Annotated in this window: 90 protein-coding genes and 1 pseudogene (2 of these 91 cut by a window edge); 65 read left to right on the forward strand and 26 right to left on the reverse strand. The window is 74.1% G+C overall.

The window, feature by feature from the left end; translation table 11 throughout:
• The 4 genes from FH715_RS11830 to FH715_RS28880 all read left to right on the forward strand — a co-directional run.
• A protein-coding gene (locus FH715_RS11830; protein ID WP_139644240.1) for an SGNH/GDSL hydrolase family protein crosses the window boundary here: on the forward strand, positions 1 to 29 show its 3' portion. 691 nt of this gene lie to the left of the window's left edge; the window shows 29 of its 720 coding nt (coding positions 692-720); the start codon falls outside the window, past its left edge; it ends in the stop codon at positions 27 to 29.
• Between the two features lie 22 nt (positions 30 to 51).
• Positions 52 to 702, forward strand: a complete 651-nt coding sequence (locus FH715_RS11835) for a serine integrase family protein (protein WP_246108698.1) — start codon at positions 52 to 54, stop codon at positions 700 to 702.
• Between the two features lie 278 nt (positions 703 to 980).
• Positions 981 to 1,526 carry a hypothetical protein gene (locus FH715_RS28875; RefSeq protein WP_246108699.1) on the forward strand — a complete coding sequence of 182 codons (546 nt, stop codon included), beginning with the start codon at positions 981 to 983 and terminating at the stop codon, positions 1,524 to 1,526.
• Positions 1,527 to 1,673: 147 nt separating this feature from the next.
• Positions 1,674 to 2,093 (forward strand): hypothetical protein, encoded by a 420-nt coding sequence (locus FH715_RS28880; RefSeq protein ID WP_246108700.1) that lies wholly within the window; start codon positions 1,674 to 1,676, stop codon positions 2,091 to 2,093.
• A gap of 3 nt (positions 2,094 to 2,096) precedes the next feature.
• Here FH715_RS28880 and FH715_RS11845 read toward each other — a convergent pair whose 3' ends face one another.
• From FH715_RS11845 to FH715_RS11860, 4 genes are all read right to left on the reverse strand, one after another.
• Positions 2,097 to 2,777, reverse strand: a complete 681-nt coding sequence (locus tag FH715_RS11845; RefSeq protein ID WP_139644248.1) for a hypothetical protein — start codon at positions 2,775 to 2,777, stop codon at positions 2,097 to 2,099.
• 216 nt (positions 2,778 to 2,993) lie between these two features.
• A complete protein-coding gene (locus FH715_RS11850; protein ID WP_139644250.1) occupies positions 2,994 to 3,950 on the reverse strand; it encodes an FAD-dependent oxidoreductase in 957 nt (318 codons plus the stop codon).
• Positions 3,951 to 4,089: 139 nt separating this feature from the next.
• Positions 4,090 to 4,932 carry an ArsR/SmtB family transcription factor gene (locus FH715_RS11855; protein ID WP_139644252.1) on the reverse strand — a complete coding sequence of 281 codons (843 nt, stop codon included), beginning with the start codon at positions 4,930 to 4,932 and terminating at the stop codon, positions 4,090 to 4,092.
• A gap of 504 nt (positions 4,933 to 5,436) precedes the next feature.
• Complete coding sequence (locus FH715_RS11860; protein ID WP_246108701.1) at positions 5,437 to 5,970, reverse strand: flavin reductase family protein; 534 nt, start codon at positions 5,968 to 5,970, stop codon at positions 5,437 to 5,439.
• A gap of 319 nt (positions 5,971 to 6,289) precedes the next feature.
• On the opposite strand from FH715_RS11860, the gene FH715_RS11865 reads away from it, so the two are divergent.
• On the forward strand, positions 6,290 to 7,579 hold the full coding sequence (locus FH715_RS11865; RefSeq protein ID WP_139644254.1) for a cation:proton antiporter domain-containing protein: 1,290 nt from the start codon (positions 6,290 to 6,292) through the stop codon (positions 7,577 to 7,579).
• Between the two features lie 134 nt (positions 7,580 to 7,713).
• Here FH715_RS11865 and FH715_RS11870 read toward each other — a convergent pair whose 3' ends face one another.
• Positions 7,714 to 8,487 carry a hypothetical protein gene (locus tag FH715_RS11870; protein ID WP_139644256.1) on the reverse strand — a complete coding sequence of 258 codons (774 nt, stop codon included), beginning with the start codon at positions 8,485 to 8,487 and terminating at the stop codon, positions 7,714 to 7,716.
• A gap of 779 nt (positions 8,488 to 9,266) precedes the next feature.
• Here FH715_RS11870 and FH715_RS11875 point away from each other — a divergent pair.
• The 3 genes from FH715_RS11875 to FH715_RS11885 all read left to right on the forward strand — a co-directional run bounded on the left by FH715_RS11875 (position 9,267) and on the right by FH715_RS11885 (position 21,551).
• Positions 9,267 to 18,713, forward strand: a complete 9,447-nt coding sequence (locus FH715_RS11875) for a non-ribosomal peptide synthetase/type I polyketide synthase (RefSeq protein ID WP_139644258.1) — start codon at positions 9,267 to 9,269, stop codon at positions 18,711 to 18,713.
• A gap of 69 nt (positions 18,714 to 18,782) precedes the next feature.
• Positions 18,783 to 20,492 carry a phytoene desaturase family protein gene (locus FH715_RS11880; RefSeq protein ID WP_139644431.1) on the forward strand — a complete coding sequence of 570 codons (1,710 nt, stop codon included), beginning with the start codon at positions 18,783 to 18,785 and terminating at the stop codon, positions 20,490 to 20,492.
• The gene (locus FH715_RS11885) at positions 20,493 to 21,551 is read left to right on the forward strand and encodes an MDR family NADP-dependent oxidoreductase (protein ID WP_139644260.1); all 1,059 of its coding nucleotides are present in this window, start codon (positions 20,493 to 20,495) and stop codon (positions 21,549 to 21,551) included.
• A gap of 97 nt (positions 21,552 to 21,648) precedes the next feature.
• On the opposite strand, the gene FH715_RS11890 is transcribed toward FH715_RS11885, so the two are convergent.
• The gene (locus FH715_RS11890) at positions 21,649 to 22,080 is read right to left on the reverse strand and encodes a hypothetical protein (protein WP_139644262.1); all 432 of its coding nucleotides are present in this window, start codon (positions 22,078 to 22,080) and stop codon (positions 21,649 to 21,651) included.
• 159 nt (positions 22,081 to 22,239) lie between these two features.
• Between FH715_RS11890 and FH715_RS11895 the strand changes: the two are divergent.
• Positions 22,240 to 23,885, forward strand: a pseudogene (locus FH715_RS11895) (translation initiation factor 2).
• A 469-nt stretch (positions 23,886 to 24,354) separates the two neighbouring features.
• On the opposite strand, the gene FH715_RS11900 reads toward FH715_RS11895, so the two are convergent.
• On the reverse strand, positions 24,355 to 26,310 hold the full coding sequence (locus tag FH715_RS11900; protein WP_139644263.1) for a hypothetical protein: 1,956 nt from the start codon (positions 26,308 to 26,310) through the stop codon (positions 24,355 to 24,357).
• A 337-nt stretch (positions 26,311 to 26,647) separates the two neighbouring features.
• On the opposite strand from FH715_RS11900, the gene FH715_RS11905 reads away from it, so the two are divergent.
• From FH715_RS11905 to FH715_RS11915, 3 genes are all read left to right on the forward strand, one after another.
• A complete protein-coding gene (locus FH715_RS11905) occupies positions 26,648 to 28,630 on the forward strand; it encodes an elongation factor G (RefSeq protein ID WP_139644265.1) in 1,983 nt (660 codons plus the stop codon).
• A 181-nt stretch (positions 28,631 to 28,811) separates the two neighbouring features.
• Positions 28,812 to 29,171: a hypothetical protein gene (locus tag FH715_RS11910; RefSeq protein ID WP_139644267.1), complete on the forward strand. Its 360-nt coding sequence runs from the start codon at positions 28,812 to 28,814 to the stop codon at positions 29,169 to 29,171.
• A gap of 232 nt (positions 29,172 to 29,403) precedes the next feature.
• Entirely contained in the window at positions 29,404 to 31,002 is a 1,599-nt protein-coding gene (locus FH715_RS11915) for an MFS transporter (RefSeq protein ID WP_139644269.1), read from the forward strand.
• A 35-nt stretch (positions 31,003 to 31,037) separates the two neighbouring features.
• Here the strand turns inward: FH715_RS11915 and FH715_RS11920 are convergent, their stop codons facing one another.
• On the reverse strand, positions 31,038 to 31,820 hold the full coding sequence (locus FH715_RS11920; protein ID WP_246108703.1) for a GNAT family N-acetyltransferase: 783 nt from the start codon (positions 31,818 to 31,820) through the stop codon (positions 31,038 to 31,040).
• Between the two features lie 155 nt (positions 31,821 to 31,975).
• Here FH715_RS11920 and FH715_RS11925 point away from each other — a divergent pair, with 155 nt between their 5' ends.
• Entirely contained in the window at positions 31,976 to 33,385 is a 1,410-nt protein-coding gene (locus tag FH715_RS11925) for a S28 family serine protease (RefSeq protein ID WP_139644271.1), read from the forward strand.
• Positions 33,386 to 33,572: 187 nt separating this feature from the next.
• Here FH715_RS11925 and FH715_RS11930 read toward each other — a convergent pair whose 3' ends face one another.
• Entirely contained in the window at positions 33,573 to 34,316 is a 744-nt protein-coding gene (locus FH715_RS11930; protein ID WP_170184707.1) for an IclR family transcriptional regulator, read from the reverse strand.
• Between the two features lie 103 nt (positions 34,317 to 34,419).
• Positions 34,420 to 35,661, reverse strand: a complete 1,242-nt coding sequence (locus FH715_RS11935) for a flavin-dependent oxidoreductase (RefSeq protein WP_139644275.1) — start codon at positions 35,659 to 35,661, stop codon at positions 34,420 to 34,422.
• Between the two features lie 338 nt (positions 35,662 to 35,999).
• Here FH715_RS11935 and FH715_RS11940 point away from each other — a divergent pair, with 338 nt between their 5' ends.
• The 15 genes from FH715_RS11940 (at position 36,000) to FH715_RS12010 (ending at position 52,202) form a co-directional block, all read left to right on the forward strand.
• The gene (locus FH715_RS11940) at positions 36,000 to 37,121 is read left to right on the forward strand and encodes a cupin domain-containing protein (protein ID WP_139644276.1); all 1,122 of its coding nucleotides are present in this window, start codon (positions 36,000 to 36,002) and stop codon (positions 37,119 to 37,121) included.
• Entirely contained in the window at positions 37,118 to 37,960 is an 843-nt protein-coding gene (locus tag FH715_RS11945) for a fumarylacetoacetate hydrolase family protein (protein ID WP_139644277.1), read from the forward strand. The genes FH715_RS11940 and FH715_RS11945 overlap by 4 nt, the downstream gene beginning before the upstream one ends.
• A 64-nt stretch (positions 37,961 to 38,024) precedes the next feature.
• Positions 38,025 to 38,807, forward strand: a complete 783-nt coding sequence (locus FH715_RS11950) for a maleylpyruvate isomerase family mycothiol-dependent enzyme (protein WP_246108704.1) — start codon at positions 38,025 to 38,027, stop codon at positions 38,805 to 38,807.
• A 302-nt stretch (positions 38,808 to 39,109) separates the two neighbouring features.
• Complete coding sequence (locus FH715_RS11955; RefSeq protein ID WP_139644278.1) at positions 39,110 to 40,249, forward strand: LacI family DNA-binding transcriptional regulator; 1,140 nt, start codon at positions 39,110 to 39,112, stop codon at positions 40,247 to 40,249.
• Positions 40,246 to 41,211, forward strand: coding sequence for a carbohydrate ABC transporter permease (locus tag FH715_RS11960; RefSeq protein ID WP_139644280.1), 966 nt, complete (start codon positions 40,246 to 40,248; stop codon positions 41,209 to 41,211). Before FH715_RS11955 ends, FH715_RS11960 begins: the two co-directional genes overlap by 4 nt.
• Positions 41,208 to 42,083, forward strand: coding sequence for a carbohydrate ABC transporter permease (locus FH715_RS11965; RefSeq protein ID WP_139644281.1), 876 nt, complete (start codon positions 41,208 to 41,210; stop codon positions 42,081 to 42,083). The genes FH715_RS11960 and FH715_RS11965 overlap by 4 nt, the downstream gene beginning before the upstream one ends.
• Positions 42,080 to 43,399 (forward strand): ABC transporter substrate-binding protein, encoded by a 1,320-nt coding sequence (locus FH715_RS11970; protein WP_139644283.1) that lies wholly within the window; start codon positions 42,080 to 42,082, stop codon positions 43,397 to 43,399. The genes FH715_RS11965 and FH715_RS11970 overlap by 4 nt, the downstream gene beginning before the upstream one ends.
• A 226-nt stretch (positions 43,400 to 43,625) precedes the next feature.
• Positions 43,626 to 44,603 (forward strand): ADP-ribosylglycohydrolase family protein, encoded by a 978-nt coding sequence (locus tag FH715_RS11975; protein ID WP_246108708.1) that lies wholly within the window; start codon positions 43,626 to 43,628, stop codon positions 44,601 to 44,603.
• The gene (locus FH715_RS11980; protein ID WP_246108705.1) at positions 44,600 to 45,841 is read left to right on the forward strand and encodes an ADP-ribosylglycohydrolase family protein; all 1,242 of its coding nucleotides are present in this window, start codon (positions 44,600 to 44,602) and stop codon (positions 45,839 to 45,841) included. The genes FH715_RS11975 and FH715_RS11980 overlap by 4 nt, the downstream gene beginning before the upstream one ends.
• Complete coding sequence (locus FH715_RS11985) at positions 45,838 to 47,007, forward strand: ADP-ribosylglycohydrolase family protein (RefSeq protein ID WP_139644285.1); 1,170 nt, start codon at positions 45,838 to 45,840, stop codon at positions 47,005 to 47,007. The genes FH715_RS11980 and FH715_RS11985 overlap by 4 nt, the downstream gene beginning before the upstream one ends.
• Entirely contained in the window at positions 47,007 to 48,425 is a 1,419-nt protein-coding gene (locus tag FH715_RS11990) for an ADP-ribosylglycohydrolase family protein (protein WP_139644287.1), read from the forward strand. Before FH715_RS11985 ends, FH715_RS11990 begins: the two co-directional genes overlap by 1 nt.
• Positions 48,422 to 49,354: a ribokinase gene (gene rbsK / locus FH715_RS11995; RefSeq protein WP_139644289.1), complete on the forward strand. Its 933-nt coding sequence runs from the start codon at positions 48,422 to 48,424 to the stop codon at positions 49,352 to 49,354. Before FH715_RS11990 ends, rbsK begins: the two co-directional genes overlap by 4 nt.
• Positions 49,355 to 49,452: 98 nt before the next feature.
• Positions 49,453 to 50,619, forward strand: a complete 1,167-nt coding sequence (locus FH715_RS12000; RefSeq protein ID WP_246108709.1) for a CaiB/BaiF CoA transferase family protein — start codon at positions 49,453 to 49,455, stop codon at positions 50,617 to 50,619.
• A complete protein-coding gene (locus tag FH715_RS12005) occupies positions 50,616 to 51,482 on the forward strand; it encodes an HpcH/HpaI aldolase/citrate lyase family protein (protein ID WP_139644293.1) in 867 nt (288 codons plus the stop codon). Before FH715_RS12000 ends, FH715_RS12005 begins: the two co-directional genes overlap by 4 nt.
• 87 nt (positions 51,483 to 51,569) lie before the next feature.
• The gene (locus tag FH715_RS12010; RefSeq protein WP_139644295.1) at positions 51,570 to 52,202 is read left to right on the forward strand and encodes an antibiotic biosynthesis monooxygenase family protein; all 633 of its coding nucleotides are present in this window, start codon (positions 51,570 to 51,572) and stop codon (positions 52,200 to 52,202) included.
• Between the two features lie 156 nt (positions 52,203 to 52,358).
• On the opposite strand, the gene FH715_RS12015 is transcribed toward FH715_RS12010, so the two are convergent.
• Positions 52,359 to 53,147: a GNAT family N-acetyltransferase gene (locus FH715_RS12015; RefSeq protein ID WP_139644297.1), complete on the reverse strand. Its 789-nt coding sequence runs from the start codon at positions 53,145 to 53,147 to the stop codon at positions 52,359 to 52,361.
• Between the two features lie 250 nt (positions 53,148 to 53,397).
• Here FH715_RS12015 and FH715_RS12020 point away from each other — a divergent pair, with 250 nt between their 5' ends.
• The 11 genes from FH715_RS12020 (at position 53,398) to scpA (ending at position 68,434) form a co-directional block, all read left to right on the forward strand.
• A complete protein-coding gene (locus FH715_RS12020; RefSeq protein ID WP_139644299.1) occupies positions 53,398 to 54,645 on the forward strand; it encodes a PQQ-dependent sugar dehydrogenase in 1,248 nt (415 codons plus the stop codon).
• 436 nt (positions 54,646 to 55,081) lie between these two features.
• The gene (locus FH715_RS12025) at positions 55,082 to 56,098 is read left to right on the forward strand and encodes a hypothetical protein (protein ID WP_139644301.1); all 1,017 of its coding nucleotides are present in this window, start codon (positions 55,082 to 55,084) and stop codon (positions 56,096 to 56,098) included.
• Entirely contained in the window at positions 56,095 to 57,213 is a 1,119-nt protein-coding gene (locus FH715_RS12030) for a CbiQ family ECF transporter T component (RefSeq protein WP_139644303.1), read from the forward strand. The genes FH715_RS12025 and FH715_RS12030 overlap by 4 nt, the downstream gene beginning before the upstream one ends.
• Positions 57,210 to 58,832 (forward strand): ABC transporter ATP-binding protein, encoded by a 1,623-nt coding sequence (locus tag FH715_RS12035; protein ID WP_139644305.1) that lies wholly within the window; start codon positions 57,210 to 57,212, stop codon positions 58,830 to 58,832. Before FH715_RS12030 ends, FH715_RS12035 begins: the two co-directional genes overlap by 4 nt.
• The gene (locus FH715_RS12040; protein ID WP_139644307.1) at positions 58,829 to 59,761 is read left to right on the forward strand and encodes an ECF transporter S component; all 933 of its coding nucleotides are present in this window, start codon (positions 58,829 to 58,831) and stop codon (positions 59,759 to 59,761) included. The genes FH715_RS12035 and FH715_RS12040 overlap by 4 nt, the downstream gene beginning before the upstream one ends.
• Complete coding sequence (locus FH715_RS12045) at positions 59,758 to 61,242, forward strand: prenyltransferase/squalene oxidase repeat-containing protein (RefSeq protein ID WP_139644309.1); 1,485 nt, start codon at positions 59,758 to 59,760, stop codon at positions 61,240 to 61,242. The genes FH715_RS12040 and FH715_RS12045 overlap by 4 nt, the downstream gene beginning before the upstream one ends.
• A gap of 91 nt (positions 61,243 to 61,333) precedes the next feature.
• Positions 61,334 to 61,831, forward strand: coding sequence for a DUF4430 domain-containing protein (locus FH715_RS12050; protein WP_139644311.1), 498 nt, complete (start codon positions 61,334 to 61,336; stop codon positions 61,829 to 61,831).
• A gap of 729 nt (positions 61,832 to 62,560) precedes the next feature.
• Positions 62,561 to 63,571 (forward strand): non-homologous end-joining DNA ligase, encoded by a 1,011-nt coding sequence (gene ligD, locus FH715_RS12055; protein WP_246108706.1) that lies wholly within the window; start codon positions 62,561 to 62,563, stop codon positions 63,569 to 63,571.
• Between the two features lie 33 nt (positions 63,572 to 63,604).
• The gene (locus FH715_RS12060) at positions 63,605 to 64,243 is read left to right on the forward strand and encodes a nucleoside/nucleotide kinase family protein (protein ID WP_139644312.1); all 639 of its coding nucleotides are present in this window, start codon (positions 63,605 to 63,607) and stop codon (positions 64,241 to 64,243) included.
• A gap of 136 nt (positions 64,244 to 64,379) precedes the next feature.
• Positions 64,380 to 66,242 carry a methylmalonyl-CoA mutase family protein gene (locus FH715_RS12065; RefSeq protein WP_139644443.1) on the forward strand — a complete coding sequence of 621 codons (1,863 nt, stop codon included), beginning with the start codon at positions 64,380 to 64,382 and terminating at the stop codon, positions 66,240 to 66,242.
• The gene (gene scpA, locus FH715_RS12070) at positions 66,242 to 68,434 is read left to right on the forward strand and encodes a methylmalonyl-CoA mutase (RefSeq protein WP_139644315.1); all 2,193 of its coding nucleotides are present in this window, start codon (positions 66,242 to 66,244) and stop codon (positions 68,432 to 68,434) included. Before FH715_RS12065 ends, scpA begins: the two co-directional genes overlap by 1 nt.
• A gap of 436 nt (positions 68,435 to 68,870) precedes the next feature.
• On the opposite strand, the gene FH715_RS12075 is transcribed toward scpA, so the two are convergent.
• On the reverse strand, positions 68,871 to 70,889 hold the full coding sequence (locus tag FH715_RS12075) for a glycoside hydrolase family 31 protein (RefSeq protein WP_139644317.1): 2,019 nt from the start codon (positions 70,887 to 70,889) through the stop codon (positions 68,871 to 68,873).
• A gap of 134 nt (positions 70,890 to 71,023) precedes the next feature.
• Between FH715_RS12075 and FH715_RS12080 the strand changes: the two genes are divergently transcribed.
• Together FH715_RS12080 and FH715_RS12085 are read left to right on the forward strand one after the other, a co-directional pair.
• The gene (locus FH715_RS12080) at positions 71,024 to 72,346 is read left to right on the forward strand and encodes a hemolysin family protein (protein WP_139644320.1); all 1,323 of its coding nucleotides are present in this window, start codon (positions 71,024 to 71,026) and stop codon (positions 72,344 to 72,346) included.
• Positions 72,343 to 73,368 carry a hemolysin family protein gene (locus FH715_RS12085; RefSeq protein WP_139644321.1) on the forward strand — a complete coding sequence of 342 codons (1,026 nt, stop codon included), beginning with the start codon at positions 72,343 to 72,345 and terminating at the stop codon, positions 73,366 to 73,368. Before FH715_RS12080 ends, FH715_RS12085 begins: the two co-directional genes overlap by 4 nt.
• Positions 73,369 to 73,692: 324 nt before the next feature.
• Here the strand turns inward: FH715_RS12085 and FH715_RS28210 are convergent, their stop codons facing one another.
• The gene (locus FH715_RS28210) at positions 73,693 to 73,854 is read right to left on the reverse strand and encodes a hypothetical protein (protein WP_170184708.1); all 162 of its coding nucleotides are present in this window, start codon (positions 73,852 to 73,854) and stop codon (positions 73,693 to 73,695) included.
• A gap of 189 nt (positions 73,855 to 74,043) precedes the next feature.
• Here FH715_RS28210 and FH715_RS12090 point away from each other — a divergent pair, with 189 nt between their 5' ends.
• Complete coding sequence (locus FH715_RS12090) at positions 74,044 to 74,853, forward strand: SDR family oxidoreductase (protein ID WP_139644323.1); 810 nt, start codon at positions 74,044 to 74,046, stop codon at positions 74,851 to 74,853.
• A 34-nt stretch (positions 74,854 to 74,887) separates the two neighbouring features.
• Here FH715_RS12090 and FH715_RS12095 read toward each other — a convergent pair whose 3' ends face one another.
• Complete coding sequence (locus tag FH715_RS12095) at positions 74,888 to 75,271, reverse strand: DUF2267 domain-containing protein (RefSeq protein WP_139644325.1); 384 nt, start codon at positions 75,269 to 75,271, stop codon at positions 74,888 to 74,890.
• A 291-nt stretch (positions 75,272 to 75,562) separates the two neighbouring features.
• Between FH715_RS12095 and FH715_RS12100 the strand changes: the two genes are divergently transcribed.
• Together FH715_RS12100 and FH715_RS12105 are read left to right on the forward strand one after the other, a co-directional pair.
• On the forward strand, positions 75,563 to 76,423 hold the full coding sequence (locus FH715_RS12100; protein ID WP_139644327.1) for a SigB/SigF/SigG family RNA polymerase sigma factor: 861 nt from the start codon (positions 75,563 to 75,565) through the stop codon (positions 76,421 to 76,423).
• A 122-nt stretch (positions 76,424 to 76,545) separates the two neighbouring features.
• Positions 76,546 to 77,562, forward strand: coding sequence for a glycosyltransferase family 9 protein (locus FH715_RS12105; RefSeq protein ID WP_139644329.1), 1,017 nt, complete (start codon positions 76,546 to 76,548; stop codon positions 77,560 to 77,562).
• 126 nt (positions 77,563 to 77,688) lie between these two features.
• Here the strand turns inward: FH715_RS12105 and FH715_RS12110 are convergent, their stop codons facing one another.
• On the reverse strand, positions 77,689 to 79,005 hold the full coding sequence (locus FH715_RS12110) for an NAD(P)/FAD-dependent oxidoreductase (RefSeq protein ID WP_139644331.1): 1,317 nt from the start codon (positions 79,003 to 79,005) through the stop codon (positions 77,689 to 77,691).
• Positions 79,006 to 79,361: 356 nt separating this feature from the next.
• Between FH715_RS12110 and FH715_RS12115 the strand changes: the two genes are divergently transcribed.
• The 8 genes from FH715_RS12115 (at position 79,362) to FH715_RS12150 (ending at position 90,948) form a co-directional block, all read left to right on the forward strand.
• On the forward strand, positions 79,362 to 80,654 hold the full coding sequence (locus FH715_RS12115; protein ID WP_170184709.1) for a serine hydrolase domain-containing protein: 1,293 nt from the start codon (positions 79,362 to 79,364) through the stop codon (positions 80,652 to 80,654).
• Positions 80,655 to 80,892: 238 nt separating this feature from the next.
• Positions 80,893 to 82,194 (forward strand): ABC transporter substrate-binding protein, encoded by a 1,302-nt coding sequence (locus FH715_RS12120; protein WP_139644335.1) that lies wholly within the window; start codon positions 80,893 to 80,895, stop codon positions 82,192 to 82,194.
• On the forward strand, positions 82,191 to 83,150 hold the full coding sequence (locus tag FH715_RS12125) for a carbohydrate ABC transporter permease (protein ID WP_139644338.1): 960 nt from the start codon (positions 82,191 to 82,193) through the stop codon (positions 83,148 to 83,150). The genes FH715_RS12120 and FH715_RS12125 overlap by 4 nt, the downstream gene beginning before the upstream one ends.
• A gap of 15 nt (positions 83,151 to 83,165) precedes the next feature.
• The gene (locus FH715_RS12130) at positions 83,166 to 83,996 is read left to right on the forward strand and encodes a carbohydrate ABC transporter permease (RefSeq protein WP_139644340.1); all 831 of its coding nucleotides are present in this window, start codon (positions 83,166 to 83,168) and stop codon (positions 83,994 to 83,996) included.
• A 38-nt stretch (positions 83,997 to 84,034) separates the two neighbouring features.
• Entirely contained in the window at positions 84,035 to 87,214 is a 3,180-nt protein-coding gene (locus FH715_RS12135) for a glycoside hydrolase family 38 N-terminal domain-containing protein (protein WP_139644342.1), read from the forward strand.
• A 71-nt stretch (positions 87,215 to 87,285) separates the two neighbouring features.
• Complete coding sequence (locus FH715_RS12140) at positions 87,286 to 88,974, forward strand: class I mannose-6-phosphate isomerase (RefSeq protein ID WP_139644344.1); 1,689 nt, start codon at positions 87,286 to 87,288, stop codon at positions 88,972 to 88,974.
• Positions 88,971 to 89,867 carry an ROK family protein gene (locus tag FH715_RS12145; RefSeq protein WP_139644346.1) on the forward strand — a complete coding sequence of 299 codons (897 nt, stop codon included), beginning with the start codon at positions 88,971 to 88,973 and terminating at the stop codon, positions 89,865 to 89,867. The genes FH715_RS12140 and FH715_RS12145 overlap by 4 nt, the downstream gene beginning before the upstream one ends.
• A gap of 31 nt (positions 89,868 to 89,898) precedes the next feature.
• Positions 89,899 to 90,948 (forward strand): LacI family DNA-binding transcriptional regulator, encoded by a 1,050-nt coding sequence (locus FH715_RS12150; RefSeq protein ID WP_139644349.1) that lies wholly within the window; start codon positions 89,899 to 89,901, stop codon positions 90,946 to 90,948.
• On the opposite strand, the gene FH715_RS12155 is transcribed toward FH715_RS12150, so the two are convergent.
• From FH715_RS12155 to FH715_RS12165, 3 genes are all read right to left on the reverse strand, one after another.
• Positions 90,945 to 91,421: a VOC family protein gene (locus FH715_RS12155; RefSeq protein ID WP_139644350.1), complete on the reverse strand. Its 477-nt coding sequence runs from the start codon at positions 91,419 to 91,421 to the stop codon at positions 90,945 to 90,947. The two genes, FH715_RS12150 and FH715_RS12155, sit on opposite strands and share 4 nt — an antisense overlap.
• A gap of 186 nt (positions 91,422 to 91,607) precedes the next feature.
• The gene (locus tag FH715_RS12160) at positions 91,608 to 92,717 is read right to left on the reverse strand and encodes a Gfo/Idh/MocA family protein (RefSeq protein WP_139644353.1); all 1,110 of its coding nucleotides are present in this window, start codon (positions 92,715 to 92,717) and stop codon (positions 91,608 to 91,610) included.
• Positions 92,714 to 93,460: a sugar phosphate isomerase/epimerase family protein gene (locus FH715_RS12165; RefSeq protein ID WP_139644355.1), complete on the reverse strand. Its 747-nt coding sequence runs from the start codon at positions 93,458 to 93,460 to the stop codon at positions 92,714 to 92,716. Before FH715_RS12165 ends, FH715_RS12160 begins: the two co-directional genes overlap by 4 nt.
• 386 nt (positions 93,461 to 93,846) lie before the next feature.
• Between FH715_RS12165 and FH715_RS29540 the strand changes: the two genes are divergently transcribed.
• From FH715_RS29540 to FH715_RS12190, 6 genes are all read left to right on the forward strand, one after another.
• Entirely contained in the window at positions 93,847 to 93,921 is a 75-nt protein-coding gene (locus FH715_RS29540) for a putative leader peptide (protein ID WP_369333351.1), read from the forward strand.
• A gap of 210 nt (positions 93,922 to 94,131) precedes the next feature.
• A complete protein-coding gene (locus FH715_RS12170) occupies positions 94,132 to 95,241 on the forward strand; it encodes an ABC transporter substrate-binding protein (RefSeq protein WP_139644357.1) in 1,110 nt (369 codons plus the stop codon).
• Positions 95,238 to 96,122, forward strand: coding sequence for an ABC transporter permease (locus tag FH715_RS12175; RefSeq protein WP_139644359.1), 885 nt, complete (start codon positions 95,238 to 95,240; stop codon positions 96,120 to 96,122). Before FH715_RS12170 ends, FH715_RS12175 begins: the two co-directional genes overlap by 4 nt.
• Positions 96,098 to 96,937, forward strand: coding sequence for an ABC transporter ATP-binding protein (locus tag FH715_RS12180; protein WP_139644361.1), 840 nt, complete (start codon positions 96,098 to 96,100; stop codon positions 96,935 to 96,937). The genes FH715_RS12175 and FH715_RS12180 overlap by 25 nt, the downstream gene beginning before the upstream one ends.
• Positions 96,934 to 98,283, forward strand: coding sequence for an LLM class flavin-dependent oxidoreductase (locus tag FH715_RS12185; RefSeq protein ID WP_139644363.1), 1,350 nt, complete (start codon positions 96,934 to 96,936; stop codon positions 98,281 to 98,283). Before FH715_RS12180 ends, FH715_RS12185 begins: the two co-directional genes overlap by 4 nt.
• Positions 98,284 to 98,331: 48 nt before the next feature.
• Entirely contained in the window at positions 98,332 to 99,468 is a 1,137-nt protein-coding gene (locus FH715_RS12190) for an LLM class flavin-dependent oxidoreductase (RefSeq protein WP_139644365.1), read from the forward strand.
• A 134-nt stretch (positions 99,469 to 99,602) separates the two neighbouring features.
• Here the strand turns inward: FH715_RS12190 and ssuE are convergent, their stop codons facing one another.
• Together ssuE and FH715_RS12200 are read right to left on the reverse strand one after the other, a co-directional pair.
• Positions 99,603 to 100,181 (reverse strand): NADPH-dependent FMN reductase, encoded by a 579-nt coding sequence (gene ssuE / locus FH715_RS12195; protein ID WP_139644367.1) that lies wholly within the window; start codon positions 100,179 to 100,181, stop codon positions 99,603 to 99,605.
• 154 nt (positions 100,182 to 100,335) lie between these two features.
• Positions 100,336 to 101,487 (reverse strand): LLM class flavin-dependent oxidoreductase, encoded by a 1,152-nt coding sequence (locus FH715_RS12200; protein WP_139644369.1) that lies wholly within the window; start codon positions 101,485 to 101,487, stop codon positions 100,336 to 100,338.
• 545 nt (positions 101,488 to 102,032) lie between these two features.
• Between FH715_RS12200 and FH715_RS12205 the strand changes: the two genes are divergently transcribed.
• The 4 genes from FH715_RS12205 (at position 102,033) to FH715_RS12220 (ending at position 104,824) form a co-directional block, all read left to right on the forward strand.
• Complete coding sequence (locus tag FH715_RS12205) at positions 102,033 to 103,310, forward strand: D-arabinono-1,4-lactone oxidase (protein WP_139644371.1); 1,278 nt, start codon at positions 102,033 to 102,035, stop codon at positions 103,308 to 103,310.
• A gap of 54 nt (positions 103,311 to 103,364) precedes the next feature.
• Complete coding sequence (locus FH715_RS12210) at positions 103,365 to 103,607, forward strand: DUF2630 family protein (RefSeq protein WP_139644373.1); 243 nt, start codon at positions 103,365 to 103,367, stop codon at positions 103,605 to 103,607.
• A gap of 88 nt (positions 103,608 to 103,695) precedes the next feature.
• Positions 103,696 to 103,896, forward strand: coding sequence for an antitoxin (locus tag FH715_RS12215; protein WP_139644374.1), 201 nt, complete (start codon positions 103,696 to 103,698; stop codon positions 103,894 to 103,896).
• A 94-nt stretch (positions 103,897 to 103,990) separates the two neighbouring features.
• Complete coding sequence (locus FH715_RS12220) at positions 103,991 to 104,824, forward strand: TrmH family RNA methyltransferase (protein ID WP_139644376.1); 834 nt, start codon at positions 103,991 to 103,993, stop codon at positions 104,822 to 104,824.
• Between the two features lie 30 nt (positions 104,825 to 104,854).
• Here the strand turns inward: FH715_RS12220 and FH715_RS12225 are convergent, their stop codons facing one another.
• A complete protein-coding gene (locus FH715_RS12225) occupies positions 104,855 to 106,624 on the reverse strand; it encodes an ABC transporter ATP-binding protein (protein ID WP_139644379.1) in 1,770 nt (589 codons plus the stop codon).
• A gap of 524 nt (positions 106,625 to 107,148) precedes the next feature.
• Between FH715_RS12225 and FH715_RS12230 the strand changes: the two genes are divergently transcribed.
• Positions 107,149 to 108,327: a right-handed parallel beta-helix repeat-containing protein gene (locus tag FH715_RS12230; RefSeq protein ID WP_139644381.1), complete on the forward strand. Its 1,179-nt coding sequence runs from the start codon at positions 107,149 to 107,151 to the stop codon at positions 108,325 to 108,327.
• Between the two features lie 144 nt (positions 108,328 to 108,471).
• Here the strand turns inward: FH715_RS12230 and FH715_RS12235 are convergent, their stop codons facing one another.
• The gene (locus tag FH715_RS12235) at positions 108,472 to 109,440 is read right to left on the reverse strand and encodes an NsdA family TPR-like regulatory protein (RefSeq protein WP_139644383.1); all 969 of its coding nucleotides are present in this window, start codon (positions 109,438 to 109,440) and stop codon (positions 108,472 to 108,474) included.
• A gap of 378 nt (positions 109,441 to 109,818) precedes the next feature.
• Between FH715_RS12235 and FH715_RS12240 the strand changes: the two genes are divergently transcribed.
• Positions 109,819 to 110,109 (forward strand): hypothetical protein, encoded by a 291-nt coding sequence (locus tag FH715_RS12240; protein ID WP_139644384.1) that lies wholly within the window; start codon positions 109,819 to 109,821, stop codon positions 110,107 to 110,109.
• A gap of 411 nt (positions 110,110 to 110,520) precedes the next feature.
• Here FH715_RS12240 and FH715_RS12245 read toward each other — a convergent pair whose 3' ends face one another.
• From FH715_RS12245 to FH715_RS12260, 4 genes are all read right to left on the reverse strand, one after another.
• A complete protein-coding gene (locus FH715_RS12245) occupies positions 110,521 to 110,790 on the reverse strand; it encodes a hypothetical protein (RefSeq protein ID WP_097232451.1) in 270 nt (89 codons plus the stop codon).
• 122 nt (positions 110,791 to 110,912) lie between these two features.
• A complete protein-coding gene (locus FH715_RS12250; RefSeq protein WP_139644386.1) occupies positions 110,913 to 111,128 on the reverse strand; it encodes a DUF397 domain-containing protein in 216 nt (71 codons plus the stop codon).
• A gap of 278 nt (positions 111,129 to 111,406) precedes the next feature.
• On the reverse strand, positions 111,407 to 113,323 hold the full coding sequence (locus FH715_RS12255) for an AMP-dependent synthetase/ligase (protein WP_139644388.1): 1,917 nt from the start codon (positions 113,321 to 113,323) through the stop codon (positions 111,407 to 111,409).
• Positions 113,324 to 113,437: 114 nt separating this feature from the next.
• On the reverse strand, positions 113,438 to 114,745 hold the full coding sequence (locus FH715_RS12260) for an acetyl-CoA C-acetyltransferase (RefSeq protein ID WP_139644390.1): 1,308 nt from the start codon (positions 114,743 to 114,745) through the stop codon (positions 113,438 to 113,440).
• A 154-nt stretch (positions 114,746 to 114,899) separates the two neighbouring features.
• On the opposite strand from FH715_RS12260, the gene FH715_RS12265 reads away from it, so the two are divergent.
• Positions 114,900 to 115,343, forward strand: the beginning of a protein-coding gene (locus FH715_RS12265) for a 3-oxoacyl-ACP reductase (protein WP_139644392.1). It continues 891 nt past the right edge of the window; 444 of the gene's 1,335 nt are visible here — the first part of the coding sequence; the start codon lies at positions 114,900 to 114,902; the stop codon falls past the right edge of the window.

Consider the following 115,343-nt stretch of genomic DNA (forward strand, 5'->3'; position numbering starts at 1 on the left):
ACGCCGGTCTCCTGCCCCAGAACGCGTAGCTGGTTCCGGAGCCGCGACCAGATGGCGCTGCGCATCCACGACGGCGCGTTCTCCGCCATGGACCTCACCGCTCGCCACCCGCGCACCGGAGAGCTGCTGTCCACCGTGAAGTTCATGGTGCAGACCCTCGCCGCCGCCGGCGAACTCCAGCGCGACCTCCAGCGCGAGCTGACCTACGACGGACTGCGCGCGGCAGACGCCAAGGGCAACAAGGGCGGACGCCGCCCCGCCGTCCCGGCCGACAAGACCGCCGGCGTGCGCACCTCCTACCTGGAGGGCCGCTCGATCGCCGCCCTCGCCCGTGACCATGGCGTCAGCCGCGGCGCGATCCGCACAGCCGTCGCGGACCTCATGCCCGACCACACCGCCATCGAGGAGGACGTCCCGGCCCCGGAGCTGCCGGTCACCCTCGACATGCCGGGCAGGGTCGCCGACTTCCTCCGCACCACCGAGCTGGAGCCCGCCGAGCGGGCCGCGCTCCACCACGGCCTGACCGTACGGCACGGCCAGGGCTACACCCTGCGCATCACGGCCGTGCCAGCGGTCCACCGCCGACTTCTCGACCTCTCCCAGCCTCTCGACGGCGCCCCTGGGACCGCTGTGATCCCGGCCCAGCGCAAGGCCCGCCGCGAGTACAAGAACCGCGTCACCGCTCTCGGAGCCCCCGCCTGACCGTGAGCACCGGCTTAGCGTTAACCGCTGTACCGATGTTCCAAGCGCCGCCAATCGCATCCGATGCGAACTCGCGACGGTTCGCGAATCGTCGTGGCTAACGGCGCCCACCAGCGTACTGACCATGGAAGTTGGCCCAGCCTGCTGGTGGCGACGGTAGCCACGGACGTGCGGGCGACGCCAGCTGGTGTCACTCGTCCGGCTGACTGACCTGCGGTTTGTCCGCCGACTCGCATCAGATGCGGTTTTCTCGCATACGACGCGAGTGACGGAGGGTGGTGGACCAGTGGGGTTCGACGGGTCGATCCCAGGTGCGGCACGGCTGCACCTGGTGGACGGGCGGCCTGTCCTGGCTCGACATGCGCCGCGGCCAACCCGGGAACGCCTCCCAGATGCTGCGGAGGCTCGGCCTCGGACAGATCCCCCTGACCCACGACGCCTTCCACAAACTCCAGCCCTGGCGGGCAGCGGCCCATCTGGAAGAACTCTCGACGGCCAGCGGAGTCCTACCCGTCGTGGACAAGCACATCTGCTCCTTCCAACGATGGCTGCCCGGCCACCTGGCCGGCATCGCAGAACCCGAACACTTGAAGACGATCGAGCTCTTCGCGGCCGAGCAGATCACCTGCGCGACGGCCTTCCTGCAGTGGCTCAGCGCCCGGAACAGTACCCTCGCGTCCCTGGGCCAGCTCGACATCGACGCCTGGTTCGCCGAGAACACCGAACGCCGCCGCACCTCCCTGAGGCCCTTCCTCAACTGGGCCATGCAGAGCCGCCGATGCCCACGCCCCCTCTCCATCCCTGCCCAGAGGATCTCCCGGTGACCCGCCCTGAGCGAGGACGAACGCCTGGCCGCACTCGGCCGGCTGCTGATCGACGCGGACGCACCGACGCGCCTCCGCGTCGCCGGCGTCATCGTCCTTCTCTACGCGCAACCTCTCACCCGGATCGTCCGGCTGACGATCGACGACGTGCTCCACAACGGAGAGGCCACACTGCTGCGGCTCGGGGAGCCCGCCTCGCCCGTCCCCGCACCGGTCGCGGCCCTGCCGCTGGCGTACAACGCGGACCGCGGCAACATGAACACCGCCACCAACCAGGCGTCCCGCTGGCTCTTCCCCGGCCGCCGAGCCGGCCAGCCAGCCCGCCCCGACCACCTGTCCGCACTCCTGGGCGAGATCGGCATTCCGGTCGCCGCTGCCCGCGGCGCCGCCATCCGACAGCAACTCCTCGAACTGCCCGCCCCCGTCCTCGCGGACGCCCTCGGCTACCACGACAAGACCACCAGCCGACTCCTCCGGGAGAACGGCGGAGCCTGGAGCCGATACGCCGCAGGCGACCACACCCGGTCACCGGCGGGCTGGGCTCCCCATCCGCTCACCGACGGTTGAAGCTCAGGTCGCGTCCCGGAGCGGCTGCGGGTAGCCGATCTCGGCGATGTCCTCGCCCAGGTCTACGAGGGTGACCTCCGGGTTCAGCGATGACACGAGCTCATGGCTCAGCGGTAGCAAGGCATACACATCGCGCACCGCTTCCAGGTCCACGGAAACCTCGTGGTAGTCCTCGGCGAAGCGCTGGAACGCCTCCGGCGAGCGGTCGACCAGGAGCTCGAACAGGCCCGTTGCACCGTCTGGGTCGGAACTCCCGGTGGGGAAGTCGATCACGCCGTGCCGCCACCGATCGTCCGTCGCCTCCCGCCACAGACAGGCCGTCACGACGGGCACGTCGTCCTCATCGGTGAACGCGGGCTCCGCGACGAAGGACTTGAAGGCTTCCGGAACCTCGTCGATCACTCCCGGCCAGGGCTCGCCGTCGTTGCCGTAGGGGCTCATCGGTGCTTCGTGGTCGAAGCCACGGATATAGGCCCCGGCCGCCGAGAACACGATGGAGTACTCGTATCCCGAGCCGTTGCGCATCGACGCCATCTCCTCGCCGTCAGCCCAGCTGGCGTTGAAGGAGTAGTACCGACCCTCCCAGTCCGGGCTCAAGATCGCATCGAGCATCGCCAGTGAGCGGCACAGGTTCCGCAGGTCAGCGATCGAAGGGAACTGGCGAGCTACGTCATAGACAGTCACGTGTTTATCCAACCGGATGCCCCTGACACCCAGAATCTCCCCCACTCTGTCACGCTCAGTAGCAGTGCCGGAGTCAGGTGGGCCAACTCGCGACGGTTGAATACGCGAGCCCACCAGTACCGAGGCCGGAGGGCGGGCCGCGACGCCCCCTCGGCGCCGACGCCCCCACCCGGCGCCGAAGACGGCGAGTGCGGAGGCGGCGCCGCCGGGGCCCGGTCAGTCGGGCGGCAGCAGCCCGGCGGCCTCCCGGGCGCAGGCCCAGGAGACGGTCACCCCGCAGCCACCGTGCCCGTAGTTGTGCACGACCAGGCCGCCGTGCGCGCGTTCCGCCTCCAGTCGCACGGCGGGCCTGGCCGGCCGCAGCCCGACGCGGTGGCCCAGGACCCGGGCGGCGGCGATCTCCGGGTGGATCTCGGCGCAGCGCGCCACGACGCGCGCGGCCAACTCGGGGTCGGGCTCGGTCTCCCAGCGGTCGCGCAGCGCGGTGCCGCCGAGGACCAGTCCGAAGGGCTGCGGGAAGAGATAGACGTTCTCCTCGCCGTCCGACGGCTCGGCGACCAGCCACCGCTCGACGCCCGGGTTCTCCACCACCACCAACTGGCCCTGGACGGGCCGGACCCGTTCGTCCGGGACCAGCTCCCTGGCGCCCAGCCCCGAGCAGTTGACCACCAGCGGGGCGCCGGCCTCGGCGAGCGAGGCCAGCCGCCGCCGTTCGATCCTGCCGCCGGCGGCGACCAACCGCCGCTCCAGATAGGCCAGATAGGCGGGCATGTCGAGCAGCGGCCTGGTCGCCGCATAGCCGGAACGGTAGCCGCGCGGCAGCTCGTCGGGGCGCAACGGACGGAGGGCGTCCGGGAGTCGGGGCAGCCACCAGGGCGGCACCGGCTCGGCCGTCCGCTGGGCCTTGACCCCCTCGACCATCCGCACCCCGGTCTCCGCCGGCCGGCACGCCAGCTCGGTCAGCGTGGGCAGCGTCGCGAACGCCCAGTCGGCGACGCGTTCCCTCGGCTCGGCCAGATAGGGCTCCCAGAGCGCCCCGGCCACCGCCGAGGTGGTGTGCTCCGGCGCCCGGTCGCTGACCAGCCGGACCGGCCTGCCCGCCTCGGCGAGCACCACCGCCGTGGTGAGCCCGCTGACCCCGCCACCGACGACCAGCACCTCGGCCCGCGCCATTCCCGCCGCCCCCTTCGTTCGCCCCTCGTCGCGTACGCGTCGTCGCGCGCCCACGGAACCGTCCGGGCCATGGTGCCGTGCGCGCCCTCGTTCTGTCTCCCCCGCCGGCACCGGCTGGGCGAAGCGGGCGCCGCCGGCCTCAGTTGACGTGCCGCGCCCGCCCCCCGGCGGCGCGGGTGTGCGCGTTGAGCAGCGCCATGCCGAGCGGGGTCAGGGTGTGCAGCGCGCTGTTCAGCCGGCGGTGGGTGGTGATGAGGCCGGCGCTTCTGAGTACGGCGGCGTGCTGGCTGGCTGCCGCGGGCGAGACGCCGACGCGGCGGCCGAGTTCGGTGGTGTTGCAGGCGTCGGTGAGGGTCTGCATGATCGCGGCGCGGGTGCGGCCGACGAGCGCGCCCAGCGCCTCGACCTGGCACTCCTCGTTCTCCGTCCACAGCGCGGCGATCTCGGCCGGCGCCAGGACGACCGGGTAGACGAGCGTGGGCGCCGCCGCGCGCCCCGGAGGGTCGACCAGCAGTGGCGGGCCGCTGAGGAAGAGCGAGGGCGTCAGCAGCAGGCCGCGCCCGTCCAGCCTGGCCTCGCCGCCGGGGCCCCGGCCGTCGATCCGCAGCCCCCCGGACGACCAGGTGACGGCGGGGTGCAGCGTGGAGAGCAGCAGCTCGACCCCGCCGCGCTGGAGAAGCCGGCCGCGCGCCGAACAGTCGGCCTCAAGACAGGCGGCGATCCGGGGCCAGTAGGGCGTCACCGCCACCCCCCGGAACTCCCGCAGCGCGGCGGCGACCCCGTCGCGCCGCCCGGCGGTCTCCAGGGGGTCCGCCTCCGCGGCGGCCAGCAGGTCGGGCAGCGACCGCAGCGCGGGTGGCAGCCCCGACAGGCCGCGAGCGCGCGGGCCCATCCGCGCCAGCGTGCGCTGGCGCCACTCGGCGAAGGGGCCGCCACCCCCGCGTCTCACGAGCGCGTCGAAGGCGAACACGGACTCCAGCACCGGTCTCGCTCGTGTGCCCACGGTCGTCAACGCCAGATCACGATTGTCGAAACGGACACTAATCCGCTGACGCTCCATGCGAAATCCCCCATCCGCACCGATTCAGTTCGACGAGAGATTACCTCGTTGTTCAGGCGTTTGGTATGGCACGAAACGAACGCCTTATCAGAAGGAACGGTAGATAAGCGCGAAAGCTGCAACCCGACTTCCCGAAACGGGAATTCCTTGATAGGAACGCCCGCTCACCCCTCGCTCACGCCAGGGCCCTGACCTGGACCGACGTCGGCGTCGCGCGTAGGATGCATCAGCGGGGGCGCGTGGGGCCGACGACACCCGTGTTTCCCAGGAAACGACCAAGTGGCGCCGGAGAAGCGGAATACCGGCACCCGGAAACAAGACGCGCGCTGCCGCTCGGGAATCACCGCGTGCGGCCACCGGGGAACGACCGCGACGGAGATCCTTCCGTTGATGGGATCGCGGCGGGAGCGGACCGCGGCGGAGAGTTCAGCCGGCGGGCCAGACGGCGTACCGGCGACGGCCGTAGAGCAGCGGGGCCCGCTCGGGTTCCTCGGCGGTCACGGCGGTGACCTTGCCGAAGACGGCCTCGTGGTCACCGATCGCGTTGTACTGGCTGATCTCGCAGTCCGCCGTCACATGGCTGTCCGCCGGCAGGTGCGGGCCGCCGAAGCCCGCCCCCGACCGCCAGGCGACCCGGTCGAAGCGGTCGGGGTCGCCGGAGGCGAAGAGTTCGGCGGTGGCACGCCCGCCCTCGTGGAGCAGGTTGAGCGCGAAGGTGCCGGCGCTCAGCAGCGCGGCCAGTGTGGGACTGCCCTTGCGCAGGCAGACCAGCAGCGTGGGCGAGGGCGTCAGGGAGACGCTGCATATCGACGAGCAGGTCATCCCGATCGGCCGGCCGTCGGGCTGAAAGGCCGTCACGATGCCCACGCCGGTGGGGAACCCGGCCATCAGGGCACGGAAGTCGTGGGGCGCGACACCCTGGGCCGGCCGATCGCTGGACAGGGGCACCGTCATCGTCATCTCCGGGTCCTGGGTCGGGCGCGCGGTCACGGTCCGTGCGGCGGCGCCGGAAGGGCGGCCGTGCCCGGCGGAGCCCCGGCCCGCGGCCCGGCCCCCACCCGGCCTGGTCAGGAAGGTAACGAGCGCGCCCGCCTCCCCGCGACCTCCTTAAGCGGCCGTTGAAACTCCCTGGTGGAAGGGCGAGTTGGCGGCGCGTGGCGCCGGCGCCTGGTCGGGTGATTCGGGCTGTGCTTAAGGGCGTCGATGAGGGAGCCGCCAGCGGCCAGAATCGGGCTGTTGGGCCGGCACCGGCCCGCCGTCCCCCCGCTCTGGAGGTGCGATGTCCCTCGCCGAGAGTCTGCCGACCGAGTCGGTCGTCATGGCCGATCTGGCGATCGTGCTGCTCCTCTCGGCCGCCGTGGTGCCGTTGGCCCGCCGCCTCCGCCAGCCGCCGGTGGTCGGCGAGATCGCCGTCGGGATCGCGCTGGGCCCGAGCGTACTGGGGCTGCTGCCGGGCGACCTGCCCGGCCTGCTCTTCCCCGACGACGCGCGCCCGCTGCTCTCCGCCATCGCCCAACTCGGCCTGCTTCTCTTCATGTTCCTCGCCGGGTGGGAGCTGGACCTGGCTCGGCTGCGCGGCCGGGGGCGCGCGGTGGGCACGATGGCCGGGCTGTCGATGGTGGTGCCCTTTCTGCTGGGGCTCGGCGTGGCGGGCTGGCTGCACTCCTCGTACGCGGGTGACGGAGTCTCCCCTGGCACGTTCGCGCTCTACCTGGGAACGGCGTTCGCCATCACGGCCTTTCCCGTGCTGGCCCGCGTGATCCGGGACGGCGGGCTGTCCAGGACGCGGGTCGGCGGCACGGCGATGGCGTGCGCGGCGATCGGTGACGTGATCGCCTGGTGTGTGCTGGCCCTGGTGGTGGCGCTGGTGGAGTCGGGCGGCGGCCGGGGCGGGGCCGAGACGCTCCGGGTGGTGGGGCTGACGGCGCTCTACGGGCTGCTGCTCGGCGCGTTGGTGCGCCCGCTGCTGCGGCGGGCCGCCGCCCGCGGCTGGTTCGCCGCGCGCGGCACGGTGTTGGCGCTGGTGGTGGCCGGTGTGCTGCTCTCCTCCGTGGCGACGACCTGGATCGGTGTCCACGCGATCTTCGGGGCGTTCGCCTTCGGCCTGGTGATGCCGAGGGATCTCGCGCCCTCGCAGCGGGAGTTGCTGGAACCCCCGCTGGAACGCGTCTCGGGGCTGCTGCTGCCGGTGTTCTTCGTGGTGACCGGACTCACCGTCGACATCGGCGCGTTGGGGCCCGCCGACACCGCGGTGCTGGCGCTGGTCGTCGCCGTCGCCGTGGTCGGCAAACTCGTCGGCGCCGCGCTCCCCGCGCGCGCCCTCGGCATGGGCTGGCGCGAGGCGACGGTCTTCGGCGCGCTGATGAACACCCGGGGGCTGACGGAGCTGGTGGTCCTGGAGATCGGTCGCCAGCTGGGGGTGATCAGCTCCGAACTCTTCACGATGATGGTGCTGATGGCGCTCCTCACCACGGCGATGGCCGGCCCGGTCATCCACCGCCTCGCGCCCCCCGAGGCCCCCGGTGCCGCCCCCGGGCGCCCGCTCACGGCCGCCCCGGCGGGGGAATAGCCGTTCCCTCCGGGGGCGGTGGAAGCCGCCGCCCGGTCGGAAAGCCCCCTCCCGGGGCCCCGGTCAGGGCCGCCGCCGCGCCGCAGCGCCGCCGGCAGGCCCACGGTTGTACGGCGGGCGTCGGGCCGAAACGGTCAGCGACCGGTCTCCCTGGGGGGCGGGAACTCCCGCGCCAGTTCGCCGCCCCTCGGCTCGTAGCACGTCATGCCGACGTTCCAGCCGAACCCGGTGAGCAGTGCGTGAAGCTCCTCCCAACGCTCCGGGGCCACCTGTCCCGCGAAGCGGATGAGGCCGCGGCTGGAGAGCGTGCTGAGTCGGGCCCACTCGGTGGAGAAGGCGAGCTCTCCACGGAACCGGTCGGACGCTCCGGTCTCCCAGCCGGCCTCGGCCAGCGCGGCGGCGCACTCGCCCAGGGAGGGCCTCGGGACGCCGTCCGGTCCGTCGGGCTCCGTGTACACGCCCCCGTAGACGTTGGGGAGCCCGTCCAGCTTCTCTCGCAGCCAGTCCGGGACGTTTTCCTCGGCGCGGGGGAAGTAGGCCAGGTCCTGGGCGTAGTTCTCGGGTGTGAAGGACGGTCCCTCCGGCTCCTCTTCGTACTCGAAGCGGACCGAGTGACGCCCCGGGACCAGCGTGTAGACCAACGTGAACCAGGTGCCGTCGGTCTCCCTGTACATCCCCGCTCGCAGCCGCCCGCACAGCTCTGCGACGCCCCCCGGGACACCCGCCGCGGCAAGGCTGCGGCCGTCCTCCGCCACGACGGACAGGGAGGCCGACGAGCCGCCGCCGGCCAGCCCGGACCACCTCAGGGTCGCCCTCGCCCAGCCGTCGGGCAGGCCGGCGCCGAGCAGCGCGCCGATCTCGGCGCATATCTCGGCCTGTTCGGTGGCGTCCAGGGGGCGTGGCGGCACGGTGTCACCTTTCCTCGTCAGGATGGACTTCCCTGATTGGACGCCTCGGCGGAGCCGTCCGGTTGCGACCGCGGCCGGCGGATTCCGCGCCCTCGCCGCCGACCTCGCCGCCGACCTCCGCCACGACGGCCGCCGCTGACGGGCGCCCTCCCCGCCGGCGACCGACGGAACGGCGGGAGCGGTCACCGCGCTCCCCTCTCCCACTCCCTCCCGTCCGCCCCCCTTACCGGCTTCTTTGCGACAGCGGAGACGGTCGACGGCGAGGGAAGGAAAACGATCGGAACCCAGAATTACCCGAACAACTTCCGTCGAAATGCCTTCACTTCTCCCACACACACGGCGACCCCGAGACGGAAAGGCGTACGAGCGTGTGCGGGAGTGCCGGAACCGCGCGTTCCGGCTTTGCCCGCCCTCCGGCGAAAAAGAATCGTAAACACTTTCCCCCGTTCGCCTGTTCGTGAGGTGGCGCGCGCACGCACGCCCCCCGGCGCTCACCACCGAAACCGACATCGCCGCACGTCAGAAGCGTGGCACCGGGGAAATGCGCCGGCGAATTACGCGCGCGCCGGCGCGTGTTAATGCCTCCGTTCATCTCACCACGGAAACACCGCGCCTTTACGATGAGGGCACACGATCACATCACCTCACGACCAGAGGAAAGTCCCGTCGGACAATTCCGGTTCTCTTGGCGTGTTGTCGTCGCGTGTCGCACCGCGTGAAGACAAGCGGTCCCCCCTCCTCCGGCTGACCCACCTCCGCGTCATCCCCGAAGGATCACCATGAAGAACTCGCTCCCCGTCCCCTCGTCCCCCGAGCCCGAACACGACCCCGAATCCGACAGATTCGCCATCGTCGGCATCGGCTGCCGCTTCCCCGGTGGAGCCAACGACCACCGCTCCTACTGGCGCAACCTCCTCGAAGGGCGCGACTGCCTGACCCCCACGCCACGCGACCGCTACGACGTGGCCACCCTGGGCAGCGCCGACCGCTCCAAGCCCGGCCGGCTGGTCGGCGGGCGCGGCGGGTACATCGACGGCTTCGACGCCTTCGACCCCGCGTTCTTCGGCATCAGCCCCCGCGAGGCCGCCCAGCTCGACCCGCAGCAGCGCAAGCTGCTCGAAGTGGCCTGGGAGGCACTGGAGGACGGCGGCCAGCTCCCCGGGCGGCTCGCCGGCTCCGAGGTCGGCGTCTTCGTCGGCGCGTTCACGCTCGACTACAAGATCCTCCAGTTCGCCGACCTGGACTTCGAGACCCTGGCGGCCCACACCGCCACCGGGACCATGATGACGATGGTCTCCAACCGGATCTCCTACTGCTTCGACTTCCGGGGCCCCAGCCTCTCGCTCGACACCGCGTGCAGCTCCTCGCTGGTCGCGGTGCATCTGGCCTGCGAGAGCCTGCGCCGGGGCGAGACCGGACTGGCGCTCGCCGGCGGCACGCTGCTGCACTCGGCGCCGCAGTACACCATCGCCGAGACCAAGGGCGGCTTCCTCTCCCCCGCCGGACTCTCCCGCCCCTGGGACGCGTCGGCGGACGGCTATGTGCGGGCCGAGGGCGTGGCGTTGGTGGCGATCCGCCGGCTGGCCGACGCGCTGGCCGACGGCGACCCGATCCACTCCGTGATCATCGGCAGCGGGGTCAACCAGGACGGGCACACCCCGGGCATCACCGTTCCCAGCGCCGATGCCCAGGTGCGGCTCATCGAACGGGTCTGCGCCCGCGCGGGGATATCTCCCGGCGACCTCCAGTACGTGGAGGCGCACAGCACCTCGACGGCGGTCGGCGACCCGATCGAGGCCTCGGCGCTGGCCCGCGCCCTGGCGGTCGGCCGCCCGCCGGCCGGGTCGGGGGAGCCGGGGGCCGAGCCGCCGTACGTCGGCTCGGTCAAGGCCAACATCGGGCACACCGAGTCGGCCGCCGGAGTCGCCGGGCTGATCAAGACGGCGCTCGCGCTGAAGAACGGCGTCATACCCCCGCAGATCAACCTCGACCGGCTCAACCCCGAGATCGACGGCGCCTCCCTCCCCTTCCGCATCCCGACCGAGCCCACCGCCTGGCCGGACCACGACGGGCCCGCCAGGGCCGGGGTCAACGCCTTCGGCTTCGGCGGGACCAACGCCCACGTGCTGCTGGAGGAACCCCCGCGCCGGACGCCGCCCCCTCCCGCCGAGGAAGGCCGACCGGCCTACTCCGTACTGCCGTTGACCGCGCGCGCCGACGAGGCGCTGCCCGAGCTGGCCGGCGCCGTGCGCACCGAGCTGACGGGCGGTCAGCCACACGACGTCGCCTGGACGTTGGCGCACCGCAGGGAGCATCTGGACCGTCGGATGGCGGTCGCCTACTCCTCCCCCGAGGAGTTGGACGAGGCGCTGGCCGCCGCCGAGCGTGGCGAGCCGCACCCGCTGGTGGCGACCGGCCAGCGGCGCGAGGGGCTGCGCGGGCGGCTGGTCTGGGTGTTCACCGGCATGGGACCGCAGTGGTGGGCCATGGGACGCCGGCTCTACGCCGAGGAGCCGGTCTACCGGGAGGCGATCGACCGCTGCGACCGCGCGTTCTCCCGGCTCGTCGACTGGTCGCTGCGCGACGAGCTGCTGGCCGACGAGGACGCCTCCCGGATGGCGGAGACCTGGCTGGCGCAGCCGGCCAACTTCGCGCTCCAGACGGCGCTCGCCGCGCTGTGGCGGTCACGTGGCGTCACCCCCGACGCGATCGTCGGGCACAGCACGGGCGAGATCGCCGCGTTCCACGAGGCCGGTGTCTACGACCTCGCCGACGCCGTCACCGTCGCCGTGCACCGCAGCAGGCTCCAGCACCGGCTCGTCGGCACCGGCCGGATGCTGGCGGTCGGGCTGCCGCAGGCCGAGGCCGCGCGCCGCGCCCGGCGGTACGGCGGCCGGATCGACCTGGCCGCCGTCAACAGCCCCGGCTCCGTGACCCTCGCCGGCGAGGCCGAGGCGCTCGCCGAACTCGCCGGGGAGCTGGAGGAAGAACGCGTCTTCGCCCGCTTCCTCGACGTGGAAGTGCCCTACCACAGCGCCCAGATGGCCGCCATCGAGGGCGAGTTGCGGGAGACGCTGGCCGACCTCAAGCCGCGCAGGGCGCGGGTGCCGCTGTATCTCACGGCGCTGCCCGGCACCGTGGCGCGCGGCGAGGAGCTGGACGCCGACTACTGGTGGCACAACGTGCGGGACACCGTCTGGTTCCAGGCCGCGGTGGACCGGCTGGTGGACGACGGGTTCGAACTCTTCCTGGAGATCGGCCCGCACCCCGTGCTCGGTCACTCGGTGCGGGAGTGCCTGGCGCGCCGCGAGGTGAAGGGGCAGGCGCTGCCCTCCATCCGTCGCGGCGAGAACGAGCCGGAACGGTTCGCCCGCTCGCTCGCCCAACTCTTCACGCTCGGCGTGGACATCGACTGGCAGGCACTCCACCCGACGGGCCGGCCCGTCGCGTTGCCGACCTACCCGTGGCGGCACGAGCGGTACTGGACGGAGCCGCCCTCGGTCGCCGGGGTGCGGCTCGGGGAGCTGGACCATCCGCTGCTGGGCCGCCGGCTGGCGGGCGCCGCGCCCGCCTGGGAGGCCGCGCTCGATCTGGAGCGGGCGCCCTATCTGCGGGACCACCGCATCGAGGGCAGGGCGCTCTTCCCGGCCGCCGGCTATCTGGAGATGGCGGCGCAGGCGGTGCGGGCGCTGACCGGCGGCACCCACACCACCATCGCCGATCTGGAGCTGCGCAAGGCGCTCTTCCTCCCGGAGGAGCGGTCCACCCGCGCCCGGCTGACGTTCGCGCCCGACTCGCCGACGTTCCATGTCGTCTCCACGGGCGGCGCCGAGCCGACCACGCACGCGACCGGCACGGTGCGCGGCGGCCAACCCCGGCCGTTCGGACCGCCGTTGGACACCGAGCGGGTCCGCGGCTTCCGCCGGGAGGCGGGGTCGGAGGTCTACGCGCGGCTGGCCGGGCACGGATACCACTACGGTCCGGCGTTCCAGGGCATCGAGGAGCTGTGGCTCGGTCCCGGCGAGGCGCTGGCCCGGCTGCGGCTGCCCGAGGCGGCCGTCGACGAGGGAGTGAGCGGCGGGACGGACCACCAGCTGCATCCCGTGCTGCTGGACTCGTGCTTCCAGACGCTGCTCGCGCACGCGCTCGCCGACGAGCCGCCGCGGGAGGGCGGCGCCGTCCGCCTGCCGGTGGCCATCGACGAGGTGCGGCTGACGCCGGCCGGCGACCGGCCGCTGTGGGTGCGCGCGGTGGTCACCGAGGCCACGGACGAGCTGCTGGTGGGCGACCTGACCGTGTACGCGGACGACGGCACCCCGCTGGGCGCGGTGACCGGCTTCCGCGCCGCCGACGTGGAACGGGCGGCCGGCGCCGTCGGCACCGCGACCGTCGACGGCTGGCTCTGCGCCCCGCAGTGGGACGAACTCCCGCCGCTGAACGCCGAGTCGGTGGGCAGCCCGGGGCGGCTGCTGGTCTTCGCCGACGCCCAGGGCGGGGTCGGCGACGCGCTGGCCAAGCTGGTCGCCGAGCGCGGCGGCCACTGCCATCTGGTCCGCCCCGGGCAGGTGGGGCGCACGGACCTGATGGCCGGCGAGTCGACGCTGGTGCCCGGGTCGGCGGACGGTCTGGCGCGGCTGCTGGCCGAGGCGGGAGACGCGTTCGACGCGGTGGTCGACCTGTGGGCGTTGGACCAGCGCGGTCCCGAGGCCGGCGCGGCGGTCGCTCCCGGCGCTGCCGAGGGGCCGTTCGCGCTGGTGGCGCTGGCGCGTGCCCTGCTCGACGAGGGGCGCGCGGGACGGCTGCACGTGGTGACCAGGGGCAGCCAGGCGGTGCGCGCCGGTGACCCGGTGGCGCCCCTGGGGGCGCGTGCCTGGGGCGTGACCCGGGTGCTGCGCTACCAGGAGCTGACGGAGTGGCCCGGGCTGCTGGTGGACCTGGACGGGTCGGGGGCGGTCGGCCCCGGCGAGGAGGCCGAGGCGCTGCTGGCCGAGCTGCTGGCGGGCCCCGAGCAGCGCGCCGGGGACGAGGTGGCGCTGCGCGGCGGGAGGCGGTTCGGCTGCCGGCTGCGGCCGGCCGAGCTGACCCGGCCGTTGCCGCTGCGGCTGCGGGCCGACGGCTGCTACGTGGTGACGGGCGCCTTCGGCGCGCTGGGCCGGCTGCTGTGCCGGACGCTCGCCGAGCGCGGGGCGCGGCAGCTGGTGCTGCTGGGCCGTTCGCCGCTGCCGGAGCGGTCGCGTTGGCAGGACCCGGGTCTCGACCGGCGGACCGCCGAACGGGTGCGGTTCCTGCGCGAGTTGGAGGCGCTGGGGGTGCAGGCGACGCCGGTGACGCTGGACCTGACCGACGAGTCGGCGCTCGGCGCGTGGCTGGAGGGGCACCGCGCGGCGGCGCTGCCGCCGGTGCGGGGCGTCTTCCATCTGGCGGGCGAGGTGCGCGACACCCTGCTGCCGGGGATGGACCGGGAGACGTTCGGCGCGGTGCACGACCCGAAGGTGCTGGGCGCGTGGGCGCTGCACCGGCGGCTGGCCGACGAGCCGCTGGAGCACTTCGTGCTCTTCGCCTCCGTCGCGGCCTGGCTGCCGACGGCCGGCCAGACCAACTACGCGGCGGGCAACGCGTTCCTGGACGCGCTGGCCCACCACCGCAGGGCGCTGGGGCTGCCGGCGCTGAGCGTGGACTGGGGGCCGTGGGCGACCGGCATGATCGAGGAGCTGGGGCTGGTCGAGCACTACCGGCAGGCCAGGGGCATGACCTCGCTCTCGCCGACGGCCGGGATGGCGGTGCTGGAGCGGATCATCGGCCAGGACGTGGCGCAGCTGCTGGTGGCGACGGTCGCGGACTGGCCGACGTTCCTGTCCTGGTACACGGCGCCGCCGCCGCTGGTCGAGGAGCTGGCGGCGGACGCGACGCCGGTGGACGGCGCGTCGGCCGAGGGTCAACCCGGTGCGTTTGTCGCGGAGTTCGGCGCCGCCGACGAGGCGGGGCGGGAACGGCTGCTGACCGAGCGGTTCAGGGCGGTGGTCGGCGCCGTGCTGCGGGTGCCGGGCGAACGGCTCGACGCGGAGACGGGGTTGAACCTGCTGGGCCTCGACTCGCTGCTGGCGATGGAGCTGCGGGCGCGGCTGGGCGCCGAGTTGGGTGTGACGCTGCCGGTGGTGGCGCTGCTCAGCGGCTCCACGGTCGGCGAGCTGGTCGGCCAGCTGCGCGAGGAGCTGCTGACCCGGCTGACCGAGGGCGCGGACGGCGGGGGCGGGGCGGCCGTCGAGGTCTTCACCGACCCGGAGTGCTATCCGCTGACGCAGAACCAGAAGGCGCTGTGGTTTCTCAAGCAGCTCGACCCGGACGGCTTCGCTTACAACATCGGCGGCGCCGTCGAGGTGCGGGCCGAGCTGGACCCGGCGCTGATGCGGGAGGCGTACCGCCGGCTGCTGGAGCGCCACCCGTTGCTCCGGGCCAACTTCGTGGTGGAGGACGGCGGTCCCGTGCAGCGGATCGCGCCGTCGGCGCGGGAGGACAGCGCGGTCTTCGACGTGGCCGACCAGCCCTGGGAGGCGATCTACCGGCTGATCATCCGCGAGTACCGCAAGCCCTACGACCTGGAGCGGGACCCGCTGGTGCGGTTCCGGCTGCTGCGGCGGGCCGACGACCGGTGGATCATCACCAAGGCGGTCCACCACATCATCTCGGACGCGATCTCCACGTTCACCTTCATCGAGGAGCTGCTGGCCCTCTACGAGGACCTGCGGCGCGGCGGCCCCGGCACGCTGCCCGAAACGACCACCCGGTACCTGGACTTCCTCAACTGGCAGAACGCGTTTCTGGCCAGCCCGGAGGCGGAGCGGATGTACCGGTACTGGCGGGAGCGGCTGCCGGCGGGGACGCCCGAGCTGGCGCTGCCGACCGACCGGCCGCGGCCCGCGGTGCGCACCCACAACGGCGCCTCGGAGTTCTTCGAGCTGGACGAGGAGCTGAGTGCCCGGGTGCACCAGCTGGCGCGGGAGCACAACACCACCGTGTTCATGGTGCTGTTGGCCGGCTACTACCTGCTGCTGCACCGCTACGCGGGTCAGGAGCGGATCGTGGTGGGCAGCCCGGTGACGGGGCGGACCCAGGAGGAGTTCGGCTCGGTCTACGGCTACTTCGTCAACCCGCTGCCGCTGGCGCTCGACCTGTCGGGTGAGCCGACGGTCGCGGAGCTGCTGGATCGGGTGCGCACGGTGGTGCTCGGCGGCCTGGACCACCAGGAGTACCCGTTCGTGCTGCTGGTGGAGCGGCTGGGGCTGCGGCACGACCCGAGCCGTTCGGCGGTCTTCCAGGCGATGTTCATCCTGCTGCACCACAAGGTGGCGACGGAGAAGTACGGCTACCGGCTGGAGTACATCGAACTCCCCGAGGAGGAAGGCCAGTTCGACCTCACCCTGTCGGCGTACGAGGAGGCGGCCGACGGCCGGTTCCACTGCGTGCTGAAGTACAACTCGGACCTGTTCCTGCCGGAGACGGTGGCGCGGATGGCGGGCCACTACACGCGGCTGGTCGAGGAGCTGACATCGGCCGGCGCTGAGCGCTGCGCGACCTCGCTGCCGATGCTGGAGCCGGCCGAACGGCTGCGGCTGCTGGGTGAGTTCAGCGGCGCGGACGCCGCGACCGCGACCCCGGGCAGGGCGGTGCCCGAGCTGGTGCGCGAGTGGGCGGTGCGGGAGCCGGACCGGGTGGCGGTCACGCTGCCGGACGGCTTCGGCGCGGCGCGCGCGTTGAGCTACGGGGAGCTGACCCGGCGGGCGGACGCCCTGGCGCCCCGGCTGCGGGAGCTGGGCGTCGGGCGCGGCTCGGCGGTCGGCCTCTGCCTGCCCAAGTCTCCCGAGCTGCTGGTGGCGTTGCTCGCCGTGTGGCGCGCCGGCGGTGCCTGCGTGCCGCTGGACCCCGGCTATCCGGCGGGACGGTTGGCGACCATGGTGGCGACGGCGAACGTCGACGTGACGCTGGTCGGCGAGGCGGTCCCCGAGGGGCTGCCCGGCGTCACGGCCGTGCTGGCGACGCTGGAGTCGGGGGCCGCGGCGGACGTCGAGCAGCCGGGGGGCGCGGACGAGGGGCACGATCCGGAGGATCTGGCCTATGTCGTCTTCACCTCCGGTTCCACCGGCCGCCCCCGCGCGGTGGCGGTCACCCACGGCAACCTGGCGTCGGCCTACGCGGGTTGGCGCGACGCCTACCGGCTGGAGAGCGAGGTCTCGACCCATCTCCAGCTGGCCTCGCCCTCGTTCGACGTGTTCTTCGGGGACGTCGTCCGCGCGCTGGGCTCCGGGGGGCGGCTGGTGCTGGTCGAGCGGGAGCTGCTCTTCCAGACCGAGGCGCTCTACCGGACGATGCGTCAGGAGAACGTGGACTGCGCCGAGTTCGTGCCGGCCGTGGTGCGGACCCTGGCCGGCTACTGCGAGTCGACCGGTCAACGGCTGGACTTCCTGCGGCTGCTGGTGGTGGGCTCCGACTCCTGGAAGATCCGCGAGTACCGCAGGCTGCTGGCACTGGCCGGCCCCGGGACCCGGGTGGTCAACTCCTACGGCCTGAGCGAGGCCACCGTCGACAGCTGCTGGTTCGAGGGCACGACCGACGGGATGGACGAGCACCGCATGGTGCCGATCGGGCGGCCGTTCCCCGGCTCCACGCTGTGGGTGCTGGACGAGCGCGGCGAGCCCGTGCCGCCCGGCGTCACCGGCGAGCTGTGGGTCGGCGGCGGCGGGGTCTCACTCGGCTATGTGGGCGAACCGGAGCTGACCGCCGAGCGGTTCAGGACCGACCTGCTGGGCGACGGCCGGCGGCGCTACCGCACCGGGGACCTGGCGACCTGGGACGCGGACGGGCTGGTGTGGCTGCTCGGGCGCGCCGACGCGCAGCTGAAGGTGCGCGGCCACCGCATCGAACCGGGCGAGATCGAGGCCGAGTTGCTGTCCGCGCCCGGCGTCGCCCAGGCGGTGGTGACGGTCCGCGCCGACGCGGCCGGCGAGTCGGCGCTGTGCGCCTACTGGTCGGCGACCGCGCCCGACGGGGAGCGGGAGGCGGAGGCCGCGCCGGACGAGGCGGCGCTGCGCCGCCGACTCGCCGCCGCGCTGCCCACCCAGCTGATCCCCGACCACCTGGTGGAGGTGGAGCGGCTGCCGCTGACGCCGAACGGCAAGGTGGACCTGGCCGCGCTGCCCGCCCCGGCGGCCGGCGGGGACGCCGTGCCGTACGAGGCGCCCGAGACGCTCTACGAGGAGCGGATGGCGGCGCACTGGCGGCGGCTGCTGGGCGTGGAACGCGCCGGGCTGCACCACGACTTCTTCGCCGTGGGCGGCAGTTCGGTGCGGCTGATCGAGCTGATCCACGCGCTCCAGGTCGAGTTCCGGGTGACGATCCCGGTCAGCCAGCTGTTCAAGGTGACCACGCTGCACGGCATGGCCGAGACCCTGGAGGCGGTGGTCACCGGCCGGTTGGGCGAGTCGCACCCGTGGCTGGCGTTCAACGCCGAGCGGGAGCCGACGCTCTTCTGCTTCCCGCCGGCCGGCGGCCACGGGCTGGTCTACCGGCGGTTGGCGGAAGCGCTGCCGGAGTGGCGGCTGGTCGGCTTCAACTACCTGGCCGGCGACGACAAGGTGGCGCGCTACGCCGACCGCGTGGTCGAGCTGTCGCCGGACGGCCCGCTCGACCTGCTGGGCTACTCGCTGGGCGGCAACCTCGCCTTCGAGGTGGCCGGGGAGCTCGCGGCGCGCGGACGGGCGGTGCGGCGGATCGTGATCGTGGACTCGCCCCGGCAGGCGGCGGCGTTCCCGATGACCGAGCAGGTGCTCGACGCGTTCGACGTCGAGCTGCACGACCATCTGCGGCGCCACACCGGCTCCCGCGAGGTGGCCGAGGAGACACGTCAGCAGGCGCGCGACTACCTGGAGTTCGCCAGTCGCACGCCCAACACCGGGACGGTGGACGCCGCGTTGACGGTGATCAGCGAACGCGACAACGAGGAGCTGTACGCGCCGGGAGGCAGCGGCAGTTGGCACGGCGCGACCACGGCCACGACGGTCGTGCTGCGCGGCTCCGGCAGTCACGCGGAGCTGCTGGACGCCGGCTGGGTGGAGCACACCGCCGCGCTGGTGCGGTCCTCGTTGACCGACACGCCGACCGACGCGCCGACCGACCCGGGCACCGACGCGAGGACCGACGCGCTGACCGGCTCCGAGCAGGCGCCCGCCTGACCGGCGGGGCGCGGCAGAGCGAGAAGAGGGGAAAGCAGCAGGATGCCACAGCGCAAGCGGCGCGAGACCATGATCATCATCGGTGGCGGCCTGGGCGGCCTGGCCACCGGCGCCTACGCCCGAATGAACGGCTACCGCACCCACGTCCTGGAGATGCACGAGATCCCGGGCGGCTCGTGCACCTCCTGGGACCGGGGCGACTTCACCTTCGACTGGTGCGTCTCCTGGCTGCTGGGCAGCGGCCCCGGCAACGAGATGCACCAGATCTGGCTGGAGCTGGGCGCCATCCAGGGCAAGGAGATCCGGCAGTTCGACGTCTTCAACATCGTGCGCGGTCGCGACGGGCAGGCCGTCTACTTCTACTCCGACCCGGACCGGCTGGAGCGGCACCTGACGGAGATCTCGCCGGCCGACGCCCGGCAGGTGCGGCACTTCTGCCGCAACCTGCGGACGTTCCAACGAGCCCTGGCCGTCTACCCGTTCCTCAAGCCGGTCGGCATGATGGGCCGGTGGGAGCGGTGGCGGATGCTGGCCTCGTTCCTGCCGTACTTCAACTCCATCCGGCGGTCCATCACCGAGCTGATGACCGACTACTCGCAGCGGTTCCAACACCCGCTGCTGCGTGAGGCGTTCAACCACGTCCTCTACGAGAAGCACCCCGAGTTCCCGGTGCTGCCGTTCTACTTCCAGCTCGCCTCGCACGCCAACCACTCGGCGGGCGTGCCCGAGGGCGGCTCGCTGGGGCTCGCCCGCTCCATCGAGCGGCGGTATCTCGGGCTCGGCGGCGAGATCACCTACAACGCCAGGGTCGAGGAGATCCTGGTCGAGAACGACCACGCGGTGGGCGTGCGGCTCAGCGACGGCCGGGAGTTCCGGGCCGACATCGTCGTCGCCGCCTGCGACATGCGCAGCGCGGTGGTCGACATGCTCGGCGGGCGCTACCTCAACGACACCTACCGCCGGCTGTACACGGAGACCATCGACGAGCCCGGGATGCTCTCGCCCGGCTATGTCTCCCTCTTCCTCGGGCTGCGCCGCCGCTTCCCCGAGGCCGACCCCTGCACCACCTATCTGCTGGAGCCCGAGGTCGCCGAGAAGCTGACCGGGATGCGGCACCCGAGCGTCAACATCCAGTTCCGCGACCGCCACTACCCGGAGCTGTCGCCCGAGGAGACCAGCGTGGTGTACGCCACCTACTTCTCCGAGGCGGCCCCCTGGCGCGAACTGCGCGAGGGGCCCGAGCAGTCCAGCCGGGTGCGCCGCGGGCAGGTGCTGCACACGCTGCCCGTGCGGCACGGCAAGCCGTATCTGGCGGCCAAGCGGCGGGCGCGGACCACGCTGGAGGCGTTCCTTGAGGAGCGCTTCCCCGGGCTGCGCGAGTCGATCGCGGTGCGGGACGTCTCCACGCCGCTGACGCAGGTGCGCTACACCGCCTCGCACAACGGGGCGTTCCCCGGCTGGCAGCCGTTCATGGACGACGGCGGGGAGACCCTGGAACGCGAGATCAACCGGCTGGGCCCGGTGCTGCCGGGACTGGCCGACTTCTACATGTCCGGCGTGTGGGTCACCGTCGGTGGCCTGATCCGCGCCGTGGCCGCCGGGCGGCAGGTCACGCAGTTCATCTGCCGGGACGACGGGCGGGAGTTCACCGCCGAGATCGACCGGAGCCTGCCGCCGCCACGTCAGCTCGTCGTGCCGGTCGGCCCGCCCGACCGGCACGCCACCGTTCCCCCAGCCCGGCGGCCGGCAGCCGCCACCAGAGCACCGAGGAGCGTCTGAGTGAAGAACGAGAAGTGGGTCGTCCGCGAGCACGTCCCCGGCATCCCCGAGGCGGACCGGATCTACGAGAAGGTCACCGAGGAGCTGGACGTCTCCGCGCTGCGCGACGACGAGATGCTGCTGCGCACCCGCTGGGTCTCCGTCGACCCCTACCTGGTGGGCCTGTCGCAGGAGACGCCGCTCGGCGAGCACGTCGGCGGCGACTCGATCATGGAGGTGGTGGAGGCCGGGCCCGACGCGTCGTTCGCCGTCGGCGACCTGGTGGCGGGCTTCGGCGGGTGGCGCACCCATCTGATCAGCGACGGACGCGGCTGGGTCTGGCGCCACGGCCGCTTCCCGCTGCGGCTGCCCGCGATGCGCCGGCTGGACCCGGCCGACCACGACGCCTCGCTGCCGCCGACCACCGCGCTCGGCGTGCTCGGCACCCCCGGCATCACGGCGTGGGGCACCATGACGAAGTTCCTCGACGTGCGGCCGGGGTCCACGGTGCTGATCAGCGGAGCCAGTGGCGCGATCGGCACGCTGGCCGCGCAGTTGGCCAAGCGTGCCGGGGCGGGCCGGGTGATCGGCACCACCAGCTCCGAGGAGAAGGTCGACTACCTGGAACGCTTCGGCTTCGACGCGGTGGTGCGCTACCGGCAGGGCGACGACGTGGACGACACCCACCGGGCGCTGCTGGCCGCCACCGAGGGCATCGACCGCTACTTCGACAACCTGGGCGGCTCCATCACGGACGCCGCGTTCCGGATGCTCCGCCCGTACAGCAGGGTCGCGGTCTGCTGGCAGTGGTCGACGACGGTCAACGGCGACTGGGCGGGCCCCCGGCTGCTGCCGTACATCATGTTCCCGCGCACCACGATCCGGGGCATCTTCGCCGAGGAGTGGTTCACCGAGGAGAACCTGGCCGAGCTGCGGCGCGACGTCGGCGGCGCGGTCAGGCGCGGGGAGATCGTCTTCGACCAGACGGTGCACCACGGCTTCGACAGCTTCCCGACCGCCTACCAGAACCTGTACACCAACCGGGCGGCCAACCGGGGCAAGCTGATCGTCGAGTTCTGACCCGTCCCGCCCTCGCCCCCGCGTCCGCGTCCGCGCTCCGGCGCGGGGGCGGGGGCGCGCTCACTCCGGGCGGGGCGCGCTCACTCCCGGCGGGCACTCACTCCGGGCGGCGCTCGGCCGCGCGCAGCGCCTCACGGGCCGCGGTGATGAACGCGAACCTGGCCCGTTCCAGCTCGTCCGGCCCGCGCTCGCGGCGTAACGCCTCCAGCAGCGCACCCGCCTCCGCCGCCGCCGGCCCCTCCAACTGCACGGCGCCCATGGCCCGTTGGAGCGCGGCACGGTCCTCGGCCGTGGAGCCGCCCGTCCTGCGGGCCAGCAGCACCGTCTCCGCGGCGTCCAGGAAACGGAGATAGGTCGCCCGGCGGGCGGCCAGCGCCCGCTCCTGCCGCTGCTGCTCGACGGTGATCCGCACCGTCTCCAGCATCGCGGCGGCCTGCCGCCGCCCCGCCGAGCGCGCGAAGACCCCGCTGATCAGGCTGGCCAACAGCGCCGCCCCGGCAGCGATCAGCGCCACTCCCCACTCCGTCATGCCGACAATCCTTCCCTGCCGGGCTGACCGTCCCACCCTCGACGAGTACGATCGAGCCATGCCGTCGGACAACCCACGCAACCGCCGGTGACCAGCGGCGACAGCCCCCGGTCCGCCGTCGGCACGGCCACGGCCGACAACCGCCGCACGGCCCGCACGGTGCTCTTCGCCGCCCGCTCGGCGACGGCGCTCCACCGGCTGCTGGACGTCCTGCCGGCCTTCGCGGGGGACGACCGGATCGCCCGCCGCTTCACACTGGTGCCCGGCTCCGACTTCGACGCCGAGGCCCTGACCGCCGTCGAGCGGGCCGGCGCGCGGACCGTGCCGTGGGAGAGCGCGGGCCGCGGCAGGTTTGACCTGATCGTGGCGGCCAGCCCCAAGGGCGACCTGCGCGAACTCGACGGCGTCCTGGCGCTGCTGCCGCACGGCGCCGGCTTCGGAAAGTCACTCCCCGGCGAGGGCACGCCCGGCGCCCCCTCCGGGCTCGACCCGCGTTTCTGCTGGCCGACGGCGTGCCGGTGGCCGACCGGCAGCTGCTCGCCCACCCCGACCAGCTCACCAGGCTGGCGCGGGCGAGCGCCGAGGCCGCCGGGCGCGCGGTGGTCGTCGGCGACCCCACGCTGGAGCGGCTGCTGGCCTCGGCCGCCCACCGGGACCGGTTCCGCGCGGCGCTGGGCACGGGCGCGCGCCGCCTGGTGGTGCTGCTCTCCACCTGGGGCCCCGAGGCGCTGCTGGCCCGCCGCCCCGGGCTGGCCACCGAGCTGGCCGGGCTGCTGCCGCACGACGCCTACCAGGTGGCGCTGGTGCCCCACCCCAACGAACGCAGCCGCCTCGGCTCCTTCGACCTGGCGCAGGCCCTGGCGCCCGCGCTCGACGCCGGGCTGCTGCTGCCCGGGCCACGAGACGAGTGGGCGTCGCTGCTGGTGGCGGCGGACGCGGTGGTCACCGACCACGGGTCGACAGCGCTCTACGCCGCCGCCCTCGGGCGGCGGGTGCTCGCCGCCTACGACGGCGGACACGAACTGATCGCCGGCAGTCCCACGGCGCGGCTGCTGGCCGCCGCGCCCCGGTTGGAGTCCGCCGAGGCGCTGCCGGAGCTGTTGCCCGCGCTGCTGTCGGAGCCGGTCGCGCCGGGCGTGACGGCGGCGGCCGGCGCGGCCTTCGCGCGGCGCGGCGGGGCGCTGGCGGCGCTGCGGCGCGAGCTGTACGCGCTGCTGGGGCTGGCCCCCGTGGGGCCGCCGCCCGAACCGGAGACACTGCCCGTTCCCTCCGCGCCGCCGCGCGGGCGGGGCGCGCCGGGCGCGTTCGCGGTGCGCGCGGCGCGGGAGGGGGCGCGGGTCACGGTCGAACGGCACCCGACGTGGTGGCCGGGGCCGGTGCGGCTGGTCGCGGCCGAGTGGGGCGTGGCGGGTCAACGGCAGGTGCAGAGCGCGGGGCTGCTCTACCGGCGCTGCCGGCCCGCGGAACGCGACGCGGCGACGCACCGGGTCGCGTGGACGGTCGAGGGATGGATCGAGGCGGCGCTCCGGGACCATCCGGGGTGCGCCACGGCGGGCGTGGTGCTCTCCGCCGAGCTGGCGCTCGTCAGGGCCAGGGGCGGGCCGACACTCGCCCTCGAAGTCCCGCCCCTCGCGGCCGAAGGCCGCCTGCTGCACACCGACCCGGCCGCCGCGCTGGCCGCGGCCCACGCGTTGCTCTCCGAACGCCCGGACGCCGGGGGCCCGTTCACGGCGGTCATCGGCGACCGTCCGTTTCCGTGCGTGCTGCGGGAGGCGGGGGCCGAGGAGCGGTCTCGGCTGGTTTAGGGGCGACGGCGGGGGTGGGGGGCGGGGGTGGGTTGTCGACTGCGGATCGTGGGGGTTGCTCGCGCAGTTCCCCGCGCCCCTCCTGCGGGGCCGCATCGCCTGGTGAGGACGGCCGGTGGTAGGGGCGACAACCGAGCCGGGAGCGGGGGTGGGTTGTCGACCGTCGGGCCGTCGATGGTTGCTCGCGCAGTTCCCCGCGCCCCTCCTGCGGGGCCGCATCGCCTGGTGAGGACGGCCGGTGGTGGGGGCGACAACCGAGCCGGGAGCGGGGGTCGGTTGTCGACTGCGGATCGTGGGGGTTGGTCGCGCAGTTCCCCGCGCCCCTGCTGCGGGGCCGCATCGCCTGGTGAGGACGGCCGGTGGTGGGGGCGACAGCCGAGCCGGGAGCGGGGGCCCGCTTGTCGGCCGGCAGGCCGTCAATGGTTGCTCGCGCAGTTCCCCGCGCCCCTGCCGGCCGTCGTCGGTGCTGTTACGCCCCCCTGCGCTGTTCGATCGTCTTCGCCGCCGCGCGGTGGCGGGCCGACTCCTCGTGCTCGCCTCGTTCCTCCGCCAGGTCGGCGAGGGCGTGCAGCACCCGCGCCTCGTCGAAGTCGGCGCCGCGGGCGCGCGCCGCGGCCAGCGCCGAGGCGTACAGCGGCGCGGCCTCCGCCGGGCGGCCTCGGCGGCGCAGCACGCCGCCGAGGGCGAACGCCGCGCGGGAGGCGATGCGCTCCCGCCGCAGCTCCCGCGCCGTGCGGCACGCCTGCGTCAGCAGCTCCTCCGCGCGTTCCAGCTCACCGAGGGCGGCGAGCGCCTCGCCCAGCCGGTAGGTGCCGAGCAGCACGCCGTAGGCGTTGTCGATGGCGCGGTGCGCCTTCCGGGCCTCGGCGAAGTCGGCTGCCGCCGACTGCCAGTCGCCGCGCCTTCCGTGCAGCGTTCCCCTGAACTCGACGACGGAGGCCGCGAGTTTGCGGTGGACCGTGCTGCCGTCGAGCAGCTCGGCCGCCGCCTGAGCCAGCGTCAGCTCCTCGGCGGCGGCGTCGAACTCGCCCTGCTCCCAACGGACTCGGGCCAGCTGGCTGCGCATCCGCACCAGCGCCGGCGGGTGTTCGGCGCGTTGGGCCGCCTGGACGCCGAGGGTGAAGGAGTCGGCCGTGTCGGCGTGGTGCGGGTGGTCGAGGAAGTGGGTCCACAGCGCCTCGCAGAGCGCCCACGCCTCGTCGTACAGTTCGAGCCGCGCGGCCTGGGCCACCGCGCCGTGCAGCGCGTGCCGTTCGGCCTCCAGCCAGCGGTAGGCGTCGGCGGGCGTCCCCTCGCCGAGCGAGGCGTCGGGCGCTCCCTCCACCGGTTCCGCCCGCGCGGCCAGGGTGAGGCGCTCGCCGGCCGCCAGCACGTCGGCGCGCTGCGCCTGCCGCAGATACCAGCGCACGACCCGGGTCGCCGCCGCGCGGCGTTCCGCCTCGTCGCCGTCCTCCCGGGAGCGGCGCTCCGCGTGACCGCGCAACAGGTCGGGCAGCCTGGTCCGTTCGCCCCTGGGGTCGAGCAGGCCGGCCGTCTCCAGCGCGTCCAGGGCGTCGTCGGCTGCGTCCCTGCCCCGGCCCAGCAGCGCCGCCGCGCCCTCGCCGGTCAGCGAGCCGCCGGGGTGCAGCGGCACCAGCCGGTAGAGCAGCGCGGCGTTCTCGTCGAGGGAGCGGTAGGCCGCGTCCCAGACGGCTTCGACCATCGGGAGCCCCTTGTCCGTGAGTTCGTCCTCCAGCTCGGCGAGCAGCCGGGCCAGGGGGCGCCTGCGGTGGCGGCGCATCCACTGCCCGGCGACCCGCAGCGCCGCCGGCAGCCCGGAGCACAGCCGCAGCAGCCCGCCCACCGCCTCCGGCTCCTTCGCCAGGCGCGGGTCGTCCACGATCAGCCGCAGCAGCTCGGTGGCGTCCCGGTCGCCGAGCGGCTCCAGCGGCAGCTCGACGGCCGAGCCGCTCTCCAGGTCGGGCAGCGGCCCGTGGCTGGCCACGATGACCAGGCTCTCGCCGGAGGCGGGCAGCAGCGGCACCACCTCGGCCGCGGTCCGCGCGTTGTCGATCAGCACGATCAGCCGGCGGCCGTCGGTGCGGTCCCAGTACTGGCGGCTGCGGTCGCGCAGCGTCTGGTCAAGCCAGCGGCCCTCGATGTCGAGCGCGCCGAGCAACTGGCCCAGCGCGTCGGTGACTTCGATGACCCCGCCGCGTCGCAAATCGTCCAGGTCGACGTGGAGGACGCCGTCGGGGTAACGCTCCCGCAGCCCGCGCGCCAGCCGGTAGGCCAGCTCCGTCTTCCCGGTGCCGCCCAGGCCGCTGAGCGCCAGGCACAGCGGCCTGGCCGTGCCCTTCCACTCGGCGACGGCCCGGAACGCCAGAGCCTGCTCGTCCTCCCGGTCGACGAAGTGCGCTGTCTCCGGTGGAACCTGGTACACCATTCCCGGCCGACTCCCCGTCCGCTGGCGCCGGCGGTGCCCCTCGGGCACGCCGCACGGCGACGCCCCGCGCGAGGCGTCCCCTCACTCTAGGTGCATCACCCGTACCCGAACCAGCGAACCTCCGTGTCTCCCGGCCTCGTTCGCCCCACGCGCCGCCGTGCCGTCAAATCGCTGGCGCCGCCGGCCGCCCCGGGTACGCTGCCCGGTGGGAACGCCCGCCACGGGCGGCCCGGCACGAGACGGAACGGACCTTCCGGCGGACAGGAGAGGCAGATGCGGCGTCACTTCGGAGCAGTAGAAGCGCCCTCTCGTCCCTTCCTGATCTCCGAGGACATCCGTGCCCTTCTCCACTCTGAACATCGGCGTGCTGGCCCATGTTGACGCCGGAAAGACCAGCCTGACCGAACGCCTCCTCTTCGACAACGGCGCCGTCGCCCGCCTGGGCAGCGTCGACGCGGGCAGCACCCGCACCGACACCGGCGAGCTGGAACGCGAGCGAGGCATCACCATCCGCAGCGCGGTGGCCTCCTTCCGCGTCGGGCGGCACCAGGTCAACCTGGTGGACACGCCGGGCCACCCGGACTTCGTCGCCGAGGTGGAACGCGCCTTCTCCGTGCTGGACGCGGCCGTGCTGGTGGTCTCCGCCGTCGAGGGCGTGCAGGCCCACACGCGGGTGCTGATGCGCTCGCTGCGCGCGGCGGGGCTGCCGACGCTGCTGTTCGTCAACAAGATCGACCGCTCCGGCGCCCGCCCCGAGGCTCTGCTGGCCGACATCCGGGCGCGACTGACGCCGGCGGCCTTCCCGTTGACCGCGGTCACCGACCCGGGGACGCGCGGCGCCAGGGCGTGCGCGCGTGCGTTGACCGATCCCGCCGTGCGGGACGAGGTCGCCGAGGCGCTGGCCGAGCGGGACGACACGCTGCTGGCCCGGCTGGTCGAGGGCCGGCCGCCGTCGGTCGGGGAGCTTCGCGCGCTGCTCGCGGAGGCGGTCGCGGCCGGGCGCGCGCACCCGGTGCTGGCAGGCTCGGCGCTCACCGGGGAGGGGGTCGGGGCGCTGACCGAGGCGTTGACCGCGTGGCCGCTCGTCCCCGACGCGGCGGACTCGGCCCCGCCGGCCGGCACCGTCTTCGCCGTGGAGCGCTCCGGGGAAGGCGAAAAGGTGGCCTATCTGCGGCTGTTCCAGGGCCGGTTGCACGCCAGGCGGCGGGTCACCTTCCGGCGGCGCGAACCGGACGGCGCGCGGGGCGAGTTCACCGGCCGGATCAGTCGTCTTGAGGTCGTCACGCCCGACGAGCGGCCCGGCGGGCACGGCGAAGTGCCGCTGCGCGCGGGGGAGATCGGCCGGCTGCACGGGCTGCCCGGGGTGCGCATCGGTGACCGGCTGGGGCACCCGCCGCGTGCCGACGGGCCGGCGCGCTTCGCGCCGCCGAGCCTGGAGACGGTGGTCGAGCCGGTGTCGCCGGAGCGGAAGGTGGCGCTGCACGCGGCGCTGTCCGCGCTGGCCGACGAGGACCCGCTGATCAGGACGCGCACCGCGCTCGACGGCACGCTGAGCGTGCTGCTCTACGGGGAGGTGCAGCGCGAGGTGCTGGGGGAACGGCTGCGCCGCGACTTCGGGGTGGAGGCCGTCTTCGCTCCGGCCACCCCGGTCTACTTCGAGCGGCCGGCGGGCGTCGGCACGTCCTCGACCGAGCTGCGCAAGCGAGGGCCGAACGACTACTGGGCGACCGTCGGGCTGCGGGTCGAGCCGCTGGCGCCCGGCGAGGGGCGGCGGTTCGAGCGGCGGGTGGAGTGGGGGGCGCTGCCCCGCGCGTTCCACCAGGCCGTCGAGGACGCGGTCGGGCACACGCTGCGCCAGGGCCTCCACGGCTGGGAGGTGACGGACTGCCTGGTCACGCTGGTCCGGGTGGGCTGGCACTCTCCCAACAGCGTCGTCGCCGACTTCCGGCGCCTGACGCCGATCGTGCTGATGCGGGCGCTGCGCGCGGCCGGGACGCGGGTGTACGAGCCGTGTCAGTCGATGGAGCTGGAGATCCCGTCGGACACGTTGCCCATGGTGGTCGGCCGGCTGACGTCGGTCGGCGGGCGGGTGCTGGACTCGGTGGAACGCGGCGGCAACTGGTTGCTGACCACCGAGGTGCCGACCCGGCTGGCTCCCGAAGTGATCGCGGCGCTGCCGGGGTTGACCAGGGGCGAGGGCACGCACTGGTCACGTCCGGAGGGCGACCGACTGGTCAGGGGAACCCCGCCGAGCCGGCCGCGGTCCCTCGACGATCCGCGTGACCGGCCCCTGGACCTGGCGGACCGCGAGGAGGGGTGACCCGACGCCGGTGGACCGGCCGCAGCAGGTCGCGCCGGTTCCCGGCCTTCCCGCTCGGCCCGGGCGGGTGGGTCGACGCGCCCGCGCGGTGGACGCGTGCGGGCGCGTCGTCCCGGGTACCCGAGGACTCCAGGCCGCGGGGAACCCCGTGGCACCGGGCACTCGGGAGAGGAGCGGCGTCATGGTCGACGGACGTGTCTACGGACCCAACGGCGAACGGGAGTTCGGCGAGGTGCAGATCGGCAAGGGGGTTCGGCCGATGGCCCAGCACGGCCAACTGCACGTCGCCACCGGAACGTTGACCCTCCGCGACAGCGGCGGAGGCCTGATCGACGAGGCGCCGGTCAGCGAGGTCAGCGCCAACCGGGTGCGTTTCACCGGTGGGCGCACGGTCGCCCTGCGGATGGGCGGCGACCGCTACCACGTCTCGCCCGGCTGGGGCGATCGCGGCGATCTGCTGACCCGTAGGCCGGAGCGGGTCGCGAAGGCCGCCGACGACTTACTCAACCTCATCGAGACCGGGGGCGGCACCGTGCGCTGACCGCCCCCACCGACCGGCCGCCCCCTCCCCCGGGGCGGCCGGTCGGCTGTCCGCCGTTCCCCGTTCCCCGTTCCCTCCGTCCTCGGGCTTCGGGGAGCCCGTGCGTAGGGAATACCGCGGCCCGGGAATAACGAGCGGTCCCCCCACCGCTGGACCCGATCTGCCGGCCGCGAGGTCGGCTCTGGCGCCTGAGAGGGTGAACGTGAGACCGAGGTGAGGGGAGGGCCGTGCGATGGCGGTCGAGGAGGCCGGCGGAAGAGCCGGGACGCGCGAGTGGGTGGGGCTGGGGGTGCTGGCCCTGCCGACGCTGCTGCTCGCCCTGGACATCAGCGTGCTGCACCTGGCGGCACCGCATCTGAGCGCGGACCTGGGGACGAGCAGCAGCGAGCTGCTGTGGATCCTGGACGTCTACGGGTTCATGATCGCGGGCTTTCTGGTGACGATGGGCACGCTGGGCGACCGGATCGGCCGCAGAAAGCTGCTGATGATAGGGGCCACCGCGTTCGGCGTGGCGTCGGTGGCGGCGGCTTACGCCTCGTCGCCGCTGATGCTGATCGTGGTGCGCGCGCTGCTGGGCGTGGCGGGGGCGACGCTGATGCCCAGCACGCTGGCGCTGATCAGCAACATGTTCAAGGACGCGCGCCAGCGTTCGATGGCGATCGGCGTGTGGATCATCTGCTTCTCGGCGGGGGCGGCCGTGGGGCCGGTGCTGGGCGGGGTGATGCTGGAGCACTTCTGGTGGGGCTCCGTCTTTCTGCTGGGGGTCCCGGTGATGGTGGTGCTGTTGGTCGCCGCGCCGCTGCTGCTGCCCGAGTACCGCGACGACAGCCCGGGGCGCCTGGACCCGGTCAGCGTCGGCCAGTCGCTGGCCGCGATGATCCCGCTGATCTACGGGATCAAGGAGCTGGCCAAGGAGGGTCTCGCGACGCTGCCGCTGGCCTCGTTGGTCCTCGGATCGTTCATGGGGCTGCTCTTCGTACGGCGGCAGCGGTCGCTGCCGGCGCCGCTGATGGACCTCCGGCTCTTCGCGAACCGCTCGTTCACCGCGGCGCTGACGATGCTGCTGGTCGCCGCGTTCACCTCGGGCGGCGTGATGCTCTTCTTCATCCAGGGGCTCCAGATGGTCCAGGGGATGTCGACGCTGCGGGCCGGGCTGTGGATGCTGCCGATGACGGCGGGCATGATCGTCGGGTCGGTACTGGCCCCGACGCTGGCCAGGCGCGTGCCGCCGGGACACGTCGTGGCCGGTGGCTTTCTGCTGGCGGCCGGGGGCTACGCGCTGATGTCGGTGGACGCCGGCTCGCTGGCGTGGTCGGTGACCGGGCTGCTGATCGGCACGCTCGGGCTGTCGCCCGCCATGGTGCTCGGCACGGACCTGGTGCTCGGCTCAGCCCCGCCGGAGCGCGCCGGGTCGGCGTCCTCGCTCTCCGAGACGGCCACGGAGCTGGGCATGGCGCTGGGCATCGCGGTGCTCGGCAGCGTCGGGGCCACCGTCTACCGGACCAGGATGGAGGGCGAGAGCCCCGAGCAACTGCCGGACGAGGCGGCGAGGTTCGCCGAGGACAGCCTTCCGGGGGCGGTCGCGGTGGCCGAGGAGCTGCCCGGCGACACCGGGCGGGGGCTGCTCGACACGGCGCGGGACGCGTTCAGTTCGGGCGCCGGTGTCACCACGGTGGTCAGCGGGACGCTGATGGTCGTCTGCGCTTGGCTGGCGCTGCGCGGGCTGAGCCAGGTGCGGCCGATCGGGTCCGAGGAGCGCGCGGAGCCGCCGGCCGGGGCGCCGGCGGATGAACGGCCCACGGACGAGGGCACGTTGACGGCTGCGGGCTGACGTCCGTCCGTGCGCCTCGGCCTCCTGGACCGGCCTCAGGCGCGTTCGAAGGCGTGGATCCGGCCGACGGTGGTGAACCCCAGCCGCGCGTACCAGAGTCGGGGCCAGTCGTCGGCCTCCGCGACCAGGAAGCGGGTGGCGCAGCCGGCCGCCTCCGCCAGCCGCAGGGCCTCGGCCACCACCGCGTGGCCGTGGCCCCGGCCCAGGTGCTCCTCGGCGGTGAGCAGGTCCTCGATCTGGGCGAGGCCGGCGGCCGGTGCGAGATAGAGGTCGACCCACGCGGCGATCTCGCCGCCCCCGGTCGGGGACCCCACGAAGTGGACGGTCTCGGCCCCGCCCCGGCGCACGTCTCGCCGCTCGACGAGCTGCCGGACGGCCTCCTCGTCGGCGTCCGGCAGAAAGCCGCGCCAGCGGCGGGCCAACGGCCCGCGCAGCGCGGCCAGTTCGACCGTCCCCGCGCGCGGCCCGCCCGGCCGGGGCGCGGGAACGGGGCCCCGGTGGACCATCAGCAGCTCGGCGGTGTGCTCGTAGCCGGCGGCGGTGAACGGCCCGATCGCCGCCTCGCCCGTGCCCTCGTCGAACACGGTGACCAGCCGGTACGGCAGCCCCGCGAGCGCCCGGTCGGCGAGCGCGGGCAGCGCGGCCGGGTCGGGCAGCGGGCGTTCGACGAAGAGCTGGTTGTCCACGCGCGAGTGCGGCAGCGCGTCGTTCGTCGCCGCGAAGCCGCAGGGGAACTCCTCGACGCGGCGCGCCTGGCGGCGGGCGAAGTCGGCGAGGAAGGCCCGCAGGGGCGACGAGGCGGCGGCTGAGGTGGTCACGCCTCCCGAGCGTAGCCGCCCTCCACGGTCCGTGCAGCACCACCCGCCCGACCGCTCGGGCCAGGGCCCCGCACCGCGCGACCGCCTCAACTCATTTGCTATAGCTATGATTTGATGGGGTGCGGAAAGCCCTTCCCACAGCGAGGAGATGATGCATGAGAAGGACCACGGGGTGGCTGGCTTCGGCGGCGGTGCTGGCCGGGGCGACCACCGCCTGGGGTGCGGTCGCGAGTGCCGCCCAGGCCCAGGACCAGGACATCGCGGAGCGCATCGCCGCGATTCCCGGGATGACCCTGATCGAGGAGAAGCCGGCCGAGAACGGCGACCGGTTCCTGTTGCTGAGCTTCGAGCAGCCGCTCGACCATCGCAGGCCCGGCCTGGGAAGTTTCGATCAGCGAATATCCGTGCTGCACACGGACGAGGACCGGCCCACGGTGTTCCACACCAACGGCTACTGGCTCAACCCCGAGCCGGCCTACAGCGAGCCCACCCAGCTGCTGGACGCCAACGAGGTCGGCCTCGAACACCGCTTCTTCGGCGAGTCGGTCCCCGAGGGCGGCGACTGGAGCACGCTGGACATCTACCAGGCGGCCAGCGACCAGCACCGCGTCCACGAGGCGCTGGCGGAGATCTACGACCGGAACTGGATCTCCACCGGGCGCAGCAAGGGCGGGATGACGGCCGCGTTCTACCGCTACCACTACCCGGACGACATGGACGGGACGGTCGCCTACGTCGCGCCGAGCAACACCGACCGCGAGGACACCGGTCCCTACGACGAGGCGCTGGCCACCGTCGGCACCGCCGAGTGCCGCTCCGCCCTGGAGGCGGTGGAGCGCGAGGTGCTGCTGCGGCGCGAGGAGATGGTGCCGCTGCACGAGGAGTGGGCCGAGGAGGTGGGCGCCACCTTCACCACCGTCGGCGGCGCGGAGCAGTCCTTCGAGGTCGGCCCGCTGAACCTGCGGTGGACGTTCTGGCAGTACTACGGAACGGAGGAGGACTGCGCCGCCGTGCCGGAGCCGACCGCGTCCACCCAGGAGCTGTACGACTACGTGGACGCCATGGTCGGCTGGGGGGCCGACCATGAGCTGACCGCCATGGCGCCGTACTACTACCAGGCCGCGACCCAGCTGGGGAACCCGCTGTTCTCCACCGCGCACATCGACGACCTGCTGGAGTATCCGGAGCTGAAGTACTCCGCGGCCTTCGTGCCGCCGGAGGTCGAGCTGCCCGCCTTCGACGACCGGCCGATGACGTGGGTCGACGGCTGGGCGACCCACATGGGCACGGAGCTGCTCTTCGTCAACGGCGGTGCCGACCCGTGGGCCGGCAAGCCGTTCCACGCCGACTCCGAGGACCGGCGGGCGCACACCCTGGTGGCCCCCGGGGCCAACCACGGCGCCGACATCAGCCAGCTCACCGAGGAGGACCGCGCCCTCGCGGTCGAGTCGGTGCGCGCCTGGGCGGGTCTCCCGGCCGACACCCGGTCCCCTGCCGCAGCCGGCGGCAGCACCTACGACCCGGCGCTCGACCACCCGGCGCCGCACGCGCTGCCACGTCCGTGAGTCACGGGGCGCCGCCGCGGCGGCGCCCCGTGCCAGCCCCGACGCTCTCCGGGGGACAAGCCCCCGGGGCTGGCCGACCAGTGGTGGCGACCAGTGGTAGCGACCGGGCTCCCCCAGCGGTGGAACCTGACCACCGGCACCAACCACCGGCACCGACCAGCCGAACTCCGCCGCGCCGGGGGCCCGTTCACCCCGTCGTCGCGCCCGGCAGCAGATGGCCGCTGATGGTGGCGGCGGCGCGGTGCATCCGTTGGGCGACGAGCGGGATGCGGGCCGGGAGCAGCCGCTCGGCAGGGGCGGCGAGCGCGAGGGCGCCCACGGGGTGGCGGGCCTGGTCGCGGATGACCACGCCGACGGCGACGACGTCGTCGGCGCTCTCGCCGTGGTTGGTGGCGTGGCCGGCCTGGGCGACCGTGGTCAGATGGCGCTGGATCTCCTCCAGGCTGGCCAGCGTGCGGTCGGTGAGGGTCTGCACGCCGCGCGGGTAGAGGTCGGTGACCCGCTCCGGGGGCAGCGCGGCCAGGATCGACTTGCCGGCGGCGGTCGCGTGCGCCGGCAGCACCATGCCGACGCGCAGCCCGACCCGCAGCGGCTGGGTGGACTCGACGCCGTCCACGAAACGCGCGCCGTTGCCCTCCAGCACCACCAGGTGCACGGTCTCGCCCGTCTCGTCGGCCAGCGCCCGCAGCGGCGGCCCCGCGACCTGGCGCAGGTCGAGGCGGGAGAGCGCCCGCAACCCCGCGTCGGCGAGCGCGGGGCCCGGCAGATAGACGTGGCTGTCGCCGCGCTGGGTGGCGAAGCCGCGGAAGCAGAGCGTGGACAGCAGCCGGTGCGCGGTGGAGCGGGCGACGCCCAGCAGTTCGGACGCCTCGTAGACGCGCAGCTCGCCGCGTTCGTCCAGCGCGTGGATCAGGCGCAGCGCGTTGTCCACCGAGCCGAGGCTGTAGGGCGGGGGCGTGGTGGACCAGTTGGCGCCCGCGCTCCGCCCGGCCGGGCTCCGGCCCGGCGTCCGGCGGGCCGGAGCCCCCGAGGGGTCATCCCCCGCGGTTGACGAGATCCTTGTCATAAGCGGCGACTCTCTTGTAGTGGTCGGAGATCGCGGCCATCTCCTCGTGGCTGATGACGTCCTCGATCCGTTCGAACGGACGGTCCCCGGTGCGGTCGTGGACCTCCTTGAGGATGGTGTCCGGCGGGTGGACCCGGTTGGTCATGACCACCCGGGTGGTGGCCGGGCGGCGCTCCTCCTCGTAGACGGCCAGGGCGCGGCGCGGGTCGCCCGGGTGTCCGGCCAGGGCGAGCCGCAGCGCGTGTGCGTCGAGGATGGCCTGGCCTGCGCCGTTGGAGCCGCGCGGCACCATGGGGTGGGCGGCGTCGCCGAGCAGCGTGACCCCGCCGAACGTCCAGCGCGGCAGCGGGTCCTGGTCGACCATGGGGTACTCCAGCACGGACTCCGCCCCCCGGATCAGCTCCGGGACGTCCAACCAGTCGAAGTGCCAGTCGGCGAAGACGTCAAGGAAGTCCTCCAGCCGCCCGGCCCGGGTCCAGTCGCGGGTGGCTTCGCGGGGGCGTTCCACCTCGGCCACCCAGTTGACCAGTTGGTCACCCGCCGGGTTGATCTCCTCGCGCACGGGATAGATCACCATCTTGCCCGTGGCCAACCAGCCGGCGCGGACCATGCTGGCGCCGCTGAGGAAGGGCCGGCAGGGGGTGACGCCGCGCCACATCGTGATGCCCGAGTACTTCGGCTCGCCCTCGTCCGGGTAGAGCTGGGCGCGGACGGCGGAGTGGATGCCGTCGCAGGCGATCACGACGTCGGCGGACTCGGTGGTGCGCCGGCCGGTGGTGGCGTCCTCGACGGTGACGGTGACCCGCTCGCCGTCGTCGTCGCACGCGACCACGCGGCAGCCGAGCCGCACCGCGTCGGGGCCGAGCCGCTCCTCCACCGCGGCGAGCAGGCCGAGCTGCGCGTCGCCCCGGTGCAGCGAGAGCTGCGGGTGGTCGTAGCCGGCGCGGCGGCCGAGCGGTTCGCGGTAGCAGAGCTGACCGAAGCGGTTGAAGAAGACGGACTCCGCCGTCTCCACCCCGGAGGCGGCGAGCCGCTCGGCGACGCCGAGCCGCTCCAACACCCGGACGGCGTGCGGCAGCAGGTTCACCCCGGCGCCGATCGGCGCCAGCCGGGGCACGGCTTCCAGCACCCGGCAGGCCACACCGGCCTGGTGCAGCTCCAGGGCGAGGGTGAGACCACCGATCCCCGCGCCGACGACGAGAACGTTCATGTGCCGTGCCTTTCCTCCGGCCGCCTCCGCCCGTCGGCCGGGGGCGGCCGGCGGGCGTTGATGAGCGTGGCCCGCTCACGGCCTCGCACCCTAGGAACCGCGGTGGGTGGTGCGGGCTTCTCCTCGACAGCGATTCTGCTATGCGGGACGGGCAGCCGGCAAGGGCGGTGCCGCTGATCACGAGTCCGCGTCGCCACACGCTCGCGTGAACGGCCGCACCGCCAGGGAGCGCGTTCGCCATAGCAGAATCAGCGACCGGCGGCCGTTCCCCGCTCCGCCCGCGCTCCTACCGTGGCGCCCCGAGCGCCGTGGCGGCGGCGCGAGAGAGGGAAGGGCACATGACCGTGGAGGAACGGCCCACCGACCACGCGTCGGTCGACAACGCGATGAGCGGCGAGGACTCACCCGAACTGCGACGGCTCTACGACGACTTCGAGTCGGAGCACCTGATCCCGCTGTGGACGCAGCTCGGCGACCTGATGCCGATGACGCCGGCGCCCCGGGCCAGGCCGCACGTGTGGCGGTGGTCCACGCTGCACCCGTTGGCCGAACGGGCCGGCGACCTGGTCCCCGTCGGGCGGGGCGGGGAGCGGCGGGCGATCGCGCTGGCCAACCCCGGCCTCGCGGGGAACGCCTACGCCGCGCCGACGCTCTGGGCGGCGATCCAGTACCTCGGCCCGCGGGAGACGGCGCCGGAGCACCGGCACTCGCAGAACGCGTTCCGCTTCGTCGTCGAGGGCGAGGGCGTGTGGACGGTGGTGGACGGCGACCCGGTGCGGATGAGCCGGGGCGACTTCCTGCTCACTCCGGGATGGCGCTTCCACGGCCACCACAACGAGACCGACCGGCCGATGGCCTGGCTCGACGGGCTGGACATCCCGTTGGCGCACCAGACCGACGTGGGGTTCTTCGAGTTCGGCTCGGACCGGGTCACCGACTACGCGACGCCCCGCTACTCGCGCGGCGAACGCCTCTGGTCCCACCCGGGGTTGCGCCCGCTGACGGGGCTCGCCGACACCGTCTCCTCCCCCATCGCCGCCTACCGCTGGGAGCACACCGACCGGGCGCTCACCGAGCAGTTGCTGCTGGAGGAGGAGGGGCAGCCGGCCACCGTGGAGCAGGGGCACGCGGCCGTCCGCTACGTGAACCCGACCACGGGTGGCGACGTGATGCCGACCCTCAGGGCCGAGTTCCACCGGCTGCGGACCGGCGCCAGGACCGCCACCCGCAGGGAGGTCGGCGCCAGCGTCTTCCAGGTGTTCGAGGGGCGGGGCCGTATCGCGCTGGGCGGCGTCGAGCACGCCGTCGAGAAGGGCGACCTGTTCGTGGTGCCCTCCTGGGTGCCGTGGTGGGCCGGGGCCGAGGGCGGCCGGCCGCTGGACCTGTTCCGTTTCTCCGACGCGCCGGTGATGGAACGACTTGGCTTCGCGCGCACGCATATCGAGGGAGAAGAACGATGAGGCTGGCGACGATCCGGCTGCCCGAGGGCGGCACCAGGGCGGTGCGGGTGACGGGCGAGACCGTCACCGAGCTGGAGTACGAGGATGTCGGCGCGCTGCTGGCGGCCGGCGGGCTGGAGCGGGCCGCGACCGCCGAGGGGCGTCAACGGCTCCGCGCCGAGGTGGAGTTGGCCCCTGTGGTGCCCCGGCCGGGGAAGATCCTGTGCGTCGGGCTGAACTACCGCACCCACATCCTGGAGATGGGCCGCGAACTCCCGACCGCTCCCACGGTGTTCACCAAGTATCCGGAGGCGCTGGTCGGCCCCGAGGACCCGGTGCTGCTGCCGCCGGAGTCCGAACAGGTCGACTGGGAAGGCGAGTTGGCCGTGATCGTGGGCGCCACGGTGCGGCGCGCCAGCCTGGCGACGGCCGAGGCGGCGATCGCCGGCTACGCGGTGCTCAACGACGTGACGATGCGGGACTGGCAGTACCGGACGCTCCAGTGGCTGCCGGGCAAGTCCTTCGAGGCGAGCACGCCGTTCGGGCCCGAGCTGGTCACCCCCGACGAGTTCTCCCCCGGCCCCGAGCTGGTGACGGCGGTGGACGGCGAGGAGGTGCAGCGGGCGGGGACCGACGACCTGGTCTTCGGGCCGGCCGAGTTGATCGCCTACCTGTCGACCGTGCTGACCCTGCGCCCGGGCGACGTGATCGCGACCGGCACCCCGGGCGGGGTGGGGCACGCCAGGAAGCCGGCGCGCTATCTGACGCCCGGCCAGACGTTGACCACCACGGTCGAGGGTCTCGGCACGCTGCGCAACCCGACCGTGGCCGAGACCGCGACGGCGACCGGCGCGGCATGAACGGGCACGCGGCACGGGAGGCCGGCCGGCATCAGCGGGCGCGCGGCGTGAGCGGGGAGCCGGCGTGAGCGCGGACGAGCTGGCCGGGGCCAGGGAGGAGCTGCGGCGGCGGCAGGGCGCGGGCCTGCGCGAGGACGCGCCGGGCGCGCCGGCAGCCGAGCTGGCGCTGGCCCGGCTGGGCACCGCGTTCTTCGCCCGCCGGCTGACGCTGCTGGACGACGGGGAGCTGGCCGGGCCGAGCCTGCTGCCGGGATGGAGCAGGGCGGCGCTGGTGGCCCATGTCGGTTACAACGCACGGGCGTTGACCCGGCTGGTCGCCTGGGCCGCGACCGGCGTGGAGACCCCGATGTACGCCTCGTCCGAGCAGCGCGCCCGGGAGATCGAGCGGGGCGCGAGCCAGCCGCCGCGCGCGCTGCGCGCGCTGTTCGCGCACAGCGAGGTCCATCTCAACGTGGCCTGGCGCGACCTGCCGTCGGCCGCCTGGGACGCGGAGGTGGTCACCGCCCAGGGGCGCACGGTGCCCGCGCGCGAGACCGCGTGGATGCGGACCAGGGAGGTGTGGGTGCACGCCGTGGACCTGGCGAACGGCGCCGGCTTCGGTGACCTTCCGCCCGCGCTGCTGGACCGGCTGGCGGCCGACGTGGTGGCGGGCTGGCGGCGTCGGGGGGAGGCGGTCTCGCTGACCCTGCGGCCTGAGGACCGGGACGAGCCGCTGGTGCTCGGCGACGGCTCGGGCCCCGAGGTCGCCGGCACCCAGGCCGATCTGGTGCGTTGGCTCACCGGCAGGGGCGCGCGTCGACTCACGCACGCCGGTGACACACCACCGGCGCTTCCTCGCTGGCTCTGACCGCTCCACCTCGCGCCGGCGCGCACCGTTCTCACCCGAGGACAACGCGCGCCGGCGCTCACTCATGCGCGCCTCCACATCGAGGCGACAACTCCCCCACACGACCGCCATAATCCTCAGCAGCCCCCTGAGAAATGGATCACAGTCGACAACCTCTTGACGAGACAGGGCCACACCACCACCATCTGTAAACGATTCCAGCGCCTGGAAACGTTTACCCGAACTCCCCGATACCGGCGGAAGAGGGTTACTGCCAGGCGAAGCACCACCAGGACGACGAACACACCGCAAGGGGGCGGGACATGCCGAACGGCGGTCAGCCGACCATCGTGTCCATAGCCGAGCGCGCCGGCGTCTCCATCGCCTCCGTCTCCCGGGTGCTCAACGGGCAGGGCGCACGCCGGGACACGACCGAGCGCGTGCGCCGGGCGGCGGCCGAGCTGGGCTACGTCCCCAACGCGGTGGCGCGTTCCCTCAAGGGGGGCCGCACCCGCCAACTGACCTTCGCGGTGCCCGACATCGGCAACCCGGTCTATGTGGCGATGGTCCGCGCCATCCAGGCCGTGGCCAAGGCCGCCGGCTACCGCCTGCTGCTGCACTCCACGGACGCCGTCGCCGAGGACGAGCTGGCGGTGCTGCGCAGCCTGCGGGACCGCACCAGCGACGGGCTGATCCTGGTGCCCATCCGGATCACCGAGGCCCACATCGAGGCGCTCGTCGAGGCCGCGAGGCCCGTGGTCGTCATCGGCTCGCTGCCGCCGGGGGTCCCGGTGGACAGCGTGCGCGCCGACTCGGTCGCCGGCGCCGCCCTGGCGGTGCGCCATCTGCACGCCACGGGGCGCCGCAGGATCGCCTTCGTCAACGGCCCCTCCGACACCGTGCCCGGCCACAACAGGGAGCGCGGCTACCGTTCCGCGCTCGCCGAGTGCGGCCTGCCGCACGACCCGGAGCTGGTCGCGCACACCGACTTCGGCGTGGACGCGGGCGCGCGCGCCATGGAACGGCTGCTGCCGGCCGGGCCCGACGCGGTGTTCTGCGCCAACGACCAGCTGGCGCTCGGCGCCTCGCACGCGCTGCTCGGCCGGGGCCTGCGGATACCGGAGGACCTGGCGGTGGTGGGGATGGACGACAGCGAGCTGGCCAAGCTCGGCTGGCCGCCGCTGACCAGCGTGGACCTCGGCTCCTCCGAACGCGGCCGGCGCGCGGTCGAGTTGTTGCTCGACCGGCTGGAGGGCCACCGCGCGGCCTCGGTCGAGCCGCACGCCGGCCCCGAGGCCGAGACCGAGGCCGGGGAGGCCGCCGGCGCGCCCGAGGCGCCCCGCGCCCCCGCCGGGGCCGGGGCCGAGCGCGCCCCGACCCGCACCAGCACCGCCCGCCCCCGTCTCGTCGTGCGCGCGTCCACCGCGCCGACGGGCGCCACCGAAGCGATGAGGTTCGCATGACTCTGCTGCCCTCCCGGGCCAAGGCCGTCCCGGGACAGGGAAACCGGGGCACCCCGCCCCCCAGGACCCCGGCGCAGCGCAAGCGCGCCCTGGGTCTTGACCGGGGTGCCTGGTTCCTGCTGCTGCCCGCCCTGATACCCATCCTGGTGCTGAGCGTGGGCCCGCTGCTCTACGCGGTCTCCCTCGCCTTCACCGACGCACAGGCGGGGCGGACCGAGTCGACCCAGTTCGTGGGCCTGCTGAACTTCACCGACCTGCGGCACGACACGCTCTTCTGGGACAGCTTCCGGATCGGCCTGGTCTGGGCGCTGTGCGTGACCTCGCTCCAGTTCCTGCTGGCCCTGGGGCTGGCGCTGCTCCTCAACCAGAACCTCAGGCTGCGCTGGCTGGCGCGGACGCTGGCGCTGGTGCCGTGGGCGATGCCGGAGGTGGTCGTCGGCATCATGTGGCGGCTGGTCTACCACCAGGACGCGGGCATCCTCAACCAGACGCTGGGCCAGCTGGGCATCATCGACTCGAACGTGGACTGGTTGACCAGTCTGTCGCTGGCCCTGCCCTCGGTGATCGCGGTCGGCGTCTGGGCGGGGATGCCGCAGACCACCGTCGTGCTGCTGGCCGGTCTGCAGAACGTGCCGACCGAGCTGCGGGAGGCCGCCGCGCTCGACGGGGCGGGCGCCTGGCGGCGGTTTACCACCGTCACCTGGCCCGCGATCCGGCCGGTGGTCCTGGCGATCACCGCGCTCAACTTCATCTGGAACTTCAACTCGTTCGGTCTGGTCTACGTGCTGACCCAGGGCGGTCCCGGCGGTCGGACGCGGCTGCCGATGCTCTTCGCCTACGAGGAGGCGTTCAAGTACGGGCAGTACGGCTACGCGGCGGCGATGGGGCTGGCGATGGTCGCCCTGATCGCCGTGCTGCTGGTGCTGTTCCTGCGCCGCAGGCTCAAGGAGGACTCCCGGTGACCACCACCCCGCATGTCTCCCGGCCGCCGACCAGGCGGCGGCTGGCCCGTGGCGCCGGGCGCGCCGGGCAGTATCTGGCACTGGTCTGCTATCTGGTCTTCCTGGGCTTTCCACTGGTCTGGCTGCTGTCCACGGCGTTGAAATCGCCCCAGGAGCTGGGCTCCATCGACCCGACGTGGATACCCGAGCACCCCACGCTGGAGAACTTCAGGGCCGCGTTCGACGCCCAGCCGCTGCTGCGTTCCGCGCTCAACAGCGCGCTGGTGGCGACCAGTTCGGCGGTGATCGCGGTGGCCATCGCGGTGCCGGCCGCCTATGTGATGGTGCGCTACCGCTCCCGGATCAGCCAGGCGGGCACGGTCTGGGTACTGGTCAGCCAGATGTTCCCGTTCGTGCTGGTGATCATCCCGCTCTTCCTGGTGCTGCGGAACCTGCATCTGATCAACTCGCTGCCCGGCCTCGTCGTGGTCTACGTGGTGTGGAACCTGCCGTTCTCGCTGTGGATGCTGCGGGGCTACGTGCAGGCGGTGCCGCTCTCGTTGGAGGAGGCGGCGGCGATGGACGGCGCCAGCCGGGCGCGCACCCTCACGCACGTCGTCCTGCCGCTGCTGACGCCGGGGCTGGTCGCGACGCTGATGTTCTCCTTCGTCACCGCGTGGAACGAGTTCTTCTTCGCCCTGGTCCTGCTCAAGTCTCCGGAGAAGCAGACGATGTCCGTGATCCTCACCCACTTCATCGGCGCCGAGGGCGTCGCCGACCTGGGCCCGCTGGCCGCCGCCGCGCTGCTGGCGACGCTGCCCAGCCTGCTGTTCTTCGCGCTGCTCCAGCGCCGGCTGGTCAGCGGGATGCTGGCCGGGGCGGTGAAGGCGTGAGGACGGCGGGGCGGGTCAGGGCGCTGGGCGCCGCGCTGGCCCTGACGCTGCTGGGCGCCGTCGGCTGCTCGGACGGCGGGGACGGGGACGACGGGCGGATCACGCTCGACTTCCTCAGCCTCGCCTGGCAGACCGAGTCGGTCGAGGCCAACAAGGCGCTGGTCGAGGAGTGGAACGCGGCCAACCCCGACGTCCGGGTCCGCTATGTGCAGGGCTCCTGGGACAACATCCACGACCACCTGCTGACCTCGTTCGAAGGCGGCGAGGCGCCGGACATCATCCACAACGACGCCTCGGACCTGACCGACTTCGCCAACGGCGGCTATCTCGCCGACCTGACCGGGCTGCTCCCCGACGAGCTGCGCGCCGACGTGCCGGAGGCCGCCTGGTCGACGACCGAGTACGACGGCGGGATCTACGGGGTGCCGTTCCTCCAGGAGCCGCGGGTGCTGGTGGTCAACAGCGCGCTGCTTGAGGAGTCGGGCGCCAGGGTGCCGACGCCCGAGGACCCGTGGAGCTGGGCGGAGTTCGAGGAGGCCAGCGCGGCGATGACCCGCGACTCCGACGGCGACGGCGAGGCCGAGACCTACGGCGTCGCCTGGTCGATGAAGGAGCCGGTGACCCAGACGGTGAACCTGGCGCTCTCCACCGGGGGCGAGGTCTTCACCCGCGAGGACGGCAAGAACGTGGTGCGCTACGACGCGGCGGACTCCTCCGTCGCCGCGCTGATCAACCGGCAGGTGCACGAGGACGGCACGGCGGCCTCCAGCAGCCTGGGCATGTCCGGCTCCGACACGCTGCCCGGCTTCTACGACGGCCGGTACGCCATGCTGCCGCTGAACTTCTCCTTCCGGCAGCAGGTCGCGCAGCAGGCCCCGGACGGCTTCGACTGGACGGTGCTGCCGATGCCGAGCGGCGGCGAGGAGCACGGTCTGGCGCAGGGCGTGGCGCCCCAGACCCTCTCCGTCGCCGAGGACAGCGACCACCAGCAGGCGGCGGCCGACTTCGTCTCGTTCGTCACCGAACCGGCGCACCAGGTGGACCTGGCGCTGGGCGACTGGATGCTGCCGACCAGTGAACGGGCCCTGGCCGACCCGGCGTTGGCCACCGAGGAGTACGGCTGGCGCACCGGGACCCGAATAGCCGGCGAGCTGCGTCCCTCCCCGGTGCTCGGGGTGCGCGGCTATCCCGAGTGGAAGGACAAGATCGCCACCCCCGCGCTCCAGGAGTACTACAGCGGGGCCATCGATCTGGACAAGCTCCGCGGGAAGCTCACCGGCGACGGCCAACGAATCCTCGACCGCTACCAGCGCTGACCCTGGCCCGCCAGGGCGTCGCCGGTGGCCGGACCCGTCGCCGGGCGGTACCCGCACGACCGAAGAAATGAGCACGACACACATGAGCGTCAGCCTCGACCCCGTTTCCGAGCCGAGCCCGGCGGCCGAAGTCGCCGGGCACCAGGACGGGCCACGCAGGCTCAAGGCCGTGCCCCCGCCCGGGCCGCACTCCCCCGAGGGCCCGAGGGACCGGGCGAGGGGGGCGATGCTGGGCCTGGCGGTGGGCGACGCGTTGGGCGCGCCGGCGGAGAACCTGACCCCCTCGCAGATCAGGGAGCGCTGGGGCCGCATCGACGGCTTCGTCCGCGAGGAGCCGGCCGGCACCGACGACACCGAGTACGCGATCTTCTCCGGGCTGCTGCTGGCCGAGCACGGCTCGGGGCTGACCGTCGCGCAGGTCGAGTCGGCCTGGCACGTGTGGATCGCCGACCGGGACGAGGGCTCGTTCCGGGGCGCCGGGTTCAGCGAGCGCGGCACGCTGGAGAACCTGCGCCGGGGCCTGGCAGCGCCGATCTCGGCGCAGCACCGGCACGCCTGGAGCGACGGGTTGGCGATGCGGGCGGCGCCGTTCGGGGTCTTCGCCGCCGGGCGGCCGGGCGAGGCGGCGCGGCTGGTGGCGATCGACGGCACCGTCTCACACGACGGCGAGGGGATCTACGGCGGCCGGGCGGTGGCGGCCGGCGTGGCGGCGGCGATGGTCGGGCACGGGCCGGACGTGGTGGTGCAGGCCGCGCTGTCGGTGGTGCCGGAGGACTCGTGGACGGCGCGTTCGCTGCACCGGGCGGTGTCGGCGGCGCGGCGGGCGCGGCGGGACCCGCTGGCCACCGCGCTGTCGGTGGAACGGGCGGTGCGTTCGGCGACGGTCATCGGCGGCTATCCGTGGACGGATCTGGCGCCGGAGGCGGTGGGGTTGGCGTTCGGCGCGTTCGCGGCGGCGCGCGGCGACTTCCGGGAGGCGGTGGTCACGGCGGTCAACATGGGCCGGGACGCCGACACCACGGCGGCCGTGGCGGGGGCGCTGGCCGGCGCGCTGGGCGGCGAGTCGGCGATCCCCGCCGAGTGGGCGGGCGCGATCGGGCCGGTGCGCGGCAGCTGTCTGCCGTCGATGGCGGGGCGGCATGTGCTGGACGTGGCCGAGCGGTTGACGCCGCCGTCCGGCGGCGACGCGGGGGCCGTCGCGTGAGCGCGCGCACCGCGGCGGGCGCGCCGCGCCGGATCGAGGGGCTGCTGCTGGGCATCGCCGCGGGCGACGCGGCCGGCTGGCCGTCCGGGCGGCACCGCGCGACCCGGCTGCCGGACTGGACCCGCAGACTGACCCGGGAGTTGGACACGTTCGCCGAGCAGAACGCGACGACGACGCTGCCGGTGCCGATCGCGTTGAACCAGCCGCCGGACCCGCTGCGTCTGGGGCCCTCGGACGACGCGGAGTGGGCCGCGTTCACCGCGCAGGCGGTGCTCTCGGCGACGTCGGCCGGCGGCAGCGACCTGTCGGCGGACCAACGGGTGCGCTCCGCGCTGGCGTTGGCGTGGAACGCGCTGGCGGACGAGGTGGCGGCGGCGGCCGAGCAGGCCGACGAGATCGAGGCGGCGCACATTCCGCTGCGGGCGCGGATCTCGGTCCGCGCCGGGCTGGGGAACCTGGCGGCCGGGCTGCGCCCGCCGGCGACCGGCCACGACAACCCGCACTACTTCGACGACGCGGCCTGCGTGCGCGCGGCCGTGCTGGCGGTGGTCCACCCGGGCCGGCCGGAGGCGGCGGCCGACCTGGCCGAGTTCGACGCCCGCTACACCCAGGACGGCGACGGGGTGCACGGGGCGCGGGCGGTGGCCGCCGCGGTGGCGGTGGCGCTGGGCGGCGGCGGGATGGAGAGCTGTGTGGCCGCCGCGCTGCGGCAGCTGCCGGAGGAGACGGAGATCCGGCGGAACGCGCTGCGCGCCGTCGAGCTGGGGCAGGCAGCGGCGGCGGCCAGACCGGGGCTGCCGGGGAACGCGTTCGCGCTGGTCCCGGTCCTGGAGCACGAGATCGTCGACCACGTCTACAGCTACGGCATCGCGGCGGCCGAGACCGTTCCGGTGGCGCTCGCGGTGGCCACGGCGGCGGCCGGGGCGGTCACCGAGGCGGTGCCCAGCGCGGCCTGTCTCTCCCGGGTCGCCGACTCGGCGCCGGCGCTGGCGGGCGCGCTGACCGGGGTGGTGGGCGGCGCCGAGGCGCTGCCGGCCAGCTGGCGCGACGCCTGCCGCTCGCTGGCCGGGTGCGCGCTGCCGCGGCTGGCCGGCACCGACCTGGTGGAGCTGGCCGCCCTCCTGGAGCGCGCGACCGGTCAGGCGCCGCGCCCCGACACCCCGGCCGGCGACCGGCGCCCGGTCGACCACGAGCACGACGAGCACGACGCCTCACCATCGGAAGGACTCCGCGCATGAACCAGCACGAGCCGGTCACCCCGCTCCCGTCCCTGGCCGAGCGCTCGACGGGGGTGCTGGTGGGCGCCGCCGTCGGCGACGCCCTGGGCGGGCCCGTCGAGGGATGGACGCCGGAGGCGATCGTCGAGCGCCACGGCGGCCGGGTCAGGGGCATCGTCGAGCCGTTCCACCGGGACGACTGGCGCACCGCCCGGCCGATCGCCCCATACCACAAGGGCGACGGGCACGTCACCGACGACACCCTGATGACCCATGCGCTGGTGCGGGTCTACGAGCGGGTCCGCGACCACCTGGACGCCTACGCGGTGGCCGACCACCTGGTGCCCGACCTGATGGGCACGCCTCGTTGGATCCCCGAACTGGAGGCGGAGGCGCTGCCGTTGCAGCGGATCTTCCTGGCGGAGAAGTGGATCGTGGCGCGGCTGCACTACGGCCATGTCGACCCGCGCGAGGCCGGTGTGGGGAACATCGTCAACTGCGGCGCGGCGATGTACATGGCGCCGGTCGGCGTGGTCAACGCGGCCAACCCGGCGGCCGCCTACGCGGAGGCGCTGGACGTCGCCGGGGCGCACCAGTCGAGCTACGGGCGGGAGGCGGCGGGGGTCTTCGCCGCCGCCGTCGCCGCCGCCTGCCGGCCGGGTGCCACGCCCGGGTCGGTGGTGGAGGCGGCGCTGGCGCTGGCCAAGGACGGCACGCGGGCGGCGATCGAGGCGGTCTGCGAGGTGGCGGCCGGCTTCGACGACTGGGAGGAGGCGCTGGCGCCGCTGCGCGCGGCGGTCGCCCCGTTCGACACCGTGGGCCCGGAGTACCGCAAGCCCTCGCTGGGCGCGCGGCGGCCGTCGCGGCTGCACGCCATCGAGGAGCTGCCGGTCGCGCTGGGCATGGTGCTGGTCGGCGGCGGCGACTTCCGGCGCACGGTGCTCGGCGCGGTCAACTACGGGCGGGACTGCGACTCGATCGCGACCATGGGGGGCGCGATCGTGGGCGCGCTGCGCGGGGAGCGCGCGGTGCCGAAGGAGTGGAGCGCCGAGGTGGGCCGGGCCAGCCGGCTCGATCTGCACGCGCCTGCCGTCGCGCTGGCCGAGGTGGCGCGCGAGGTGTTCGCGCGTGACCTGGAGCGCCGCCGGGCGCACGAGGAGTTCTTCCGCGCGATCGAGGCGGCCTGATGGCGGGCGCGCCCGAGGCGGCGCTGCGGCTGACCTGGGTGCAGCCGGAGGACCTGGTCGGGCACGAGCTGGCGCAGGCCGCCCAGGACGGGCGGGAGTACGGCGCGGTGGAGCGGCGTTGGCTGGCGGCGGGCGGGCACCGCGCGCCGGCGCGGGCCGGCGCCTCGGCGGAGCCGGCGCCGCCGGCGCTGCGCGCGCTGGCCGGCGAGCTGCTGGACGAACTGGCCGCGCTGCCCTCGCCGTTGGCGGAACGGGAGCCGACCGGGTGGGCGGCGATCCGGGCGGCCTGCCCGGACTGGCCCGCGCCGCCCGCGCGTGCGGTACCGCCGGCCCGGGAACGGCTGACGGCGGCGTGGCTGGGGCGGGCCGCGGGGTGTGTGCTGGGCAAGCCGGTGGAGAAGCTTCCGCTGGCGGCGATCAGGGAGTTGGCGCGGGCGGCGGGTAACTGGCCGTTGAACGACTGGTTCACCGCCCGCGGGGTGCCGGCGGCGCTGCTGGCGGCGCACCCGTGGAACCGCCGCTCGGCCCCCACCTCGCTGGCCGAGAACATCGACGGGGCGCCGGAGGACGACGACCTCAACTACCCGTTGCTGAACCTGCTGTTGCTGCGTCGGTACGGCACCGGGTTCAGGACGGCCGATGTCGCCTCGCTCTGGCTGGACGAGCTGCCGGCCGGGCGGACGTTCACCGCCGAGCGCGTCGCCTACCGCAACCTGCTGGCCGGTGTCGAGCCGCCGGGGACGGCGACCCGCCGCAACCCGTTCCGGGAGTGGATCGGCGCCCAGATCCGGGCGGACGTCTTCGGCTGGACCCATCCGGGCGACCCGGGCCGCGCCGCCGAACTCGCCCACCGCGACGCGGTGTTGACCCACACGGCCAACGGGGTCTACGGCGCGATGTTCGTGGCGGCGGCGGTCGCGGTCGCCATGACCGGGACCGCGGACGTGCACGCCTGCCTGGCGGCCGGGCTGAACGTCGTGCCGCCGGAGTCCCGTTACGCGGACGCCGTCCGGCTGGGCGTCGAAGTGGCCCACGCGCACGAGGAGTTCGACGCGGCGGTGGACGCGCTGCACGCGCGCTTCGCCGACCACCACTGGGTGCACGTGCTGCCCAACGCGGCGCTGCTGGCCGCCGCGCTCACCCACGCCGACGGCGACTTCACCGGCTCCATCTGCCGCGCGGTCGCCGCCGGCCTGGACACCGACTCCAACGGGGCGACCGCCGGCTCGGTCGCCGGCGCACTGGCCGGCTCCCCCGGGGCGCTGCCGGCGCGCTGGACGGCGCCGCTGCGCAATCGGCTGGCCAGCTCCGTCGCCGACTTCGACGGCGTCGGCTTCGACCGGCTCGCCGCCCTGACCCGCGAGGTCGCCACGGCGTCCGACGCGGCAACGAACGCCACGCCCCAGGAGGCGCCATGACCGAACACCGTGCCACCGCCGTCGCGGTCCTCGGCTCCACCAACATGGACCTGGTCGCCTACACGGCCGTCGCCCCGCGCCGCGGGGAGACCGTCTCCGGCCGGGAGTTCCGCACCCTGCCCGGCGGCAAGGGCGCCAACCAGGCGATCGCCGCCGCCCGCGCCGGGGGCGCGGTCTCCATGATCGGCGCGGTCGGGGACGACGCGTTCGCGCCCCGGCTGCGTGCCGCGCTCGCCGAGGCGGGCGTGGACGTGGAGGGGCTGCGCACGGTGCCGGGCGCCAGCGGCGTCGCCCACATCGTGGTCGACGACGAGGGCGGCAACTCGATCGTCGTGGTGCCCGGCGCCAACGGCGCCGTGACCGGCCTGGCGGCGGGCGACGAGGCCAGGATCGCGGCGGCCGACGCGCTGCTGATGCAGCTGGAGCTGCCGCCCGAGGCCGTGCTCGCCGGGGCGCGCGCCGCCCGCGCGCACGGGGTGCGCACGGTGCTCACCCCGGCGCCGGCCCGTCCCCTGTCCGACGAACTGCTCTCGCTCGTCGACCTGTTGGTGCCCAACGAGCACGAGGCCGCCGCGCTGGCCGGCACCTCGGAGCCGCTGGCCGCCGCCCGGGCGCTGCTGGAGCTGGTGCCCGAGGTGGTGATCACCCTGGGCGCCGCCGGCAGCCTGTACGCCTCCCGCACCTCCGAGCCGGTCAGCGTGCCGGCGGTGCGGGTGCGGGCGGTGGACAGCACGGCGGCCGGCGACACGTTCGTCGGCGCGCTGGCGGTGGCCGCCGGCGAGGGCCGGCCCATGCCGGGGGCCATGGCCTGGGCGTCGGCCGCCGCCGCGCTCTCCGTCAGCCGCCCCGGCGCCTCGGCCTCGATGCCGGGGCGCGCCGAGATCGACCTCCTGCACAGCACCGCGCCGAACTCCTGGACCAGCTCGTGAACGTTTCCCGCAACTCCCCCCCGACCACCGCGCCCGCCTCCGCCTCCGACCGCGATCAGGCCCCCGGCGAGGGGCCGCGCCCCGGGCCGCTTGAGGGGCTGCGGGTGTTGGACCTGGCCACCCTCTTCGCCGGCCCGCTGGCCGCCACCCTGCTGGGCGACTTCGGCGCCGAGGTGGTCAAGGTCGAGCATCCCCGCAGGCCGGACCCGTCCCGCGGGCACGGCCCCGACAAGGACGGCGTCGGCCTGTGGTGGAAGCTCCTGGGCCGCAACAAGCGCAACGTGACGCTCGACCTCTCCACGCCCGAGGGCCGCGAGCTGCTGCTGCGGCTCGCCGCCGACGCGGACGTGGTGATCGAGAACTTCCGCCCCGGCACCCTGGAGCGCTGGGGCCTGGGCCCGGACGAACTGCACGCCGTCAACCCGCGGTTGGTGCTGGCCAGGGTCACCGGCTTCGGCCAGTTCGGGCCCTACGCGCGCCGGCCGGGGTTCGGCACGCTGGCCGAGGCGATGAGCGGCTTCGCCGCGATCACCGGGGAGCCGGACGGGCCGCCGACGCTGCCGCCGTTCGGGCTGGCCGACTCGATCGCGGCGCTGACCACGGCGTACGCGGTGATGACGGCGCTGGCCGGGCGGGCGACCACCGGCCAGGGCCAGGTCGTGGACATGGCGATCATCGAGCCGCTGCTGACCGTGCTCGGCCCCCAGCCGCTCTGGTACGACCAGCTCGGCTACGTGCAGCCCCGCACGGGCAACCGTTCCACCAACAACGCGCCGCGCAACACCTATCGGACGGCCGACGGCCACTGGGTGGCGGTCTCCACCTCGGCCCAGTCGATCGCCGAGCGCGTGATGCGGCTGGTCGGCAGGCCCGAGCTGATCGAGGAGGAGTGGTTCGCGACCGGCTCGGGCCGCGCCGCGCACGCCGACGAGCTGGACGCGGCCGTCGGCTCCTGGATCGGCCGCCACGAACGGGACGCGGTCGTCGCCGCGTTCGAGGAGGCGCAGGCGGCGATCGCCCCGATCCACGACGTGCGGGATGTCCTCGCCGACCCGCAGTACCGGGCGCTGGGCACGATCACCGAGGTCGAGGACGAGGAACTGGGCACGGTGCGGATGCAGAACGTGCTCTTCCGACTCTCCGAGACGCCCGGCGCGATCCGCTGGGCCGGCCGGCCGCACGGCGCCGACACCGACGCGGTCCTGGGTGAACTCGGTGTCCCCGCCGAGGAGATCGCCCGGCTGCGGGCCGAGGGCACGCTGTGAACGGCGCCGAGGTCCACGAGTCGACGCCGGCGGCGGCGCTGACCTGGCTCTACGCGCCGGGCGACCGGCCCGAGGTGGTCGCGAAGGCGCTGCGCTCCGGCGCGGACGTGGTGATCGTCGACCTGGAGGACGCGGTCGCCCCCGCGCGCAAGGGCCACGCCCTGGACGCCACCGCCGAGCTGCTGACGGAGCGTCAGCCGGTGCCGGTGCAGGTCCGGGTCAACGCGCTGGACGGGCCGTTGGCCAGGCGCGAGGTCGAACGGCTGGCGGGCCTGCCGGGGCTGGCCGGGCTGCGGCTGCCCAAGACCCGTTCGCCGGCGGAGCTGGCGGCGGTCGCGGAGTGGGCGGGGCCCGCCGGAGCGGTGCCGGAGCTCTGGCCGCTGTTGGAGAGCGCGGTGGGGCTTGAGCGGGCGTTCGCCATCGCCGAGGGGCATCCGGCGGTCGCCGGGCTGGCCCTCGGCGAGGCCGACCTGCGGGCCGAGCTGGGCGTGGCCGACGAGGCGGGCCTGGCCTGGGCCAGGGGCCGGGCGGTGGTCGCGGCGCGCGCCGCCGGCCTGGAGCCGCCGGCCCAGTCCGTCTACCCGGACGTGCGCGACCTGGCGGGGCTCGCGGCCTCCTGCGCGCGGGGCCGCGCCCTCGGCCTCCTCGGCCGCGCGGCCATCCATCCCCGTCAACTCCCGGTGATCGAGGAGGCGTTCGCCCCCACCGCCGAGGAGGTCGCGGCGGCCGGCGAGATCACGGCGGCGGCCGAGACGGACTCCGGCGCGCTCGCCCTGCCCGACGGCCGCTTCGTCGACGCTGCGGTCGTCGCCGGCGCCCGCCGCACGTTGGCGCTGGCCGCGCGGGCGAGGGGCGGGGGGTAGCGCGCCCGTCGGGGGGTGTCCGGGCGCGGGTCGGCGGCGCGGCCCGAACCGGCTTGACCTCATGTGCGGTTGAAGTTTCAGGATGGCATGGTGACTGACTACGGAAGCACCCTCATCGACGTCTGGGAACTGCCCGAGGAGCGGATCGACGCGTCCGTCGCGCGCTGGCGCGAGCGCGTCGGACTCATCCGCACCGCCCCCGGGTTCCGGGACGCGCGGCTGCATCGCCGGCTCTCCCCCGAGGCCCCGTTCGGCCTGGTCAACGTGGCGCACTGGGACAGCGTCGAGGCCAGGGACGAGGCCCTGGCGCACCCCGGCTTCACCGCTTCGGCGGCCACCGCGAACGGCTATGCCACCGTGCACGGCGGGTGGTACGACGTGGTGGCCGACCTCACCGCGCCGGGCGGCGGCGACGCCGGGGCGGGGGCGGGTATCACCTTCGTCAGCGTCTTCGAGCTGCCGGAGGAACAGGTCGACGCAATCCTGCCGCACTGGCTCGACCACGCGGAGTCGGTGAGCAAGGCGCCCGGCTTCCGGGACGGCCGGCTGCACCGCGCGGTGGCCCCGGACGCCCGTTTCCCGCTGGTGCTGGTGGCGCGCTGGGACAGCGTCGACGCCTGGCGCGCGGCGGACGACGACGTGCACCGGCGGGGCCTTCCGCCCCTACCCGAGCACGGCGCCGCCCATCCCGCGCTGTTCAGGACCGTCGCCGCGTTCTGAACGCGCGGCGGCGCGCCCCGAGCCGCCGGCGGATCACCCCTGGCCACCGTCCGGCTCGCCGCCCTCCCCGCCCGGCTCCGGACGCCCGCCGCGCAGGAGGACGGCGGGCGAGGCGCGGGCCCGCGCCTCGCGCCAGGCTCCCTCGTCGAACGTGTCTCAACGCGGGCTGAGATAAGGCGTGGTGACGGTCAGTGGGTGGAAGCCGAGGCGTCGCAGGATGGGGCGGCTCTCGGCGGAGGCGTCGACGTGGAGCCAGCGGGTGCCGGCCCGCTCCGCCCGCGCCGCGCGGTGGGCCACCAGGGCGCGGTAGATGCCCCTGCCGCGCCACTCGGGGAGGGTGCCGCCGCCCCAGAGCCCGGCGAAACCGGACTCCGAGTTCAGCTCCAACCGGGCCGCGCAGACCGGGAGTTCACCCGCGAGGACCAGCGAGAGCCGGACCGTGTCGGGCGCCTCGGCGAGCTGGGCGGCGAGCCTTCGGCGCAGCGGCTCCTGGTCGCCCCCGAACACCCGGCGGTGCGCGTCGAGCACGCCCGCCAGGTCCCCCGGGTCGGTGATCTCCCGCACGGTGACGCCCTCGGGCCAGACCGGTGTCCGGTCCAGCGCCCTCACCTCGGCGACCATCACGGTCTCCGGCTCCTCGGCGAGGAAGCCGGCGGCGGTCAACCGGTCGCCGAGGTCGGCCGGTTGGTCGTGCCCGTAGAGCTTCCACTCGAAGGGCATCCCCAACGCGCCGTAGTGCGCGAGCTGTTCGGCGATCGCCGCGTCCGCCTCGGCCGCCGAGGCGAACCCCGACCAGACCACCCCGCTCCAGCCTCCGCGTCCGCTGGTCTGGCGCACCACGGCGCCGTCGCGTTCCACCCGCGCGCCCGGCTCGTCGGGGGCGGCGTCGCGGCGCAGCGCCCGGTCGTAGCGCGCACGCAGCGCGTCGAGGTCCGTGTCGTCCATCCCGCCATCCCAGCGCCTCGGCGCCGGGCGCACCAACCCGTTTTCCGCCGGCCGCCCGAACGAGGGCACCAACTCGGCGCGGTCGCCCGGCCGTTCGCCCTCTGGTGCGGACCAACGCCCGGCGGGTAGCGTCCGCACCGTCGCGCGCGGCGTTCCCGGGGTCCCCACGGCCCCGGCGGGTCCGTCGCCCCCGTGCGGCGCCCACGTCGCGAGGAAAGTCCCCCGTCCCCCACGTTCAGGGAGTTCCGCCATGCCACGACGTCACCCCACCCAGCACGGCCAGGGCTCGCGCGCCCGGCGCCGGGCCGGTCGGCTGCTGGCCGCCGGCACACTGGTGGCCGTCGCGCCGCTGGGCGCGCTGGCCTGGTCGGCCGGCGCGGCCGAGGAGTCGCCGGAGCCGGCGGCGGTGCCGCTGGAGAACCTCACCGTCTCGACCGAGCAGGTCGCCGAGGGGCTCACCCGCCCCACCGCCGTGGCCGCGCCGGACGACGGCACCGACCGGCTGTTCATCACGGAGAAGGAGGGCGTGGTCCGGGCCTACGAGCCCGGAACCGGCCTCGCCGAGGAGCCGTTGGTCGACCTGACCGACGTGGTCGACGGGTCGGGCAACGAACGCGGGCTGCTCGGCATCGAGGTGGCCCCCGACTTCGCCGACAGCCAGGAGCTGTATCTCGCCTACACCTCGCTGCCGGACGGCGACGTGACGCTGGCCCGCTACGGGGTGGCCGACGAGGGGCTGGAGGTGCTGCTGAGCGAGGAGCACCCGCAGACCAACCACAACGGCGGCCAGTTGGCGTTCGGCCCCGACGGCCTCCTCTACTGGGGCCTGGGCGACGGCGGCGGCGCCGGCGACCCGGACGGCAACGGGCAGCGCCTGGACACGCTCGCCGGCACCATCCTGCGGCTGGACGTGAGCCAGTCCTGCGGTGAACTCGCCTACTGCGTACCGGAGGACAACCCGTTCGTCGACGAGGCCGAGGCGCGCGGCGAGATCTGGTCGTACGGGCTGCGCAACCCGTGGCGGTTCTCGTTCGACCCGGCCGACGGCTCGCTGTGGATCGGCGATGTCGGGCAGGGCGCCTGGGAGGAGGTCAACCACCTGGCGGCCGACGAGGGCGGCGCCAACCTCGGCTGGGCCTGCCGCGAGGGCGGCGAGGAGTTCGACCCGGGTCAGTGCGAGGACGGCGCGAGCTTCACGGAGCCGGTCTTCACCTACGCCACCTCCGTCGACGGCTGCGCCGTGATCGGCGGACACGTCTACCGGGGCGCCGAGTTCGCCGACCTGGCCGAGGGCACCTATGTGGCGACTGACTACTGCTCCAACACCGTCTGGGGCCTGCGCGCCGACGGCTCGGGCGGCTACGAGGACGCGGTGATAGGCGAGTTCCCGACCCAGGTGTCCGCGTTCGGCGAGACCGTGGACGGCGAGCTGTATGTCGTCAACGACCTGCCGGGGCAGCTGCACCGGGTGACCTTCGCCGAGTCCGGGGCCGAGTGACGGTTCACCTCCCGGGTGACTGAAAGCCGTGGAACGGCCCGGTGCGTCCCCGTGGGGCGCGCCGGGCCGTTCGGTCTTCTCCGGCGCCTGGCCGGGCACGCGTTCCCAGGGTGGTCAGATGAACGCTTTTTCTCTACTCTTGGGGAGATTCCGTCAACGACGGATGGACAATTGAGCGCGACTGGTCCGGGGGAAGTCCGGTGGGATTCCGGCACTGACCTGCAACCGTGTGCGGCGAGCCCCGTGGGGCGCCGTGAGTCGGATCGCCCGGCCGCCGCGTGGTTTCCACTTCTCACTGTCATGGTTCGCAGCGTGGAGTCCACAGCCCCCGGCTGGCCGACCCCCGCCGCTCGCGTCGCGCGTGCGCCGGGGTTTCTCATGTCCGGGCGTGCGTCGGGGCTTCGTGCCTCGGGCCTGGGAAAGGTCAGGTCCCTCGATGGCACGCCGTTCGGTCGGCTCGGCCGCGCTCGGTGCGCTGCTGGCGCTGCTGGCCGCCCTGTTGGCCCCGCTCTCGCCCGCCTCCGCCGCCCCCGGGCTGGCCAGGCCGGCCGCCGGCTCCGCCGGTTTCTGCCCGGACGCCTCGGGCGTGACCGTCGTCGTCGACTTCCGTGAGCTGGGCGGCGGACGGGTGGTGCGCTGCGCGCACGGGCCGCAGGCGGACGGGCTCGCGGCACTGCGCAACGCGGGCTTCACCGTGGCCGGGACCAACCGTTGGGGCGACGCGTTCATCTGCCGCATCAACGGCCGCCCCGGCGTGGACAGCGAGCCGTGCGTGGACACCCCGCCGTCGACGGCCTACTGGTCGTACTGGCACGCGGGCGACGGCGAGAACTGGACCTACAGCCAGCGCGGCGCGACCTACCGCACCCCGCCGGAGGGCAGCTTCGACGGCTGGTCGTTCTCGTTGAACCAGGAGGAGGGCTCGGCCCCCGCCCCGGGGCTGGCCGCGCGGCGGCCCTCGGACGGCGGGGGTTCCGACGGCCCCGGAGGCGCGGGTGGCGACCAGGGCGGCGCGGGCGGCGACAGCGGCGGGCCGGGCGCGGGCGCGGATCCCGGCGGCGCGGCGGGCGGCGGCTCCTCGCCCGGCGGCCCGGGGGACGCGGGCGAGCTGCCTCCGGACGCGGAGAGCGACGTGGAGGACGAGGAACGCGAGGAGGAGGCCGAGGAGGAGCCGGACGAGGAGCCGGACGAGGACGTCGACGACGACCGGTCGGCCGAGGCGGCGCCGCTGCCGACCGAGGACGCCGAATGGAGCGGCACCGACGAGGAGTTCGAGGAGCAGTCGGCCGCGCGCGACGACTCGGGCGGCCCCTCCGCCGGCACCGTCGCCACCCTGGGTCTGCTGGTGGCGCTGCTGGGCGCCGGCGGACTGACCGCCTGGCGGCGGCGTCGCGCCGCCGCCGCGAGCACCGCCGGCGCGGGCGCCGACGAGCGACCGGCCGATGAACGGTGACGGCGACCGTGCCGGGCGTCCGGCGCGGCGCCGGGCCGCTGCCCCGGGCGCTGCACCCGGGCGCCTGGTGGCTGTGGGCGCTCTGCCTTGCCGTGGTCGCCAGCCGCACCACCAACCCGCTGCTGCTGGCCTGTCTGATCGCGGTGGCCGGACTTGTGGTGGCGCGCCGCAGGGGGGACGCGCCGTGGGCGCTGTCGTTCCGGATGTATCTGCTGTTCGGCGCGGTGATCGTGGTGGTGCGCGTCCTCTTCCGGATCGTCTTCGGCGGCGGGGGCGGCGAGACGGTGTTGGTGAACCTGCCGGAGATCCCGCTGCCCGAAGCGGCGGCCGGCATCCGGCTGCTGGGCCCGGTGGCGGCCGAGGAGGTGCTCGGTGGCGCGTATGACGGGCTGCGGCTGGCGGCCATGGTGATCTGCGTCGGCGCGGCCAACGCGCTGGCCAACCCGAAGCGGCTGCTGAAGACCCTGCCGGGCGCGCTGCACGAGATCGGCACCTCGGTGGTGGTGGCGCTGAGCGTGGCGCCCCAACTGGTGGAGAGCGTCGGCCGGGTGCGCCGCGCCCGGCGGCTGCGCGGCGGCGTCGGCAGGGGGCGGCGCGCGGTGCGCGGCATCCTGATCCCGGTGCTGGAGGACGCGTTGAGCCGTTCGCTGGCGCTGGCCGCGGCGATGTCCTCGCGCGGCTACGGGCGCACCGGCGCGGTGGCCGGCGGACGGCGCGCGCTGGTGGGGACGCTGGTGATCGGCGGGCTGCTGGGGGTGTGCGCGGGGCTCTACGGGCTGCTGGACGGCTCGGCGCCGCCGGCCCTGGGGCTGCCGCTGCTACTGGGCGGGCTTGCCGTCGCGGTGGCCGGACTGGCGGCCGGCGGCCGGCGGGTGCGGCGCACCGGCTACCGGCCCGACCGCTGGCGCGGCGCCGAACTCCTCACCGTGGGCAGCGGGTTGGCCGCGGCCCTGGTGATGCACCTGGCGACGGAGATCGACCCGGCGGACATCTACCCGTCGTTGACGCCGCTGAGCTGGCCCGAGGTCTCCGCGCTGCCGCTGGCGGCGATCCTGCTGGGCCTGCTGCCCGGCTATCTCACCCCGCCCCCGCCGACCTCGGAGGTGCCGGCGTGATCGAGTTCGACGAGGTCACCTTCCACTACCCGGACACGCCCCGGCCCGCGCTGCGCGACGTGCGGCTGTCTCTGCCCGAGGGCGAGCTGTGCCTGGTCGCCGGGCGCACCGGTGTCGGCAAGTCGACGCTGCTGGGCGCGGTCAACGGGCTGGTGCCCCGGTTCACCGGCGGCCGGCTGGCGGGGCGGGTGACGGTGGCGGGCCAGTCGACGGAGGAACGCCCGCCGCAGGAGTTCGCCTCGCTCGTCGGCGTGGTGGGGCAGGACCCGCTCGCCGGCTTTGTCACCGACACCGTCGAGGAGGAACTGGCCTACGCGATGGAGCAGTTGGCCGTTCCGCCCGAGGTGATGCGCAAGCGGGTGGAGGAGACCCTGGACCTGCTGGGCATCGCCGAGCTGCGGCACCGGGCGCTGCGCACCCTCTCCGGCGGTCAGCAGCAGCGGGTCGCGATCGGCTCGGTGTTCACCACCCACCCGCAGGTGCTGGTGCTGGACGAGCCGACCTCGGCGCTGGACCCCACGGCCGCCGAGGAGGTGCTGTCCGCCGTGCTGCGGCTGGTGCACGACCTGGGCACCACGGTGCTGATCGCCGAGCACCGGATGGAGCGGGTCCTCCAGTACGCGGACCGGCTGCTGTATCTCCCGGGCGACGGCACGGTCCGCGACGGCCCCCCGCGGGAGCTGCTGCCGGAGATGGATGTCGCGCCGCCCGTCGTGGAGTTGGGCCGGGTCGCCGGGTGGAGCCCGCCGCCGCTGTCGGTGCGGGACGCGCGGCGGCACGCGCCCGCGCTGCGCCGCCGGCTCGCCGAGCGCCCGCCGCCCCCGCCCGCCGCGCGGCCCGCCGCGCCGGCGGCGCTGGTGGCGAAGGGCGTCAGCGTCGCCTACGGCCGGAAGGTCGCGGTGCGCGAGGTGGACCTCGACCTGTTCGGCGGCGAGGTGACCGCGCTGATGGGGCGGAACGGCGCCGGCAAGTCCTCGCTGCTGTGGGCGCTCCAGGGATCGGGCCCCCGCCGCGCGGGCACCCTGCGCGTGGGGGGCGAGGACCCGGGCGAACGGGAGCCGGCGGAGGCCAGAAAGCTGGTCGGACTCGTTCCGCAGAGCGCCGCCGACCTGCTCTACCTCCAGACGGTCGCCGCCGAGTGCGCGCAGGCGGACACCGAGTCCTCCGCCGAACCGGGGCGCTGCCGCGCCCTGTTGGACCGGATGGCGCCCGGCATCGGAGACGCCGCCCATCCGCGCGACCTCTCCGAGGGGCAGCGTCTCGCGCTGGTGCTCGCCATCCAACTCACCTCCGAGCCCGAGGTGTTGCTGCTGGACGAGCCGACCAGGGGACTGGACTACGACGCCAAGCGGGCGTTCGGCGCGCTGGTGCGCGAGCTGACCGCCGACGGCCGCCGCACGGTGATGATCGCCACCCACGACGTGGAGTTCGTCGCCGCCACCGCTGACCGGGTGGTGGTGCTGGCCGACGGCGACCTGGTGGCGGACGGCCCGACGGCCGAAGTGGTCTGCTCCTCCCCCTCGTTCGCCCCCCAGGTCGCCAAGGTGCTGCGGCCCGAGCCGTGGCTGACGGCCGATCAGGTGAGGCGCTCGTTGGCCGGATCGGCGGTGGCGCCGTGAGCCGTCTCGAACTCCCGGGCCACGCCACGGCGTTGCGGGTCGGCCCGCGCGCCGCCCTGGTGCTGGCGCTGGCCAGCCTGATCGGGCTCGCCATGTTCTGCTGGCCGCTGCTGGTGCCACCGGACCCGCAGCCCGTGGCCCACGCCGACCAGGCGCCGCTGCTCTTCGTGCTGCTGCTGCCGGTGATCCTCGCCGTGGTGCTGGCGGAGATCTCCGAGGGCGGCATCGACCCCAAGACCCTCGCGCTGCTCGGCGTGCTGGCCGCCGTCAACGCGGCGCTGCGCCCGCTGGGCGCCGGCACGGCCGGCATCGAGACGGTCTTCTTCCTGCTGGTGCTCGCCGGGCGGGTCTTCGGGCCGGGCTTCGGCTTCGCCCTGGGCACCGTCTCGCTCTTCGCCTCCGCGCTGCTGACCGCCGGCATCGGACCCTGGCTGCCGTTCCAGATGATGGCGGCCGGCTGGGTCGGCCTGGGCGCCGGGCTGCTGCCCCGCCGGGTCACCGGCCGCGCCGAGATCGCGCTGCTCGCCGGGTACGGGGTGGTCAGCGCCTACGCGTTCGGCTTCTTCATGAACCTGTGGTTCTGGCCGTTCGCCGTCGACGACGGCACGCAGCTGTCGATGGACCCCGAGGCCGGGCCGCTGACCAACCTCCGCACGTTCGCCCTCTACACGCTCGCCACCTCCAGCCTCGGCTGGGACACCGGCCGCGCCCTGACCAACGCGGCGGCGATCGCCGTGCTGGGCCCGGCGGTCCTGGTGACGCTGCGCCGGGCCGCGCGGCGCGCCGCGTTCGACGCGCCCGTCTCGTTCGTCCCACCGAAGCCCGCCCGGGGGCCCGCCCCCGCGCACACTCCGAAGACCGTCGCCCGGCCGGTCCCCGACCGGGCGCCGAGTACCGCATCCCCGCAGAAGGAACGTGAACGCCCATGACCCACACCGTCGTTGACCAGGAGACCGGGAGCCGGCGCGGCAGACCGTGGCGCCGCGCCGCGGCGCTGGCCTCCGGGGCCGTGCTGACGGGCGCGCTGCTGGCGCCCGTCGCCGCCGTGGCCGACGCGCCGCCCGAGCTGAACGCACCCGCCGAGGCGGCGGCGGCCTGGTCGGTCGAGCAGCTCACCGACGGCACCCACGCCTCGGAGGACCACGGGCTGACCGCCGACCTGGTGATGGGCTTCGCCGCCAGCGGCACCGCGGGCGACGCGGCCGACCGCGCCACCGACTGGCTCGCCGCCCACGCCGCCGACTACGCCCGGCGCGGCGGCGCCGACGCGGTCAACGCGGGCGGCACCGCCAAGCTGGCGCTGGTCGCCTCCATCCAGCACCGCGACCCGGGCGACTTCGGCGGCCTGGACCTCACCGGGATGCTGCGGGAGCGGATGAACGAGGACGGCCGCTTCACCGACGCGGCACCCACCGGCGACATGTCCAACCAGTTCAGCCAGTCCCTCGCGGTGCTGGCGCTGCGCCGCAGCGGCGAACTCCCCGACCTGGCGGTCGACTTCCTGGCCTCGACCCGCTGCGAGACCGGCGGCTTCCCGCTGTCGCTCAGCCGCAACCCGGACCGCTGCAACGCCGACACCGACTCCACCGGCATGGCCGTGCAGGCCCTGGTGGACGCCGGCCAGGGCGCCGAAGCGAAGCCCGCGCTGGACTGGCTGGAGGGCCAGCAGCAGGAGAACGGCGGCTTCGGCTACAACACCAGCAGCGCGCCCAACTCCAACTCCACCGCGCTGGCCGTGCAGGCCCTGCTCGCCGGCGGTCGCGACCAGGCGGCGGCCGACGGCCTGGCCTGGCTGCGCACCCTCCAGGCCGGCTGCGCCGCGCCCGCCGCCGACCGGGGCGGCGTCGGCTACATGGACCCGGTCATCGACGGGATGGCGCTGCGCGCCACCGCCCAGGTCATACCGGCGCTGGCCGAGGTGCCGCTGGGCGAGATCGACGGCGCGAACGCCTCCCCCGCGCCCGGCGTGATCGACTGCGCCCCCGACGACGGCTCGGGCGGCGGCACCCAGGGCTCGGCAGAGGGCACGGACGCCGGCGCGGACGCCGGCGCCGACGCCGGCGGTTCCAGCGGCGGCCCGTCGGGCGGCGACTCCGGAGGCTCCGACGGAGGCGCCGACGGGAGCACGGACGGCGGCGCCGGCGGCGACGCGGACGGCGACCTGCCCCCGGGCGGCGACCCCAACGAGCCGGGCCCGGCGTCCACCTCGGGCGACCTCTCGGACGGCGGCAGCACCTTCGGCGACTCCGACGGCTCCGACGGCGGCCTCGCCACCGGCGGCGCGGGCGGCGGCAACCTGGCCAGCACCGGCACCTCGGCGCTGCCGCTCGCCGGCTGGGCCGCCGCGCTGCTGGCCGGCGGCGCCGCGCTGTGGGCGGTGGCCCGCCACCGGCGCAGCCGCGCGAGCTGAGCGCTCCCGCCCCACCCGAGCACCCCCCTTCCCGCCTTCCTGTTCCACGGCTTCCTGTTCCACGCCTTCCGCGCACGAGGAGAGATCACCCATGTCCCGTTCCCACACCGCCCGCAGACGCACGCTCGCCGTCACCGCCGCCCTGGGCCTGGCCCTGCTCGCGACGGCGCCCGCCGCTCAGGCCGACGGCGGGGTGTCCGCCGCGGCGGAGATCGCCGTCTCGCTGACCGTCACCGGCCCGGACGGCGTGCTCTTCGACGGCGACGTCTCCACCGACGGCCATGTCGTCAGCCCGGCCACCGGCGGCGCCCAGCTCTGCGACGGCACCAACAACGGCGCCAACGCCACCCCCGGCGCGACGCCGACGGCCGCGCTGGACGACGCGGCGACGGCCAACGGCTTCGACTGGGACGGCGTCTGGTACACGTCCTTCGACGACTACCTGGTGACCACGATCGACGGCCAGAGCCAGACCGCCGACGACTTCTGGCTGATCTCCGTCAACGGAACGGCGACCCCGGTCGGCGGCTGCCAGTTCCAGCTGAGCGCGGGCGACCAGGTGGACTTCGCCTGGACCCCCATCGGCTGACCACCCGCCCGGACCAGCCGGTCCCGTGGTCGACCACGTTCCCCGCACCCCCGAGCCGCCCACCGGCGTCGATGGGGCGCGGGGAACGGCGCGAGCGACCGGCCACCGGGCTCACGCCGACAACCCACCCAGGCCACGCACGTGAGCTGTCGACGCACCCTCGCCACGGATGCACCGCGCAGTTCCCCGCGCCCCTCAGGCCGCCACCGACCTCGCGTGAACCCACACCTGACCGACCACGCCCACCCCCACCAGGGGCGCGGGGAACGGCGCGAGCGACCCAATGCCGGGCTCACGCCGACAACCCACCCAGGCCACGCACGTGCATAGTCGGCCAACCCCCGCCACCCAGCATTCGCGCAGTTCCCCGCGCCCCCAAGCAGGCCGCCACCTGCCGAAGCTGAACCCACACCTGACCGACCACGCCCACCCCCACCAGGGGCGCGGGGAACTGCGCGAGCGACCCAATGCCGGGCTCACGCCGACAACCCACCCAGGCCACGCACGTGCATAGTCGGCCAACCCCCGCCACCCAGCATTCGCGCAGTTCCCCGGGCCCCCAAGCAGGCCGCCACCTGCCGAAGCTGAACCCACACCTGACCGACCACGCCCACCACACCAGGGGCGCGGGGAACTGCGCGAGCAACCACCCACCGGGCCGGGGACGACACCCCAGCCCGGCCGGCAAGGCCGGTGGTGGATGGGGCGTCGCCCGCGTGTACTGGAGGGGTGACCAAGGAAACCGAGCCGCCCCCCGCCGTGCCCGACGCCGTCGCGCCGATGCTGGCGGTCGACGGCCGGCCGCCGGCCGGCGCGCGGTGGGCCTACGAGTGGAAGTGGGACGGCTACCGCTGCTGCCTGCGGGTCGCGGCCGACGGGCAGACGCGGCTGACCAGCCGCAACGGCAACGACCTCACCCCGACCTACCCCGAGCTGACCCAGGCGGGCCCCGGCCCGCTGGCCGGCCGCAGCGCCGTGCTCGACGGCGAGATCGTGGCGCTCGGCCCGAACGGCGGCCCCGACTTCGGCCGGCTGCAACGCCGCCACCAGCGGCGCCACCCGGGCCGCGCGCTGCTGGCCGAGGTGCCGGTGGTCTTCTTCGCGTTCGACCTGCTGCTCCTCGACGGCGAGCGGCTGCTGGACCTGCCCTACCGCCGGCGCCGCGCGGCGCTGGAGGCGCTGCCGACCGACCCGGCGGGGCGGATCGCGGTGCCGCCCTCGCACCCGGGCGCCGAGGCCGACCCCGAGGAGCTGCTGCGGGTCGCGGAGGCGCACGGGCTGGAGGGGCTGATGTCCAAGCGGCTCGACGCCCCCTACCAGCCGGGCCGCCGCTCCCCCCGCTGGGTGAAGACGCCGCTGGTGCGCACGGTCGAGGTGGTCGTCGGCGGCTGGCAGCCGGGCTCCGGTCACCGTGCGGGAACCGTCGGGTCACTGCTGGTCGGCGCGTTCGACGAGGACGGGCTGCTGCGTTACGTCGGTCACGTGGGCAGCGGCTTCAGCGAGGCGGTGCTGGCCGATCTGGGCGTCAGGCTGGCGGGGCTGTCCCGCGCGGACAGCCCGTTCGCCGAACGGCTGCCGACCGCGCGGACCCGGGTGGCGCGCTGGGTGGAGCCCCGGCTGGTCGGCGAGGTGGCCTTCCGCGCCTGGACACGCGAGGGGCGCCTGCGGCAGCCCTCGTGGCGCGGGGCGCGCCCCGACCGCGATCCGGCCGCCGCGAGGTTGCCCGAAAGACCGTACTGACGAGCGAACGCTCATTAACTTACGCTGATGCCCATGGATTCCACCTCACTGGCCGAGGAGACCCGGGCGCTCGTGCCGGAGCGCGGCCGGGCCGTGCTCGGCCTGGCCGGCCCGCCGGCGGCCGGGAAGTCGACGCTGGCCAGATCGCTGGTGGCGGCGCTCGGCAACGTGGCGGCCTATGTGCCGTTGGACGGTTTCCATCTCTCCAACGCCCAGCTCGACCGGCTCGGGCTGCGCTCCCGCAAGGGCTCCGAGCCCAGCTTCGACGCGTACGGCTACGCGGCACTGCTGGCCAGGCTGGTGGCGGCGGCCGGCCGGGAGGCGGTCTACGTGCCGGACTTCGACCGCGCGCTGGACGAGCCGGTGGCGGCCCGCCACGTGGTACCGGCCGAGGCGCGGCTGGTGGTGACCGAGGGGAACTACCTGGCGCTGGACGCCCCCGGCTGGCGCGAGGCGCGGGCGTGGATGGACCGGCTCTGGTACGTGGACGCCCCGGAGGCGCTGCGCGACGCGCGGCTGGTGGACCGTCACCGCCACCACGGCCGTTCCTCGGTGGCGACCCGCGCCTGGATCGACGACAACGACCTGCCCAACTCCCTGCTGGTGGCCGCCTCGCGAGCCCGCTGCGACCGCGAGGTGCCGCCCGAGGCCCTCGGCCTGGCGCCCCCGTGACCCGACGAAGACCGCGCCGGGGCATCCTCGTACCGGCCCGAGAAGCCCGTTCAGGAACTCTTTAGGCCACTGGTCTGAACTCTGCGAGTGGACGCCCGTTCCCGTACCTCTCACACGAAAGCACGAAGCGATGGAGCTGACGGTACCTTCCGAGGACGACCTGACCCTGGCCGCCGGCTTCCCCGCCGGCGACCGTGAGCGGTGGCGTTCCCTCGCGGCCGGCGTGCTGAAGAAGGCCGGCGCGGGCGAACTCTCCGGTGAGGAGGCCGAGTCGAGGCTGTCGACACGGCTGGAGGAGGGCGTGCGCACCCTGCCGCTGTACACGGCGGAGAACGCGCCCCCCGGCGGGACCGGCTTCCCCGGCGCCGCGCCGTTCCTGCGCGGCGGACGGCCCGAGGGGCCGCTGATGGGCGGCTGGGAGATCCGGCAGCACCACGCGCAGCCGGTGGCCGCGAAGTTGAACGAGGCTCTCCGCACCGACCTGGAACTCGGTGTGGCGGCGCTGTGGGTGGCGGTCGGCGACGGCGGGGTGCCGGTGGCGGAGCTGCCCGAGGCGCTGGACGGGGTGCTGCTGGACCTGGCGCCGGTGGTGCTGGACGCGGGCGCGGGGTACGCGGAGGCGGCGCGCGCCTTCCTCGCGCTGCTCGACGCGCGCGGCGTGGCGCCCGAGGCGGCGCTCGGGGTGCTGGGTGCCGACCCGTTGGGCGTGCGGGCGCGCACGGGCGCACGCGTGGCGCTGGACGACGCGGTGGCGCTGGCCGTGGAGTGCGCCCGCGGGTATCCGCGGATGCGGGCGCTGGTGGTGGACGGCACCCCGTTCCACGAGGCGGGCGGCTCGGCCGGGCAGGAGTTGGGGTGTTCGCTGGCGGTCGGGGTGGCGTACGTGCGGGCGCTGGTGGACGGCGGGCTGCCCGTCGAGGAGGCGCTGCGGCAGCTGGAGTTCCGTTACGCGGTGGACGCTGACCAGTTCCTGGGGATCGCGAAGCTCAGGGCGGCCCGGTGGTTGTGGGGCCGGGTGGCCGAGGTGTGCGGCGCCACGGGCGAGGCGGGGGCGCAGCGGCAGCACGCGGTGACGTCGCGGGTGATGATGGCGCGCCGCGACCCGTGGGTGAACATGCTGCGCACCACGGTGGCCGGGCTGGCCGCTGGGGTGGGCGGCGCGGACGCGGTGACGGTGCTGCCGTTCGACGAGGGGCTGGGGCAGTCGGTCGGGTTCTCGCGGCGGATCGCGCGCAACACGTCGGTGATCCTGGTCGAGGAGTCGCATCTGGGGCGGGTGGTCGATCCGGCGGGCGGCTCCTGGTATGTGGAGTCGCTGACGCGGGAGTTGGCCGAGGCGGGCTGGGCGTGGTTCCGGGAGATCGAGGCGGCCGGCGGGATGGCCGCCGCGCTGGACTCGGGGCTGGTGGAGGAACGGGTCGCCGCCACCTGGCGGGAACGGTCGCGGCGGCTGGCGACCCGGCGGGAGCCGGTCACCGGCGTCAGCGAGTTCCCCGCCCTGGACGAGGAGCCGCTGGCGCGGGAGCCGGGCCCGGAACGGCCGGGCGGCGGGCTGCCGTCGGTGCGGCGGGACGACGCGTTCGAGGCGCTGCGGGCGCGCGCGGACGCGCACCTGGCGGCGGAGGGGCGGCGGCCGAGAGTCTTCCTCGCCACGCTGGGGCCGGTCGCGGCGCACACCGGGCGGGCGACGTTCGCGGCCAACCTGTTCCAGGCCGGCGGGATCGAGCCGGTCCGCCCGGAAGGACCGGTCGACGCCGCCACGGTGGCCGGGGCGTTCGCCGAGAGCGGGGCCTCGGTGGCGTGTCTGTGCGGCGCGGACGCCGGTTACGCGGAGAGCGCGGCGGAGGTCGCCGGCGCCTTGGTGGCGGCGGGCGCGCGGCGGGTCTATCTGGCCGGGCGGCTACCGGAACCACCGGACGGCGTGGACGAGTTGGTCTTCGCCGGCGGCGACGCGGTCGCGGTGCTCCAGGCGGCGCTGGAAACGATGGGAGTGGCGTGATGAGCGAGATCCCCGACTTCTCCACCGTCGAGCTGGGCGACCCGCCGCCGGCGGGCCCCGGTCAGGATGAGGTGTGGGCGGCGACCGTCAAGGAGCGGACCGGGCACGGGGTGAACGACCTGACCTGGCACACCCCCGAGGGCATCGACGTCCAACCGCTGTACACCGACGAGGACCTGGCGGGCCTGGACTTCCTCGCCACCTACCCGGGCACCGCGCCGTTCCTGCGCGGCCCGTACCCGACGATGTACGTCAACCAGCCGTGGACCATCCGGCAGTACGCGGGCTTCTCCACGGCGCAGGAGTCCAACGCGTTCTACCGGCGCAACCTGGCGGCCGGGCAGAAGGGCCTGTCCGTCGCGTTCGACCTGCCGACCCACCGCGGCTACGACTCCGACCACCCGCGGGTGACGGGCGACGTCGGCATGGCGGGGGTGGCGATCGACTCGATCCTGGACATGCGGCAGCTCTTCGACGGCATCCCGCTGGACCGCATGTCGGTGTCGATGACCATGAACGGCGCGGTGCTGCCGGTGCTGGCGCTGTACATCGTGGCCGCCGAGGAGCAGGGCGTTCCCCGCGAGAAGCTGGCGGGGACCATCCAGAACGACATCCTCAAGGAGTTCATGGTCCGCAACACCTACATCTACCCGCCGGGCCCCTCGATGCGGATCATCTCCGACATCTTCGCGTTCACCTCCCGGCACATGCCGCGCTACAACTCGATCTCCATCTCCGGCTACCACATCCAGGAGGCCGGAGCGACCGCCGACCTGGAGCTGGCGTACACGCTGGCCGACGGCGTCGAGTATCTGCGCGCCGGTCAGGAGGCGGGTCTGGGCGTGGACACGTTCGCGCCGAGGCTGTCGTTCTTCTGGGGCATCGGCATGAACTTCTTCATGGAGATCGCCAAGCTCCGCGCGGCCCGGCTGCTGTGGGCCAGGCTGGTCGACCAGTTCGGGCCCGAGAATCCGAAGTCCCTGTCGCTGCGCACCCATTCGCAGACCTCGGGCTGGTCGTTGACCGCGCAGGACGTCTTCAACAACGTCACCCGCACGTGTGTGGAGGCGATGGCCGCCACCCAGGGCCACACCCAGTCGCTGCACACCAACGCCCTCGACGAGGCGCTGGCGTTGCCCACCGACTTCTCCGCCCGCATCGCCCGCAACACGCAGATCCTGCTGCAGCAGGAGTCCGGCACCACGCGGGTCATCGACCCGTGGGGCGGCTCGGCCTACGTGGAACGCCTCACCGCCGACCTGGCGCGCCGCGCCTGGGGCCACATCCAGGAGATCGAGCAGGCCGGCGGCATGGCCAGGGCGATCGACGCCGGCATCCCCAAGCTGCGCGTCGAGGAGGCCGCGGCCCGCACCCAGGCGCGCATCGACTCCGGGCGGCAGCCCGTCATCGGCGTCAACAAGTACCAGGTCGCCGAGGACCAGGCCATCGACGTGCTCAAGGTCGACAACACCTCGGTGCGCGCGCAACAGATCGAGAAGCTGCGGAAGTTGCGCGCCGACCGCGACGAGGCCGCCTGCCAGGACGCGCTGCGTGCCCTCACCCGCGCCGCCGAGGGCGAGGGCAACCTCCTGGAACACGCCGTCGCCGCCGCCCGCGCGCACGCCTCCGTCGGCGAGATCTCCGACGCCCTGGAGAAGGTGTACGGCCGCCACACCGGGGATGTCCGTACGATCTCCGGGGTGTACCGACACGAGGCAGGAGCCTCCTCCGCCATCGAGACCGCGCGCACCCGGGTCGACGCCTTCGCCGAGGCCGAGGGGCGCCGTCCACGCATCCTGATCGCCAAGATGGGCCAGGACGGCCACGACCGGGGACAGAAGGTCATCGCGACGGCCTTCGCCGACCTCGGCTTCGACGTCGACGTCGGCCCGCTCTTCCAGACGCCGGCCGAGGTCGCCCGGCAGGCCGTCGAGGCCGACACCCACCTCGTCGGCGTCTCCTCGCTCGCCGCCGGCCATCTGACGCTGGTGCCGGCGCTGCGCGAGGAGTTGGACGCGGCCGGCCGCGACGACATCGGCATCGTCGTCGGCGGCGTCATCCCGCCGGCCGACATCCCCGCCCTCCACGAGGCGGGCGCCGTCGCGGTCTTCCCCCCGGGAACGGTCATCCCCGAGGCGGCGCTGCGGCTGCTGGACCACCTGTCGGAGATCCTGGGCCACGAAGTGGCCTAGCGGCCGGCCCGCACCCGACCACCCGCCTTGCCGGCGCGGCACCGCAGTCGACCAACCCCCGCCACCCAGCATTCGCGCAGTTCCCCGCGCCCCCTCAGGCCGCCACCGACCAGCAGCACGGATACCAACCACACCAGCCCAAACCAACCCAGGGGCGCGGGGAACTGCGCGAGCAACCCACCACCGGGCCGCACCCGACCACCCACCTCACCAACGCGGCACCGCAGTCGACCAACCCCCGCCACCCAGCATTCACGCAGTTCCCCGCGCCCCCTCAGGCCGCCACCGACCAGCAGCACAGATACCAACCACACCAGCCCAAACCAACCCAGGGGCGCGGGGAACTGCGCGAGCAACCCACCACCGGCCCGCACCCGACCACCCGCCTTGCCGGCGCGGCACCGCAGTCGACCAACCCCCGTCGCCACGCTGTCCGTCAGGACAGCACCGCCTCGGGTCCGCGCTCCGCGCGGACATACGCGGGGAACTGGTCGATGCCGCACCGCACTTCGTGCCAGCCGGGACCGACCAGCGTCGGGCAGCCGACCAGCCCGGTCCACTCCCCCTCCGGCACCCACAGCCGCCGCGCGCCGCCCGGTTCGAGCAGCGGGGCGACCAGCACGTCCCTGCCCAGCAGATACTGGTCCCAGGCGTCCCGCGCGATCCGGTCACCGGGGTACGCCAACGGCATCGGCCACACCAGCGGCAGCCCGCCGACCGCCGACTCGGCGGAGGCCACCAGATAGCGCCGCATCCGCTGCCGCAGCCGGCAGGCGGCGATCGCGGCGGACGCGAACGGCTCGGGGTAGGCGAAGGGCTCCCGCCGCCCCATCCCGTGAAAGCGGGTCAGGGCCGAGAACGACGCCCACTGCGCCCAGCGCGCGTACAGTTCCGGGTCCACGTCGGCCTCCACCGCGTCCGGCGTCATCGTGGCACGCAGCTCCCCGGCCCTCCGGTACGACGCGGGTGTCCAGAAACCACCCGCGTCATGGGTGATGACAGAGCATCCGCTCAGCGCCATGGAGAGCACGGCACGCAGCGTGGAGACCATCCCCGACCAGGTGGACGGCAGGTCGCCGGCCCAGTGGGCCGGGTCGCGCTGCGAGCCGGCGGTCCCCGAGCGGGAGACCGCGACGAAGTCCCCGCCGCGCGCCCTGCGGCCCGCCTCGTGCACGGTGTCCTGGTAGATCAGCCCGTAGGTGTTGTGCCAGTCGGCGCCCAGATAGCCGGCGGCGAAGACCGCGTCGTCGGGGATCTCCTCTCCGAAGTCGGCGAGCACCGCCGCGTTGTGCTCGGTGCGCAGCGTGGCGGCGAGCCGTTCGCACCACCACTCGCGCGCCTCCGGGTGGGTGAAGTCGACCGGGGAGGCCGCCGCCTCGTCGGCCACGGCCACCGGCTCGCCGCGCGCGTCGCGCACCAGGTAGCCCCTGGCGGCGAGTTCCCGGCCCAGTGGGCTGTCCCGCCGCACATAGGGGTTGATCCACAGGCTGAGTCGCACCCCGCGTTCCGCGAGCCGCCGCGCCCAGCCCTCGGGGAAGCGGGAGCGGTCGGCCTCCGTCGACCAGGTGGGGTCGTCCAGCACCGACTGGTCCAGCCATTCGTCGACGTGGATCACGTCCACCGGGCAGTCGGCGCGGCGCAGTTCGTCGACGGTCTCCACCACCTCGTCGGCCGTGAAGTAGGAGCTGCGGCTCATCCACACCCCGAACGCCCACTCGGGGAGGGCGCGCGGCCGACCGGTGAGCGCCAGATAGCGGGCGAGCACGGTGGGCGCGTCGCCGGCGAGCAGGAAGAGGTCCAGGTCCTCGCCGTCGATCCGCAGCAGCAGCGCCTCCGAGTGGGTGGCGCCGATGTCGGCCACGACCTGGGCACCCGTGTGGGCGAAGAGGCCCCAGCCGGCGTCGGACCAGAGCAGCGGGATGTTGAGATAGGCCGAGTCCCGGCCGCCGTCCCGGTTCTGCTCGGTGTTGCGCAGCTCGCGCCGACGGCCGCGCAGGTTGATGCCCTGGTAGCTCTCGCCGCCGCCGTAGACCGCGGCGTCCGGCGCCAGGTGCACGGTCTCCAGCCATCCGGCGGGCTGCCCGTCGCCGGCCGGCCGGTAGCCCGCCGGATGCGGCACGGTGTCGGCCTCGGGCGTGGCGAACCGGGCGTACGTGCCGAACCGCAGCCCCTGCACCACCCCGTCCGCCACCCCCGCGTCCCAGTGGGCCCGCACCTCGGGTCCGCTGATCTCCACGCCGTCCGGCGTTCGGGTGAGGGTGGCCGGGTGTTCCTCCAGCGGCACCAGCATGGGGCTGTCGTCGTCCCGTCTCGCGGGCCTGGCCGACCGCAGCCGCAGCACGCCGGGCAGCGGAACGGTCGGCGTGACGCGCACCGTCCGCCCCGACCCGAGGGTCACCAGCAGTGCGTCGCCGTCGGCCGAGGGCTCGGCCGCGACGAAGGGGTCCACGTCCATCCGGGCGGCTCCTCGCTGCACGGGGCACGCCACGCGGTCCACCGCGCGTGGGCGCCGCGCCGAGTACCCGGGCGCGAAGCGGGCAAACGCGGAACATCCGACGGTGTGAGCCGGTCCGAGGAGAGGATGACCCGGTGACGGAAGTGGTGCTGTTGTGTGTGGCGCTGGCCCTGACGTTGGCCTGCGCGGTCTTCGTCGCCGCCGAGTTCTCGCTGACCACGGTGGAGCGTGGCCAGCTGGAGCGGGCGGCGCGCGAGGGGCAGAAGGGGGCCGCGGGCGCGGTGCGCGCCGTGCGCCAGCTGACGTTCCAGCTCTCCGGGGCGCAGCTGGGGATCACGGTGACCTCGGTGGTGATCGGGATGCTCGCCGAGCCGTCGGTGGCGCGGCTGCTGCGCGGCCCGCTGGAGGGCACCGGCCTGTCGCCTTCGCTGGCCTCCACGCTGGCCGTGGCGCTGGGCGTGGTCATCTCGACGGTGGTGCTGATGGTCGTCGGCGAGCTGGTGCCGAAGAACTGGGCGATCTCCAGGCCGGTGCCGGTCGCGCGGACCATCGCGGCCCCGCAGCGGCTCTTCACCGCCGCGTTCGCCCCGTTCATCCGGCATCTGAACGAGATGGCCAACCGGCTGGTGCGGGCGTTCGGCGTGGAGCCGACCGAGGAGCTGGCCTCGGCCCGCACCCCGCAGGAGCTGGTGGCGCTCGCCCGGCACTCGGCGGCCGAGGGCGTGCTGCCCAGGGACTCGGCCGAGCTGTTCGTGCGGACCCTGCACCTGGCGGAGCTGACGGCGGAGAACGTGATGACGCCCCGGGTCGACGTGCGGGCGCTGCCGGCGACGGCGACGGCGGCCGACGCGGCGGCGCTCACCCTGGAGACCGGCCTCTCGCGGTTCCCCGTCTACGAGAACGGCCTGGACGAGGTCGCGGGCAGCGTCCACATCAAGGACGTGCTGGCCGTCGAACGCGGCCGGCGGGCCGAGACCCCCGTGCTCGCGCTGCTGACGGACGCCGTTCTGGTGCCCGACTCCCTGCCGGTCGACCGGCTGCTGGAGCGGCTGCGCGGGACACGTTCGCTGGGCGTGGTGGTCGACGAGTACGGGGGGACGGCCGGCGTGGTCACGTTGGAGGACATCGTGGAGGAGGTCGTCGGCGAGGTGCGCGACGAGCACGACCCGGCGGAGACCCCCGACCTGGCGCGGACCGGCCCCGGCCGCTGGGAGGCGGGCGGCAGCGCCCGGCTGGACCAGTTGGCGGCGATCGGGCTGACCGTGCCCGACGGCCCCTACGAGACGGTCGCCGGGCTGCTGGCGACCGAGCTGGCGCGGATTCCGGAGGAGGGCGACACGGTGGAGGTCGACGGCTGGCGGCTGACGGTGCTGCTGACGGCCCGCCACCGCGCGGAGCGGGTGGCGGTCACCGCGCCCGAGGACGCGGCCAGGCCGCAGGGGGGTGAGCCGCGATGACCGTGCTGCAACTGACGCTGGGCGCGTTCTCCATCCTGGTCAACGCGTTCTTCGTGGGCGCCGAGTTCGCGTTGATCTCGGTCCGCAGGGACCAGATCGAGCCGCGCGCCGAGGCGGGCGAACGGGGCGCGGCGACGGTGCTGTGGGCGCTGCGCCACCTGTCGGCGATGATGGCGACGGCGCAGCTGGGGATCACGGCGATGTCGCTGGTGCTGGGCGCGGTGGCCGAGCCGGCGATGGCGCACCTGCTGGAGCCGCTCTTCGACGCGGCGCACGTGCCGCACGGGCTGGTGCACCCGATCTCGTTCGCCATCGCGCTGTCGGTGGCGACCTACGCGCACATGCTCTTCGGCGAGATGGTGCCGAAGAACATCGCGCTGGCAGCGCCGGAGCGCACGGCGCTGCTGCTGGGGCCGGCGCTGGTGGGGTTGACCCGGGCGCTGCGGCCGGTGATCTTCGGGATCAACTCGTTCGCGAACCTGCTGCTGCGGCTGCTGCGGGTGGAGCCGAGGGACGAGGTGACCTCGGTCTTCACCGAGATGGAGCTGGCCGAGATGGTCGCCGACTCCAACGCGGCCGGGCTGCTGGCCGCCGAGGAGAGCGAACGGCTGCGGGACGCACTGGAGTTGGGGAGCCGGACGGTCACCGAGATCATGGTGTCGACGGGGCGGATGGTGACGGTGGGGCACCGGGTGACCCCGCGTCAGCTGGAGTCGGCCTCGGCCACCTCCGGGTACTCGCGGATGCCGGTGACCGGTCCGGGACGCACGGTGCTGGGCTTCCTCCACGTCAAGGACGCGCTGGCCGCGCCGGACCGCGACCGGGACCGCCCGTTCCCGCGCCGCGCCCTGCACCCGGTGGTGCAGGTGCGGCTGGACACCAGGCTGGACGACGTCCTGACGGCGATGCGGGCGGCGGAGACGCATCTGGGGGCGGTGGTCAACGAACGCGGCACGCTGCTGGGCTTCGTGACGATGGAGGACGTCCTCGCGGAACTCGTCGGCCACACCTCCCGCGGCTGACCGCGAACGCCGACCCCCTCAAGGGGCGCGGGGAACTGCGCGAGCAACCCCGCGCCGGGGCGAGGACGACAACCCACCCGGGCCGGCAAGGACCGTAGTCGACCGCGCCCCGCCACCCATGCACCGCGCAGTTCCCCGCGCCCCCAAGGCCGTCACCGACCCAGCGTGTACCCGCAGCTGACCGCCGACGCCCACCACGACCAAACCAGGGGCGCGGGGAACTGCGCGAGCAACCACGCACCCGGGTGCACGCGACAACCACCCAAGCCACCCACCGGCAGAACGGGGCCGCGGGTCAGAGACCCCGAAAGCCAAGCGGCAGCGTCATTCGTCGGGGCGGTCGTCCATCCGCTCGCCCTCCGCCTGGGAGGGCGTCTGGCGGGGGTGGTCGTGGCCGCTGCGCTCCCGTTCGTCCTCGGGGTCGGCCCCGTCGGGGAGGTCCGGGTCGCGTTCCCCCTCGGCCTGGGAGGGCAGCTGATCGCTCATGGCGCGCGAGTATCCGCCCCGCCGGGGCGTAAACCAGCGCGCCCGCCACGCCCCGCGCGCCCCGGCAAGCCCCCACGCGCCGCGCTCGCACGGCCCGCGCGAGGGTAGGGAGTCAACGCGCGGGGCGCACACGAGCACGGCGAGTACGGCGAGTACGGCGAGAGCAACGGCGAGCATCGGGAGAACAGCATGAGCGAGGGCAACGAGTCGGCCGGCCGGGTCGCCGTGGTCACGGGGGCGAACTCGGGCATCGGCCGGGCGACGGCCGTCGCCCTGGCGCGGCAGGGGGTGGATGTCGGGATCGCGTGGTTCGGCGACGCGGCCGGCGCCGAGTCCGCCGCCGCCGAGGTGCGGGCCGAGGGGCGGCGGGCGGAGACCGCCGAGGTCGACCTCCGGCGGCCCGAGGAGGCCGCCGACGTCGTCGAGGAGCTGGCCGCGCGGTTCGACCGCTGGGACATCCTGGTCAACAACGCGGGCACCGGCGGCGCCCACCCGCTACTGGACGTCGAACTGCCCGAGGTCCAGCGGGTGTTGAACGTGAACCTGCTGGGTCCGCTGCTGCTCTCCCAGCGGGCGGCGCGCCGGATGATCGCCCAGGGCGAGGGCGGCGCGATCGTCAACGTCACCAGCGTGCACGAGACCCAGCCCAGGGTCGGCACGGGCCCCTACTGCGCCTCCAAGGGCGGCCTCGGGATGTTGACCTCCGTGATGGCGCTGGAGCTGGCCGAGCACGGCATCCGGGTCAACGCCGTCGCCCCCGGCGAGATCGCCACCCCGATGAACGGCTACCGGGACGTCGACGTGCACACCCTGGAGCGCCCCGGTATCCCGCTGCGGCGCCCCGGCGACGCGCGGGAGGTCGCCGAGGTGATCGCGTTCCTCGCCGGCGACCGTGCCAGCTATGTGACCGGGGCCTCCTGGCCGGTGGACGGCGGGATGCTGCGGATGGGCCCGATCGGCGCCTCCGCGCTGCCCACGGACGAGTGGCGCCACCCGTGAGCGCCCGGCCCGGTCGGGCCGGCGCCCGGCCGGGTCAGCTCAGCTCCACGTGGCCGAAGAGGTCGGCGTAGCCGGCCGGCAGCTGGCTGATCAGCTTGTTCATCTCACCGCCTGAGATCTGGTCGGCGATCACCGAGAACACGACCCTGGTGTCCTGTTCCGCGCTCTCCTCGTCCTGCTCGGTCTCCTCCGCGACCTGGACGACGAACTCCGAGACGCCCCAGGTGCGGGGCGCCGCTCCGGCACCGTCGATGATGTCGGCCAGCGGCGTCGGCAGCTGGTCGGCCAGGTGCCCGGCCGAGGCGGGCGGCAGCCGTTCGCCGAGGGTGGCGATCACGGCGTCCACGATCTGTTCGGCCTCGTCGGCGGCGTAGTCGCCGCGTTCCCTGACGGTGGCCATGAAGTCGCCATAGGTCACGGCCTTCTCCTCTCTCGCTGGGTGGTCTCCCCGGTGTTCGGATCGCTCGGCCGGGTAACCGGTAGGCGTGCCGGATAACCACCCGCCGGCCGTTTTCCCCGCGTTCCCCGCGTTCCCCGCGTTCCCTCGCGTTCTCCGGCTTTTCCCCGTGCGGGCACCGCGCTCCCCCCGCCTCCGCTTTCCCGAGATGTGGCTCGGCGTTTTCGCGTGCAGACTGAGAAACAGCGGTCTCTTCCCGTGGCGAGTTTCAGAGCGGAATCGCACGCCCACCCTCACCTGGGAGAGCATGGAATGAATACGCCAGCACGCCCCCGTAGAAAACGCCATCCGCACGACGACGCACCGGATACCAGCCGGCAGTTCCAACGCATCGCGGAACTGCCGCCCTGCCCCGAACGCGAGGCGCTGTACCGGGAAGTCGTCTGCGCCTGGATTCCGATGGCCGACCGCCTGGCCCGCACGTTCAGGGACCGGGGCGAGGCGCTTGAGGACCTGGAACAGGTGGCGGCGCTCGGACTGGTCAAGGCGGTCCACCGCTACGACCCGGGCCGGGGACGCCCGTTCGAGAGCTATGCCGTGCCCACCATCGTGGGCGAGGTGAAGCGTCACTTCAGGGACCACATGTGGGGGCTGCACGTGCCCCGCAGGACCCAGGAGTTGCGCAACCGGGTGCGGGCCTCGGCGCGGCAGCTCAGCTTCCGGCTGGACGACCGGGGGCCAAGCGTGGCGCAGCTGGCCGAGCACAGCGGCCTGACCGAGGACGAGGTCAAGACCGGCCTGGAGGCGTTGGACAGCTACAGCACGCTGTCCCTCAACGCCGAACTGCCGGGCGCCGACGGCGACTACTCGCTGCTGGACACCCTGGGCAGCCCGGAACCCGGCTTCGACCGGGTGGTGGACCGGGAGGCGGTGCGCAGCCCGCTGCGCGCGCTGCCGGAACGGGAACGGCACATTCTCTATCTGCGGTACTTCCACGGCATGACGCAGAGCAGGATCGCGGCCCAGCTGGGCATCTCGCAGATGCATGTGTCGCGGCTGCTCAACCGCGCCTGCGAGCGGGTGCGCGCGGAGATCGGCGAGACCGTTCCACCGGACACGGCGGCCACCGCCACCACGCGGCGCGAGCCGCAGACCGCCGAGGCCCGCGGGTAACGGGCCGGCGAGACCGTCGGCCGAGCGGCCGGTCACCCCCCGGAGGGGCGGCCGGCCGCTCGGTGTGGGACGGTCCGCGCCGCGCCCGTTTGCGCCGGCCCGATCGGGCAACTCGGGCGGCCATGAGCGCAGCCCCCCGCACCCTGCTGGTGCGGCTCGACGGCGCCGGCGACGTGCTGTTGACGGGCCCGGCCGTCCGGGCGGTGGCGGCCGGCTCCTCGCACACCACGCTGCTGTGCGGCCCGCGCGGCGCGGCGGCCGGCCGGCTGCTGCCCGGCGTGGACGAGGTGTGCGTCTACGACGCGCCCGAGATCTGCCTCTCGCCGCCGGGCGTGCGACGTTCCACGGTGAACGAGCTGGTGGAACGGCTGGCCGCCCGGCGCTTCGAGCGGGCCCTGGTCTTCGCCTCGCACGGGCGGAGCCCGCTGCCGGCCGCCCTGCTGCCGCGGCTGGCCGGGGTGCCGTGGGTGGCCGCCGACTGCGAGCCGGGGCCCGACCGGCTGCTCCAGCTGCGCCATCGCAGGGCGGAGCGCCGCCACGAGGCGGAGGCCGCCCTCGACCTGGCGCGGGTGGCCGGCTTCCCCCCGCCCCCGAGCGACGACGGCGCGCTCGCCGTCACCGGCCACGAGCCGGCCGAGGAACTGACCGGGCCGGCTCCGTACCTGGTGGTCCACCCCGGCGGCTCCTGGTCCTCGGCCGACGCGGAGCGGGTCGTCGCCGCGCTCGCCGAGGCCGGGCACCGGGTGATGGTGACGGGCGACGCCGACGAACGGGAGCTGACCCGGCGGGTCGCCGGCCGCCACGGCTGCGACCTGGGCGGACGCACCGGGCTGCCGCGCCTCGCCGGGGTGCTGGCCGGCGCCACCGCGCTCGTCGCCCGCTCGACCGGCCCGACCCAACTGGCGGCGGCGCTGGGCACCCCGGTGGTCTGCCTGGACACCGGCCGAAGCCTGCCCTACCGCTCGCCCCACGTGACGCTGCACGAGTCGGCGCCCCCGACGGAGCTGCTGGCGGCGCTGGCCGCGCTGCGCGATCCCCCCGGTCAGGCGGGTCCCCGCCAGGCGGATCCCGGTCAGGCGGATCCCGGTCAGGCGGATCCCGGTGAGGCGGGTCGCCGGGTGCGGCACGGCGGTGGGTGAGCCCCGGGGTGCCCCGCGCCCCGGGCGGGGGTGTGGGCGTGGTCGGTCAGGCGCCGGCCGACGCCGGCGGTAGCGGCCCTGTGAGGGGCGCGGGAACGGCCCGCCGTGCCCGGGGAACGGCCGCCGTCAGGGATGGTCGGCGCGGAAGACGCGGGCCAGCTCCGGCGAGGCCGTGTCCAGCGGGACGGAACCGGAGCGGACCATGCCCAGCTGCACCGTCTGCCGGGTCAGCACCGCGTCCAGCAGCCAGTCCGCGCCGACCCGCACGCGGTTCCCCGGCATCGACATCAGGTGGTACCCGCGGGTCACCGCCCCGGCCAGCGGGCCGGAGAGCGCCGCGCCCAGCGGGTTGGCCGCGCCCTGCACTCCGCCGAGGTCGACGGCGAAGCCCAGGTCGTGGTGCTCGTAGGGGCGTCGTTCGGCGAGGCCGAGCCGGGCCGCCACGTTGCGGGCCGCCGTCTTCCCCTGTCGCCAGGCGTGCTGCGCGGTCATGGGGGTGAACTGGCCCTCCCTGGTCAGGTCGGGCACGGCCGCCGCGTCACCGGCGGCGAAGACCTCGGGGTGGTCCGGCACGTTCAGATGGCTGTCCACCACCAGCCGGCCGCGTTCGGTGTCCAGGCCCAGGTCGGCCACGAGCGGGTCGGGGCGCACCCCGACGCACCACACCAGCGTCCTGGAGGGGACGAACTCGCCGTCGTCGAGCAGCACCCCGTCGCGGGTGGCCTCCTTGATCGACATGCCCATGCGCACGTCGACGCCTCGGCGGCGCAGCACCCGGTCCGCTGTCCCGCCGAGCCGTTCGTCCAGCTCGGGCAGGACCCGGTCGGCGATGTCCAGCAGCAGCCACCGGGGCTTGACCCACTCCCCCGGGCGTTCGGCGCGCATCACCGCGTCGGCGAACATCGCGCCCTGCGCGGCGACCTCGGTACCCGTGTAGCCGGCGCCGACGACGACGAACGTCGCCCGTGCCCTTCGCTCCTCCGGGTCGGGCTCGTGGGCCGCCATCTCCAGCTGCCGCACCACGTGGTCACGCAGGTAGAGCGCCTCCGGCAGGCCCCGGAAGCCGTGGGCGTGCTCGGCGACGCCGGGGATGGGCAACAGCCGGTTCACGCTGCCGACGGAGAGGATCAGCATGTCGTAGCCCAGCTCGCCGGGCCGGTCCTCGGGGTCGCGGTAGTGCACGGTGCGGGCGTCGAGGTCCACCCGCGTCGCCTCGCCCAGCACCAGCCGGGAGTGCGGCAGGGTCCCGGTCAGCGAGACGCTGACCCGCCGCGGCTCCAGGACCCCGGCGGCCACCTGGGGCAGCAGCGGGAGGTAGAGAAAGTAGTCGGTGGGGTTGAGCAGGACCACCTCGACGTGTCGTCGCGCGGTCCGGTTCAGGGCCCGGGCGGCCCGGTATCCGGCGAATCCCGCTCCGACGATCACCACTCGGGTCCGCTTCATGCTCCACCTCCAGGGGGCACCGACAGATGTGCCGCCGCCGAGTACCCGCCCGAGGGGCCGCCCATGCGGCCGGCGGGCGACCGAAACGCCCGGGCCGGCGGGGCCGGCCGCCACCGCGCCCGACCGGCGCGCGCCCCCGTGCGCACACGGCCGTGTGCGCGCCCGCCAACGCGCCTGGCCGCTCCGCACGTTGGCCCACTCCTCACGGAGGAGGCGCGCGTCCGGGGGTCGATCGACCCGTGCAGCCGGCTCGGGGTCCGAATCCCCCTCCGGCAGGAGGAAATTCACTCCGCGAACTGGGCAGAATGGACCAGCTCAAGCCACACGACCGCCCCCGACAAGAGGAAGGAGCAGGCGTGACCGCCTCCTCCCGACGCCCGCGGCGCACCACATGGACGGCGGGCGCGGCCTCCGCCGCGCTCTGCCTGGGCGCCCTGACCGTTCCCACCGCCTCGGCCCAGTCCGCCGCGGAGCCCGACGCGTCGCGCCTGGACGGCGCGCTCGCCGGGATACCCGCCGCCGGCGCGCCCGGCGCCTACGGCGCCGCCCAGGACGGCGACGGCCGGTGGACCGGCGCGGCCGGCGTCGCCGACGTGGCCGAGGAGATCCCGGCCGAGGCCGACTCCCGGCACCGCATCGGCAGCATCACCAAGAGCTTCGTCTCGATCGCGGTGCTCCAGCAGGTCGCCGAGGGCACCGTGGAGCTGGACGGGCTCGCGGCCGACTACCTGCCGGCCGGCACCCTGCCCGACTCGCTGAGCGAGGGGGTCACGGTACGGATGCTGCTGAACCACACCAGCGGCATCGGCGACTACGTGCACGTGGCCTTCCCCTCGCTGCGGAACCCCTCGCCGGAGAGCCTGGAGGAGCACCGCTACCGCGAGCTGGCGCCGGAGGACCTGGTGGAGATGGGGCTCTCCGCCCCCCGCACCGGCGATCCGGGGGAGCGCAACTCCTACTCCAACACCAACTACATCCTCGCCGGGCTGCTGCTGAGCGAGGTCACCGGCGTCTCCGTCGAGGAGTACGTCACCGAGCACGTGATCGAACGCGCCGGTCTCGACGAGACCTTCTTCCCCGACTCGCCCGAGCTGCCGGCCCCGCACGCCCGGCTCTACGACCCGCTGCACGGCACCGAGGAGCCGCCCGGCGGCGACTACACGGAGTACGACATGTCGTGGGCCGGCGCCGCCGGTGCGCTGGTCTCCACGATGACGGACCTCAACGAGTACCAACGAGCGCTCTTCAGCGGCGAGTTGCTGCCCGACGAGCAGCTGGCCGAGATGCTGGAGACGGTCCCGATGCTCGACGGGAACGGCAACGCGGTCGGCTCCTACGGCCTCGGCGTGTACGAGGTCGAACTCCCCTGCGGCACCTTCTGGGGGCACGACGGTGTCGTCTGGGGCGCGAGCACCCTCGCGTTCTCCAGCGAGGACGGCGAGCGTCAGGCGTCGATCGGCTACAACGTGACGCACTACCAGACCATCGCCGAGGACGGCACGCTCAACCCCCATCCGGTGGACGCCGCCGTGGTCCGCTACTTCGACGAGGCGCTCTGCGGCACCGACAGCGAGCCGCTGTCGGACGAGAAGCTGCGCCAGGTCCAACTGTCGCTTGAGAACGTCGGCTTGAGCCGCTCGCTCGGCTGACGCCGCGTCAGTTCTGATCGGCACCACCCGGGAGGGGTGGCGCGGTCGGGCCCCGTGCCCCGGCCGCGCCACCCCTCCCGGCGTGTCGGGCGGCATGTCGGCACCGATCACTCCATGCCACCGTCAATCACGGTAAATCACCGACAGTCGCCCGTTGCACGACTCTTGACACCCCGACCGCGGCGGCAGCAAGCTGCTCGACATGTGTTAACGATAACACTCAGCCCGGGAGCCGCTTATGCCCGCACGCAGCCACGCCCTCCACCGCCCCCCGCCGCTGGCCCGACGGACCCTGCTGACGGCCGCGACCGCCGGTCTGCTCGCCACGGCCTGCGGCTCCGCGATGAGCCAGCCGGCGGGAAAGGTCGCCCTGCACGGCGACAACAACGACTGGCGCGAACCGCTCGTCCGGGCCGGGGACGCGATGCGCTCGGTGGCCGGCGTCGAACTGGTCCCCGAGGTGATCCCCTCCATGGAGTCGTTCGAGCAGATCGTCAAGTCCTCGCTACGCACCCGCAAGACGCCCGACATGCTCAAGTACTGGTCCGGCTACCGGCTGATGGACCTGGCCCGCACGGGAGGGATCGAGGAGCTGACCGGCGCCTGGGACACCGCCGAGTCCGCGGGGTGGGTCGACCCGACGCTGCGGCCGGCCTTCACCTACCGGGACCGGGTGTACGGGCTGCCGATGAACCTGACCTACTGGGTCTTCTTCCACAACACCGAGGTCTTCGCCGACCTCGGCCTGCGCGCCCCCACCACCTGGCCGGAGTTCCTGGACGCCTGCGCCGCGCTCAAGGCCGCCGGGATCACCCCACTGCACGCCACCACGGACGGCCGATGGCCCGCGTTCATCTGGTTCATGGAGGTGCTCAGCCGCCAGGACCCCGACTTCTACGAGGGGTTGATGAACGGACGCGAGCGCTACACCGACCCGCGCGCCGAGCGGGCGCTGACCACGATCGCGGAGTTCGCCGACAACGACTGGTTCACCGCGCTGGACACCAACCACGTGGACGCCGCCGCCTCCGTGGTCCGCGGCAGCCTCGGCATGATGCCGGGCGGCACCTTCATGACGCCGAACCTGATCAACGCCGGCGGCGAACCGGGCCGCGACATCGACGCGTTCGTGCTGCCGATGGCCCGGGCGGAGACACCGCCCGCCGTGATCTTCGAGTCCAGCGCGCTGGTGTGCACCGTCAAGGGGCCCGACCGCGAGGAGGCGTTGGAGGCCGCGGCGGCATGGCTGCACCCCGAGGTGGCCGGCGCGTTCAGCTCCACCCTCCAGGACGGCTCGCCCAACCCCGGGGTGGCGCCCGCCAATCCGCTGCTGGACGGCGTCGTGAGCACCGTGCGGGAGCGGGGGGCGCGCATGCTCAACCGCTTCTGGGAGCTGGGCCCGCCGGAGCTGGTCGAGGCCACCGTCGACGACCTGGCGGGCTTTCTGCTCAACCCGTCGTCGGCCCGTTCCACGCTCGCCACGATGCAGGAACGCGCCGACGACGCCTGGCAGGTCTGGCGGGAGGCGGAGAAGTCGTGAGCGAGACCCTGAGCGCCCCGCGCGCGACTCCGCCACGCCCCCGGGTGCGGGTGCCGGTGCGCTCCCCCCGCACCGGGAGGAAGCAGGGGCGGGCGCTGGGCGGACCGTTGACCCCGATCCCCTGGTTGCTGCCGGCGCTGGCACTGGTCGGGGTGCTGCTGGTCTACCCGTTTCTGCGCAGCGTCTACGGCAGCCTCTTCGAGGACAACGGCTTCGAGCGGAGCTTCGTCGGGCTGGACAACTACGCCCGGCTCGCCGAGGACCCGATCTTCTCCCGCTCGCTGCTGAACACCCTGATGTGGGTGGTGGGCACGCTGCTGCTGCCGGTGCTGCTGGGCCTGCTGATCGCGGTGGCCACCCACCGGATGCGGCTGGGCGGGGTGATCCAGCTGCTGGTGGTGCTGCCCTACGCCATCTCCGGCGCGGCGACGGCGGTGCTGTGGAACTTCATGCTGACCAGTGACGGCGCGATCAACCAGGTGCTGCGCGCCGTCGGTCTCGACTCGCTGGCGCACCCGTGGCTGCTGGAGTGGCCGCACAACACGATCGCGATGATCGTGGCCAGCACCTGGCAGGGCACCGGGCTCAACGTGGTGCTCTTCGCCATCGGGCTGCGCGCCATCCCGCGGGAGACGCTGGAGGCCGCCGCGCTGGACGGCGCCACGGGCTGGCGGCTCTTCCGGCACGTCACCTTTCCGCAGCTGAAGGCGGTGACGGTGGTGGTCGTCGGCATGGCCATCGTCAACAGCCTCAAGGCGTTCGACATGATCTGGGTCCTCACCAAGGGCGGCCCCTCGCGCTCCTCGGAGACGCTCGCGCTGACCATGTACCGCGAGACGTTCCGCCTCTTCCACGTCGGCTACGGCTCGGCCATCGCACTGGTGCTGACGGTGGTCGTGGTCGCCTCCGCCTGGATCTATCTCCGCCGCCAGATGCCCGAGTCGGCCAGGTCCTGAGGGGTGACGACAGCGATGAGAGCACGCACGAACGTGGCGCGTACCCTGCGCACGGTACTGCTGTTGACCTGTGGACTGCTGTGGTTGGTACCGCTTTACCTGCTACTGGTCAACGCGATGATCCCGGCCGAGTCCTACCCGGGTGAGCCCAGCTGGGTGCCGAGTGACCTGGCCCTCTGGGACAACATGGCGATCGCCTGGCGGGACGCCGCCATCGGCGACAGCTTCCTCAACTCCCTGTTCTACGCCGTGGTCTGCGGCGCCGCCGGGGTGGTGGTGGCCGCGATGGCCGCGTTCGCCGTGGTGGTGCTGCCCGTCCCGAGGCCGGCGCTGTGGTTCTGGGTGATCTACTCCGGCACGGTCTTCCCGCTCCAGATGTTCCTCGCGCCGCTCTTCGGCCTCTACGCCGACGCCAACCTCTACGACACCCGGCTCGGCCTGATGCTGATCTATGCGGCCTGGGCGGTGCCGTTCGCGTTCTTCCTGATCCGCAACCAGATGGCGACGCTGCCCGCCGAGGTCACCGAGGCGGCGATGCTGGACGGCGCCAGCTTCCGGCGGCTGTTCTGGCAGATCCATGTGCCGCTGCTGCTGCCCGGGTTGGGGGCGGCGTTCATCTTCCAGTTCACCTCCGTCTGGAACGACCTGCTCTTCGGCATCACGCTCAGCCGCAGCCCCGAGGTGCAGCCGGTGATGGCGGCCCTCACCAGTCTCAACAGCGCCTACGCCTCCTCGGGGCCGCCGGTGATCCTGGCCGGCGCCCTGATCGTCTCGGTGCCCACGCTCCTGGTCTTCCTGATCTTCCGCGGGCTCTTCCTGCGCGGCATCACCGCCAGCGCCCGCTGAGAACCACCGCCCCGCTCCCCCTCACTCTGGAGAGTGCCATGACCACCCGTGCCCTGGTCCGCGCCACCGCGTGGGACAACGACCGGATACGCGAGAGCCTGCGCACGCGGGTCGTCTCCGCCGAGGGCGACCTCGGCGGCGTCCCCGTGCGGCTGACCGTGGAACCCCTGCTGAAGCGCGCCGAGGACGGCGGGCTGCTCCAGTCGCTGCGCGTCACCCCGACCGCGGGCGCCCCCGACCTCGGCCCGCTCGCGGTGCGCACGCCGGGCGGCGCCGCGCTGCCGGTGGTGCGGGAGCCGGGCCCCGGCGGCTCGGTGCGGCTGCTGCTGCCTGCCGTCGACGCCGACCAGCGCGTCACCGTCGGCCGGCCCGACGCCCCCGGCGGCGTCGAGGTCACCCTGACCCGGCAGCGGCGGTGGACCGTCCACCTGATCCACCACTCGCACCTGGACATCGGCTACACCGACCCGCAGGGCCGGGTGCTGGCCGAGCACCTGTCGTTCCTCGACTCCTGCCTGGAGCTGACCGGGCAGACCGACGACTGGCCGGAGGAGTCGCGGTTCCGCTGGTGCGTGGAGTCGCTGTGGTCGTTCCGGCAGTGGGCCGAGGCGCGGCCGGCCGAGCAGGTCGAGGAGTTCGTGCGGCGGGTGCGGCAGGGCCGGATCGAGCTGACGGCCATGCCGTTCAACCTGCACAGCGAGACCTGCTCGACGGACGAGCTGCACGAGCTGCTGCGGCTGTCCCGCGACGTGACGCGGCGCCACGGGGTGCGCTTCACCTCGGCGATGCAGACCGACGTGCCCGGCCATGTGGTGGGCATGATCGACGCGTTGACCTCGGCGGGGGTGCGCTACCTGTCGGTGGCGCACAACTGGGCGGGGCGCTCCGTCCCCCACCTGGTCGGCGGCGAGCACCTGCCGCGGCTCTTCCGCTGGCGCGCGCCCAGCGGGCGGAGCCTGCTGGTGTGGATGACGGACACCCCGCACGGGCTGGCCTACATGGAGGGCCCGCTGCTCGGCTTCGACAGCGACTACCGCAGCGTGGACGACCTGCTGCCGGCGTATCTGACCTCGCTCGCCGAGAACCCGTACCCCTACCCGGGCGGGATCTTCGGCTGGGCGATGGACGAGGCGACCATCAGCCGCGAGCCGTACCCGTGGGACGTGCTCCACCTGCGGGTGCAGGGCAAGTTCGGGGACAACGCGCCGCCGCGCCGGATCATCGCCGACACCGTGCGCCGCTGGAACGAGACCTGGGCTTACCCGAAGCTGCGGCTCTCCCGCAACGAGGACTTCTTCGCCGACGCCGAGGAGCGGCTGGGCGACGGGATCCAGACCTACGAGGGCGACTGGACCGACTGGTGGGTCGACGGCGTCGGCTCCGGCGCGATGCCGCTGTCGCTGGCCCGCACCGCGCAGGGCGAGGTGGCCGACGCCCAGACGCTGGGCACCTTCGCCGGGCTGCTCGGCGCGGCCGACGCGGCCGACGACACGAGGGGCGCCGAACCGGTCTACGAGGCGGTCTCCCTCTTCGACGAGCACACCTGGGGCGCGGGCGACCCGTGGACCCACGGCCACGACCACGGGCACTCGGGCGAGGACCAGTGGCACTGGAAGTACGGGCAGGCCAGGCGCGGACACGACGAGGGCAGGGCGCTGCTGAACCGCGCCGGCGCCCGGCTCGGGCAGCGGCTGGCGCCGCCGACGGGGGTGGCCGCCGCGTTCCACGTGGTCAACACCTGCTCGTTCCCGCGCACCGAGGTCGCCGAGCTGTTCCTGCCGGAGTCGACGGTCGACCTGGACCGTCCGGTGGAGATCCGCGACGCCCGCACCGGCGCGCGGCTCGCGCACCAGGAGCGGCCACAGGTCAACGACACGCACCGGGACGCGGGCCGCTTCCTGCGGACGCGGGTGGCGGACGTGCCGGCCGCCGGGTCGGTGCGGCTGGACGTGCGGGTGCGCGACGAGACGGCGGACGGGGGCGGGGAGTCGGAGACCGTGAAGTCGGCCACCGGCTGGAACCCGACCGGCGGCACCGACCGCGAGGACCCGGCCGCCACCGCGGCCAGGGCGCTGGCCAGGCCGGACGCCACGGTGCTGGAGAACGAGGCGCTGCGGGTGACGGTCGACCTGGCGCGGGCCGCCGTCGCCTCCGTGGTGGACCTGGCGACGGGGCGTGAACTCGTCGACCAGGACGCGCTGGTCGGCTTCAACGGCTATCTGCACGACAGCTACACGACGGCCGGGGCGTTCAACCACAACTCCAGCCGCACCACGGCCTCCGACCGGCTGGAGCACCTCGGCACGCGGGCGGTGGCCCCGCCGGCCGCGCTGATCGACCGGCGCACGACGGAGGTCGCCGAGGTGCTGGTCTACGAGACCCGCCCGGCCGGCGCCCACACGGTGCGCACCACGCTGACGCTGCCGCACGGCGTCGCCAGGCTGGACATCGAGAACACCGTCGACAAGGACGCCACCCTCGGCAAGGAGTCCGCCTACTTCGCCTTCCCGTTCGCGCTGGACGCGCCGCGGGTGCGGATGGAGGCGTCCGGCGGGCTGACGGGCGACGGGCTGCCGGTGGTCCCGGGGTCGGCGCCGCACATGAGGGCGGTGCGGCGCTGGGTGACGCTGGCCGACGAGGAGCTGACGGTCGCCTGGTCGACGCAGGACGCGCCGCTGGTGCAGTTCGGCAACATCGCGCTGCCCTACGCGCCGTTCCCGAAGACGCTGGAGGAGGACGAGCCGGCGACGGTCTTCTCCTGGATCCACAACAACCTGTGGGACACCAACTTCCCCAGCGCGCAGGCGTTCACGCTGCCGTTCCGCTACAGCGTGGCGTGCGCCCCGACCGCGCGCGCCGCCGACCTGGGGCCGCGTACCGCCGCCGCCACCAGCAGGCCGCTGCACGCGGTGCGGGCGCGCGCCGCCGCCTCGGACGCGGCGGCGGTCGCCTCGCTCGGCTTCGTCGAGGTCGGCGAGGCGCGCGTCCGGCTGGTCGGGGCCGTCACCGAGGGGGACGGCGCGGTGCTGCTGCGGCTCCAGTCGTTCGCCGAGGAGCCGCTGGAGTGCCCGGTCACGCCGCTCTTCCCCGTCGCCGGGGCCTGGACGGCCACCTATCTGGGCGAGACCACGGGGGAGTTGGCCCCGGACGGCGAGGGGCGGCTGACCGTGCCCGTCCCGACGCTGGGCACCGTCGGCGTGCTGCTGCGACCCGCCTGAGCCACGCCCCGCACCACCACCGCGTGGGGCCGGCCCGACCGGCCGGCCCCCAGGAGCTTCTAGGAGAAACCGTGTACCGCCTCGATCCGCGCTACTCCCCGGCACCGAAGGCCCACCTGGTCACCGGCTGGCGCGCGGTGAGCGAACGCCTGCCCGACGCCACGTCCGTGGTCGCCCTGGACGGCCCGCCCACCGTCGACTGGACCGCCGTCGTCGACCGTCTCACCACGGAACTCCACGCGGCGGGACGCGCCGTGACCGCCAGGGACGTGCGCGCACGCTACGCGCCGCCCGAGGTGGTGCGGGCGCGCACCGTGCCGCCCGAGGCCGACGACCCCTACTTCCCCCGGCTCGCCGAGGCGACGCTCGACGCGCTCTTCGACGCGCCCCCGGAGTGCGCCCCCGCCGACGAGGGGCTGACGCTGGTCTACGGTCCCGGCGCCGCGCTGGTCGCGCACCGGGTGCTCTGGTACGTCGACCTGCCCAAGCGGCACGCCGAGGCCGCGGTCGGCGCCGGCGTCGGCGCCCATCTCGGGCTGCCGAAGGGCGAACCCGCCGACTCGCGGCGGCTGTTCTACGCCGACTGGCCGATGCTCGACCGGCACCGGGACGCGCTGGTCGACCGGATCGACGGCTGGCTGGACGTCCAGGACCCGGCCTCCCCCGGCTGGCTGGACGGCGACGGGCTGCGCGCCACCCTCGCCGTCCTGGCGCGCCGGCCGGTGCGCACCCGGCCGTACTTCAACTCCACGCCGTGGGGCGGCCACTGGGCGCAGCGCGAGCTGGGCTTCCGCCCCGGCGCGCGGAACACCGCCCTCGGCTACGAGCTGATCGCCCCCGAGTCGGGGGTGCTGGTCGGCGAGGGGCCGGGGCACGAGGTGGAGGTTCCGTTCCAACTGCTGTGCGTGCGCCACCCGGAGGAGATGCTGGGCGCGCGGGCGCACGCCGTCTTCGGCACGTCGTTCCCCGTCCGCTTCGACTACCTGGACACGGAGGGCGGCGGCGACCTGTCGCTGCACTGCCATCCGCGCGAGGAGGCGATGCGGGAGCGGTTCGGCTGGTCCTACACCCAGCACGAGACCTACTACGTGACGCGCGGCGCGCCGGGCGCGCGGGTGTTCCTCGGCGTGCGGGAGGACTTCGACGGCGAACGGTTCCGCGACGAGGTGACGGCGTCCGCGCGCGACGGGGTGCCGATGCGGCCCGAGGACCACGTGCTGACGTTCCCCGCCGAGCCCGGACAGCTGTACCTGATCCCCGCCGGCACCCCGCACGCCAGCGGCGCGGGCAACGTGGTGCTGGAGATCAGCGCCACGCCCTACCTCTACAGCCTGCGGTTCTACGACTGGCTGCGGCCGGACGCCGACGGCCGCCCGCGCCCGCTGCCGTACCGGCACGCCCTGGACAACCTGGAGTCGGGGCGGCGCGGCGCGCGGGTCGCCGACGAACTGGTGCCGGCGCCCCGGCGGCTGCGGGAGGGGCCCGGCTGGTACGAGGAGCTGCTGGGCGCGCTGGACGAGGTCTTCTACGAGGTGCGGCGGGTGACGCTGGACGGCGACGCGGTGGCGGACGACCACACGGAGGGGGGTTTCCACGTGCTGAACGTGGTGGACGGCGAGGGCGTCACCGTGGTCACCGAGTCGGGCGACACCCATCCGCTGGCGCGTTCCGAGACGTTGACGGTGCCGGCCGCCGTGGGCGGGTACCGGCTGCGGCCGGCGCCGGGCGGGGCGCGGGTGGTGAAGGCGCTGGTCCGTTGAGTCCGGTCGGCGGCGACCGGCCGGTCCCTGTGCTGGAGATCGGGGGCACCCATGTGACGGCGGCGCTGGTGGCGCCCGGCGCCGCCCGGGTCGCCGCCAGGCGGCGCGCGCCGCTGGACGGGCGGGGGCCGGCCGGGGAGATCCTGGCGGCGGTCACCGGCTGCGCGTGGGCGCTGGCCGCGGTCCACCCGACCGCGGCGGGCGCGGCGTGGGGGGTCGCGATCCCCGGGCCCTTCGACTACGCGCGGGGCGTGGGCGAGTTCACCGGCGTCGGCAAGTTCGACAGCCTGCGGGGCGTCGCGGTGGGCCGGGCGTTGACCGAGGGGCTGCCCGGCCCGCCGGGGCGGGTCGCCTTCGTCAACGACGCGCGGGCGTTCCTGCTCGGCGAGTGGCACGCCGGCGCGGCCCGGCACCACCGGCGGTGCGTGGGGATCACCCTGGGCACGGGCGTCGGCTCGGCGTTCCTCGCGGACGGCGCGCTCGTCACCTCGGGCCCCGGGGTGCCGCCCGAGGGGCGGGTCGACCTGCTGACGATCGGGGGCCGCCCGTTGGAGGAGACCGTCTCGCGCCGCGCGCTGCTGGCCCGCTACGGCGGGGAGCCGGGTCTTGACGTGCGGGCGCTCGCCGCGCGGGCCAGGGCGGGCGAGGAAAGGTCCCGGCGGGTGGTGCGCGAGGGCTTCGCCGCGTTGGGGCGCGCGCTGGCGCCCGTGCTGACCTCGTTCGGGGCGACGGGCCTGGTGGTCGGGGGTTCGATGGCCGGCTCCTGGGACCTGGTGGGCCCGGCGCTGCGCGCGGGTCTGGGGGACGCGGCGCGGGTGGTTACCATCGGCCCGAGCGAACGGGATGCGGACGCGCCGCTGTTGGGCGCGGCGCTGGTCGCGGCCGGGGGGTGACCCGGCGGCGGGAGAAAGGACGGCGGACCCCATGCCGGAGACGGCCAACTCCCCGGGCACGCGACCGACGTTGCGGGACGTCGCGCGGCACGCCGGGGTGAGCGCGATGACGGTCACCCGCGTGCTGCGGGACGACGACCGCGTCTCGGCCGCCACCAGGGAACGGGTGCTGGCCTCGGTCGCCGCGCTGGGCTACCGGCCCAACACCGTCGCCCGCAGCCTGCGGCTGGGGCACGGCAGCGGCCTGGTCGGGCTGGTCGTGACCAACCTGGCCAACCCGTTCTACTCCCGGCTCGCGCTCGGCGTCGACGGCGTGGTCGGCGCGCACGGCCTGAAGACGGTGATAGGGAACACGCGGCAGAGCGTGGAGAACGAACGCGACCTGGTCGCCGACCTGGTGGCGCGCCGCGTCGACGGAATCGTGGTGGTGCCGGCGGGCGGGGACCAGCGGCACCTGGCGCAGGCCGCGGCGCAGGGCGTGCCGGTGGTCTGCGCCAGCCGCCCGCCGATGGGGTTCGCCGCCGACCATGTGCTGGTGGACGACCACGGCGGCGCGGTGGAGGCGACGGAACGGCTGCTGGCGCTGGGGCACCGCGCCGTCGGCTACCTCGGGCCGCCGGCGAGCGTGCACACCAGCGTGGAACGGCTGCGCGGCTACCGGGAGACGCTGGCGGCGGCCGGCGTCACGGTGGACGAGCGCTATGTGCGGCAGGGGCCGGTGGACGTGGCGGGCGCCGAGGAGGCCGCCGGCGAGCTGCTGGCGCTGCCGGAGCCGCCGACGGCGCTGTTCTGCTCCAACAACCGCAACACCATCGGCGCGTTCCGGGCGGTGCGCCGGGCCGGCCGCGGGGTGGCGCTGGCCGGGTTCGACGACTTCGAGCTGGCGGACATGCTGGGGCTGCCGCTCTCGGTGCAGTCCTACGACAGCGACGAACTGGGCCGGGAGGCCGGCCGGTTGCTCCTGGACCGCCTGCGCGGGCCGGCGACCGGGGCCCCCGGCCCGCGCCGGGTGGTGCTGCCGACCCGCGCGATCCAGTACGGCGAACCGGGCCCGCCGGGCCCCGCCGGCCCCGCCGGCTAGGCGGCGTCCGCCGCGGCGCGGAGGCCCGCGATGTCGAGCTTGCCCATGCCGAGCATGGCCCGGGTGACGCGGGCGGACTTCGCCCGGTCCGGGTCGGCGATCAGCTCGTCGAGCACCGTGGGCGCGATCTGCCAGGAGACGCCGAACCGGTCCTTCAGCCAGCCGCAGGGGCCCTCCTGACCGCCGTCGGCGGTCAGCCCCGACCAGTAGCGGTCGATCTCCTCCTGGGTCTCGCAGGAGACGTAGAGGGACATCGCCTCGTTGAAGTGGAACTCGGGCCCCCCGTTGAGCGCGACACAGCTCTGGCCGGCCAGCTCGAACTCGATGGTCATCACCAGTCCCTCCTCCCGGGGGCCGGCCTCGCCGTAGCGCTCGACGTGCACGACGCGCGAGTCGTCGAAGACCGACAGATACAGGTCGACGGCCTCCTCGGCCTGCCGGTCGAACCAGAGACACGGGCGGATCTTGGGCATGAGGGCTCCTCGCCATCCTTCTCGACGGACTGACGACGGGTAGACCGCGGAGGCCCCCGGAACTCATCGCCGCGCGGGACAGCGGGTGACCGCGTCGCGGGGACCGCGCGCGGGCGGAGCGGCGCGCCGCGGACGACGGCCCGGCCGGACCGGCCGGTTGAGCGGTCGTCCGCGGCGCCGGGAGGGTCAGGCGACCTCGGCCGTGTACGGGTCCCACTCCGCCGGCAGCGGCGGGGGCGCGGCGAGCGGGGTCTCCTCGTGTGCGCCGGCGAAGGTGTGGTCCTCCGCCGAGTCCAGCACCGCGGCCATCGTGCGGAGCACGTGGAGGCCCAACTCGCCGGACGCCCGGTGCGGTTGGCCGGTCCGCAGGGCGCGGGCCATCTCCAGGACGCCGATGCCCCGGCCGGCGGTGGTGCCGGTGACGGGGAGTTCGGACCAGTCGTCGGAGCCGTGGGACCGGACCCGCACGGGCCCGGTGAACGTGTTGGGGTCCGGCACGGCCAGCGCGCCCTCGCTGCCGATGACCTCGAACATGATGCGGGGCGCCGCCGAGTCGAAGCTGAACACGGACGCCGCGCTGGGCCCGGAGTGGAACTCCAGCAGCGCGCTCACGTGCGTGGCCACGTCGACGGGGAACTCCTCGCCCGCCCTGGGGCCCGAGCCGGTGGTCCTGTTGGCGCGCCCGGTGCGGGCGGTGGCGGCGACCCGGGAGACGCCGCCGAAGAGGGCGATCAGGGTGGTCAGGTAGTAGGGGCCGACGTCGTAGAGCGGGCCGGCGCCCGGCTGGTAGAAGAAGGCCGGGTCGGGGTGCCATCCCTCGGGGCCGAGGCTCTGGACGGCGGTGTGCGCCGCTATCGGGGTGCCGATGTGCCCGGCCCGCACGGCGCGCAGCGCGGACTGGATGCCCGCGCCGAGGAAGGTGTCCGGCGCGTTGCCCACCAGCAGTCCGCGCGCGGCAGCGGCGGCCAGCAGGCGTTCGCCGTCCGCGAGTTCGATGGTCAGCGGCTTCTCGCCGTAGACGTGCTTGCCGGCCTCGACGGCGGCCGTCGCCACCTGGGCGTGGGCCGCGGGCACGGTGAGGTTGACGACGATCTCGACCTCGGGCAGCGCCAGCACGGTGTCGAGGTCGCCGGCGACGGGGATGCCGTGCTCGGCGGCGACCCGGGTGGCGCGTTCGGTGTCGAGGTCGGCGACGGCCAGCACGCGGACGTCGGGGAAGCTGGTGAGGGCCTCCAGGTAGGCGCCGCTGATGACTCCGGCGCCGACGATCGCGACGCCCACGGGTCCGGTGGTCATGCGGGCTCCAGGGCGGTGACGTAGGCGCGGCTGGCGGCCAGGGCCTCGAAGAGGTCGGTGTCGCAGCTGTCCAGTTCGACGATGCGCAGCGCCTCGGGCGCCGCGGCGAGCACCTCGGGCACCGGCATCGCCCCGGCGCCGACAGCGAGGTGGGCGCCGTCCCTGGTGAGGGGTCCGTCCTTGACGTGCAGGGCGCGCACCCGGTCGCCGAGGCCGGTCAGCAGCGCGGGGACGTCGGCTCCGCCGAGGGCGGCCCAGTAGGTGTCGACCTCCAGGAAGACGGCGGGGTCGAGGAGTTCGGCGAGGTGTTCCAGGGCGTGCCGGCCGTCGATCACGGGCTCCAGTTCCCACCAGTGGTTGTGGTAGCCCAGCCGGACGCCGTGGCCGGCGGCGGTCTCGGCGAGCCCGTTGAGGAGGTCGGCGGCGCGGGCTATGCCGTCGCGGGTGGTGAAGTCCTCCTCGGGTATGCCGGCGGGGATGATGGCCAGCTCGGTGCCGATGGTGTTGACGGCGTCCAGCACGCGCCCCGGCTCGTCCTCGCGGAGCAGGGCGACCGCGTGGATGGCGGGCACGGTGAGGCCCAGCGCGTCGGCGAGGGCGCGAAAGCCCTCGGGGTCGTCGGTGGGGTCGTAGGGTTCGACGGCGGTGTACCCGATGTCGGCGATCCGGCGGAGTGTGGCGTCGCGGTCGGCGGTGAGCGCCTCGCGCACCGTGTAGAGCTGAACGCCCAGCGGTTCGGGCATGGTCGGGGCCTCCCGGGAGTGAACCTGCAATACGGCCAGAGAGGACGATAATGCGCTTTTCGCCTCGGGCACAGGGGCCCCGGCGTATGGAACCGACCAGACCGGAACGTGCCCTCCCGGCGGCGCGACCAACCCCCCGGTGCGCGGCTCCGGTGCGGACACCGCGGCGCGCGGTCCGCTCCGTGGACGCCGTCACACCGATTTAACCCACCGGCACCGCCGCCGCCCTCCACCCTCGACCCCCTGGTGAGGGCGGTGCGTTGGGCGTCACAGTGTTGCCCCGCGTTGCTCCGGCGTGACCACCGCGCGACGGGCGTCGGAACGGCGTCCCGGCGCCGTTCCCGACGCCTTGACCCTTCGCTCAGGCGTTCGCTACGTTCCCCGACATGCGGACCTCCGAGCAGTTCACCGAGCGCCGCGCCGTCGATCTGATGCGCGTGAGCACCGCCATCTGTCGCTGACCGCCGACCCCTCGGCCGTCCCGGCCGTCCCGGCCTCCCCGCGCGCCCTCGCCTCAGGGCCGCGCCCCGCGTCTCGCGCTCCCCGCCTCGCGCCCGGCACCGCTGTCGCGCGCCGCGAGGCGGACGCCTCCGCCCCCTCCCCTCCTCGACTCCTCGACGCCAGCCCGGCGTGCCGCCGCCTCGTGGCGCCCCCTCACCCCTGGAACACCTATGCCTCGACCTGGCCTGCCACCCCGCTCCCCCGCCGCGCGCCGGCGCACCGCGCTCGTCGCGGCGCTGCTGCTCGGCCCCCTGCTGCTCGCGACCGGCTGCGCCGAGGACCCGGCGACCGCCGACGCCGCCGAGCTCGCCGACACGCCCATCCCCGAGACGGTCTCCCCCGGCACCAAGCTCACCATCGGCGCCCCGGAGGCCGAGGTGGCCCTCGAACTCTCGGGGCTGGTCGACGAGATCCCCTTCGAGGTGGAGTGGGCCAACCTCAGCGGCGGCCCCCAGTGCTCCGAGGCGTTCCGCGCCGACTCGCTGGACGTCTGCTCGGCCGCCGAGATCCCCTCGATCCACGCGCACTGGACCGGTCTCGACACCAGGCTGGTGGCGGCCCAGTTCCGCCAGGACCCCATCGCCAACCCGATCTACCAGCTGGGGATCGCGCCGGGCGCCGACGTCGAGGAACTGTCGGACCTGCGCGGCCGGAAGATCGCCTTCAGCCCGGGGCAGGCCCAGGGCGCCCTGATCCTGCGGGTGTTGGCGGCCGGCGGGCTCACGCCCGAGGACGTGGAGCTGGTCGAGCTGCCCAGCACCGGCGACGTCTACCCGACCGCGCTCGGCAGCGGACAGGTCGAGGTGGCCCCGCTGGGCTCCGTCCACATCCGGCGCTATGTCGAGCAGTACGGGGCGGAGGGCGGCACCCTCCTGCCGCACGGCCTGCGGGACGACCCTGGCCATCTGTGGGTTCCGACCTCGTCGGTGAGCGACCCCGAGAAGGCGGCGGCGATCCGGGAGTTCGTGCGGATCTGGGCCCGCGCCCAGATCTGGATCGACGAGCACCCCGAGGAGTGGATCGCCGGCTACTACGTCGCCGACCAGGGCCTCACCCCGGAGGACGGCGCCTATCTGGTGGAGCAGAACGGCCACCCCGACCTGCCGGCCGACTGGAGCGGCGCCATCGAACGCCAGCAGCAGACCATCGACCTGCTCGCCGAGGAGCTGGGCAACGAGCCGTTCGACGCGGAACTCCTCTTCGACCGGCGGTTCGAGACCGTCGCCGCCGAGGCGGTCGCGGCGGAGACCGGCGAGGACCAGGAGGGCGGTTCCCGATGAGCACCGAGGTGTCAGGCCGCGCGGCGCCCGCCGCCGAGGCGGCGCCCAGGCCCCCGGGCGCCGGCGACGGCCGCCCGCGGCAGGCCCCGCCGAGGCGGCGGCGCGGCAGGAGGCTCGGCCCTGGCCGGCCCATCCCGTTCGCCTGGGCGATCGGGCCGCTGCTGCTGCTGGCGATCTGGTCGGTCGGCTCGGCCGCCGGCTGGATCGACGAGCGGAACCTCTCCGCCCCCTGGGACGTGCTCGCCACCGCCCGCGAACTGATCGAGGACGGCCGACTCCAGGAGCATCTGGCGGCCTCCACCGAACGCGCCCTCACGGGGCTGGTGTTCGGCGTCGGCATCGGCCTGCTGCTGGCGCTGGTCGCCGGACTCAGCCGGCTGGGCGAGGGGATCATCGACGGCCCCGTCCAGATCAAGCGCTCCATCCCGTCCCTCGCCCTGATCCCGCTGCTGATCCTGTGGTTCGGCATCGGTGAGTCCATGAAGGTCATCACCATCACGCTGGGCGTGCTGGTCCCCATCTACATCCACACCCACCACGGGCTGCGTTCCATCGACAGCCGCTACGTCGAGCTGGCCGAGACGCTGCGGCTCAGCCGCCGGGGCTTTCTGCGGCACGTGGTGCTGCCCGGCGCGCTGCCCGGGTTCCTGCTGGGGCTGCGGTTCGCCGTGACCTCGGCCTGGCTCTCGCTGGTGGTGGTCGAGCAGGTCAACGCCACCAGCGGCATCGGCTACATGATGGAACTGGCCCGCACCTACGGCCAGACGGACGTCATCCTCGTCGGCCTGGTGGTCTACGGACTGCTCGGGCTGATCTCCGACGGCCTGGTCAGGCTGGCCCAACGAAAGGCGCTGACATGGCAACGCACCCTGGCGGACTGACCGCCGCGCCCGCCGTCCGGATCACCTCGCTGGTCCGGGAGTTCGCCGGCCGCCGGGTACTGGACGAGCTGGACCTGGAGATCGCGCCCGACGAGTTCGTGGCGCTGATCGGCCGCAGCGGCTCCGGCAAGAGCACCCTGCTGCGGGTGCTCGCCGACATCGACCGCGAGGTCACCGGGTACGCCGAGCTGACCGCGCCGGAGAACGTCTCGGTGGTCTTCCAGGACGCCAGGCTGCTGCCCTGGAAGCGGGTCGTGGACAACGTCGCGCTCGGGCTGCCGGGCCCCGGCGCGGTGGAACGTGCCAGGACGGCGCTGGCCGAGGTCGGCCTCGCCGGGCGGGAGGCCGCCTGGCCGGTGGAGCTGTCCGGCGGCGAACAGCAGCGGGTCGCGCTGGCCCGCTCCCTGGTGCGCGAGCCGGAACTCCTGCTGGCGGACGAGCCGTTCGGCGCGTTGGACGCCCTCACCCGGCTGCGGATGCACGCGCTGCTGCGGCGGCTGTGCGCCCGGCACCGTCCGGCCGTGCTGCTGGTCACCCACGACGTGGACGAGGCCATCGCGCTGGCCGACCGCGTCGTGGTGCTCGACGACGGCCGGATCGCGGCCGACCTGCGCGTCGAGCTGCCGGCCCCACGCCGCCCCGGCACCGCCAGCTACGCGGCGCTGCGCGACCGGCTGCTGACCCTCCTGGGCCTCGACCCCGCGCTCGACGGCCTCCCGGAGGAGGACGGCTTCCCCGAACCGCCCGACGGCCGGGGCGGGTCCACCGAGGCGTCCGCGACCCGCCCGGAACCGGCACGGGAGGCCCGCGCATGACGCCGCGTCAGCTCCGGCTCAACCTCTTCGTCTACCCGGGCGGCCACCACGAGGCGGCCTGGCGCTACCGGGGCTCGGCACCCGAACGGATGCTGGACGCCCACTACTACCAGAAGATCGCCCGCCGCGCCGAGAGCGAGAAGTTCGACGCGGTCTTCCTGGCCGACGGCCCGGCGCTGGCCGACAACGTGCGCTACGCCAGCAGGTTCCGGCTGGAGCCCTTCACCTCGCTGGCGAGCCTCGCGGCCGTCACCGAACGCATCGGGCTGATCGCCACGGCCTCCACCACCTACTTCGAGCCGTACAACCTGGCGCGGCTCTTCGCCTCCCTCGACCACCTCAGCGGCGGCAGGGCCGGCTGGAACATCGTCACCACCGGAGCGCCCCAGGCGGCCGGCAACTTCGGCCTCGACGCGCACCCGGTGCACGCCGAACGCTACGACCGGGCGCGGGAGTTCGTCGAGGTGGTGACGAAGCTCTGGGACAGCTGGGAGGACGAGGCGCTGGTCGCCGACCCGGTCTCCGGGCTCTTCGCCGACACCGATCGGGTGCATCCGGTCGAGCACCACGGCAGGCACTTCCGCGTGCGCGGCCCGCTCAACATCCCCCGCAGCCCGCAGGGACGCCCCGTCTACGTGCAGGCCGGCTCCTCGGAGGACGGCCGCGCGTTCGCCGCCCGGCACGCCGAGGCGATCTTCACTGCCCATCAGACCCTGGCCAGCGGACAGGAGTTCTACGCCGACGTCAAGCGAAGGTCCGCCGCCGTGGGCCGCGACCCCGGCCGGCTGCTGGTGCTGCCCGGCATCAGCCCGTTCATCGGCGCGACCGAGGCCGAGGCGCGGGCGCTGCACGACGAGTTCAACGAGCTGACGCAGCCCGAGTACTCGCTCCAGATGCTGCACCGCATCCTCGGACTGCGCCTGACCACCGCCCAGTTGGACGGCCCTGTGCCGCGCGAGCTGATCGAGACCGGCGGGGAGCGCGGCAACGGCAGCAGGTTCCAGGTGATCCTGGACATCATCGACCGCGAACAGCCCACCGTGCGACAGCTGTTGCACCGGCTGGCCGGCGCCAGGGGCCACCGCGTCGTGGTGGGCACCCCCGAGCAGGTGGCCGACCAGATACAGGAGTGGTTCGAGAACGGCGCCGCCGACGGCTTCAACATCATGCCGCCGTGGCTGACCGGCGGCTTCGACGTCTTCGCGGAGCAGGTGGTGCCGCTGCTGCGCGCCCGCGGCCTGTTCCGCGAGGAGTACGAGGGCCGCACCCTGCGCGAGCACTACGGCCTCCCCCGCCCGGAGGCCGTCCGGCCCGTGCCCACCACCGCGGGCCACGGCGCCGGCTGAGCCCCGACCCCGCCACCACACCGTGCCGCCCACCGCGAAAGGGGTCCCGTGTCCCGAAAGACCGTGCCGCTGTCCGTCCTCGACCTGGCGCCGATCAGCTCAGGCGCCGACGCCGGCACCGCGCTGCGCAACACCGTCGATCTCGCCCGCCACGCCGAGGAGTGGGGTTACCACCGCTACTGGCTGGCCGAGCACCATCTGGCGACCGGGGTCGCCAGCTCCCAGCCCGCGCTGGTGATCGGGCTGGTCGCCGGCGCGACCCGCACCATCAGGGTGGGTTCGGGCGCGGTCCAACTCGGCTTTCCCACGGCGCTGTCCGTGGTGGAGCAGTTCGGCACCCTGGACGCGATCGCTCCGGGCCGCGTCGACCTCGGCCTGGGCCGGGCCGGTCAACGCGTCGCCCGGGACGGCGGGTTGCCGGTTCCGCTGCCCGAACCCCGGCCGACGCGGACGGTGGACGGGGTGGTGGTCCCGCCGCCGTTCGCTCCGGGGAAGCTGCTGGGCCTGCCCGGTTTCGCGGCGCGCCAGGAGCTGCTGCGCCCGCCGGGCGCCCAGCCGCGCGACTACGCGGAGCAGGTGGACGAGATCCGCGCCCTGCTCGCCGGCACGTTCCGCACCCCCGACGGCCACCCCGTCCAGGCGGTGCCGGGCGAGGGCGCCGCGCTCCAGCTGTGGGTGCTGGGCTCCAGCGGCGGCGAGAGCGCCCGGGTCGCCGGGGCACGCGGCCTGCCGTTCACCGCCAACTACCACGTGAGTCCGGGGACGATCCTGGAGACGGTGGCCGCCTACCGCGCGGCGTTCGTCCCCACCGCCGAGCACCCCGCGCCGCGGGTGCAGGTCTCCGCCGACGTGCTGGTCGCCGAGGACGAGCCCACCGCGCGACGGCTGGCGGCCGGCTACGGCCCCTGGGTGCGGGCGATCCGCACCGGACAGGGGGCCATCCCCTACCCGACGCCGGAGGAGGCCGCCGACCTCGAGCTCGACGACGAGGAACTGGCCCTGGTCGACGACCGTCTGGCCACCCGCTTCGTGGGGACGCCCGACCGGGTCGCTGAAGGGCTGGCCCGGCTGCGCGACCTCACCGAAGCGGACGAGCTGCTGATCACCACCATCGCCCACGACCACGCGGCCCGGCTGCGTTCCTACCGGCTGCTGGCCGAGACCTGGGGCATCGGCGGGGGCTGAGCCCCGGGCGCCTTCCCGCGCCCCGGGACTTCCGGGGCGCGGGGAGCCGCGCGGGGACACGCCTCCCGGCTCGGAGCAACGCCGCTCGGCTCGGAGCAACGCCGCTCGGCTCGGGGTGGGTAACGCCGCTCGGCTCAGAGGGCCGCGCCCGACAGCCCGGCCACCGCCGCCGACCGCGCCCCGCGCGCGGCCAACTCGGTGGAGAACAGGTCGACCAGCTGCTCCAGCGGCTCGGCGGCCGTCGGCGCCAGGGTCACCGCACCGCCCGCGTCGCTCTGGATGTCCCGGTCGAGCACGAACCAGCCGGGGGTGACATGCCGGGCGCCCATCGCGGAGAGCACCGGGCGCAACGCGTAGTCCACGGCCAGCACATGGGCCGAGCTGCCGCCGGTGGCCAGGGGCAGCACCGTCTTCCCGGTCAGCGCGTACTGCGGCAGCAGGTCCAGCAGGCACTTCAGCAGCCCGGAGTAGGCCGCCTTGTAGACGGGCGTGCCGACCACCACCCCCTGGGCGCCGGCCAGCAGCTGGTTGACCTCGACGAGCGCCGGGTGGCGCGGGTCGGCGCCGAGCAGGGCGTCGGCCGGCAGGGCGCGGACGTCGAGCGGTATCACCTCGTGGCCCTGGAGTTCGAGCCTGGCGTCGAGGTGGCGCAGCAGCCTGGCGGTGCGCGAGGTGGGCGAGGGACTTCCGGACAGGGACAGGACAACGGCCATCAGTACTCCTCGGATCGGGTGGCGGTGGACTCCGTCGCCGTGGCGGCGGACTCCGGTGCGGTGGCGGACTCCGGTGCGGTGGCGGACTCCGGTGCGGTGGCGGCCAACTCCGTTGCCCCGCAGGGGTGTCGAGCCGGGGCGGGGCCGCGCCCGGTCATCGGGCGCCGACCGGGGTGGCCGGTGCCGCGGCCGGTTCCGGCGCGGGGTGGCCCGGGCGGGCCCACAGGCCGCGGGCGGCGAGGCGGGGCAGGACGCCCTCCCCGAACCAGTACGCCTCCTCCAGGTGCGGATAGCCGGAGAGCACGAACTCCTCGATGCCGACCGCCCGGTACTCGTCGATCAGCGCGGCGACCTCGTCGTGGCTGCCGACCAGCGCGGTGCCGGCGCCGCCGCGCACCAGGCCGATGCCGGCCCACAGGCCCGGGTGGATCTCCAGGTTGTCGCGGGTGCCGTTGTGCAGGTCCAGCATCCGCCGCTGGCCCTCCGACTCGCTCAGCCGCAGGGTCTGCTGGGCCGCGGCGACCTCCGCGGCGCCGAAGCCGGAGAGCAGCCGCCGGGCCTCGGCCCACGCCTGGTCGGAGGTGTCGCGGGTGATGACGTGGAGCCGCACCCCGAAGCGGAGTTCCCGCCCCTCCGCCTCGGCGAGGCCGCGCACCCAGGCGATCTTCTCGGCGACCTGGGCCGGCGGCTCGCCCCAGGTGAGATAGACGTCGGCGTGCCGGGCGGCGACGGGCCCCGCGGCGGCCGACGAGCCACCGAAGTAGACCTCGGGGACCGGGTCCGGCAGCCGGGTCAACCGCGCCCGCTCGATCCGCAGATGGTCTCCCGCGTGGTCCACGGTCTCGCCGCGCCACAGCCCCCGTACCACGCCGAGGAACTCGTCGGTGCGGGCGTAGCGCGCGTCCTTGTCCAACGTGTCGCCGTAGGCGCGCTGTTCGCGGCTCTCGCCGCCGGTGACCACGTTAAGCAGCAGCCGGCCGCCGGTCTGGCGCTGGTAGGTGGTGGCCATCTGCGCGGCCAGGGTCGGAGAGATCAGCCCCGGCCTGAAGGCGACGAGGAACTTGAGCCGCTCGGTGTGCTGGGCGATCATCGCCGTGGTCAGCCAGGCGTCCTCGCACCAGGCGCCGGTGGGGGTCAACGCGCCGGCGAAGCCGACGTGTTCCGCCGCCCTGGCGATCTGGCCGAGGTAGTCGACGGTGGGCGGCCGGTCGGCGCCGGCGGCGTTGACCGGGGTGCCGTGGCCGCCGCCGACGACATGGCGGCTGTCGCCGCTGGTGGGCAGGAACCAGTGGAAGGTCAGGGACATGAAGGCGTCGCTCCTCACGGCGGGCGGCCGACCGGCAGCGCACACGCCCCGGCGCGCGGCGATCGCCATGCGAGCGGGGGGCGCGCGGGGGTCGACCGCGCGATGAGCGGCCTCGGTGAGGCCGTGAGTAGAGGGGAACCGCCGGCCACGGGCCGGTCGGGCGGCAGCGGGAGGGGGCCGGGGCCTCAGGAGCGCGCGAGGACGTCACCCGCCGGGGAGCGGGAGGAACGGGGAACGCGCGGCCCGGGCCGGTGAGTCGGCGGGATCAGCGGCAGACGGGACACATCGCGGCGGCCACGCGGAGCAGGTCCACGCAGCGGCGGCGGGTCAGGGTCCGGGCACCGGGCATGGTTCGATGCAAGCACGGCCCCCCGGGAGCGTCAATGGCGCGCTCGCCATGCGAGACGGGGCGCGCGCCCGGGGCGTGGTGAACCGCGGTGGCGCACGCTCCCTCGGCCGACGTAGGGCGTCCGCCGGACACCCGCCGCCAGAATCCTCCCCAGGGCCACTACTCTCGGTGGCCGGTTTCGTATTACGGTCGATCCATGCGGACAAGCGAGGCTCGGACACGGAACTGGGCGGGCAACATCACCTTCGGCGCCGCGCGGCTCCATCGACCGAGCTCGCTCGACGAGCTGCGCGAGATCGTCGCCGGTGCTCAGCGGGCCCATGTGCTGGGCAGCGGACACTCGTTCAACCGGATAGCGGACACCGAGGGCGACCTACTGCGGGTGGACGGGCTGCCGCGCCGGGTGGAGATCGACCGCGACGCCGGGCTGGTGACGCTCAGTGCCGGGATGCGCTATGGCGAGCTGACCGCCGCGCTGCACGCGGAGGGCCTCGCCCTGGCCAACCTCGCCTCGCTGCCGCACATCTCCGTCGCCGGTTCGGTGGCGACCGGCACCCACGGCTCGGGCAACGGGCTGCGCGGGCTGGCCTCGGCGGTCACCGCGATGGAGTTCGTCGGCGCCGACGGCGAGCTGTTCACGCTCAGCCGCGCGGCCGACCCGGAGCGCTTCCCCGGCGCCGTGGTGCATCTGGGCGCGCTGGGCGTGGTCACGGCGCTCACCCTGGAGGTGGAGCCGGCGTTCGAGGTGGCGCAGTGGGTCACCACGGACGTGCCGCTGGAGGCGGTCGTCGCCGGGTATCCGGAGATCGCCGCCAGCGCCTACAGCGTGAGTGTCTTCTCCGACTTCCACGGCGAGAGGGCCACCGTCCTGCTCAAGCGCCGGCTCGACCGCGAGGAGGCGCGCCACCCGGGCGAGCGGTGGCTGGGCGGCTCGGCGGCCTCCGGCCCCTGGCACCCCATACCGGGGATGCCGGCCACCTTCTGCACCGAGCAGGGCGGGGTCCCGGGCCCCTGGCACGAGCGGCTGCCGCATTTTCGGGCCGAGTTCATGCCGAGCCGCGGCGAGGAGTTGCAGTCGGAGCTGTTCCTGCCCAGGGAGCGGGCGGTCGAGGCGGTGCGGGAGCTGCGCGGGATGGCGGCCCGGTTCGCCGGGGTGCTCCAGACCGCGGAGATACGCACCATCGCCGCCGACGACCTGTGGCTGAGCCCCACCGGGGGCCGGGACTCGACGGCGGTCCACTTCACCTGGGTGAAGGACGTCGAGACCGTGCTCCCCGTCCTGGCGGAGGTGGAGTCCCGGCTGCTGCCGCTGGGCGCCCGCCCGCACTGGGGGAAGGTCACCGCCGCGACACCGGCGGCGGTCGCCGCCTGCTACCCCCGGCTGGCGGACTTCCGGCGCCTCGCCGAGTCACTGGACCCGGAGGGCCGCTTCCGCAACGCCTACCTGGACGGCGTGCTGGCCGCCGCCGGCTGACCCCGGGGAACCGGCCGAATGGCCGACCCCGGCGGGCCGACCTACGCTGATGCCATGGACGACAAGGACATCCTCGCCCGCGTCGACGAGCTGGTCGCCGAGGAGCGGGCCCTCAGGGACCGCTCCACGGGACACGGCCTCGGCACGGACGAGCGGGTGCGCCTGAACGACCTGGAGGCCCGGCTCGACCAGTGCTGGGACCTGCTGCGCCAGCGGCGGGCCCGCGACGAGTTCGGCACCGACCCGAACACGGCGACCACCCGTCCCGCCCGCGAGGTCGAGGGCTACGAGTCGTAGGGCGCCACGACCGGCGTCCCGCCCTGCCGACGAGGCATGGAATCATGGGTGACCAGGCAGTTCCGGGTGAGCACGGAAGGGAACCCACATGTTCGGAGCCTTCAAGAACCTCAAGGGCAAGGCCGCCGAGATCGCCGGGCAGCACGGCGACAAGATCGCCGACGGCGTGGAGAAGGTCGGCGACTTCGTCGACAACAAGACCGGCGGCAAGCACAGCGACAAGATCGACTCCGCCGTCGACAAGACGCAGGACGCGGTGGAGAAGCTCGGCGACGACAAGAAGAAGTGACCCCGCGCCGGGGGCGGCGGGCGGCGGGCGGGGCGGTCGTGCCGCCGTGTAGCCTCGGCCCCCGGCAGGGCGGACTCTTCGAGGGCGGGACCAGGTGGCGGTGCGGCGGATCACGACCAGGAACGCGGCGTTCCAGCAGTGGCAGGCGCAGCTGACCAACCGCACCAAGCGGCAGCGCGCCGGCGAGTTCCTGGTGCAGGGCGTGCGCCCCATCTCCCTCGCGGTGGAGCGCGGCTGGCGTGTCAGGACCCTGCTCCACGACGCCGACCGCCCCCCGACCGGCTGGGCGGGCCGGCTGCTGGCCGAGGTGCCGGCCGAGCGCGTGGCCATGGCACCCGAGCTGCTCGCCGAGCTGGGCGAGAAGGACGAGGGCCCGCCCGAGTTGATCGCCGTCGCAGAGCTGCCGCCGGACGACCTCTCCCGCATCCCGTTCGCGGGCCCCGACGCGGGTTCCTTTCTCGGCGTGGTCTTCGACCGCCCCACCAGCCCCGGGAACATCGGCAGCCTGATCCGTTCGGCGGACGCCTTCGGCGCCTCCGGGCTGGTGGTGACCGGCCATGCCGCCGACGTCTACGACCCCAAGTCGGTGCGGGCGAGCACGGGTTCGCTCTTCGCCCTCCCCGTCGTGCGCGCCCCGGGCCACCGCGAGGTGCTCGACTGGCTCGCCGGGACCGCGCCGAAGGACCGGCCGGTGACCGTGGTCGGCACCGACGAGAGCGGCACGGTCCCGGTCGACGACTGCGACCTGACCGGCCCCGTGCTGATGCTCGTCGGCAACGAGACCCGCGGCCTCAGCGCCGCCTGGCGTGACCGCTGCGACGTGCTGGTCTCCATCCCGATGACGGGCTCGGCCAGTTCGCTCAACGCGGCCAACGCCGCCAGCGTGGTCCTCTACGAGGCCGCCCGCCAGCGCCGCGCGGCGCGCTGACCGGGGCCGCCCGGCGGGCGGCCCCGTCGTTCACCGCGACTGCCCGGCCTGGAGCGCGGCATAGGGGCCGTCGCGCTCCAGCAGCTCCTCGTGGGTGCCGGTCTCCACGATCTCCCCGCCGTCCATCACCACGATCCGGTCGGCGCCCCTGATCGTCGAGAGCCGGTGCGCCACCACGAAGGTGGTGCGCCCGGCGACCAACCGCCCCAGGGCCTCCTGCACCAGCGCCTCCGAGCGGGTGTCGAGCGCGGAGGTCGCCTCGTCGAGGATCAGCACGCGCGGGTCGCGGATCAACGCCCTGGCGATCGCGAGCCGTTGGCGCTGCCCGCCGGAGAGCCGCGCGCCGTGCTCGCCCACCACGGCGTCCAGCCCGCCGGGCAGCCGGTCGACGAACTCCAGCGCGTTGGCCGCCGCCAGCGCCTCCCGCACCACCGTCTCGTCGGCGTCCTCCATGCCGTAGGCGACGTTCTCGCTGACGGTGCCCTCGAAGAGGATCGACTCCTGCGGCACCACCGAGACGAAGCGGCGGTAGGTCCGCAGGTCGAGCCCGCTCATGTCGACGCCGTCCAGGAGCAGTCGGCCGCTGCTGGGGCGGTGGAAGCCGATGAGCAGGTTCAGCACCGTCGACTTGCCCGCGCCGGAGGCGCCGACCAGCGCGATGGTCTCACCGGGCGCGACGGCCAGGTCCATCCCCCGCACCGCGGTCCGTTCGCCGTCGTCCTCGTAGCCGAAGGAGACGTCGTCGAAGGTGAAGGCGCCCCGCACGTCGGTGACCTCGGCCTTGCCCTGGTTCTCCTCAAGCGCCGGCGCCTGGAGCACCTCCCCGACCGAACGGACCGACTCCAGCCCCTTGGTGATCACCGGCACCAGCGAGAGCAGCGTGGTCGTCGAGTTGGTCAGGGTGGTGAGAAACGCGCTGAGCATCACCACGTCGCCCGGGGTCACGTCCCACACCTCGTAGTAGGCGACCAGCGCGGCGCCGGTGAGGAAGGACAGGCCCAGGATGTTCAGAAAGACCCAGGAGGCCGAGGCGACACGGCCGTTGATCAGGTCGAGGCGGAGCGCCGAGTCCAGCACCCGCCGCAGGGTGCCGTTCATGCGGCGCATCGCGTTGTCCTCCAGGCCGTGCGCCCGGGTGACCGAGATCAGCCGGGTCATCTCGGCGACACGCGAGGAGAGTTGCTCCACGTCGCGCCGGAAGTGCTCGTTGCGGCTGCGCAGTCGCAGCCGCATCCGCATCACCAGCAGCGCGGCGCACGGGACCACGACCAGGAAGATCGGCAGGAACTCGGGCGCCCGCAGGCCGATGATGATCAGCCCGCCGATCAGCACCGTCGAGGCGCCGAGCCCCATCTCGGTGGTCTGCTGCACCATCTGCTCGATGGTCTCGACGTCGCGCACGACCTTCGCCTGGAGCACACCCGCGCTGACGCGGTTGTGGTAGCCGATGGACAACTGCTGCATCCGGGTGCAGAGCGCGGAGCGCAGCCCGGTACCCATGCGCCGCACGCTGCCGAACATGAGGCGCACCCAGAGCAGGTGAAGTGGAAAGTTGACCAGCAGGATTACCAGTACGACGCCCACGCTTGACCAGAGGTTGCCGATCGGCAGGTGGTCCACCACGGTGTCCACGATGGCGGCGGTGGTCAACGGCAGCAGCCAGATCGGGCTGTGCTTCACGGTGAAGACCACGCAGGCGAGGGCGATCCTCCAACGGTCGGGGCGGAGTAGCCAGACGAGGGTACGGACCGGGTGCTCGCCCCGGTATCGGTGTTCGAGCGGGGCTACCGGCGGAGCCACGGTGGATCGCCTCCAGAGAAAGCGCTTTCGGCCTCCCAGACCCTACCCTCGGCACCCCCGCGCCACCCCGCCCTCCCCGGCCACGCGACCTGGCCGAGCGCGGGCGCCGGCTGGCCGGCGCCCACACCTCCGAGCCGCACCACCCGGCGCCGCGGCCGGCGGACCCCGAAGCCGCTCGCGCCCCTCGATCCCGCGCGGCCAGACCGACGGCGGAGACGGCGCACCAACTCCGCGCCCGGCGGGCCACGTTGGCCACCTCAGTCGCCGACCGGATCCGCGCCCCGAAGAACACCCGCGCACCACAAACGTTTCAACAACGACGACCCTCGTCGGAGTCATTGACCGACCCCCACCCCGTTGCCATACTGCCAAGCCGCGAGGGCCTCCAAGGCACTCGCGTCGAGCACACACCCCCCAGCACCCCTCACCGGAGTACCAGCGGCGTCGCATCGACTGAATCGATTCACCGTATTCGGTTCCACCGCGGCGCCCTGGGACTCCCCTCCCCCACTCAGGAGCTAGCGATGGGAAGCAGAGCCGCACGCCCCCGCAGGCGCGGATTCGCGCTGTGGGCCGCCGGGTTGGCGGTCTTACTCGCCTCCGGCGGTGCCGCCACCGCACTGGCCGGCGAGGCCGACGGCACCCCACGGGCCGCCGACCCCTCCCCGTTGGCCTGCGGCGACGGCGCTTACGACGCCGAGGTGACGCGGGACGGCGACACCTGGAACGCCCCCGGCTACAGCGGGGGTTCGATGCTGGAGGCCATGCGCGCCGGCGTCGCCAGCCTCACCGAGGGCCGCACCGACATCGAGTCCGTGGTCGTGCGCGGCTCCGGAGAGGTGCCGGCCGACCAGTCGCTCGACCTGCCGAGCCACACCTCGCTTGAGGTCTGCGGCACGCTCGACGTCACCGGCCAGATGGCCGCCACCCACGCCCCGATCCGGGTGCGCGACGCGCGCGACGTGGCGATCCCGTTCGTCGAGAACATGCACGGCGCCCCGTACTTCGGCATCTTCGTGCAGAACTCGCACGACGTGGCGATGGGCGACATCACCATGGAACTCGACGGCGGCCTCGGCATCCGCGTGGACAACCACCGCGACACCGGCCAGCGCACCACCAACGTCAGCCTGGGATCGGCCACCATCTCGGGCGCCGGCAGCCACGCCGTGGAGACCTACGGCGTGGACGGCTTCACCGCCGGCACCATCACCGCCTCCTCCGTCGGCGAGTCCGCGCTGCTGCTGAACGACACGGTCAACGCCGACATCGGCACGATCAACGCCACCGACGTCGCGACCGGCACCGGCTACGCCGCGTTCCGGATGGCCAACCGCAACGGCGCCCTCAACGGCTACCAGACCAACATCCACGTCGGCGAGGTGATCGCCAGGGGCGGCGGGCGCGGGATCTTCTGCGTCTCGGAGAGCGGCGGCGCGGTCATCGACCGGGTCGACATCGCCGACACCGGCAACAACGCCATCCTCATCGAGAACTGCTACAACGTGACCGTCGCCAGCCAGGGAGGCACCGTCTCCGGCGGCGGGGAGGTGCGGCTCGCGGCCCGCACCGAGTTCGCCAACAACCGCGACATCACCCTCAGCAACTTCACCCTGATCGACTCCGCGCTCACCGAGAACCCCTGCGGCGAGAACGTGTCGATCAGCGTCACCTTCCAGAACAGCGCCGACAACAGCTGTTGAACCACCGCCGACGCCGTTGCTCGACGGGCGTCCGTGACGGCGACCCCACAACCGCGATCCAGGCATGAGGGAGCCCCCGAACGAGATGGCTGTTCGGGGGCTCGGCCACGGACGGAATTCCCTGAAGAGCAGGGGCCGCGTGGTCTACATCGCTTCCCTGGCCCGCCGCAAGGCGCTCTTGTGCTCCTGTGACCAAGGAGCGTTCTGGAACTCTGAGGGGAGGCCGGCCAGTCCGGATCGGAGATGGTCGACAGCTTCGCTGTACCGCCCGAGTTCCAGCGTGCAAAGCCCCATATTGATCCGGTTGAACGCGGGGGTCAGCCAGTAGGCGGTATCAGGTGGGGGGAGAGCGGCAGCTCTGTCTGTCAGCCTTTCCGCGTCCTCCACCAGGCGCAGGGACGCGCCCGTCTCACCCATGGTGGCCATTCCCGCCGCTGCCTGGAGGTAGTCCCCGATCCGTTGGGCCGGATGCGCGCCCGGTGTGCTCGCCGCGGCTGCGAACCAGCGGGCGATCCCATGCGGCTTGCCCTGTTGTCGGGCGATGTAGCCCTTGAAGTTCAGGGCTTGCGCTGCCAGAGTGCCATTCCCGATCTCATCGGCGATTTCCAGCGCGTCGTTGAGCAACGTGACCGCCTCGCCGTCCTTCCGGGACTGGGCGAGCATCCATCCCGCGAACTGCACCCACTCCGAAACGACTTCGGCCAGCCTTTCCCGGTGGGGCCCCCGCGCCTCCCTCAGCAGTCGGGTCACCTGTCGCATCTGCGCCATGGTCGCGGGGGTGACCGACTTCGGCTGGGCCACATCGTCGAGCCGCCGGTATGCGGCCAGCACGTCAGCGAGAGCGTCAACCGTTCGCGCGTCCAGGCGAGACGGCGTGGCCGCGCTTCTCCTCACTCGCTCACTGTCGTCCGCGTCAAGGACCGTGGCGGCCAAGGCGCCATCCGCCTGGACAAGCTTGTCGATAGCCAGCGCCATCCGACGGGAGGGGCGTTGCTTCCCGTTGAGAACCCTGGACAGATAGGCGGAGTCGTAGTTCATGGCGCGAGAGGCGGCCTTCTCGGAGTAGCCGCTGTCCCGTAGAGCCCTACGGGCAAGATCAGCGAAGTCGCTCATGGTGAACCTCTACGGATTGACTGTCGGCCCTTCGACGGTAGTCACCCCCAGTCAACTTCCGCGTGACGAGCGGGATCGGAAGCATGACTCGGTGACAAGAGCCCCGCGACCGTGGCGTTACGGCCCGGGGATTGGACCACCTGTGAAGCGGAGGAGGCAGGCAGTCATGAGTGACACTACCCGTGAACTGCCGACTGCGGGAACGCGAGTTGCCGATACCGCCCCGGGGGCGCCCCGGTGTCTTCATGGGCACCGTCCTTCCCGGCGGAGGAGGTGCGTTGGTCCACCCGGAAGGCGGGGGTCGCGAGTGGTCCGTTACCCCGGAACACCTTCGCTCCGTCCGCGTCACGGCTCGCTGAACCACAAGGAAGTAACCCGATGATGCTCTATCTGCGCGACGACGAGATCCACCTGAAGTTCGACGCGGAGGACCCTCTTCAGTTGGTCGCCGAGTTGGAGAAGGCCGTTCGCCGCCACAGTATTCGACTGCTCGATATCGGCGTGGACTCCCGGTACATGGAAATGTACTTGACCAACACCGACTCGGTGGTGGTCAGCCTCGGATCACTCCGGGGTGACGAGGTGAAGAAGCTCGTCAACGTCCTCAACGCCGCGCCCGTCCAAGACGTGCGGGCTCACGGCTTCCAGGGCAAAGACGTGACCGACTGACGCGGCTCCTCAAGACCCCCGCCGTGTCAGGACGGTCCCGCGAGTTCCCACGCGGAGGACACGGCGGGCTTCCCGCCTCCTGCCCGGGCCGCTTCTCTCCCAGGTCCTGGCAGGAGGCTCACGCCTGCGGACCCTCGGGGTGGGCGAAGTCCGGCGCGAGAGGCTACCGCACCGGGCGGTGTGAGACCAGTGCTGTCGCAGCAGCCGGGGCCTCCCTCCCCGTCCGCCGACGTCGACCGCCACAGCCGCCAGGAGATCGTCCATTGCGCCGCCCCCTCGACCACGACGGCCAACTCCTCTACGGCTCCCAGGCATCGACGCCGTCCCAGCGCGACGCCCCCGGCACGGCCGCACGGGACGTCCGGCCCACGGAGAGGAAACACTCCGGGTCGACCGCGGCGGCGGGGCCGCTCAGTAGCAGATGAAGAGCCGCGCCGGGGTGTCGCGCAGCAGCGGCCACGGGTAGCCGTGGGGGCAGCGACGCCCGTGGTGCGGGTGCCAGAACCGCCCCTCGGGTGTGCCGCAGAACGGGCAGGCCCACACCGGCGGCCGGCCGGGCACGGTGACGTCGGGCCACAGCGCCCGACCGCACCGGCCGCAGGCCGGCTGCCGGAGGGTCAGCGGGGGAACGGCCCGGTGGCGGGGGAAGAACGGGAAGGCGTTGAGCACGTCGTCTGGCACGACCGTATCCTTCTGGTCGCCGCCCTCCCGACTCCCCCGCTACGCCGGCCGTTCCACCGAACGAATGACAAACGCCGCCCCCTCGCGGCATATTGTTGCCCCCCGCCCCGGGTGCGGAGCGTTCAGCCGTCGCCGCACGGGCCGTCGTGGTCGACCGCGCCGACGAAGGCGCTCCAGGCCGCCATCGACACCGCGACGACCGGTCCGCCCGCCCGTTTGCTGTCCCGAAGCGGGACCAGCCCCCCTCGGACCCGGGCGACCTCAAGGCAGTCCCCGCCGGAAGCACCGCTGTAACTGCTCTTGCGCCAGGCCAGGGTGTCCGTGCCGTGCTCAGCCATGCCGAATGTCCTTCGCACGCAATCAATCACCGTCAGGGGCACCTCCGGGACAGTGCGTGAGCCCCGGCCGAATGTTAGGCCATAACAGCGACCGCGTCAGGGCGTCAACTGGTCTGTTCATCAACCCACTTCAGACTCGACCAGGACTCGGCGCAAACGGAACGAGTGCCCCCGCCGTGGAGGCGGCGAGGGGAACCCTTGCCCGACGGGGAACAGTTCCCCACACTTCCCGCACAGCGACGGGGGGTGGGGAAGCGGCTTCGGGAGGAGAGGCCCGTTCAGGAGTAGAGCGCCTCGATCTCCTCCGCGTAGGCGGCGGCCACCGCCTGCCTGCGGATCTTCAGCGAGGGCGTCAGCATCCCGTTCTCCTCGGTGAACTCGCCGTCGACCACGACGAACCTGCGGATCGACTCGGCCCGCGAGACCGCCTCGTTGGCGTAGTCCACGGAACGTTGCAGGTCCGCCAGGATCTCGGGGTCCTTGGCCAGTTCGGCGACCGGGGTGTCCAGCGGGCGTTTGCGGACGGACAGCCAGTGCTCCCTGGCCTCCGGTTCGAGGGTGATCAGCGCGGCGACGTAGGAGCGGCCGTCGCCGACCGCCATGCACTGGCCGACCAGGGGGCGCCCGCGCAGCCGGTCCTCCAGGACGCTGGGCGAGACGTTCTTGCCGCCGCTGGTGATCAGCAGGTCCTTCTTGCGGCCGGTGATGGTCAGATAGCCGTCGCGGTCCAGCCGGCCCAGGTCGCCGGTGTGGAACCAGCCGTCGTTCAGCGCCTCTCCGGTCGCGTCCTCGTTGCCCCAGTAGGAGCCGAAGACGATGCCGCCGGAGATCCGGACCTCGCCGTCGTCGTCGATGCGGACGGCGGTGCCGGGGACGGGTTGGCCGACGGTGCCGAAGCGCGGGGTGAGGGGCGGGTTGAGGGTGGCGGCCGAGGTGGTCTCGGTGAGGCCGTAGCCCTCGTAGATCAGCACGCCGCAGCCGAAGAAGAACAGGCTCATCCGCTCGTCGAGCGGCGAGCCGCCGCTGATCGCGTACCGCAGCCGGCCGCCGAGCGCGGTCCTGACGCGGCGGTAGACCAGCAGGTCGTAGAGGGCCTTGGCGGCGCGCAGCCCGAGCCCGGGCCCCGGGCCGCGCCCGAAGTAGGCGTCCAGCTCGGCCCGCGCCCAGGCGACGGCGATGCGGTCGGCGCGTTCGAACGAGGCGCCCCGGCCCATGCGTTCGGCGGTGGCCCGGCCCGTCTCGTGGATCTTCTCGAAGAGATAGGGCACCCCCACGACGAACGTCGGCTGGAACGAGGCCAGTTCGGGGCGCAGCTCGTCCGGTTTCACGCTGGGACAGTGGCCGATGACCACCCGCCCCCGCACGCAGGCGATCTGGATGGTGCGGCCGAGGATGTGGGCCAGCGGCAGGAAGATCAGGGTGGTGGGCCGCTCGCGGGTGACCTCCTCGAAGACCGGGATCAGCAGCTCGGTGAGGTTGGCGGTCTCCGCGTCCAGGTTGGCGTGGGTGAGCACGCAGCCCTTGGGCCGCCCCGTGGTGCCGGAGGTGTAGGTGAGGGTGGCCGGGGTGTCGGGGGTGAGCGCGGCGCGGCGCGCGGTGATCTCCGACTCGGGTGTGGCGCGGCCGAGTTCGGTCAGCTCCTCCAGCGCCCCCTCGTCCAGCCGCCAGACGCGCGGGCGTTCGGGGAGGTCGGCGGTGGCGCGTTCGGCGGTCTCGACGTGCTCGGCTGACTCCAGCACCAGCTGGGTGGCGCCGGAGTCGGCGAGCTGCCAGGCGAGTTGGTCGGCGGACGCGGTCGGGTAGACCGGGACGCTCTGGCCGCCGGCCGCCCAGACGGCGAAGTCGAGGACGGCCCACTCGTAGCGGGTGCGGGACATCAGCGCGACCCGGCCGCCTTCCGGCAGGCCGGCCGCGACCAGGCCCCTGGCCACGGCGCTGACCTCGGCGGCGAACGCGGCGGCCGTCACCGGCACCCACCGCCCCTCGACCTTGCGGCGCATGACCTCCGCCTCGGGGTCCCGTGCCGCGTTGAGGAACGGTATGTCCGCGATCGACCCCTCGGTGGGCGGCTCCACCAGCGGTGGTGTCCTGGCCTCGCGCACCCCGCCCTCGGCGTCGGTGACCAGTTCGGGCACCGCGCGGTCGGCCCAACGGCCGTGCGCCCGCACGCGTTTCATGTCCCGCCTGACGCTCATGTGTGCTCCCGCTTCCCGCTTCGCCTCGTCACTGCCCGGCACCGCCCGGCACCGCCCGGCACCTGCTCCGGTCTCTTCTCTGTCGGCCGCCCGCCCGGCGCGCGGCCGGGGGTCTCAGCTCTCCAGCAACGCGGTCACCCCCAGGCCGCCGGCCGCGCAGACGGAGACCAGCCCGCGCACCGGCTCGCCGCCCTCGGGGCGCTCGGCCGCCGCGCGGTGCAGGATCTTGGCCAGGGTGGGCACGATCCGGGCGCCGGTGGCCGCGAAGGGGTGGCCGGTGGCGAGCGAGGAGCCGTGGACGTTGAGCCGTTCCCTGTCCACCGTGCCCAGCGGGCCCTCGCGTTCCAGCCTGCGCCTGCCGAAGTCGGCGTCCTCCCAGGCGGCGAGCGTGGCCAGCACCTGGGAGGCGAACGCCTCGTGCATCTCGACGTAGTCGACGTCGGCCAGGTCCAGCGCGGCGGCCTCCAGCAGCCGGGGCACCACCTGCGCGGGCGCCGACAGCAGCCCGTCGGGCCCGTCGACGAAGTCGACCGCGCCGGTGCGGGCGTGGGTGAGGTAGGCCAGCACCGGGAGGTCGCGCTCCCTGGCCCACTCCTCGCTGGCCAGCAGGACGGTGGCCGCGCCGTCGGTGAGCGGGGTGGAGTTGCCCGCGGTCATGGTGGGTGCGGGCCCGTCGAGGCCGAAGACCGGGCGGAGCCTGGCGAGCCGCTCGGGCGTGCTGTCCGGGCGCAGGTTCTGGTCGCGCGCCAGCCCCTGGAACGGGGTCACCAGGTCGCCGAAGAAGCCGTCGTCCCAGGCGGCGGCGAGCCGCTGGTGGCTGGTGGCGGCGAGCAGGTCCTGCGCCTCGCGGGTCACGTTCCACTCGGCGGCGGTGCGGGCCGCCTGTTCGCCCATGGACAGCCCGGTGCGCGGCTCGGCGTTGCGCGGGATCTCCGGCACCAGTTGCCCGGGGCGCAGTCCGGCGAGCGAACGGGCCCTGCCGCCCAGGCCCTTGGCCCTGCGGGTGCGCAACAGCACCTGCCGCAGCCGGTCGTTGAGCGCCAGCGGCACGTCGCTCGCGGTGTCCACGCCGCCGGCGACGCCGACGTCGATCTGGCCGAGGGCGATCTTGTTGGCGACGAGGATGACCGCCTCCAGGCCGGTGCCGCACGCCTGCTGCACGTCGAAGGCGGGCGTGCGCCGGTCGAGCGCGCTGCCGAGCACCGTCTCCCTGGCGAGGTTGAAGTCCCTGCTGTGCTTGATCACCGCGCCCGCCACGAACTCCCCCAGCAGCGCGCCCCGCAGTCCGAACCGCTCGACGAGGCCGCCGAGCGCGGCGGAGAGCATCTCCTGGTTGGAGGCGGCGGCGTAGGGGCCGTCGGAGCGGGCGAACGGGATGCGGTTTCCGCCGATGACGGCCACCCTGCGCCCTGTCGGGGTCATGCTGGTAGCTCCTTCGCGCTGCTGTCCTGTGCCGGTCGACCGCGCCGGGAGGCACGGTCGGGCGACGATGACGCCCTCGGCGCCTCCCCTTGTGGTGGACGCCTCCGGCCGTTTAACGTGCCAGTAGACTTACCCGGGAGTAGGGAGGAAATCAATGGCCGATCGCTATCTCGCCTTCGCCACCGGCCGGGTGGGCGCCCGGGTGGTCCGCCGACTGGGACTGCCGCGCCCCGTCGTACTGCCCCGTCACCGCCCCGGCGCCCCCGTGGCCGCGGGACCCGTGGTGCTGGGCAGAGCCGAGGGCGGCCACGCGGAGAAGGCGCTGCGCGCCGCGCTCGAATCCTGCGACGCCCGGGTGGAGGAGAACGCCGAGCGGCCGGCCGCGCTGGTCTTCGACGCCACCGGCATCGCCTCGGCCGCCGAACTCGACCAGCTGCACGCCTTCTTCCACCCCCGCGTCCGCGCGCTGGCCACCGGCGGCCGGGCCGTGATCGTCGGCGCGGCGCCCGAGGACGCGACCACGGTCGGGGAGGCGGCGGCCCGGCGGGCGTTGGACGGCTTCGTCCGTTCCCTCGGCAAGGAGCTGCGCGGCGGGGCC

Origin of the sequence: Streptomyces sedi (genome assembly GCF_006335015.1) — a bacterium.
In the GTDB taxonomy this organism is placed as follows: Bacteria; Actinomycetota; Actinomycetes; order Streptomycetales; family Streptomycetaceae; genus Streptomyces; species Streptomyces sedi.

Bases quoted from the DNA above. Each gene is read 5' to 3' on its own strand.
- FH715_RS11835 (WP_246108698.1), top strand. From the start codon at position 52: ATGGCGCTGCGCATCCACGACGGCGCGTTCTCCGCCATGGACCTCACC.
- FH715_RS11850 (WP_139644250.1), bottom strand. From the start codon at position 3,950: ATGGCGCGGGCCGAGGTGCTGGTCGTCGGTGGCGGGGTCAGCGGGCTC.
- FH715_RS11860 (WP_246108701.1), bottom strand. From the start codon at position 5,970: ATGACGATGACGGTGCCCCTGTCCAGCGATCGGCCGGCCCAGGGTGTC.
- FH715_RS11865 (WP_139644254.1), top strand. From the start codon at position 6,290: ATGTCCCTCGCCGAGAGTCTGCCGACCGAGTCGGTCGTCATGGCCGAT.
- FH715_RS11875 (WP_139644258.1), top strand. From the start codon at position 9,267: ATGAAGAACTCGCTCCCCGTCCCCTCGTCCCCCGAGCCCGAACACGAC.
- FH715_RS11880 (WP_139644431.1), top strand. From the start codon at position 18,783: ATGATCATCATCGGTGGCGGCCTGGGCGGCCTGGCCACCGGCGCCTAC.
- FH715_RS11890 (WP_139644262.1), bottom strand. From the start codon at position 22,080: ATGACGGAGTGGGGAGTGGCGCTGATCGCTGCCGGGGCGGCGCTGTTG.
- FH715_RS11900 (WP_139644263.1), bottom strand. From the start codon at position 26,310: ATGGTGTACCAGGTTCCACCGGAGACAGCGCACTTCGTCGACCGGGAG.
- FH715_RS11910 (WP_139644267.1), top strand. From the start codon at position 28,812: ATGGTCGACGGACGTGTCTACGGACCCAACGGCGAACGGGAGTTCGGC.
- FH715_RS11915 (WP_139644269.1), top strand. From the start codon at position 29,404: ATGGCGGTCGAGGAGGCCGGCGGAAGAGCCGGGACGCGCGAGTGGGTG.
- FH715_RS11925 (WP_139644271.1), top strand. From the start codon at position 31,976: ATGAGAAGGACCACGGGGTGGCTGGCTTCGGCGGCGGTGCTGGCCGGG.
- FH715_RS11935 (WP_139644275.1), bottom strand. From the start codon at position 35,661: ATGAACGTTCTCGTCGTCGGCGCGGGGATCGGTGGTCTCACCCTCGCC.
- FH715_RS11940 (WP_139644276.1), top strand. From the start codon at position 36,000: ATGACCGTGGAGGAACGGCCCACCGACCACGCGTCGGTCGACAACGCG.
- FH715_RS11945 (WP_139644277.1), top strand. From the start codon at position 37,118: ATGAGGCTGGCGACGATCCGGCTGCCCGAGGGCGGCACCAGGGCGGTG.
- FH715_RS11955 (WP_139644278.1), top strand. From the start codon at position 39,110: ATGCCGAACGGCGGTCAGCCGACCATCGTGTCCATAGCCGAGCGCGCC.
- FH715_RS11960 (WP_139644280.1), top strand. From the start codon at position 40,246: ATGACTCTGCTGCCCTCCCGGGCCAAGGCCGTCCCGGGACAGGGAAAC.
- FH715_RS11975 (WP_246108708.1), top strand. From the start codon at position 43,626: ATGCTGGGCCTGGCGGTGGGCGACGCGTTGGGCGCGCCGGCGGAGAAC.
- FH715_RS11985 (WP_139644285.1), top strand. From the start codon at position 45,838: ATGAACCAGCACGAGCCGGTCACCCCGCTCCCGTCCCTGGCCGAGCGC.
- FH715_RS11990 (WP_139644287.1), top strand. From the start codon at position 47,007: ATGGCGGGCGCGCCCGAGGCGGCGCTGCGGCTGACCTGGGTGCAGCCG.
- rbsK (WP_139644289.1), top strand. From the start codon at position 48,422: ATGACCGAACACCGTGCCACCGCCGTCGCGGTCCTCGGCTCCACCAAC.
- FH715_RS12010 (WP_139644295.1), top strand. From the start codon at position 51,570: ATGGTGACTGACTACGGAAGCACCCTCATCGACGTCTGGGAACTGCCC.
- FH715_RS12015 (WP_139644297.1), bottom strand. From the start codon at position 53,147: ATGGACGACACGGACCTCGACGCGCTGCGTGCGCGCTACGACCGGGCG.
- FH715_RS12020 (WP_139644299.1), top strand. From the start codon at position 53,398: ATGCCACGACGTCACCCCACCCAGCACGGCCAGGGCTCGCGCGCCCGG.
- FH715_RS12025 (WP_139644301.1), top strand. From the start codon at position 55,082: ATGGCACGCCGTTCGGTCGGCTCGGCCGCGCTCGGTGCGCTGCTGGCG.
- FH715_RS12045 (WP_139644309.1), top strand. From the start codon at position 59,758: ATGACCCACACCGTCGTTGACCAGGAGACCGGGAGCCGGCGCGGCAGA.
- FH715_RS12050 (WP_139644311.1), top strand. From the start codon at position 61,334: ATGTCCCGTTCCCACACCGCCCGCAGACGCACGCTCGCCGTCACCGCC.
- FH715_RS12060 (WP_139644312.1), top strand. From the start codon at position 63,605: ATGGATTCCACCTCACTGGCCGAGGAGACCCGGGCGCTCGTGCCGGAG.
- scpA (WP_139644315.1), top strand. From the start codon at position 66,242: ATGAGCGAGATCCCCGACTTCTCCACCGTCGAGCTGGGCGACCCGCCG.
- FH715_RS12075 (WP_139644317.1), bottom strand. From the start codon at position 70,889: ATGGACGTGGACCCCTTCGTCGCGGCCGAGCCCTCGGCCGACGGCGAC.
- FH715_RS12085 (WP_139644321.1), top strand. From the start codon at position 72,343: ATGACCGTGCTGCAACTGACGCTGGGCGCGTTCTCCATCCTGGTCAAC.
- FH715_RS28210 (WP_170184708.1), bottom strand. From the start codon at position 73,854: ATGAGCGATCAGCTGCCCTCCCAGGCCGAGGGGGAACGCGACCCGGAC.
- FH715_RS12090 (WP_139644323.1), top strand. From the start codon at position 74,044: ATGAGCGAGGGCAACGAGTCGGCCGGCCGGGTCGCCGTGGTCACGGGG.
- FH715_RS12100 (WP_139644327.1), top strand. From the start codon at position 75,563: ATGAATACGCCAGCACGCCCCCGTAGAAAACGCCATCCGCACGACGAC.
- FH715_RS12105 (WP_139644329.1), top strand. From the start codon at position 76,546: ATGAGCGCAGCCCCCCGCACCCTGCTGGTGCGGCTCGACGGCGCCGGC.
- FH715_RS12110 (WP_139644331.1), bottom strand. From the start codon at position 79,005: ATGAAGCGGACCCGAGTGGTGATCGTCGGAGCGGGATTCGCCGGATAC.
- FH715_RS12120 (WP_139644335.1), top strand. From the start codon at position 80,893: ATGCCCGCACGCAGCCACGCCCTCCACCGCCCCCCGCCGCTGGCCCGA.
- FH715_RS12130 (WP_139644340.1), top strand. From the start codon at position 83,166: ATGAGAGCACGCACGAACGTGGCGCGTACCCTGCGCACGGTACTGCTG.
- FH715_RS12135 (WP_139644342.1), top strand. From the start codon at position 84,035: ATGACCACCCGTGCCCTGGTCCGCGCCACCGCGTGGGACAACGACCGG.
- FH715_RS12150 (WP_139644349.1), top strand. From the start codon at position 89,899: ATGCCGGAGACGGCCAACTCCCCGGGCACGCGACCGACGTTGCGGGAC.
- FH715_RS12155 (WP_139644350.1), bottom strand. From the start codon at position 91,421: ATGCCCAAGATCCGCCCGTGTCTCTGGTTCGACCGGCAGGCCGAGGAG.
- FH715_RS12160 (WP_139644353.1), bottom strand. From the start codon at position 92,717: ATGACCACCGGACCCGTGGGCGTCGCGATCGTCGGCGCCGGAGTCATC.
- FH715_RS12165 (WP_139644355.1), bottom strand. From the start codon at position 93,460: ATGCCCGAACCGCTGGGCGTTCAGCTCTACACGGTGCGCGAGGCGCTC.
- FH715_RS12170 (WP_139644357.1), top strand. From the start codon at position 94,132: ATGCCTCGACCTGGCCTGCCACCCCGCTCCCCCGCCGCGCGCCGGCGC.
- FH715_RS12175 (WP_139644359.1), top strand. From the start codon at position 95,238: ATGAGCACCGAGGTGTCAGGCCGCGCGGCGCCCGCCGCCGAGGCGGCG.
- FH715_RS12180 (WP_139644361.1), top strand. From the start codon at position 96,098: ATGGCAACGCACCCTGGCGGACTGACCGCCGCGCCCGCCGTCCGGATC.
- FH715_RS12185 (WP_139644363.1), top strand. From the start codon at position 96,934: ATGACGCCGCGTCAGCTCCGGCTCAACCTCTTCGTCTACCCGGGCGGC.
- ssuE (WP_139644367.1), bottom strand. From the start codon at position 100,181: ATGGCCGTTGTCCTGTCCCTGTCCGGAAGTCCCTCGCCCACCTCGCGC.
- FH715_RS12200 (WP_139644369.1), bottom strand. From the start codon at position 101,487: ATGTCCCTGACCTTCCACTGGTTCCTGCCCACCAGCGGCGACAGCCGC.
- FH715_RS12205 (WP_139644371.1), top strand. From the start codon at position 102,033: ATGCGGACAAGCGAGGCTCGGACACGGAACTGGGCGGGCAACATCACC.
- FH715_RS12210 (WP_139644373.1), top strand. From the start codon at position 103,365: ATGGACGACAAGGACATCCTCGCCCGCGTCGACGAGCTGGTCGCCGAG.
- FH715_RS12215 (WP_139644374.1), top strand. From the start codon at position 103,696: ATGTTCGGAGCCTTCAAGAACCTCAAGGGCAAGGCCGCCGAGATCGCC.
- FH715_RS12230 (WP_139644381.1), top strand. From the start codon at position 107,149: ATGGGAAGCAGAGCCGCACGCCCCCGCAGGCGCGGATTCGCGCTGTGG.
- FH715_RS12235 (WP_139644383.1), bottom strand. From the start codon at position 109,440: ATGAGCGACTTCGCTGATCTTGCCCGTAGGGCTCTACGGGACAGCGGC.
- FH715_RS12240 (WP_139644384.1), top strand. From the start codon at position 109,819: ATGATGCTCTATCTGCGCGACGACGAGATCCACCTGAAGTTCGACGCG.
- FH715_RS12250 (WP_139644386.1), bottom strand. From the start codon at position 111,128: ATGGCTGAGCACGGCACGGACACCCTGGCCTGGCGCAAGAGCAGTTAC.
- FH715_RS12255 (WP_139644388.1), bottom strand. From the start codon at position 113,323: ATGAGCGTCAGGCGGGACATGAAACGCGTGCGGGCGCACGGCCGTTGG.
- FH715_RS12260 (WP_139644390.1), bottom strand. From the start codon at position 114,745: ATGACCCCGACAGGGCGCAGGGTGGCCGTCATCGGCGGAAACCGCATC.